This window comes from Sphaerospermopsis sp. LEGE 08334, assembly GCF_015207205.1.
In the GTDB taxonomy this organism is placed as follows: Bacteria; Cyanobacteriota; Cyanobacteriia; order Cyanobacteriales; family Nostocaceae; genus Sphaerospermopsis.
This window is the reverse complement of the sequence record NZ_JADEXH010000026.1, coordinates 1-86,607: the sequence shown is the minus strand read 5'-3', so window position 1 is coordinate 86,607 and position 86,607 is coordinate 1. Positions and strand designations below refer to the sequence as shown.

Sequence of the window (86,607 nt, the reverse complement as noted above, 5' to 3'; positions counted from 1 at the left end):
GGGGAGATGGGGAGATGGGGATATCTCACAAGGGTAGGTATTTTACATTGTCGTGAGGACAAGACTTGAATGACTTGGAAGGACAGTAGACAAGGGAGGAAAACCGTACAAAATCAGATTCTCTTGGTCACCAGAACAGTCCGTCAAAATACCATTGTGCGTATCAAATCTTCCTTGTCTACTTTCCCTCCTTGTCTTCCAGGTCATCCCTTCACAGATAATATTAAAAACCTACCCCTGTGAGTTTCGCTATCCATTACCGGGATCTTTCTTAACATTCGTGAGAGCTATCGCTCGCAAACCCCCAAACCTTAATCCTCCGTTGATGATTCTCAATAAAATAAGGGTTTTATCAAAAAGAATAAGGTACATTTTGTCAAGAGTAGGGAAATTTTCAAGCGTTGAAACCGTTGCCACATAAATGTTTCAAGATTGTTAAGAAAGATGTGGGTAATGGATACTCTTGAGAGCGGGGAGTGTCAAAAGAAAGATAGAAAGAGCCAAGAAGACTTATTTAATTTTCTGCTTAATAAATGTCACCACCTGAGTTAGCTGTTTCTTTAAATTATCAATTTCTGCTTGCATCTTGGCAATTTTAGCATTCAGAGCTTGAATTTCTGCGGACGAAGCTCCTTCTGTACCAGCCTTAGTAGCTCCTAATGCTGCTGTTGCAGTAGCTACTGGAGTAACAGCATCTGTACGGCCTTTTTTAGCTGCTTTTGCCATAGCTGATTTAATAGCAGTAATCAGCTGTCTATTGTCAAAAGGTTTGTTGAGAAATTCAAAATATTCAAATGGTTCGGGAATTTTTTCTGTTACCTCTTCCTTACGGCCAGACATGATCACTAAAGGAATTTTCTTTAATTCTGGGTTGGCTTGAATTTTTTGGAAAACTTCCCAGCCACTCATTTTCGGTAAAATAAAATCCAACATGATCAAGCTGACTTTTTCTTTAAGGATGAGATTATATCCTTCTAAACCGTCTTTTGCTTCTAATACCTCAAAATTGCCTGGAGGCAACATTTCACGGACTTTTACTCTGACAACTGTAGTGTCATCGATAACTAAAATTTTGTTGGCCACGACTGATTACTCTACCAGAGACTATAAGTTTATATGGCTGACGCGCCGACTGACATTAAGAATTCTCCCACTATATACAAGATTTGCGTAAATTGGGGGAGAGTATATTTCCGTATAATTGCCAAAGCTGTAAGGAAACCGGAAGTAAATTTTCAAATTGCTGCTTGCCTTGTAAACAATGGTTTGTAAACTATTGGTAGCTTTAACTTTATAGGTATCATATTACAGTATTTCCCAGTGATTTTTTATATTCTCAAGTTCATCAACGGATTATATGACTTCTGCACAAGAACTCAAATCAGAAATTGATGCCATACCTAGCTGGTTACGCCGTTCTATTGGTAAAGCTAGTGAAATTTCGACGGTACAACGTATTATTAAGCAGCGTCAGATACATACTATTTGTGAAGAAGGCCGCTGTCCCAACCGGGGGGAATGCTACGCTCAAAAAACGGCAACTTTTTTACTTATGGGTCCGACTTGCACCAGGTCTTGTGCTTTTTGTCAAGTAGATAAAGGTCACGCACCAATGCCCGTAGACGAGGAAGAACCGCAAAAGGTAGCAGAATCAGTACATTTGTTAGGATTGAGCTATGTGGTACTGACTGCCGTTGCCCGTGATGATTTAGCTGATGGGGGTGCGGGTCATTTTGTCAAGACTATGGCAACAATTCGCCAAATTAACCCAGAAACGCAAATTGAGGTTCTCACACCAGATTTTTGGGGTGGTGCGGGTGTGGGTGAAACTGGTCAAAAGCAAAGGATAGCCATGATTGTAAATGCTAAACCTGCTTGTTATAACCATAATGTGGAGACTGTTCGCAGGTTAACAGGTCCGGTGCGACGGGGTGCAAAATACGATCGCTCTTTGGCAGTGTTAGCAACAGTGAAAGAAATTGATGCCAGTATACCCACTAAGTCCGGTTTAATGTTGGGACACGGAGAAACTCAGGAAGAGATTATTGAAACAATGGCGGATCTGCGTGTTGTGGGGTGCGATCGCATCACACTGGGTCAATATATGCGCCCTTCTTTGGAACATCTCCCAGTACAAAAATATTGGACACCAGCGGAATTTGATGAACTGGGTAAAATAGCAGCGGACATGGGCTTTAATCATGTTCGATCTGGTCCTCTGGTGCGGAGTTCTTATCATGCTGGGCAGGAAGGTGACAGGTGACAGGTGACAGGTGACAGGTGACAGGTGACAGCAAAAAATTTACCTATTCTCTGTTCCCTATTCCCTTCACACAAATATTTTTAAAGATTGTGGAAAATTGGCGCTTATGTTTGCTATTTGTGGAAAAGTGATTAAATCAGGAGAACCAAATTTATGACTTCCAAAGGAAAAGCTGCTAAACCTTCCTATGTTTTCCGTGCCAGTTGGGCGTTACTGCTGTTGGCGATCAACTTCTTGGTGGCAGCTTATTATTTTCAGATCATTGAGTAATTAGCTATCAGCTTTCAGCTATCAGCATTTAGCGATCAACTTTCTGGCTATGAGGTTGATGCTAAATACTGACGGCTGACGGCTGATTCTTTATACCAATTTGAAAGATGAATGTGAACAATTAGGGGTTGCTGAATAAACATGAAAAGATTACAGGTAAAGGGTCTTAGCCTGCTGGAAGTTAAAAAAGTGCAAGCTTTTACGGGGTGGAAACTTAAAAACCTTGCATTTAATTCCTACTCAAAGGAAAAATCGTTCCTATCCAACTCTTGAAACTGTCACCGTGGCGTAGCACCGTGGCGTAGCACCTGTCATCACGACAAGACTTTCTCAGCAACCCCCAATTAAAAGATGAAACTTTGATATATCAGGACTTTCACAATCCAAAATCCAAAATCCAAAATCCAAAATGGTATTAGATTGTGCCTTTAAATAAACCTTTAGGACGGATGAGCAGCACCAAAATCATGATTAATAGAGCTACACCTTGTTTATACTGAGAACCTAGCCAAGGGGTGCTGACTTCCTGAACAATACCAATGATAAAAGCAGCAGCGATCGCACCGTAGGGGTTGCCAATACCACCCAAAATCACAGAGGCAAACAAGGGCAAAATCAGAAACCAGCCCATATTCGGACGTACAGCGGTAATCAAACCGTACATACTACCGCCTAAAGAAGTAAAAGTACCTGCAATTATCCAAGTCCAAAGAATTACTCTATCAACGTTAATACCAGATACTCTAGCTAAGTCTAAATCATCGGCTACTGCTCGCATAGCTTTACCGATTTTAGTGTTTTGTAATATGTAGTGAAGAAACAAAATCGCCAGTACAGCTAACCCTAGTACCAATAATTGATTTTGCGGTATCCGTAATTCCCCAAATTCTAAAGCAGGGATGACAGGGAGATTATAGTTTTGGTTTTTACCTCCCCAGATAAAAATAATACCGTTGCGGAGAAATAAGGCCAGTCCGATAGAAATGATGATCAGTGTGGTGGAAGTAGCACGAACTGACCGCATTTTTGACCACAGCAATTTTTCTGTCAGTAACATTACTGCTACTGTTCCCGATGCTGCTAAAATCATTGATAGCCAAATGTTTACACCCAAGGCATTGGCTACCAAAGTCAAATAAGCTCCCAAGGTAAGAAAATCACCATGAGCAAAGTTTGATAATCGTAAAATTCCATAGGTCAGCGTTAGTCCTACTGCTCCTAAAGCAATAATACTGCCCACCGCAATGCCGTTAATGATTAATTGAGCTAGTTGTGTATCCATTGTTTTAAGTTTCTGTGAAGAAAATAAAATAAATGTGTAATGTGATTCAATAACAGTTGCATTAGGCGTTACAATAGACACTATCAGTTATGTTTTACAATTAAAAGATATTTCTCCGTTAATATACATAAAATCCAGTTCATAATTTCCTGCCAAGGTTAGTTTCTTTGGCTGTCTAGTGAACCATGCAGCAGTCTTCAAACTTACCAGAACAAAACTCCCAGATCGATGGAACATCAAAACTTTTGCACACAATCCAGCAACGGCGGGATAATTTTTGGTTGCAAAACAGCTTGAATCATTTGCAGAATCGTTTAAATGATTGTCTGCTGGCTGCTAATATGATGCAGTCCACAGGGACAGAAGCAGAAATTTATCAAACGGTAGTCAACGAACTGGAAAAAGCTTTAAATGCGCATTGGGTGGCGATCGCTCAATTTCCAGCAGATGAAATAGTGGGTAAGATTTGTTATGTTTCTAGTTCTCCCTCCCTGAGAACACCAATCCTAGAAATAATATCCCAACTTGGAACAAAGCTGGACTTGAGGTTAAACGCTACCATCAGACTGGAAGATTTGCAGCAAATGGAGAAACAAAAACCTGGCAGTGCTTGGCGTTTAGTTGATGATAACGGTATGATGGCATGGCTAATTATTGACACATCAAAGTCTAACGTGAATGGTGTTTCAATTAAACCATCCTTAACTCCCCTGCGATCGCAATTCATTAAAAGAACAATTCAGCATTGTCATACAGCCTTAACACAATTAAAACAAATACAATTTTGGCAAGAAAGATGTCAACAATTAGCTAATTATAATCAAGAATTAGAACGCACCAATCAACTTAAAAATCAATTTCTCGCCAATACCAGTCACGAAATCCGCACACCTTTAACTTCTATAATTGGATTTACTCATCTACTTTTAGCACAAGGTTACGAACCAGACAGACAACGCCATCAAGAATATTTACACATTATTCAATCGAGTGGTAAGCATTTACTAGACTTAATTAACGATATTTTGGATCTTTCCAAAATAGAAGCCAACCAGCTAGAAATACAATGGGAAATAATTGATGTACCATCATTATGTAGCAATGTTTTAGCTTTAGTGAAAGAAAAAGCTGCTAATAAAGGTTTGAAATTACGTTTAGAAATTAACGATGATGTAACAACTTTATTAGCGGATTCTTTGCGACTGAAGCAAATGCTCTTGAATTTATTATTTAATGCAGTCAAATTTACCAATTCAGGTAGTGTAGGTTTAAAGGTAGCTACACAAGATTCATCTTTACGATTTACAGTTTGGGATACTGGAATTGGTATTTCCAAAGAATATCAATCTTTACTATTTCGTCCTTATAGCCAAATTATGAACCCCGGTTCTAGAAACAACGAAGGTACTGGTTTAGGGTTGGTAGTGACACAACAACTTGCTCAAATTCATGGTGGTTCTTTAGAGTTAGAATCGGAAGTAAATAAAGGTTCTGCTTTTACTATTATCTTACCACTTAAACCCACAGGAAAAGTTTTGGAAGCAATCGAAGTCAAAGCAGAAAAAGATTTAGAATTAAGTCAAGTAACGAGTAATTTTGCTGTTCCCCAGTCTTCTGTTCATATTCCCATCAGTACATCAAGAGAAATTTTGTTAGTAGAAGATGATTTTGCCAATTCTGAATTAATGCGAATTTATTTAGGTAGATTAAGTTATCAAGTAACTTGTGTTAAGAATGCTGAAGAAATGTGGATGACTCTCCCACAGATACAACCAGCAGTAATTTTAATGGATGTAAATTTACCAGATAGCAATGGTTTAAATTTAGTAGAACAACTGCGAAAACATCCCCAATATCAGCATATTCCGATAATTGCCCAAACAGCAATGGCCATGAAGGGAGATAAAGAAACTTGTTTAGCGGCTGGTGTTGATGATTATATTTCCAAACCCATAGATTTACAAGTGTTAGGTAGTATGATAGCAAAATATTGTCAATGATTTAACAATGGACAATTGATAATTCTTTTTCGCAATTCATCAGCTATTAAAATTAACGGTGGACAAAATAACAACATTAATAAATAAGATGGTTTTAAAGGTGCTGTCGAGAAGATTTTTTGCAGGGTAGGAGAATAGATAATAGAGAGAATTAATATCCATTCTATGGCAATTCCTGCCCAAATCAAACGATTAGTAAAAAAGCCCAATCGCAAAATTGAAAACCGTTCTGAACGACAAGCAAAAACGTTACCATCTTGACAGGCGACAATTACCGCTAAAGTCATAGTTGTGGCTTGATGATAAATCGCCATTGTGGCAGCACTCGCTGAGTGTGATAAAATACTGGGACTGAGTGCTTGTAATTGGGGAAGATGATAACCATTTGTCCACCAAACAAAGAAAAATCCTACCATCCCTGCTATACCTTCCAGCAGTCCTAAAAAGCAGTAAGCACGAAGTAACAAAGGTAAATCTAACAAAGATTGGTTTTTTTTCCGGGGTGGTAACTCCATTGAACCAGTTTCCGGTCTTTCTGCCCCTAATGCTAGTGCAGGTAACATATCTGTACCTAAGTCAATAGCTAATATCTGCAAAATTACCAGTGCTGGAGGTATTTTTAGAAACACCATTGCTAGGAAGGGTAAAAACTCCGCCATGTTGGAGGCGAGAATATAAGTCATGAACTTACGGATGTTTTGATACACCGCCCTACCCTGTTCAATGGCAGAGACAATAGTGGCAAAATTATCATCTATGAGAACTATATCCGCAGCTTCACGGGCAACATCTGTACCGCTAATTCCCATGGCAATGCCGATATTTGCAGCACGTAAAGCGGGGGCATCGTTGACACCATCACCAGTGACAGCGACAATATGACCAAGGGTTTTATATGCTTCGACTAGTCTGAGTTTCTGTTCTGGTATAACTCTGGCAAAGACTAACCCAGTTTTGTGTTTGTGGATAATTTGCCGTAATTGAGTATCAGAAAGATGTCCTAATTGTTCACCAGTGATAATTCTGGGTTTACCGTTTGCTAAACCGATGCGTTGGGCGATCGCTGCTGCTGTCAAACCATAATCACCTGTAATCATGGTAACTTGAATGCCCGCACGATGACAAAGGGCGATCGCATCCGCAACTTCTTTTCGTGGTGGATCAATCATCCCCACCAATCCCAAAAAGGTCAAATCCTGTTCTAATAAATTATTATCTTGCTGGTTTAATTCCGTCCCACCTTGCCTTATCGCCACCCCTAACACACGATAACCTTGACTTGCTAATTGATCATTAGCAGTAATAATTTCCTCATGCTGAATTTCCGTCAATTCCAGCTTTTCCCCTGGATGCCATAAATACCGGGAATGTTCTAATACATCTAAAGGTGCGCCCTTAGTAAAAATCACATACTCACAACTATCAACATCATCTAACCCTAAATTACCTTTTAACAACACCGTCATCAGTCGCCGGTGAGAGTCAAAAGGAATTTCTCGAACTCTGGGCGATCGCTGTTGTAACTCCTCCAACTGCAAACCCGCCTTCATTGCAGCCACCAACAACGCCGCCTCCGTAGGATCACCCACAGCTTGCCATTGATTGGAATTAGGGGGATGATTTAACCGCGCATTAGAACAAAGTGCCGCACCCGCCAACATTAACCGCACCTGAGACTGATATTCAGGAGATGAAATTTCCACTTCTCCCTTGGGTTCATAACCGACCCCAGTCACATTAATATAAGTATTAGGAATCCACAACTGGCGGACAGTCATTTCATTTTTAGTCAAAGTCCCAGTTTTATCAGTACAAATAACAGTAGTTGCACTCAGCGTTTCCACCGCAGACAAACGCCGCACCAAAGCATTCTTTCTGGCCATGCGCCTAACACCAATAGCCAATGCTAAACTCACAGTAGGTAGTAAACCTTCCGGCACAAAAGCCACAATAATGCCAATAGCAAAAATGAAACTTTCTCGTAGTTGCATTCCTACCAATAACTTCGTTAATAAAAATATCACCACCCCCATACTCAACGCAATGATAGTAATGATGTGAACCACCCTAGAAATCTGCACTTCTAAAGTGCTGGGTTCTCGTTTCACATGGGCTGTGAGATGGGCTACTTGACCAAATTCTGTATGTGTACCTGTGGCATAGACTACAGCCAGTCCCCGACCAGCAGCAACCGTAGAACCTGCAAATACTAAATTACTGGCTTCTGAAGCATGGATATTATCTGCGGTGACAGGTTCGCTAATGCGGGGAACGGGTAAAGATTCCCCCGTAAGTACGGAAGCATCTACATATAAAGATTGACTTTCAATCAATCTAGCATCAGCAGATATTTTATCACCTTCTTCTAATTGCATGACATCGCCGCTAACTAATTCACGGGCAGCAATTACAGATAATTTGCCATCACGATAAACTTTAGCTTGGGAAGGTAGGATTTTTTTCAGTGCTGATAAGGCTTTTTCTGCTTGATATTCTTGCCAAAAACTAAAAATAGCATTAATCCAAATTACTGCCCAAATTGCCCAACCTAATTCCGGTGTTTGGGAAATAAAAGCTAATATTCCCGCTACCCATAATAGCAACGCCATAAAATGGGTTAATTGGTCAATGAAACGCAGAATTAAAGGGCGTGTTTGGGGTTCGGGAAGTTCATTATAACCGGATTTTTTTAATCTTAAATTTGCTTCTGCCTCGCTGATACCTTGGGGAGTTGTTGTTAGTGTTTTGTAGACTTCTGGAGGTGTCAGCGTCCAAATATGAAAGTTGGAATTCATACTTTTGGTATCAATCGGGCTTTGATATTTTAGATGCTGATTTTATACCTGTTCATCTGTCTGAGGTATTGTCAGAATCAGGATATCCAGGATTAAAGGACAGGGGAAACGCATCTAAATCTTATTGACAAAATACCGTTTTAATGTATAGACCAATAAATCCCTATTTATCGTTTGATTGATTTTTTCAGGATCATGGTGATGGACTAAAATATTGTCAATAAGTGGTCGTTAATGCGAATATTTTGGTCGTTATTGAGATTGAATCGCCCTTATTGATAAGATGCGTTTCCCCTGGATTAAAGGATGTACAGTATGGTAATTTTTAGATGGTTTGTTGGTGATGAATGTTGTATTTGTCAGAATCAGGATAACCAGGATTTAAGGATGTACAGGATGGTAATTTTTAGATTGTTTATAACATTTAAAGGCAATCATCAAACAACATCCTCAAAATCCCAACATCCCCACAAACAATCATTCAGCAACATCCTGTTAATCCTAAAATCCTGGACATCCTGATTCAGACAAAAATTTAAGACTTGACAAGACGCAAAATTTCTACTATACTTGTGTTATGGGTCGAAATCTGTCCGCGCATATATAGTAATATTTTGTATTATTAACATCATTATTTTTACCCATATCTAAAATATCCCTAATTTCTTTCTTCCAATCATCCTGTATCAAAATCAATTATTCTAGAAATTGAGGATCTAAATCCTGTTAATCCTTAAATCCTGTTAATCTGGATTCAGACAATATAGATATGATATCTTAATGATTAGATCATCCCAAATAAACTATATGAAACAAATTAAAATTATTGTAGAAAAACACTTTGATGGTTATATTGCTTATCCCCTTGGTATTCAAGGAGTTATAGTTGGTGAAGGTGACAGTTATGAAGAAGCTTTAGCGGATGTCAAATCAGCAATCCGATGTCATATAGAAGTATTTGGTAAAGAAGTTTTAGAAGATGAATCACCAATTTTAGAAGCTTTTGTAGCTGAAGCTGAGGTGATTATCTAATGCCTAAATTTCCTGTAGATGCACCAAAAGCAAAAGTTATTAGAACATTGGAATTACTCGGATTTAGTATTATTCGAGAACGAGAACATATTGTTATGGTAAAAGACAATGAAGACGGAACAAAAACACCATTAACTATACCTAATCATTCACAGATTAAAAGTTCAACATTAAGATCGATCTGTACTCAGGCTGGAATATCACGGGAAGATTTTTTAGCAGCATACGAACAAGCATAATCTTATCAGAAAAATTTTCTCATGAAAGCTTCCCCAATTCTGAGATAATTAATTAGATGAACGAGAAAATTACTCCCTTCCCACACAAAGATAACTGATATTTTTTCTCTGTGTCCTCTGTGTCTGGAGTGGTTCGTTTTAAAAAAATATCAAGAATAATTGAACGCAGATAAACGCAGATAAACACAGATCAAGATGGACAATCAAAATCAAAACACGATATTTTCAAACAACATCCTGTTAATCCTTTAATCCTGTACTTCGACTTCGCTCAGTAACCAGACATCCTGATTCAGACAAATTAAAATATTAGTACACCACAAATGAAATATATAATGTATGAATAACTCAGCATTTACCATCTTTATCGTCTTTGGATTTATTTGGATTTTCATAGCCACTGTTGCTGTAATTGCACTGTTTAAATCTGATGGTCAAGAAATTAGGATTAGTAACATGGGATTAATCATTATTATTCCTATTATTTTACCAATTATTATTACCCTGAGTTATGCAGCATTTAAAGGGACATTTTAATAATGATGGTCAGAATCAGGATATCCTAATTCTGACATTTTTTAGGAATTTTTTAAAAATTAGTATTTATTCTAGCATTTCCAAACTAATTCCTAAAGCGTTAAGTTGTTCAGGAGAAAGAAAACGCAATTTTTCTACAAGTTGTTCTCGTTTTTGTTTTTCAACTTCTGCGCGTTCTTCACCTGTTAACAATAAATTACCTTCTTTATCCCACCAACGCAACCAAGGTAAATCAGCATTTTGATATAAACCTTCCCAAATTCCTAACTCTACCCCTAAAGGTTTAATGGGATAATGTCCCCGTTCATTGGGTGTCATTAATTGGTAATTATTATCCAACAAATGATAAACTTCAACTTGGGCTTTTGTTACTTCATAAATCGCATAATAAGGAACACGGATAGCTTGTTCATAAACCCAAAATTTACCAACTTTGCCATCATTTCCTTGAGATGGTGGTGTTTTATCTCGTTCTTCTGTACCATCACCGGAGACAAATTCAATCACTATTAAAGGTGCAATATATTCTTTCCATAGCACATAAGAACGGCGCATTTTACCGTTTAAAGTTGGTGGTACATTACCCACATAAAACCAATCTGGTGCTTCTGCACCTTTTTCTGGTGGATCTGTTAAACGCCAATATATCCCAGAATCTTGACCGATACAATATTGGCCATCAGGATGTAGTTTATCTAAAACTGGTTTAATTGAGTCTGTAATTAATATACTTTGGGGATGTTCCTGAAGATTTTTCACAAATGTACCATCGGATTCTGGTAACTGGGTGTGGTCTGGTAATGTCAATACTGTGAGGGAAGTCATAGGCATAACCAAGATTTGTATTTTTATTTTATGTTTAAACTTCGATCCTGTATAAATCCTGATTCAGAAAAACGATGATATTGAGCAATTTTGCATTTCAAGACTTGACAAGACACAAAACTTGCAATACACTTATGTTATGAGTGGGAATCTGTGGGCGCATATATAGTAAAATTTTGTATTATTAACATCATCATAGTTTTTACAAGGAGAAAAATATTGAATTTTGAGATACTTGGAGACATTGAAAAAATAGAAATTATTGCTATTGATAAATCAATTCGTGATCTAGAAAGATTAAGGAAAATCTATGGACAAGGGAGATGGCGGAAATTAAAAGGAATTGCTACCATTAAATTAGAAGATGAAAGCATCTGTCAGGCTGAACTGCACTGGTATGAAGCTCATGGTATTGGTAAAAAAGAAATTAAAATTAAGTACCTTTTAGATGAGTAAAAATATGTCAAAGAAAAACATCTCTAAACAATTCGCTATATGTATCAAAAATGATAATTACCCAGCTTCCTTAGAAACGAGAAAAATCTATGAAGTTTTACCAGATGAAAAAGCGAGTCAACATCATCAAATTCGGATTATAGATGAATCAGGAGAAGATTATCTTTATCCCAAGTCCTATTTTATTTTACTGGAATTACCTACAGAAAATCGAGAATTATTAGCTTTATTTAGTTAATAATCTCAGGATTTACAGGATGTTATTTGGTAGTCAAACATCCCCGACTTCTAAAATAATTAATGTGTTAAATGAGAAGATTCATTAAAGAAGTCGAGGATCTAAATTTTGTCTGAATCAGGATAACCAGGATTAAAGGATGAACAGGATGGTAATTTTTAGATTGTTTATAAGTAGTCATGCAAAATAAATTGCACATTTCATTTACCCGTCTTCCTTGTATGGTAAAGGATACAGAGTTTCCAAATAAGAAATTAATTTTGCACAGGTACTTAATCATTTAAGGACAATCATCAAAAAACATCCTGTAAATCCTAAAATCCTGGACATCTTGATTCAGACAAATAAAATACCCAACATCCTCACAAACAATCTATCCAAACCCCTACCCTACCATCACCCTAAAACTAACTATCTTTAACCTCTAACTTAATTCGATACCCCAAAGCGTCTAAAAACTCAATCAAACTATAAATCTCATCTCCAGAACTTGTAGATAAAATCTGCTCAAGTTGTTGATATTTCTGTTTAGCTGCTTGCGAAAGATTATTTCCTGCTAACCGTGCATCAATAATATTCTTTAATGCAGAACGTAAAACTTCAGGTTCACGTCCTTCTTCATCCAATTGTAAAAAAGTTTCTAAATATGCAGCAGCTTCTTCAACATCTTGGAGAGATGAAATTAAATATTCCTTATAACTTTTACTTGTCGGTATTATTACTTCTTTCATGATTTTTACAATTTTATTAAATTACTTTTATGGTCATACCAGCTATTAACAATCGTAATAATATTATCTATTTCCTCATCATTCAGGAGCGTTAATTCCTCATTTTCATTAATTTTCAAAGCCACATTATTATGATCTTTGATGATAGGTTCTAAAATCCATTTATAGTAACCTTTATCGTTATCTACTGTAAAGAAAAACAAGCACATTGGAAATGGTAAATCTTTGAAAAAACTGATATTGAAATTATATTTTTTATTTTTAACTTTAAAAAAATCCTGTTCCTGAATTAAGTCAGAACTAGAAGCTGTTGCTTTTACTTCTATACCAAACATTCTACCGCTATATTTACCATCTTGAGTGATTTTCAATAAAAAATCTAAAGTTCCTGCACCTTGTTGTTGCTCAGAAATAATCAAATCGTCACGACGAGTTAAATAAACTTTTGCTAAAGCTTCTGCACGTAAACCAACGTACCAATTTGATTCTGTTTGCATTGTTTTATCTCCATTGTTGATCAGAAAATTGTGAAGCTAAATTATTATTGTTATATTGACTCCAAAAGTTATTTACTTCATCCCAAAGGATTTCTCTATTGTGCTTATTAATAGGAAAGTTAGTAGCTAGACTTGAGAGAGATGTTAAATTTTCACCATTAGCAGAAACTAAATAACCGACTTCTTGAACTTCATCAATTCCCACTATATAAGTTGGTGCTGGATAAGATGCTATACCAATTACAGATTCCTTTTTTACTTGTACCTTTAAACGGTTGTCTTTTTTAGTATAACCTTGTCTGGTAGTTTTGACTTGGACAAAAAAATAAGGAATATAAGAACCCGCACCTACTAACTCAACAATAAAATCAACATACTGCCATTTATCTCCTAAAAACTGTGGCTTAAAAATAGGACCAGCAGCAGAGTGAAATTCTGTTATTAAGAGTTTAAATATTGCTTCTCCCCTCTCTCCCAGTGCATCCCTCATTGTGTTCTGTATACCCCTATCTTAATTCAAATTATCATCTTCTTCCCAAAATACAGGGTAGGCAAAATTGCCCACCCCATATTACTTAGCGCCTTTGCGCCTTTGCGTGAGCTTAACCTAAACTATGCACCTTCCCGCAACTTATCCAACACACTGCGATCCTCAAGAGTCGAAGTATCCCCCGACACCTCCTGACCCGCAGCCAAATTCCGTAACAACCGCCGCATAATCTTACCTGATCTTGTCTTAGGCAGTGCATCAGTAAACTTAATTTCCCCAGGACGAGCGATCGCACCAATTTCCTGAACAACGTGCTTTTTCAGTTCCTTACTCAACTCCTCACTGGGTTGATAAGTTCCCTCCAAAGTCACAAAGGCTACAACTTCTTCACCCTTCAACTCATCAGGTTTACCGACCACAGCAGCCTCAGCAACCGCCGGATGGGAAACTAACGCAGATTCTACTTCCATAGTCCCTAAGCGGTGTCCAGAGACATTCAACACGTCATCCACACGACCCATGACCCAGAAATAGCCGTCTTCATCCTTTCTTGCACCATCACCAGCAAAGTACGTATATTTACCATCTTTGGGCGGAATATGTTCCCAATATGTGCGGCGGAAACGCTCAGGATCACCGTATACAGTCCGCATCATTCCCGGCCAAGGATGACGTACCGCTAAATAACCACCTTCATTATCGGGAACTGTGTTACCTTCTAAATCCACAATATCCGCAATAATACCAGGAAAAGGACGGGTAGCTGAACCGGGTTTAGTAGCAATTGCACCGGGTAAAGGTGTAATCATAATGCCACCTGTTTCCGTTTGCCACCAAGTATCAACTATTGGGCAACGTTCACCACCAATCACTTTATGATACCACATCCAAGCTTCGGGGTTGATAGGTTCACCGACAGTACCCAACAACCGCAAGGATGAAAGATTCCGGGATTTAGGATGATGTTCACCCATTTTAATAAAGGCGCGGATAGCGGTAGGAGCAGTATAAAAAATCGTCACCCCATATTTTTCAATCACATCCCAGAAACAACCAAGATTAGAAGCACGGGGCGCACCTTCATACATTACAGTAGTTGCACCGTTGGAAAGGGGACCATAAACAATATAGCTATGTCCCGTAATCCAACCTACATCAGCAGTACACCAATATACATCTGTTTCCTGTAAATCAAAAATCCATTTTGTGGTAATATGGCTGTATAGGTTATAACCGCCTGTGGTGTGTACTACGCCTTTGGGTTTACCCGTACTACCAGAAGTATAAAGAACAAATAGCATATCCTCGCTGTCCATTGGTTCAGCCGGACAGTCAGCAGATACACCTTGTTGTAAATCATGCCACCAGTGATCTCTTCCTGGTTCAATATGGGTTTTTTGACCGGTGCGTTTAACCACTAAGACATCTGTAACACTGGGTGCGGCGTTATCTGCTAAAGCTTTATCTACCTGTTCTTTCAGCGGTACAATAGCATCCTTACGCCAACCACCATCAGCAGTAACTACTACTTTAGCTTGAGCATCGTTAAGGCGATCGCGCAAAGCTTCCGCACTAAAACCACCAAAAACAACGCTATGGGGTGCGCCTATTCTCGCACAAGCTAACATAGCAATAGCCGATTCGGGTATCATAGGCATATAAATACCTACGCGATCGCCCTTTTTCACACCCAACTGTTTGAGAACATTAGCAAACTGACATACTTCTCGATGCAATTGGGCGTAAGTTAGCGTGCGAGAATCACCTGGTTCACCTTCCCAAATCAAAGCCGCTTTGTTTTTACGCCAAGTCGTTAAATGTCTGTCAAGACAGTTGTAAGAAATATTAATCTTACCATTGACAAACCACTTCGCAAAAGGAGGTTGCCAATCTAACACAGAATCCCATTTTTCAAACCAATGTAACTCATTTTCCGCTAAATCTGCCCAAAATTTCTCAGGGTCAGCCTTTGCGGTATCATAAAGACGCTGATAATCTTCCAAACTTTTGATTTGAGCTTTTTGGGAAAAATCACTAGCTGGATGAAACAGACGCTTTTCCTGTAGGATGGATTCTATCGTCGGTTGCGACATGATGACTTATGTAAACAGTATTGTGACTGAAAACTATTGTTAGCAAAGTTTTGGCAAATATTGTTTAGATTTTCATTAAGCTATATGAATCCAACTGTCTATCACAAAATTATCAAATTGTGTGATATCCTATTTTATTCCTTCTTTGTGTCCTTTGCGTCCTTTGGGGTTCGTTAAAGAAGGCATGAGGCAGGAGGCAGAAGGGAAGAGGTTTTGAGAAATTTTACATTTTTTTACATACCTTGGTTTTGTCTTACCGATTTACTTATCCCAGTAACCCAGTTGACAAAAGTCATAAATAAGCAAAAATAAGCCACTGAGGAGATAAAAACTAAAGAAAATATTAAGTATGATTGAGGAAAAGAAAAACAGTACATTTTGTACCTGAAAACAGGATAAGATAGAAAAGTATCCGCAAATAAAAAACTGTATCCCCAGTTGCAGAAAATAAACAACCAGAGTGATAGAGACTGACAGAAAAAGTATAGTATACTAACTACTGTGGCAGTAAGTATTTTGCACCTGCTAACTGGGTAAAACCAGAGTTGTGAAATCCTCAAATTTTGGCGAATACAACATTTGTCCAAAAATGTCAATATAATCTTTCTTTAATTAAGCAAATTTTACCAAAATTTTACCAAAAACCAAATTTTAACACCAAATACACCAAACCATGAATCATATACATCTGTTCCCAGGTATAAATTGAAAACAAAATGTTTATTTAGTTTAGTGACTGAAAAGTAGGGCGTAGTTTGCAAGCAAAAGAGATAAAGGATAAACTAAAGTTATTAAGCGAGAGAGCCGCAACAATAGATCCTCAGTTAGCCAAAAGATTAAATGAGATCAATCGTTGGGTTAAATATACTCGCCCTGGTTCCCTGACTGCTAAACCTTATGTGCTTGCGTTTCTCCTAGAGGTAATTACAGACTCTACAATTTGGCTACTAATTAAATCATTACCTTCCGCAGCAGCCAGACAAGCAAAATTTGAGCAAATGACAGCCAATGAAAGGTATTGGTATAGTTATTTATTTCCTAAGTGGATCAACTCAACAGATGCCAAATTTTATATTTGGAAGAAAAAAGTTATGGCAGGGGAGTTTAATCAATTGGATGATGATATTATTAAATCAATAGCTCAAGATATTGTACGTCGTGAAGGAAGTGTTTGGCAGCGTTATATTGCCGACCTTTCTATGGCTACAGATTTAATCGTTAGTAATCATCAACACAAACCACTTTGTATTCAAATTACCAGTGTTAGTAAAGAATTTCATGGTCAAAAATATGAAAAGTGGCAAAATGCCCTGCAAATGTGGGAAATAGAGCGAGGATTGTTTTTAAGTTACAATCCTGCCGAAAATGATTTTATCCACCAGTTAGTAAATGTGGCGCTGTACAACAGTGATCATCTGTCCCAAGGAAAGTATGTCAACTTTTCCTGATATCAAATTGTTGATATTGAACACCTGAATCCTATCCTAAATAGTTACCTGCTTACGACAGCATTTATCAGCATTTATGCTTAACCAAAAAGAAATGAACAGCATTACTCAAGTAGATGAATTTGCTGAAATTTTAGCAGCAGCCCGCAGAATGCAACAAGACTGGTTAGAATATGGAGTAAATTATGTACATCTTTATGTTGAAGATGCCGATGGAGATTGGTTAGAAAAATGGGATGATGATGAAATATTGAATCATTCTTTATTAGATACTATTAAAGAATTTTTAGTAAGTAATGATGATATAGCAGTAAAAATTAGGTATCGTTTACGAGATAGGCCACTGTTTGATTTAGCTGTAGATTTAGAAGAATGTTTGGGGATTTCTAGGGAAGATCAAAAAATATTAGCTATTAGCGATATTCTAGCGCGTTATCTTCATATTTGTGATCTTGATTTACTGGATTTAGCAAATAGTTTGCTGGATAAGTTGCTGTAATTTTCCCAGAGCATATTTTAACAGTAGGGGTTTAGCAATGCTAAACCCTCACAGCAGTAAGTAGATAATGAAAAAATTTCACCCCTGTTATTGTGAAATGCAGCAGGAGTCAGGAGTCAGGAGTAAAACCCTATTTATGTCTAGGTTTCAAGTTAAATTCTGTACTAGATTGATCTACTTAATTGATCTGCAATCTGCTGTATTGCTATAGAGTATAATGGATTAAAAATAATAGCGGTTTTTTCTATGACAGTTCCACTTTTAGAACAGGAAACAGAAAAACTGATAACTGTACCTGGTGTTTCTTGGCAACAGTTTAAAACTATTGAAGTGCAGTTAGCAGAAAATCATGCTGTAAAATTGGCATATTTAGCAGGGGTTCTAGAAATAATGTCTCCTATTGGTGATAAACATGAATATGTGAAAAAAACCCTTTCTTATTTATTAGAAGCATACATGAGATACAAGGGGATTCGGTTTTATGGTAGGGGTGGTTTTACTTTAGAAGCAGCGGGTTATGCTTCGGGAACACCGGATGAATCTTATTGTATTGGTACTAATAAAGAAGTACCTGATCTTGTGATTGAAATTATCGTTAGTAGTGGTTCAATTAATAGAACTGAATTATATAAACCTAAGCGAGTTCCTGAAGTTTGGTTTTGGAGAAATAATAAAATCCAAATTTTTAGTTTAAATGCTGTTTTGGAATATGAGGAAGTTAACCGTAGTCGGTTTTTTACAGATTTGGATCAGGAGTTATTATTGCAGTTTTTAGCTATTCCTGATCAATATGATGCGGTATCGCAATTTATTGAGTTTATTAAGGAGAAATATTAAGTATTCAGCTATCAGTAATCAGCTTTTAGTTATTTTTTGCAATAATTCTTTACTTATTTTCTCTTGTCTTTGCATCAAAAATCACATACAATTATTATAATTAAACGCAGATGAACGCCGATTAACGCAGATAGAAAAACAGGTTAATTAGTCAGCATTTAGTAATTTATGTCTAGATTATTAGTCACCCAATATCAAGCGGAAGTCCAAAAAATCATCCAGTTTGGTGGTTCAAGAAAGGAAACTTTTATCCGTTTCGCTTTTCAAAATCTGTTAAATGAATATTGCAAACGTCGTGATTTTTTACTTATTCCCGAATTAGATTTTAAATTACCAAATGGTAAATTGGTTTATCCCGATGGTACGGTGAAAGATGCTTTGCGGTTAGATTGGGGTTACTGGGAAAGTAAGGACGAATATGATAATTTAGATCAGGAAATTGAGAAGAAGTTAAATAAGGGTTATCCTGATAGTAATATTTTATTTGAAGATTCCCAAACTGCGGTTTTAATTCAAAGTGGTACAGAAACTATGCGCGTATCTATGCAAGATGCAGACGCGCTAGATGGTATTATTAATAACTTTATAAATTTTGTTCGTCCTGAAGTACAGGACTTTCGAGAAGCGATAGAAATATTTAAACAAGATATTCCCATTATATTAGATTCTCTCAGAAAGTTGATTGATTGTCAAGAGGGAAATAATCAATCTTTTAAAAGTGCAAGAAATAAGTTTTGGGAACTTTGTAAAAAGTCTATTAACCCGGAAATTACATTATTAGATATTCGGGAAATGATGATTCAACATATTTTAACTGAGGATATTTTTATTAATATTTTCAGTGAGTCACAATTTCATCAAGAAAATAATGTTGCGCGGGAATTACAAGGGGTAATTTCGACGTTTTTCACGGTAAGTTTAAAGCGGAATACTTTAGGAAGTATTGAAAGATATTATGCGGTAATTAAAAGAACTGCTGCAAATATTGTCAATCATCAAGAAAAACAGAAGTTTCTCAAAGCATTATACGAGAATTTTTATAAAGCATATAATCCCAAAGCTGCGGATAGGTTGGGTATTGTGTATACCCCTAATGAAATTGTTAGGTTTATGATTGAAAGTGTGGATTTTTTAGTACATCAACATTTTGGAAAGTTGTTAGCAGATAAAGATGTAGAAATTTTAGATCCTGCGACGGGTATGGGTACATTTATTACAGAGTTGATTGATTATTTACCTCCCCATAGTTTACAGCATAAATATAAACATGAGATTCATTGTAATGAGGTGGCAATTTTACCTTATTATATTGCAAATTTGAATATTGAATATACTTATAAACAGAAGATGGGGGTGTATGAGGAGTTTGAAAATATTTGTTTTGTGGATACTTTGGATAATACATTATTTGCAGGTAAGCAAATGGATTTGTTTGCGATGACTTTGGAGAATACGGATAGGATTAAAAGACAGAATGATCGGACTATTTCGGTAATTATTGGGAATCCTCCTTATAATGCAAAGCAGGAAAATTTTAATGATAATAATGCAAATCATAGTTATCAGAATATTGATAAGTTGATTAAAGAAAGTTATGTAAAATATAGTAAAGCGCAAAATAAAATTGTGCTTTATGATATGTATATTCGTTTTTATAGATGGGCGACTGATAGAATTAAGAATGGTATTATCTGTTTTATTACTAATTCATCTTTTTTAGATAGTCGTGCATTTGATGGTTTTAGAAAATCTATGCAAGATGAATTTAATTATGTTTATTGTATTGATTTAGGTGGGAATGTGAGAGCAATTTCTGGAAAAGATGGTATATTTATTGGTGAAAAACATACTATTTTTGGTGTAAGTGCAATGACGGGTATAGTTATCTGCTTTTTGATTAAAGATAGTAATTCATCAGGTTGTAAAATTTTCTATTCTCATCCTTTTCATGTTCATGAAATAAGAGACAATAAAATTAGCTATTTAGCAGCAAATAAATTTAATCAAATTCCTTTTCAACATATCACACCTGATAAAAATTTTAATTGGATAAATAAATCTGATAATGATTTTGATGATCTTTTCCCTTTGGTTGATAAAGATGTGAAAGCAGGTAAAGCAGAAGAAGCTGTATTTAAACTGTTTTCTTCAGGTTTGAAAACTCAAAGAGATGAATGGGTTTATGATTTATCTGAAAACGCGCTAGAGGAAAAAATTAAATTTTTAATTTTTATTTATCAAGAAACATTGAAAGATTCAAAATATCCAGACAAGGATAAAATTAAATGGGATAGAGAATTAAATAAGTACCTAGATAGGAAAATCAGTAAACTTTTTGAAAGTGAACAAATTATTAAAAGCTTATATCGTCCTTTTTATCAGGAATACTTTTATTTTGATAAGCATTTTAATGGGATGACTTATCAATGGTTTGATATCTACAAGAAAGATGATGAAGAAAATAAATATATTGCTATACCGGGACTTTCATCACCTAAAGATTTTCAGACTTTAGCATCTAAAATAATTATTGATTTGAATTGTTTACCCGCAGGTTCTCAATGTCTCCCATTATATCGCTACGACAAAGAAGGAAACCGCATTGATAATATAACAGACTGGGGATTAAAACAAATTCAAACCCATTATCAAGATGAAACAATCACCAAAATAGACATCTTCCATTATACATACTCAGTATTACATAACCCAGAATACCGCAAAAAATACGAACTAAATTTAAAACGAGAATTTCCTCGTTTACCCTATTATGAAAACTTCCAAAAATGGGTGAACTGGGGAAAACAACTGATGGAATTACATATAACTTATGAAACAGTCACACCTTATAATTTAAACCGTGTAGATATTCCCTTAAAAGACACCCAAAAAACCATCAAAGTTAAACTAAAAGCAGATAAAAATCAAGGTATAATCATCTTAGATGATATTACCACATTAACAGGAGTTCCTGAAATAGCTTGGTCACATAAGTTAGGAAATCGGAGTGCATTAGAATGGATATTAGATCAATATAAAGAAAAGAAACCCAAAGATCCCACCATTGCGGAAAAGTTTAATAATTATCGGTTTGCAGATTATAAAGAACAGGTAATAGAACTGTTGATGAGAGTGTGTACAGTGAGTGTAGAGACGATGAATATTATTAAGGAAATGAGTGTATGAATGAAGAAATTTCTGTCACCTGTCACCTGTCACCTAATTTTGTCTGAATCAGGATAACCAGGATTTAAGGATGTACAGGATTTTAGATCCCTAAATTCTGAGATGGTTTAGTAATTTATGAAGATGATTGAAAAAAGAAGTCGGGGATCTTGTTTTAATAAAAATAGAAAAAAGTGATAAAATTTGATATAATTAAAAAGTGCTAAATTAGAGGATTGAGAAAATGACAACAATTAAATTACAAATTCCCTTAGAATCATTAATAGAGGCGATCGCATCTTTGAGTTTAGCGGAAAAACAAAAAATCCTACAATTCCTAGAAGAAGATTTAATAAATGATGATGAAGATAATTTAATAGAAGAAAATCCGCAAATAATGAAAGAAATTGCAGAAGCGAGAAAAGCTTATCAAAATGGTGATTATCAAACAATTCAAGAATATATAAAAAATCACAAGCGTCAAATTTCATGAATTACCAAGTTATTATTCCTAAACCAGTTCAGAAACAACTGGAAAATTTACCACCAAACATTAACGAGAGAATCTTAGAAATAATTTTAGCTTTAGTTGAAGATCCTCTTCCATCGGGAGTGAAAAAACTCAAAGGTTTTGAAAATGAATATAGAATTAGAGTAGGAGATTATAGGGTACGCTATGAAATTGATGATGTAAACTTAACAGTCATAGTTCTGCACTGTTCACACAGGAAAGATGTGTACAGAAAATAAACTTTGATATTTATGGAAATGATTAAAAAAAAGTCGGGGATATTGTTGTATCTTATAATATAAAGTATAATAAAATCTGAATCACATTAATTTTTGAATCAATCTAAAATTATGCCTGAATCAGTGCAGTACATAACTAACACCCAAGGAGAAAGAATTGGTGTGTTGTTAAATATGGAAACTTACCAACAGTTAACCAATTTATCGGCAAATTCAGAATTATTAATTGGTTTAACTGAGGATGAATTGCAAGCTTTAGCAGAAACTTCTTTATCTGTTAAAAGTCAAACTGAATTAGATAATTTATTGATGAAAAATGCTGATCATCAATTATCTGATGAAGAAAGAGAAACGTTAGATAAATTAATAGCGCAGATTGATCAATTGAATATCCTCAAAACTAGAGCAAGATATACTTTAAACCAACTGGAAAATAAATCTAAAGTAGCGTGAGTATTTACATTTCTGTTGAATTACAGACGAAAATCCGTCGTTGTTTTGGTGATTGTTGTGTTTACTGTCGTACTGCTGAATATTTAACAGTTAGTACCTTTGAATTTGAACATATCATTCCTCGATCTGCTGGGGGTGAAACTGTATTTGAAAATCTCTGTCTATCTTGTCCATCTTGTAATCGTTATAAAGCAACTCGTCAAACAGCAATTGATCCGAATACCCAGGAAGAAGTTAAATTATTTCATCCACAACAACAGAGATGGATAGATCATTTTACTTGGAATGAAGATCATACAGAAATTATAGGATTAACTGCTGTAGGGAGAAGTACAATTAATGCTTTAAAAATGAATCGTCCACAATTAACTCGTGTGCGGAAAATGTGGGTAAAGATGGGTGAACATCCACCCAATTTGTAATTTTTAATTTGTCCGAATCAGGATAACCATGATTAAAGGATTTACACGATATTTAGATCCCTAAATTCTGAGATAATTTAGTAATTTTATTGATGAGATAAAAAAAGAAGTCGGGGATATTTTTATTTACTGTCACCTGTCAACTGTCAACTGTCACCTAATTTGGTCAGAATCATGGTAAACTAGAAAAAGTAGCAATTTATTACAGTAGCTATCGTAAAAATATATATTGCTGTTAATTTAAAATTTTCCGTTGTTTGAGAAATTGGAATGCTAGACCAAATATTTGATTACCTACACTTTAATTTCAGCTTTGAAGCATCTATAGTTCTGCTGATATTGGTTTTTCTAGAAGCGGTGCTATCCGCAGATAACGCGATCGCCCTCGCTGCGATCGCCCAAGGACTAGAAGATCAAAAACTAGAACGTCAAGCATTAAACATTGGTTTAGTATTTGCTTATGTTTTAAGAATTACCCTACTGCTAACAGCTACCTGGGTACAAAAATTCTGGCAATTTGAATTATTGGGTGCTGCTTACCTGTTGTGGTTGGTATTCCAACACTTCACATCCCAGGAAGACGAAGATCATCATCATCACGGACCCAAATACAGTTCTTTATGGCAAGTTATACCAGTAATTGCCTTTACAGATTTAGCCTTTTCCTTAGATAGTGTGACAACAGCGATCGCCGTTTCCCAAGAAACCTGGTTAGTCCTCACCGGTACAACCATCGGTATCGTCACCCTGCGATTTATGGCCGGGTTATTTATTCGCTGGTTAGATGAATATGAAAATTTAGCAGACGCAGGTTATATCACTGTAGCGTTTGTGGGTTTACGTCTATTAATCAAAGTCATTAACGAAGCTTTAGTACCACCGCAATGGATCATGGTAAGTGCGATCGCCATAGTCTTAACCTGGGGTTTTTCCAAACGCACAGAAGTAGAAATCAAAACCCAAGAACCAGAAAAAACAGAAGTAAAATAGGGACTGGTGATTGGGGACTGGGGACTGGGGACTGGGGACTGGGAAAATACAAATAATTTCCCCCTGCTCCCTGCTACCCTGCTTATTAACTGTCACCTGTCACCTGTCACCTGTCACCTAATTTACTCTTTCAACCAGGGAGCTAAATGAGGAGTCCAGCTAACCAACTCCTCATCCTTAAACCACAGTTTAATTTCCCGTTGTGCAGTTTCAATCGCATCAGAACCGTGGATCAAGTTCCGACCAATATTAATCCCAAAATCACCGCGAATAGTACCAGGTTCAGAGGTTAAAGGATTGGTAGCACCAATAATTTTTCTTGCAGAAGCAACCACACCTTCACCTTGCCAAACCATTGCCACCACGGGACCGGAGGTAATAAATTCTACTAACCCAGCAAAAAAAGGTCTTTCCCGGTGAACATCATAATGTTGTTCAGCCAACTCTTTACTGACATTAATCAACTTTAAGCCTACCAGGGTAAAGCCTTTAGTTTCAAAACGACGGATAATTTCACCCACCAACCCGCGTTGAACTCCATCAGGCTTGATTGCTAAAAAAGTGCGTTCCAAAGCTGTCTCCAAAAGCATAAAAAAGTTATCTGGGTTAATTGTCAATTGTATGTCCGTCTTTTGTCTAGTATTTACAGGAAGAAATAAGACAGGGGGCAGGAGGCAGGGGGCAGGGGTAGGTTTTTAATATTATCTGTTAAGGCAGGACTAGGAAGACAAGGAGGGAAAGTAGACAAGGAAGATTTTATCAGCACAATAGTCTTTTTGTTACCAAGAGAATATGATTTTGTACGGTTTTCCTCCCTTGTCCACTGTCCTTCCTTGTCCCCCAAGTCTTGCCCTCACGACAATGTAAAATACCTACCCTTCTGCCTCCTGCCTCCTTCCTTAACTGATTGTTAACCAAGAAAAAATCTTTCTAGGTGCATATCTGTTATTAGACGAATGCGTTAAATTGTTAGTTCGTGGGTGATATACAGAGGTCAGGAAGAAATGGGTGTTGAGTCAACTACTGATGAGATGGTGAAAGTGCCTACCAATGGTCATAAATCAGATAAATCAGATAAATCAGAAGTGAAAAACCAAAAGCACAAGAAACTGTTACCACCTAGCACCATGTCAGGGGATTTATCTCGGACTTGGAAAATTGAGGATAGTGAGGACTTATACCGCATTGAAGGTTGGGGTAAGCCTTATTTTTCCATTAATGCTGCTGGTCATGTGACAGTTTCTCCCAAGGGCGATCGCGGGGGTTCTCTAGATTTATTTGAATTAGTCAATGCTTTAAAACAACGAAATTTGGGACTGCCGTTGTTAATTCGCTTTTCTGATATTTTGGAAGATCGGATAGAGCGATTAAACGCTTGTTTTGCGAAAGCGATCGCTCGTTATAATTATCCCGGTGTTTATCGTGGTGTTTTCCCTGTCAAATGTAACCAAGAAAGGCACTTAATTGAAGATTTGGTCAGATTTGGCAAACCACACCAATTTGGGCTAGAAGCCGGTTCTAAACCGGAGTTAATGATTGCTCTCGCTATATTGGATACACCAGGAGCATTGTTAGTTTGCAACGGCTACAAAGACCGAGAATACATTGAAACGGCAATGTTAGCCCAAAAACTCGGACAAACACCGATTATCGTTTTAGAACAAATTGAAGAAGTAGATATAGCCATTGCAGCTAGTCATCAGTTAGGTATTAAACCGATTTTAGGTGTACGGGCAAAATTAAGCACCCAAGGCATGGGACGCTGGGGAACATCCACAGGCGATCGCGCTAAGTTTGGCTTAACCATCCCGGAAATTATGGAAGCAGTGGAAAAACTCAAAGAAGCCAATTTACTCGATTCTTTGCAGTTGTTACACTTCCATATCGGTTCGCAAATTTCCGCCATCAATGTGATTAAAGATGCCATTCAAGAAGCCAGTCGCATTTATGTAGAATTAGCGATGTTAGGCGCAGACATGAAATATCTCGATGTCGGTGGTGGTTTAGGTGTAGATTACGACGGTTCCCAAACCAACTTCTACGCCTCCAAAAACTACAATATGCAAAACTATGCTAACGATATTGTAGCCGAATTAAAAGATACCTGTTCAGAACGGCAGATTCCCGTACCTACACTGATTAGTGAAAGTGGTAGAGCGATCGCGTCTCATCAGTCAGTTCTCATCTTTGACGTTCTTAGTACCAGTGATGTACCCCGCGATACCCCAGAAGAACCACAAGAAGGAGAATCACCCATTATCAGGTATTTGTGGGAAACCTATCAATCCATCAACAAAGAGAACTATCAAGAATTTTACCACGACGCAGCCCAATTCAAAGAAGAAGCCATCAGCCGTTTTAACTTGGGAATTTTAAGACTCAAAGAACGGGCTAAAGCCGAGCGTTTATACTGGGCTTGTTGCCACAAAATTCTGGAAATTACCAAACAACAAGAATACGTACCCGATGAACTGGAAGACCTAGAAAAAATCATGGCTTCCATCTACTATATCAATCTTTCCGTATTTCAATCAGCGCCTGATTGTTGGGCAATTGATCAACTATTCCCCATCATGCCCATACATAAGCTAGATAAAGAACCCACCCAAAGAGGAATTTTAGCAGACCTCACCTGTGACAGTGATGGTAAAATTGACCGATTTATTGATTTACGAGATGTCAAATCAGTTTTAGAACTGCATAAATTCAAACCTAACGAACCCTATTATCTGGGAATGTTCCTCAACGGCGCTTACCAAGAAATCATGGGTAACTTACATAACCTCTTTGGTGACACAAACGCCGTTCATATCCAACTCACACCCAAAGGCTACCAAATAGAACACGTTGTCAAGGGTGATACCATGAGAGAAGTCGTAAGTTACGTACAATACGACTCAGAAGACATGGTAGAAAACATCCGCCAGCGTTGTGAACAAGCCTTAGAAGAAAACCGCATTACCCTAGCCGAATCTCAAAGACTGCTACAAACTTACGAGCAAAGTCTCATGAGATATACTTACTTGAATAATAGTTAGGACTGGTGGTTGGTAATTGGTAATTGGTAATTGAAAAAACTTGTACCCATTACCCATTACCCATTACCTAAATTATACTTGTCCCTAACAATTCGGCGATCGCTTGGTGTTCTAAAGGAATTTCCGAAGGTGGAGTTTGACGTGCATCTGTAATTAACCAGTCTAAAGCGGCTGCTTGCACATCAATAGCTGCACCGGTCTTATCCACACAATAACGACCAAATACCAGCTTATCAACCAAACGGACTCCCGGACTCAAGCGCGACCATTCAAATATCACACTATTATCTACTGTTGCACCACTACAAATCCAGCAATTAGGCCCAATCATCGCCGGGCCAACAATTTTCGCACCATCTTCAATTCTTGTCATCCCACCAATGTAAACAGGTCCAGTAATATCCACCTTATCCCAATTCACAGCTACATTCAAACCAGTGTAAATACCAGGGGCGACTTCATAACCAGGAATCTGCACATTTTTAATTTCACCCAACAGCACACCGCGAATAGCTCGCCAATAATCAGGTACTTTACCAATATCTACCCATTCAAAATCCATCGGAATGGCATAAAAAGGCGCATTGATTTTTACAAGTTCCGGGAATAATTGACTACCAATATCATACTCAACCCCAGAAGGAATATATTTAAACACCTCTGGTTCAAAAATATAAATACCCGTGTTGATATTTGTGCTGAGTGCTTCCTCTATCGAAGGTTTTTCTTGGAAAGCCTTAATGCGGTTATCATCATCTGTGACAACCACACCATAACTAGAAACTTCTTCCTTGGGAACAGACTTAGTAATAATGGTAGCAATTGAACCTTTAGATTTATGCCACTTTACCGCCGCAGTTAAATCTAAATCAATTAAAGCATCACCACACAAGACCACAAACGTATCATCGAAAAAAGGCGAAAAGTCTTGGATACGGCGCATCCCCCCAGCCGAACCTATGGCTTCCCCAACCAGTTTACCATCATCATCAATTTTCCCTTCAAAAGAATAGGCAATCTGCACACCAAACCGCTGACCATCACGGAAATAATTTTCAATTTCCTCAGCTAAATGGCTAACATTCACCATAATCTCGTTAAAACCATGTTGACGCAATAGCTCTAGCAAAAATTCCATCACTGGCTTTTGCAAGATGGGAATCATTGGTTTGGGAATGGTATATGTAATAGGACGTACACGAGTGCCTTTACCCGCTGCGAGAATCATCGCTTTCATAATTTTTTTTCCTTAACTATTCCTCAACTATTCCTCAACCACAAGCCAGTTTACTGTTTTTATCCCGTGATACTTAATCATCACTAAGTTATATTTATCAATGTACTAGGATTCTGGATTTTGCTCACGAATATTTTAGTTTATGGTCGTTTATAGTCGTTTATTGTCGTTTATGGGGTTGCACGGTTGGCTGAATTAGGTAAACGGATTGTGATCTCCTGATAAAATTCTTCCTGATATAGCTCTACTTTAGATTGTGCAGACAGCAGCAGTAAAGCCCAAAAAACGCTCACCATGTCGCCATTTTCTGATTCATGGTCAGAATCATTTGCATTTGCTGATTTTTTCCCTGCTTGCTTTGTCTGAGTCCACAATTTTACCAGTTGTTCTAGATTCCAACATTGTTCCTGTACATTTAACTCCCTTGCAGAAAGATGCAGCACCTGTTCTAATTCTGAAGCTACTTCTGTTAAATTTTCTTGGTGAGCTAATTCTAATGCCTCCCGCATCGTTTTCATACTCGGCTGACGCTTAGGACGGATAGGTTTGCTGGTTTTCTCTACCCGTTTTAGCTGGTTAGCCATAATCTGCAATTGCTCAATTAGCTCTTGCAGGGTCACACGACGCTTTGGTGGTGGCATTGCTGCTGGACGACGACGCAACTGTCGCTCTAATTGCAAACGTTGAACATTGTATAATTCACTATCGGCAATATCCAGTATTGCATCATCAGACACATTATCTATAATATTATCTACGGTTGACAATTGCATTAAAGTATTGGCTTTAAATAGTACAAGCATGGATGCTGACAAAAAAGCCTGTCCCGATTGAGACAAATCAGTTTCATAACCTCTAGCGGTGGTTTGTGGTGACATTAGTTCTAGGTAACGGTCAATCACTTCTATCACCTGCACATCCCAAGGGTCTATTTCTCCCTTTTCGGCTTGTTCAATCAAGTGTGTAATCGTTTCTAATAGTTTTTGGGCATCCATTAATTTATCAGGAGTCAGGAGTTCAGGAGTTCAGGAGTCAGGAGTCAGGAGTTCAGGAGTCAGGAGTCAGGAGTTCAGGAGGAAGAAGGTAAATATTTTTCCCCAGTCACCAGTCACCAGTCACCAGTCACCAGTCACCAGTCACCAGTCCCCAGTCACTAATCATCAACAACAGCATAACTATATACAGAATTTCCATTTTTGTTGTTTTTAATAGCGTCGAAAGTGCCTTTGATAGTACCAGCAATGGGTACAGCAACCAGTGTTCCCAACAAACCAGCAATTTCAAATCCCATCAAAATCGCTATAAAAATCCATAGGGGATTGAGTCCGATAAAGTTACCAAGCAACTTGGGAGATAGGATATTATCTTTGATTTGCTGCATGATAATTGCTACCATTGCTACTGGAAATGCTAACCACCAAGTCTGTAAAAACACTAATAACGTTACCAACCCTATCCCTAATGTAGCGCCGATAAAGGGAATAAGCTCAGAAATACCGATGATAATGGCAAATAATAGGGCAAATGGTACTCTTAAAAATAAGAAAATCGGTGTCAGGGCTACCACCATAAACAGTGCCAGTAATAATTGGCTAAGGAAAAAGTTCTGAAAATTTAATTGTAAGGACTTGCTGAAGGGGATGCCAATATAAGATGGCAGGAGATTAATTAAACCATACCACAGGCGATCGCCATATAGCAGCATATAAAAAGCTAGTACAATTACTAACACTATATTCAGCAACGCCGATAACAACGTTCCCGCAAATCCCACCGCACCAGAAGCTATCTGTTGTAGAATGTTCTGCACACCAGCATTAATTTGCTCAGTTACTAAACTTAGGTCAAGTTTTATACGTTTCTGACGTGCTAACATTTGCAAATTTTCCAGGTTGTCTTGACTGGAGGCTAACCAATCAGGAATTTTGTTTAAAAGTTGGATTGTTTGGTCAATTACCATCGGTACAAGGGTAAAACCCAAAATAATCAACAAAGCTAAAGTGAAGATTAAAACTATGATCACTGCCTGAGTGCGAGTAAATCTAAACCTTTCCAATAATTTAACCGGGTAATTCAGCAAAAACGCCAAAATTGCCGCAATACTCAGAATAGTAATTGGATGCTGGAAATAACCAAACAGCAGAGACAGTAGCCAGACATTGAGAGCGATAATCGGGCCACTCAGACCATAAATTAGCAGAGTTTGTAAAGAGGCTGAACGGCGCATTTGATTTAATCTTAGGGAATAGGGAATAGGTAATAGGGAATGGGGAATAGGTTATAAAATGTATGATAATTACCAATTACCAATTACCAATTACCAATTACCCATTACCAATGGATAAAAATATTGCTGACCTTCGTAAAGACTACACTTTGCAAGATTTGAATGAAACAGAAGTTAACCCTAATCCTTTTATACAATTTAAATTATGGTTTGATCAGGCTCTAGAAGCAAAATTATTAGAACCTAACGCCATGACTTTGGCTACATCTACCCCTGATGGTAAACCTTCAGCCAGAATGGTCTTATTAAAAGATTTTGATGAAAGGGGCTTTGTTTTATTTACCAACTACAACAGTCACAAAGGACAAGAAATAACAGCCAATCCTCAAGCTGCGTTAGTATTTTGGTGGGCAGAATTAGAACGACAAGTGAGAATTGTGGGATGTGTAGAAAAGATTTCTGCTGAAGAATCGGATGGATATTTTGAAGTACGTCCTCATAATAGTCGTTTGGGCGCGTGGGCTTCTAATCAAAGTGAAGTAATTCCTAGTCGGGAAGTTTTAGAAGCACAATTACAGGATTTCCAGCGTAAATATGAAAATCAGGAAGTTCCTAGACCACCTCACTGGGGTGGTTTTCGGATTATTCCCCAGGAGATTGAATTTTGGCAGGGACGTTCTAGCAGGTTACATGATCGGTTGCTTTATTCTCGGTGGGATGATGGAAGTTGGAAAATAGAACGTTTGTCACCTTAAAGAATAGGTGACAGGTGACAGGTGACAGGGAATAGTAATTATACAATTGTGTTCGGATCAATACTTAGTTCTCGTAACTTAGCTGCTAATAAATCTGCACGTTGACGTTCCTGTTCAGCTTGTTCACTACTCCACAGCAGCAAATTTCCGTCACTATCCCACCACCGCAACCAGTTCATGGTTTGACATAATCTTTCACCTGGCCAAATTCCTAAAAATAGTGAGAGTTCAGGAATCCAAAAACGTCCATTAGGGTCTGCTTTTTGTTTGTTGTATTCTCCATTTTGCAAACAACGTACTTCTAAACTGGGTTCATAGGGATCATAAGTGACATAAGTGGGAACTTGGAGAATGTGTTCGTAAAAATACAGCTTTCCATAAGGTGGTGTGGAACGTACTGATAATTCTCCACCTTCGGTATCAGAAAGAAATTCCATCACCACAGCTACCGCTTCTCCTTCGAGGTTGGGGGTATAACTGCGACGTACCACATCAGCAGCGACAGGATGCACCTGTGGCACATAAAACCAGTCGGGGGCGTTGACGATGATTTTTTTGTTTAATGTAGCTACAAGCCCAAAATTAGAGCCAATCAGCATTTGTGGGAGGATGCGTCCTGCTGCACCTAAAGCGTCGGTGAGTGCAGCAGCTAAAGGCGGTTGTTGAATATTTTCCACTGGGTCGTCAGGTAAAATAAAATCAGCGGGAAGTGGTTCCCAGGTGACAAGGGGTGTTTTTTGGATGGGTTGCGTTTGTAGAATCATAGATTTATTTATAGGTGATGTGAATTAGGATTTACCAGATTTTCAATGTTGAAATCAGAAACAATTTGGATATTCTTTAACCTTCCATTTTTAACCAGGCAAATATTTGATTAACTGTTAATTGTAAATTGATTTCTTCTAAAATTGGTAATTGTTGATCACCTCTGAATAATTCTGGTTGTTGTTGGGGACGAAAAACCAAAATAGAACGATCTTCAGGATCTATTAACCAACCTAACAAACAACCATGATTTAAACAATATAAAATATTATCTATCACCCGATTTGAATTTTGTTCAGGTGAGAGAATTTCAATAGTCCAATCTGGAGGAATGAAAAAATCATTAGGGACTTCACCTTCAGCAGTAAAGGGAATATTTGACCATTTCAAAACCGCGATATCAGGAACTACAGAACGCACTCCAAAACTACAACGCAACTCAGGAAAAGCATAGGCGATTTTTTCAGATTCGGTGATATCGTTAATAGTATTGCATAGTCTTAATTGTAAGCGGCTATGTTTTCCTTTGGGTATGGGTTTAGTGATAATTTCTCCGTTGATATATTCTCTCACCGGTTTGGTTTCTGGGAGTTTGAGAAATTCTGTTAAGGTGAGGGATTGATTAATTATTGTGGGCATGATTTTTTGTATTTCTATTTTTAGAAAGATTCTCCAGCTAATCTGAGAACATCATTAATAATGCTATCATTTAACCACATTCCTTGTTGTTTCAACATAGCAATCACAGGAGCAATAGAAGATAAGTAACCTAATTTTTTAGCTTTTACTAAAACACCTAATGTTCCCGTGTATTTTAATTTGTGTATATTAGCAATACGTCGAGCTAATTGATCATCAAAAATTAACAAACTGCCAGGTTTTTCTAAACCTAAACCTAATACTTCTGCTTCACCTTGTCCCAAATCTATAATAGCAGGAATTAAACTAATTGATTTTACCGGAGTAATTAAAATCCAATCAATAGAATGAATGTCTGGTACATTAATTCCTTGCTTTTTACCAACTGCTAATTCTTCAATCACCGCAGGAGGTGTTAAAATCTCACTATACAGCTTTTGTAGTAGCTCTAAATGTCCAACTTGATGAAGATACAACAGAGGTGAAGTATTGACTATGACTGAAGAATTAAGCACTGAAGAATTAAGCATTGTTAACATCTTGTTCTAATTGTTCAGCCGTCAAGGAAAATGGTGATACTTGATAACGTCCTAAAATTGTTAAAAATTCTACCCGCGAAATTCCCGCTAATTGTGCTGCTCTCCCTGATGAGAGTTTACCCAGTTCAAAAAGTTTCACTGCGGCTAAAATTGGTAACTCTCTTGATAAGTTTTCAGGTGTTTCTTTGAGAGTGATGAATATTTCTTCTGGTATTTCTAAGGATACTATACTCATAATTTGATTTCCTTGTTTTCCTCGTTCCCAGTCTCCAGACTGGAAATGCAGTTTTAGCGTCTCTGATTTGAGTATAACTGTTTTTTGTCTGAATCAGAACACCCTTGCGGGAAGTCAAAAGTCAAAAGTCAAGATTTTTTTGTCTGAATCAGGTGGTTATCGAGCGAAGTCGAGATAATGTCCAGGATTACAGGATTTTCAGGATGTTATTTAATGATGGTTGGTTACGCACAAGTCACTAAAGAACGAACCGCAAAGAACGCAAAGGACACGAAGGGAAGAGGTTTCAGAGAGATTTTCTGTTTTCATTCTCTACATCCATAAATGTTAGTTGTCCTGATTCTCACTATCTGCGTTTATCTGCGTTTATCTGCGTTCTTATCCTGTACATCCTCAAATCCTGGTTATCCTGATTCTGACAAAATACAATTTCTGAAAATTTAGATCAATCTTCAAAAACCATCCTGTACATCCTAAAATCCTGGTTATCCTGATTCAGACTATTCCAACCGCCAAATTTTGATATTGTCATCACTTCCGCTGACCAAAGTATTACCATCGGGGCTAATAGCTAGGGTACGAACTTTCTCAGAATGACCAGTGAGAGTAGATTTCAATTTTCCCGTTGGCAAGTTCCAGATTTTGATAGTGTCGTCCCAACTTGCACTGACTAAAGTCCTAGCATCGGGGGTGAGGGCTAGGTAAGTAATCGAGGAAGAATGACCAGTCAGGGTAGATTTCAATTTTCTCGTTGGCAAATTCCAGATTTTGATAGTCTTGTCATCACTGCCACTGATCAAAGTCTGACCATTGGGGCTGATGGCTACAGCACTTGCACCAGCTACAGCACTTACACCATCAGAATGAGTATTATTTTCAATAGGTGTTTGACTTAGATATCCTAACAATCCTGAAAATAAACATATTATCAAAAGCCAGATTATATAGATGAGAGTTTGTTTGGGTTTTGGAGTTGGTGGTGTGGGAATTGAAGCAGGAGGTGGTGGTGATTTAACTATCGGTTGTACATTTTGTTGTAATGGTAAGTTTGGTGTAACTGTTGGTGGGACAACTGTTGGTGCTGGTGTGATTATTGGTTGTACATTTTGCTGTGGTGAAGGTGGTGGAGTTTGTAAAACCTGTAAAATTTCCCCTGCTGACTGATAACGGTTTTGATATTCTACTTTTAATAGGTTATCTATAACTTCTCCTAATTCTAAACTCACAGATTGCTGTAAATGAACACGCCATTTTTCCACCCAACCATAACCTTGTTTTTTCCATAACTCCCAAGGATGCACCCTAGTCATTAAATGAAAACAACTTGCACCCAAACTAAATAAATCACTCGCTGGATACACTTCTCTATCTTCCATTTGTTCCAGGGAAGCATAACCATAACTCCCAATTACCGTACCTGGTCTCATTGTTCCCTGGAGTTGTTTAGAAGCACCAAAATCAATTAAAAATAATTTCCCATCACTGCGACGACGCATAATATTTTCTGGTTTGATGTCGCGGTGAATAATATTATTACTATGGACTATTTGCAAAACTGGTAATAAATCAAGTAACAAATCCCGGATTTTTTGTTCGTTAAAAGTTCCTTGATTTGCTAACTCAATTAATAAATTCTCACCTTCAATAAAATCTTGAATTAAATATAAACAATCATCCTCATCAAAATAAGCTTGTAATTGGGGAATTTGAGGATGTTTCAGGTCTTTTAGTTGTATTGCTTCTTGCTCAAATAACTCCTTGGCTTTTTTTAAAGCGTAGGTATTTTGAGTTTGGGGTGCAAATTGTTTAATAACACACTTCTCATTTAATTTATCAATATCTTCAGCTAAATAAGTCTTCCCAAAACCACCACCACCCAAAGGTTTAACAGGACGATAACGGTTTCTGAGGATAACCAAAGGAACACCACAATTAGGACAAAACTTTGTCGTATCTGGTACGGGTGGATTATGACAGTCTGGGTTGAGACAACATATCTGATTCATTGTTTGGGGTAGATACTTTGATATTTATAATATATACAATAATATACTCGCTAATTTCATAACACTGATGTTTTATTTCTTAGCGTCTTAACGTCAGCACCTTAACAATTCTTAACCCCATTTTCCCAAAAAAGTTTCAACACCGTTTTTTACCCTCAAATTATTGAGAATGGTTGCGAATGACTCAACGTATTTTCAAGGGTATTGACTTCTGAGACGGTTGTGTTATGATAGTCTTGAGAATAATCCAAGGGAGTTTTATTTTCTGAATCAGGATATCCAGGATTTGAGGATGTACAGGATAAGAACGCAGATAAACGCGAATAAACGCAGATTTTCAGCATCAGGATATCCTCTTTATTCAAGATAAATTAATCAATAATTAACTTGAGCAACATCAGTGTGAATAAAGTCATTTCCTTTGAATAATAAAGGTTGATTTGTAGATTTTGCTAAAGCATAGGAAAAACAATCTCCCATATTCAATTTTGCAGGATGACGACCTTTTCCGAACTTCAAAAACGCTTCACTAGCTAATTGTGCCTGTTCTACAGTAAAAGGTACAATAGTTATAGACAATGCTGCAATTAATAAATTCAAATTTTCTATACCCTGTTGACCATGTTTAGTAACTAAAACTATAGATGCTTCAACATAGCTGGGTGAAGAAAGTAAACATTCTTCTGTATCGTTAATAAGTTCAATAAATATCAATTCTTCAGGTTCACCATAAATAATAGCCATAATAGCAGAAGTGTCAATCACCATTATTCAAAAATCCCCAACTCGTTATAACCAATAATTTCATCAGGTGTTCTAGGATCAAGCATAGGTAAATTTCTAATCTGATTACAGATACTACGCACAGCGTTAATATCAACTTTCCGCTTTTTTGGGTTTGGTAAGGTATAATCCTGACTATTTAACTTTTCTTGAAAAAGCTGTTGTTCTTCCAGTGTGAGTTTAGCAACAATTTCTACTAGATAATCAACAAGTTGAACGTTCATAATTTCATAATTTTTGGTTTAAATATATTACTTGATGATAGCATCTTGTCTGAATCAGGATTATAGGATTTTCAGGATGTTATTTGATGATAGTTGGTTACGCACAAGTGACAGAAGAATAAACCACGAAGAACACGAAGAAACGAAGGTAAAAGGTTTTAGAGAGATTTTCTGTTTTCATCCTCACCATCTGCGTCTATCTGCGTTCATCCGCGTTCCGAAAATCTCAACCCAGGCTGTTAAAAACCCTATATATATTGCGCCCACAGATTTCCACTCATAACATAAGTGTACAACCAAACTTGCAGTTTGTCAAGTCGAAAACTAAAAAAATATGCGATCGCTCACATCCTATACATCCTAAAATCCTGGATATCCTGATTCAGACAAAATTTATCTATTTCCTCACGCAAAGACGCAAAGACGCAAAGACGCAAAGCAAAGAAGCAAAGAAAAAATCCTGTAAATCCCAATTCAAAAAATCTGCGTTTTTTATTCTGAAAATCCTGATTCTAATAATGTATATCGCACATAATAACCACCCCAAACAAACAGGATGATTATTAATGTACCAATACCCAGGAAGTTAGGAGTCCAAAACACGACTTCTATATGATTTAACTCACCTGGTTTGAGTTTCCATACCATTTGTTTACCTTTCTTTTCTGGTTGGAGAATATTTTCAGTTTGTTGAATATTCTTAACTCCCCAAGGTGTCTGTAAGCTAAAATCTAAATCAATAATTGAATCTGTAACTTTGAAGCTGTTTCCTTTACTGGTAAGTGCAGCAAGAGAACGCAAATCTAAATCATAGATTAAGTGGTTTCTTGATACAAGTAAGAAGTTATTATCCTGTACAATTAAGTTAGATGCTATATTTGGTAATTCATCTGTTTCAACTTTATCAAGTTTTTGAGTAGTGGGATAGTTGAAAAAAACGCTAAATTTTTCTTGTAGTTCCTTTCCATTGGTAAAGGGTATTTTGACAATAATTTCTTCGGGAGAAATGCGTTTTACTGAACCTGATAGTTTTCTAGCACGACGTTCTAAAGTTTTTGACCATTCGGAAATATAATCACCGCTAAAACTGATGACTGTTTCTGGTAATTTAATATGTTGTACTAATTCGCCGTTGTTGGTATGATTAAAGTTAATTCCTAAATCATATTGTACACATCCAGATAATGTTAAAGATGCCAAAATTAGGAAAACTGAAAATAGTTTTTTGGAGGTTTTTAAGTTGATGATGTTTTTAAAAACTAATTTTGCTGTTTTTATTAATATTAAATGAAATCCGGTTTTCGGGAAATTATCTATATTCATAATATTCAGAAGATGCAAAATATTCATAAACTTGTTTTTTCTAAATTTACCTTTTTACTGTCACCTGTCACCTGTCACCTATTCACTCACCTGTCACCTATTCACTGTCCCCAGTCCCCTACTCATACACTTAACCAAACTAAATAGGAAATTGTTAAAGCGACTGCAATTAAAGCTACCCAAATAAAACGATTATCTTTTGTATTGACTTGACTGAGATCAATGTATTCTGGTTCTGGGGTTTTTTGTTTTGTGGTTTTTTTGGGTTTTGCGATGATGACTGTTTTAGCTTCGTTTTCCCCAATATTACCAAAATCGGGAATTTCTGTCATCCATTCTTTTGGGCGTTTGAGTTTGGGTGCTTTTAAAATATATACTAATCTTTTGGCTTGTGATCTGGTTTCATAATGGGGATGACGGGTGAGTTGTTGACAAAGTGCGATCGCCTCTTCTGAACGTCCCGCAGCTTCATAAGCATTCACCAACCAAATGTCTACTTCACCTCCAAAGCGTGTATTCTTTGCTAATAAGGAACTAGCTTTTTCTAAGTTTTCTACAGACTCCCGATATTGTCCATTTTCAAAAGCTACTTTTCCAGCAATGTAACGATTTTTCGCAATTTCTAAACTTTCTGTAGTCATTTTTCATTTGTCATCTGTCATTTGTTATTTGTCATTAGTTATTGGTCATTAGTTATCAGTAATTAGTTATTAGTTAATTCTCCCAATCACCAATCACCAATCACCAATCACCAATCACCAATCACCAATCACCAATCACCAATCACCAATCACCAATCACCAATCACCAATCACCAATCACCAATCACCAATCACCAATCACCAATCACCAATCACCAATCACCAATCACCAATCACCAATCACCAATCACCAATCACCAATCACCAATCACCAATCACCAATCACCAATCACCAATCACCAATCACCAATCACCAATCACCAATCACCAATCACCAATTTATCATTTAACTTGAGAACCTAAAATCATTGTACCAATTCCCACATCTGTAAAAATTTCTAACAATAATGCGTGAGGAATGCGACCATCAATGATATGTGCAGCTTTGACTCCTTGAGCGAGCGATCGCACACAACAAGTTACTTTAGGAATCATCCCTCCACTAACTATACCATCGTTAATCAATTGACGCGCTTCAGGAATATCTACTTTAGGAATCAAGGTAGATTGGTCCTTGTAATCTGTTAAAATACCCCGTGTATCTGTGAGTAAAATTAACTTTTCTGCTCCTAAAGCAGCTGCTATTTCTCCCGCTACGGTATCAGCATTAATATTATAAGCTTGTCCGTTATCATCAGCAGCAACGCTAGAAACTACTGGAATATAACCATTACTGGCGAGAGTTTCTAAAATCTTGATGTTAACATTACTGACTTCCCCCACAAAACCAATACCTTCATCACCTTGAGGACGAGCAGTAATTAAATTACCATCTTTACCGCACAGTCCCACGGCCATACCCCCAGCTTGGTTAATCAAAGCGACAATTTCTTTATTGACTCGGCCGACTAGCACCATTTCTACCACATCCATTGTTGGTGCATCGGTGACACGCAACCCATTTTTAAACTGAGCTTCAATTCCTAGTTTACCCAACCAACTGTTAATTTCTGGTCCACCACCATGTACTAAAATTGGTCGCAAGCCTACACAGGATAAAAATACAATGTCACGGATAACTTTATCTTTGAGGGTGCTATCTTTCATGGCCGCACCTCCGTATTTCACAACCACGGTACGACCTGAGAATTTTTGAATGTAAGGTAGTGCTTCGCTGAGAATTTCGACGCGATTAGCTTCCGCTTGCCTGATATACTCGGTATCGTTAATCATTTTCAGGATCTTCCAATTTTAGATTTGAGATTTTAAATTTTGGATTGTACAAACTAAGAATACAAGATTGTTACATAAGCAAAAACTTGATTTCTAGATCCCAGACTTCTTAAAGAAGTCGGGGATCTATCCCTTGATCACAAGTCTCACAAAATTTCCTCAGATCAATTTTGATGTTGAACATCTTGAGTTTTGAGAACACTAGGTATTGCTGCTAGTATGCTTGCCACAATTTGTTCTGGGGTTTGCTCCTGGGTGATGGTAATATGTAAGTCAGCTTGGGAGTAAAGCGGTTGACGTTGTTCAAGGAGCGATCGCAATTTACTTTCAGGATTAGAATCTTGTAAAAGTGGTCTTGTAGTGTCTTCTAACAACCTGTGAAAAATTGTTTCCACGCTGCAATCTAACCAAACTATCAACCCATGATGTAGATAACTCCAGTTTTCTTGTCGCAGGACAATACCCCCACCAGTAGCTATAGTTAATTTAGTATAAGCACAAACCTGAGCTAACACATCACTTTCCAACTGCCGAAACGCCGCTTCACCTTCATCAGTAAATATATCATTAATGGACTTACCAGCAGCTTTAACTATGACATCATCAGTATCTATAAAACCATAACCCAATTCCTGAGCCAGTAACCGCCCAACTGTGGTTTTACCAACACCCATCATCCCAATTAAATACAGGTTGACTCCTCTTAATAAATTACTCATAACTTACTCACCAGTCTCTTGACTCCAATTAATAACTTTTACATTTTATAGGAAAGAGGCGGAAACCCCTACACACTAAACCCTACTTCCTCTACCCCTTTCATTTTCTTGGATATATAGGACTCCTATTTGATGATTGAACAAAACCCAGTACATACCGAAACTCTTCTTACCTGTTCCCTCTCCCAAATATAAAATGTATTTTGCACTACTACTTAAATATGGTTGTTGAAATAGCTTTTAAAACACAATAAAAGCTTAACTTTTTGCGTTCATAATTTTGTTTTCCACTGTTACGTGGTCGTTAAAAGCATAAGTTTTAATTGACAGTTTATGTCATTTAATTATGCTACTTTTTGAAATACAGAATCTGGGTTAAAGCAGACCGAATCACAAATTTCTGTATCATAAACTTACTAGCGAGGGCGTTTATTGTCATCTTCAAAATCTTCCTCTTCATCTTCAAAAAAACCCCAATCATCATCACTTTGATCAGTAGTTGGGGGTTGATAAGGAGGGATAATTACTCGGTAATCAGCATCATAAATTGATTCGGTTTTTCCTACACCAGTATTTTTCGGTGATTGAGAACTGTAGGAGTAAACTGAATCAGGTCGAGATACATTTTTAGGTGCTTGCTGATTTGGGTAGGTTTTCGGGCTTGGTGTCTGTGCTGGTTCTGCAAAATCCCAATCATCACCTTGATTGGGATCTGTTTCCCAATCATCAAATGCGTTACTGGTAGTGTAATCTGTTTCATCAACTGACCTGCGTGGACTGGTAGGTGGTGGTATAGTTTCTTCCCTGGCACTGGTTTTAACACGGGGTGCTGTTGTCGTTGATTTGGATGCCGATGCCTGTGGAGTAAAATAATTAGTAAATTTAAACAAAGTGGTAATTAAAAAAGATGTTACACCACCAGCAGCAATGCTAAATAAAATCCATAAAGCCAGTGGTAATGGTTGAGTCCGCATCCCCAAAAATACTAAGGGGAGGGCAGGAGAAAAATTTTGAACTAACAATAGTGTTAGTCCCCCCAGCACCACTACCAATAAAATTACACGAGTTCCAGCCATTTTTGTTATTAGTTATTAGTTATTAGTTATTAGTTATTCGTCATTAGTTATTAGTTATTAGTCATTTTTATCCAATCACCAGTCCCCAGTCCTCACAAGGGTAGGTATTTTACATTGTCGTGAGGGCAAGACTTGGAGGACAAGGAAGGACAGTGGACAAGGGCGGAAATCCGTACAAATAATGTACAATTGGTAACAAAAAGCGACGCTCAACAGACCATTTTTTGTATAAAATCTTCCTTGTCTACGTTCCCTCCTTATCTTCCTTGTCGTGCCTTAACAGATAATATTAAAAACCTACCCCTGTGAGAGTCCCCAGTCCCCTTAAAGATGACCTTCCCAGCGTTGAATGGGAATACAATCAATATCTAGTTGATCTAAAGCACGGGCTACGACAAAATCAACTAAATCTTCAACTGTTTGGGGGTTGTGATACCAGGCGGGAATGGCGGGAACAACTCTAACTCCTGTTTCTGCTAAAGTTGTTAAGTTCCGCAGGTGAATCAGGCTAAAAGGCGTTTCTCTGGGAACAATCACCAGTTTACGCCCTTCTTTAATCTGTACATCTGCTGCCCGTTCTAGTAAGTCTGAACTTAAACCCACTGCTAGTTTAGCTACTGTACTCATGCTACAGGGAATGATGATCATCCCCAAAGTTTTGAACGAACCACTAGCAATACCAGCACCAACATCACTCCAAGGATGACAGCGTAGTTGACCAGATAGGGTTACTCCGGCTTGATTTCGCCAAAATTGCTCTTGTGCTTCGGGATCTGCTGGCATTCGGATATTTTGCTCTGCTTGCCAAACCATGTAAGTTGATTTAGATGCAACCAGTTCAATTTTATATTCAGCTTCTAAAAGAAATTTAAGAGCGCGAATGGCGTAAATCAGGCCGGATGCACCTGATACGCCTAAAATCAGTGGTTTACTGTTATTGGACACGAAAATACCCAGAAAATTTACCAAAGAAGAATTCAGGAGTCAGGAGTCAGGAGTCAGAATGAATTCTGTGTAACTGGTGGATGAATCGGGGTTTAAAGCCCCCGGATTTATCCGTGAAGAAAAGAAAAAATTGTCGCGCGGTTGTTACCCCTGACTATGCCTACGGCACATCTACGACGAACAGGCATGGGGTATTCTGACTTCTCTTCATTCATCTTCACTGTAGGGATCTAAATCAAAAGATTTGATGTGATTTGGTAAGTAAATATCTGTGCCATCTTCATTAGCCACACTTATTCCTGATCCTTTGACCATACCATCAGCGCCAACTGTGACTAAATCAATTTGTTGACGGTAGTAGTCTACACTTTTGACTTGTACGGAGACGCGATCGCCTAATCTATAGGAAGCGCGATTTTTTCGCCCAAATAGTGCTTGTTGTCTAGCTCGATATTCATACCAATCATCTTTTAGTGAACTGACGTGTACTAATCCTTCTACCCGCAAAGGTGTACTCAGTTGAGAGCCTATTTCTGACTCTGTAGCTGGAACTTCGATTTCTACAAAGAAACCGTAGGATTGAACGCCTGTAATCACACCGGGAAAAACTTGACCGATGCGCTGTTTCATCAGTTGGGCTTTTTGTAGTCCAGCTAAATCGGCTTCAGCTTCTTGAACTTCTTTTTCTCGGTCATTAATCTGGACAAGGACTCTATTTAAATCGCTTTGTAGTTCTTGTTGTAGTTCTGGTGGGAGAACGTTCCAGTTAATTTCCAAATGAGAAGAAGAGTGACGCAGGTTAACACGCTCTTTAACACGGGTGTTGCGGCGATCGCGCCCATATTCCAATAAGGCATGATATACCCTTTGCATAAGTAAATCTGGGTAACGCCGCAAGGGTGAGCTTATGTGAAGATACTGTGGCAGTGCTAAACCAAAGTGAGATCCTTTGGTGGTGCTGTACATAGCAGGTTTAAGAGTATCTTGCAGCAGGTAGGTGAGAACTTGCTCAGATGGTGATTCAGCGAAAATACCGGTTAATTGCTGATAATCTAGGGGTTGAATTTCTAACTCTGGATCAAGAGTTAATTCCACACCTAAATTAATTGCCAGTTTCAGCATTTCTTGGACATCTTCTGAATCCGGTGTACCTTGAACTCGCCAAATAGCGGGAACTCCCAAGGCGCTGAGGTGATCTGCCATTAGTTCATTTACCATCAGTACAAACTCTGTTAAGAGCGATCGCACTGGTGAGTCATGAGGTACTACCGCCCCCATATTACCTTCATCATGATAAGGATTTTGGCTAGGTGGTAGATTCAACTGCAAGCTACCGCGAGATAAGCGAGCTTGTTTGACTGTTGTCGCCAAAATTGCCAAATCACGTAATATCTCTGTACTTTCAACAGATGCTTTTGTTGATTCACCATTGAGTATTGCTTCAGCTTGGTCTTTGCTTACAGCCGTATCAACATTAATCACACTCGGTTGAATTTCCCACTCAATCACTTCTCCCAACTGAGGATCAATGGTGATCACAAAAGAGAGAGTGAGGCGATCGCTGTCCGGTATCAATGAACAACGTTCCCCTACCGCATCAGGTAACATCGGCAAAATTAAATCTCCGAGATACACTGACCTGCCCCGCTTGAGTGCTTCTCTATCTAATATCTCGTCAGCCTGAATAAAGTGAGATAAATCAGTAATATGAACAATTAACCGCCAGGGTTGACTGGGGTTTTTCTCCAAGCTAAAAGCATTTTCTACTACTCTATCGTCACCGTTTACCCCTTCTATCGTCAGAGTAAACAAATCCCGTAAATCTACGCGATCTTTTAAATCTGCTTTCAGCAGCTTTTTAGATAATTTCGCGGCTGCATCCAAGACATTTTCTGTAAAAGTCCGAGATAAATCGTGTTTACACGTTACCAAGTCTATATCAGCAGCGGCTTCAGCATCGCTACCCAGAATTTGTACCACCCGCCCCAAGGGTGGATATTGAGCTAAGGGATAACGCAAGACTTCCACATGAGCTAAGTGGTCGATAGCTGCTTCTAAGTTAATGCCATTGGTGAGCAGTTTCAATTCAAACAGCAAACGATCATCCAAAGGTACAGCACGGAAACCCCCTTCTACTTGCTTAATCCGTGCTAGTAAAGTGTGATTAGAACGCTCCAGAATCAACTTTACCTCACCTTCAGGAGAACGGCGACGACTACCTTCTTTTAGAACTCTCACCAAAACGCGATCGCCATTCCAGGCATTACTGAGATGGCTTTCCCGGATATAAATATCCTCCGAGCCTTCCACATCCTGAATTGCAAAACAAAACCCCTTACTAGAACAGCGGAGTTTCGCTTCAATCAGCCCCTCTTCTGATACACGACGATACTTACCCCGTTCTTTGACTAACAATCCAATTTTTTCCAGCACCTCCAAAGCAATGTGAAGTTTTTCCAAACTATCTTCATCTTCACAACCCAGTTTTTTTTCCAAAACCTTCCGAGCTACCAATTTATCATCAGTAAAATTGGCAAGAAGTGTAGCGATTGAAAATTCCATGCAGTGAACCGACCTTTGGTCAAAACATCATTTTTCGTGTAATCTGGTTCTTCCGCTTTACTAAACTTACTCAAATCTACTTAAAGACTTGCAGTTAGCTTCCTGCTTTACTTAAGAGTGACGGCACTTACTTAATCCACAGGCTTTTGGTTTGGACAAAGCTTGCCCTACCTTAGAATTTTAGGATTTTCCGGCTTGGTTATCGCCTAAAAGGTATTTTAGATGAACTAATTTACCTTTTTCAAAACCTTGTTTACTTAAATTTGAGCAAATTTAAGTATATTTAGGTAAAATTTTGAGTTCAGTTGTTAGCTCTGTATCTCCTCACAGCCAACAGACACTTGTTGCCAACGAATTACCCTAGAGTGGTCTCTCGTAGATAAGACAAGGCAGCACAAGTTCCTTTCAGAGCGAGGCTCTGCTCGGAATTCTCACTGCACGACCAGAATTCACTTGGGTTCAACCTTCTTCACCTAACCAATCTTACACAGCACTCCTGATACTCGATTTCCACCTGATAATTACGCAATGAAATTTTGAGAGATTTGGTTTAGAGAACTCTTCAATTTCCACTAGCTGATACAAAAGGCAAGTAACAGATGTTTGATTGTCTAGATTTCAACAGGTACTACCATGAGAATCTGAGTTTTAACTAGGAGACACAGCCGATTAACCTAATTTTCCCCTCTGTAGAATCGGTAACAATCAGGTAAGCAGCTGAACAAGCAATGAGGGCGAACCTTATCTTTATTATTGTAGATTTAGAGCGCACTTCCAGAAAATACTTCTAGATATCTAGTTGGGTGATTAGTATAGCATTGAAAGGAAGACACCTGATTCAGTCAGCAGTAGCTAAAATTTGCTGCAAATTATGCACCAATTAGTTGCTGCTACAATCGTGACTGATGATCATAGCGCAAAAAGTCGTAGGGGCGAAGCATTGGGAAAACAACCTTGGACAAAACTTGATAATTTATCGCCCGAATGCTTCGCCCTTACAGGAGTCAAGATTCAAGAGTCAGGCGTATGGCTTCGCCACGCTTGGCTATCAGGAATTACCAAGTAGTTAAATATCTATATAAAATCAAACAAATCTACAAAGTACAAATAAAGTAAAACAGATTGAGATGGGTGGAAATATGATGTTGGCTCAGTTCCAGAGATTATATCCTCACGGAAGTATTATTTCTGAATTAGTAGAGATTTTTCAAGGTAAATATATCGTCCGAGTCAGTCTACAAATTGAAGGTGTCACCCGTGCCACTGCTATGGCGGGAGCAGACACTGTGGAAACTGCTGAAGACCAAGCTAGAAATCGGGCGCTGATGGTTTTGGGAATCACAAATACAACCAGGGAAAATGCTGCTGTTTCTGTTTCCCCAGAACCTGTTTCCCCTGTAACCGTGAATCCTTCCCCAAAAACTACCACAGTTTTCAATGAGTCTATCCCTAGCACTGGTGATGTTGTTAGTAGTCCATCGTCACTGGCCAACAACAATAAAAACCATACCTACAACCAAACTTTAGATCAAAGTTTTTCTGAAACTACTCCCACAGAAGAAAAAGTTGATACCTCAGGGCCTAACCTGAATCTAGTATCTAATCCCGAACTTGAACTTCAATCTTTACCAGAAATTCCTCCTAGTAATGTCACCCCATTTACTCCACGTAGTTATTCTTCTGTTGAAGATACTGGTTTGCGCTCAGGGATAGGCAAAACCAGGAGAAAAAGCGAACCAGTTAATTTATCTGATGTCATTGCTCAAACTGATGTCCAAATAGAACGCTTGGGCTGGACAAAAGAACAGGGAAGAGAACATCTCAAGAAAACTTACGGTAAACTGGGGCGTTCTTTACTGAGTGAGGAAGAATTACTCGATTTTCTCAACTACCTCAAAGCTCAACCTGATCCCATAGCTGGATTTTAAGATAAGGGAACAGGGAACAGGGAACAGGGAACAGGGAACAGGGAACAGGGAACAGAAGGCAAAAGGCAAGAGGCAAGAGGCAACAGTTAATATTCTCTCCTTGCCTCCCCTGCTTCCCTTGCTTACTGTCACCTGTCACCTGTCACCTGTCACCTGTTCACTGTCACCTGTCACCTACACTACAACCATTGGACGGCTACCTGCGGAGTGACGATCAATCACTTGGTCGATTAAACCGTATTCTTTGGCTTCTTCTGGAGACATGAAAAAGTCGCGTTCTGTATCTTCGGCAATACGCTCAAAAGGCTGACCAGTGTGTTCGGCTAAATACTCATTCAGCTTGCGCTTGTGGTATAAAATTTCCCGTGCCTGAATTTCAATATCGGTAGCTTGTCCTTGAGCGCCGCCTAAAGGTTGGTGAATCATAATCCGTGAATGAGGTAGACTCATCCGTTTACCTTTTGTACCCGCACTCAATAGGAAAGCGCCCATACTGGCTGCTAGTCCAGTACAAATGGTACAGACATCGGGGCGGATATTTTTCATGGTGTCAAAAATGCCCATCCCCGCCGTCACTGAACCACCAGGAGAGTTGATATACATATAAATGTCTTTCTCCGGGTCTTCAGAATCTAAAAACAACAATTGGGCAACTATCAGGTTAGCTAGACTGCTATCCACCTGTTGTCCCAAAAAAATGATCCGCTCACGTAACAGTCGTGAGTAGATATCAAAGGCGCGTTCGCCTCGACCCGATTGTTCAATAACGATAGGAATCATTGAGCGTATTTGTATCTATTTGTTATTTATTCTATCTATGAGAGAGGCTGATTGTGTTGATTGTCAAATTTGGATATCTCGACAATAACAGATAAATTTTTGATCTCCTAATCATCTGCTCTGAGCAAACAGATTTTTCAATAGCAATACTCTAGAATCAAATATCTCATCGCCAAAATTTTTTTTAACAGGCACTTTTAGCGGCTGATAGCAGTCTCAAAAATTGTGGCGATGTCAAAAGCGGGAGAATTCAAAAGTTAATCATCATTAACAGATGATTAATTTACATTCTGACACTAGCTGTCTGCGTGCCTATTTATTGACCTATAACTTTAGCTTGCCTTGTGTTGGCGAATCTATATTATTTGGTCGAAATTCTTTTTCAGGTCTTAGTAAATTTTTTCACAATTTTTAACCTGAACCTGGTTAATTTTCCGGACATATTTTTCAAATCCGGTAAATCGGGACTATGTGGTGTATTTAGATTAACCAATCTAAATTTAAATGCTATTTTTCAAGAGAGGAGTGCTATGCTCGAAAGACTTATGCAAGCTGCTTTAATCACTTTTTTGCTACACCTAATCGCAGCACTAAACCCCAGTACCCAAATTCCTCGCAAGTCTGTATCACCTGTATCGGAAATTCCAGCCCCTGTTCTCGGTTCAACTATTCGTTTTTCCAAATAAAAGGTGATTGGTGACTGGTGATTGGTGATTGGTGATTGGTGACTTGGTAAAAATAAATAATGACTAATAACTAATAACTAATGACTAATGACTAATAACTAATAACTAATGACTAATAACTAATGACTAATGACTAATAACTAATAACTTTAAAAACGCTAGACTGGTCAGAAAATGGTGGAAAACTTTTATTATGACGAATCGCCTAGCTGACACAAAAAGCCTTTATCTCCGCAAACACGCTGAAAACCCGATTGACTGGTGGCCTTGGTGTGATGAAGCATTGGAAACTGCAAGGGCGCAAAATAAACCGATTTTTCTTTCTATTGGTTACTCTAGTTGTCACTGGTGTACGGTGATGGAAGGTGAGGCGTTTTCTGATTTGGCGATCGCCCAATATATGAATGACAATTTTCTCCCCATCAAGGTAGACCGAGAAGAAAGACCTGACCTTGATAGCATCTATATGCAAAGTCTACAAATGATGACTGGTCAAGGGGGTTGGCCTCTTAATGCTTTTCTCTCTCCTGATGATTTAGTCCCTTTTTATGCGGGTACTTATTTTCCTGTTGATCCCCGCTATGGTCGTCCGGGTTTTTTGCAGGTTTTACAAGCTTTACGCAATTACTACGATACTGAAAAAGAGGAGTTACGTCAAAGAAAAGCTGTAATTCTCGAAGCTTTGCTGACATCTGCGGTGTTACAAAATGATGGCATTCAGGAAGTAGCTGATCAAGAATTATTACAAAAAGGTTGGGAAGTTTGCACGGGGATCATTACTCCTAAGCAGGTTGGTAATAGTTTTCCGATGATCCCATACAGTGAGTTGGTTTTGCGGGGTTCTCGGTTTAATTATCAATCTCGGTATGATGGATTACAAGTTTCTGCTCAACGGGGTTTAGATTTAGCTTTGGGCGGTATTTATGATCATGTTGCTGGTGGTTTTCATCGCTACACTGTTGACCCAACTTGGACTGTCCCCCATTTTGAAAAGATGCTTTATGATAATGGTCAGATTGTAGAATATCTGGCTAATTTGTGGAGTGCGGGAGTTGAAGAACCAGCTTTCAAGCGGGCGGTGGCTGGAACTGTAAAATGGTTACAACGGGAAATGACATCACTTAGTGGTTATTTTTATGCTGCTCAAGATGCGGATAGCTTCACTAACCCCGCAGATGCAGAACCGGAGGAGGGTGCTTTTTATGTCTGGAGTTATCAGGAATTACAACAACTTTTAACACCTGAAGAATTAACAGAATTACAACAACAGTTTACTGTTACTACTGATGGGAATTTTGAAGGGAAAAATGTTTTACAAAGATTGCATCCTGGTGAACTAAGTGAAACTTTAGAAACTGCTTTGAGTAAGTTGTTTACTTTGCGTTATGGTGCAACTCCTGATGCACTAGCGACTTTTCCCCCAGCACGGGATAATCAGGAAGCGAAAATCACTAACTGGCCTGGTCGCATTCCGGCGGTGACTGATACTAAGATGATTGTAGCTTGGAATAGTTTGATGATCTCCGGTTTAGCTAGAGCTTCTGAAGTTTTCCAAGAACCTAGTTATTTGGAGTTAGCAACTCAAGCGGCTAAGTTTATTTTAGATCATCAATTTGTGGATGAACGTTTTCACCGACTTAATTATGAAGGTGAGGCGACGGTTTTAGCTCAATCGGAAGATTATGCTTTTTTTATTAAAGCATTGTTGGATTTACACCAAGCTGATTTAGAAAATAATGATTGGTTGGAAAAAGCGATCGCTCTCCAAGATGAGTTTAATGATTTTCTTTGGAGTGTTGAATTAGGAGGGTATTTTAACACATCTAGCGATAATAGTCAAGATTTAATTATCAGGGAGCGGAGTTTTGCGGATAATGCTACACCTGCTGCTAATGGGGTGGCGATCGCCAATTTAGTCAGGTTATCTTTACTTACTGATAACTTACATTATCTTGATTTGGCTGAATCAGGATTACACGCCTTTAAAGGTGTAATGAATGAATCTCCTCAAGGTTGTCCTAGTTTATTTACTGCTTTAGATTGGTATCGTAATTGTACATTGATTCGTAGTACCACTGAGCCGATTAAGTCATTAATGCCTAAATATCTACCAACTACGGTTTTTGAAGCGGTATCAGATTTACCAGAGGGAAGCGTGGGTTTAGTTTGTCAAGGGTTGAAATGTCTTCCCGCACCAGGGAGTTTAGAGGAGTTGTTGTCACAGGTGCAGAGGAGTCAGAATAGAGGTTAGGTGACAGGTGACAGGTGACAGGTGACAGTAAGAAGGGAATAGGGAATAGGGATAAATATTTACCTCCTGAACTCCTGACTCCTGACTCCTGCTATATTTACCTTTTTCCTATTTTCCAATCTTCACCACCGGGTAACTGAGTTAAAGTTTCTGCGACAATAGCAGGTAATTCTTTAGGTGAATAGGAATAAGTTAAATTGAGGAATTTTAAAGCAGTTGTAATTAACTGTTTTCTATCTATAATTTCGCCTAGTTGAAATTGGTTATAAATACCATTCATTACTTCTAGACTAGCATCAGCGATCGCATCTTCAATCACTTCTTCCTCAATCAAATTTTCCCATTCATCTTGATTGATGTAATAGGATTTCTTATTATCTTTAATATTGATCTTTTTAATTTCTCGGATAGCATTACGAATAGATGCAGACCAAGAATTTGTTAAACGCTGTTCGATTTGATTTTTAATTAAATGAATTAACAAAATCCTTACATACGACTGGATATTGCCCAAAATAGCTTGTTTACTCATTCCTTCTAACTCGTCCACAATTGCCAGAGCATCTGCATAACGTCCTTGTAAAATACTATTTCTGAGGTCTATTAATTCTTGGGTCATAGTTGTTAACCTCTCATCTAGCTATGTTTTATATTTTAACATAAAGGTGATACAGCATTAGTCAGCAGTCAGAAGTTTCAAGAAATCAGGACATATATAAATTCATTCCCATACAGAGTATGGGAACGAGAATATTAGACAATTGTAAATATTAATGCAACTGTGATAACAAATTTTTCATTTGAGGAGTAGATAGAAATTTCTGAGCATCAGTAATCATACTTTGACCCCAAAAATGCTTTTTCATCCAGTGAAAATCAGCAAATTTGATATCTAACTTTAATGCTGTTTCTGCTAACTGATAAGCCTGTTGTTGTTCTCCTTTAGTATATAAAGCTACAGCTAAAGCTAAAATAGGTTCAGCAGATTGATTGTTAATTTTAATCGCTTTTTGCCATTGTTGAATCGCTGTTTCTTTGTCTCCTTGTTCATATTTAATGAACCCAATATTATTGATAGCTGCTAAGTGGTTAATATCTGTAGTAACTGTGAGATTATTAAGCATAATGATGATATTGTTGTTTGGTTGATGATAAATAATACATTGCCTGATGTAATAATCCGCAAAATATTGCAATTTTTTGATACTTAATAAGATAAACATTGGGGTTTTACGGTTCTGCAACAACTTTTACACGATTTAAAAAACAAATTTTTTGTCATATTGTGTGATAATGTATATTTAATTAAAAACAAAAAAATTGAAACTTTTTTAAATTGCATGACTACATTAAGCGTCATAGTTCTTGCAGGTGGTAAAAGTTCCAGGATGGGAAAGGATAAAGCTTTGATTCCTATTCAGGGAATACCCTTATTACAAAAAGTTGGCAATGTCGCTAAAAGTTGTACGGATACTATATATATAGTTACACCTTGTCCAGAAAAATATCAACACTTACAGTTACCAGGATGTGAATTTATACAAGAAAACCCCCATAACACACAAGGACCTTTAGTGGGTTTTGTACAAGGTTTAGAGAAAGTAAACACAGAATGGGTATTATTATTAGCTTGCGATTTACCAAATTTGCAAGTTGAAGTGTTGCAAGAGTGGGTGAAAAGATTAGATAATATAAAAGGAGAAAATATTGCTTGTTTGGTAAAAAATACCCAAGGTTGGGAACCACTTTGTGGTTTTTATCGCAGTTCTTGTTTACCCCTAATTTTAGATTTTATCAATCAAGGGGGGCGATCTTTTCAACAGTTTCTCAAATTACATCCTGTAGAAATTTTACCTTTTTCAAAATCGGATATGTTGTTTAACTGCAATACTCCTGAAGATTTAGATGAGGTTACAGGTAATAGGTGACAGAGGTAAAAACCTTGTTTGTTGCTAGAAGTTGCTATAATTGGAAAAAATAAAATTGCCGATTCCCAAAAAATCAGAAATGAGAAATAAAAACAACATTATGCGTCATAAATCATTTTTAGTATCAATTTTTTTAAGTTTGTTTTTGTTGTCTTGTGCTACAGAAACAAGCCAAATACAAGCAGTAAAACCAGAAATTACCCCAGATATTACTATTGCACAAACATCACCTAACACATCTGTGAAAAGAGTGGTTGCGCTTTCTTCGCTGTCTGCTGATATTATTGCTGAACTAGATAAAACAAAATTGGTGGGTGTTGTTGGTAGTAAGTTATTACAAGATGATCCTCGATTTAAAGATATTCCTCAAGTTAGTCAAGGACAAAATGCACCAAATCTAGAAAAGATTGTAGCATTAAAACCAGATTTAGTAATTGGTGTAGCAGGTTTTTCTGATGTACCATTACAAAAACTGCAACAACTAGGAATAAAAACTTTATCCACAAAAGTCTATAGTTGGGAATCTTTGGAAGACTTAACTAAAAATCTTGCTGAAAAAATAGGTGCAGATCCCCAACTTTTATTAAATAGATATGAAACTTTTTTACCTGAAAAGAAAAATCAAAAAAACCAGAATCTTTCGACGTTGGTTTTAGTAAGTCGTCAACCAATTTTATCACCAAATAAAAACAGTTGGGCGGGTGATATAGTTTCTCGGTTTGGAGCGAAAAATGTCGCCGCAGAATTACAAGGTAATGGACCCATTGGTGGTTATGTCACCCTTTCAGCAGAAAAGGTTTTAGAAGCAAATCCTGATGTTTTAATAGTAGTTAATGCTGAAACGACTTTGTTAGATTCTTTGAAAAAAGAGCCGTTTTGGCAGAAATTAAAAGCTACTCAAAATAATCAAGTTTATGTTTTTGATTATTACGGAATGGTTAATCCTGGTAGTATAGCTGCAATTGAAAAATCTGCTCAGGAATTAAAGAAAATCTTTTGAGTTGTATTTAAGAAGTCAGGATTCAGAATAAGCTGTTGTGTATTTAACTTGTATAAGGTTAACAGGCAGGATGCCTGTTCCACAAGAGCTAAGAATATTGAGATTATACAGTTTAGCTGCGTAACATCTTATTTGTTTATGAAATAGATACCCGACTTCTTAAAGAAGTCGCGGATCTAGGTTTATATAAAATGCTATTTTTCAGCGACAGGAATATTTTTTTGTTTTTGATTATTTCCACCCATGATACTGCGAAAATACAAGCCACCAATACTAATTAAAAATACTAGATATCCTACAGCTTGGACTATATAAAGTTTATCTCTATAACCGAATAAAGATTTGAGAATAATTCCAGGAAACTTGCTATCAGGTAAAATGTGAGCAGTATTCCAAACCATTGGACCTAAAATACAAGAGTGAATTTTAGTAAAGTGTTCATAATAAAAACAAAGATTTTCTGAGGCGCGGTTGCTGAGTGCTAAACTAGCGATCGCATCATCAAAATGTTTTAAAGCCGAAATTACTAAACCAGCGACAATTAAAACTAATAAAACGCCCATAACTTGAAAAAATTGGCGAATATTAATTTTCACACCCCATTTAAACAATAAAACCCCAATTCCTGCTGCGGTTGCTAAACCAGCAAGTGCGCCTAAAGTCGGTAATAAACCTTGTTGAAAATTGGCAGCTACAAAGAGAACTGTTTCAAAACCTTCCCGCACTACAGCTACTAAAATTAAACTAAAAACTCCCCATCCAGCATTGTTATTTTGTGTTAATGCTTCGTTAACTGCACCTTCAACTTGAGATTTCATAAATCTGGCTTGTTTTGTCATCCAGATCAGCATCCAACTCAGCATGATTATTGCTAAAATGCTGAATACACCTTCTAAACTTGGTTCAACTACTGAGGTGTATTGAGGGTTTATTGATCCTAAAAATTTAATTATACCTGTGAATAAAACACCGATTAAAGCACTAACAATAATACCAACTCCAACACCTGCATATACCCAAGAGTTGAGATGAGATTGTTTGGCTTTTTTCAATAAAGCGAGGACAATACCCACAACAAGGGCAGCTTCTACACCTTCTCGGAGAGTAATAACAAAAGTAGGTAGTGCAATACTAAAATTCATTGTTAATTAGTTATTAGTTATTAGTTATTAGTTATTGGTCATGATAAAAGAAAGGGAACAGGGAACAGGGAACAGGGAAGAAAAATTTTAGATTTCAGATTTTAGATTAGAGTTGACAAAAACAATCCAAAATCCAAAATCCAAAATAAAAAACTCCTGACTCCTGACTCCTGACTCCTCGAAATATTAGCTGAAATCGCGTAACATTTTCTTGAGTTCTAAATTATGTAACTCTTCTTGTCCGATCATGCCACGGGCAAATTCTTCCAGATAAATACTAGCATCTTCAACTGTGTCTAGTAGAGTTTTATACATATCCAATGCTTTCTTTTCATGGGATAAACTTTCTTCCAAAATGTCTTTGACTGAATGTTTGAAAGTTTCTTCCATTTGGGCAATTCTCAAGGTAGGATGTCCATCTAAACCGGTGAGAATTTCTCCTACTTGTTGGGCATGAAGTAATGATTCACTGGCTTGGGCTTTGAAAAAAGCGACAATAGGTAAGCGGTTTGGTCCTGTTACCATTAGGGAATAATGGGTGTAGCGAACAACGCCAGCTAGTTCAAATTCCATGATGGCGTTGAGGATGTCAATGGTTTTTTGGTGGTCGAGTTCTCGCATCAGTTGTTAAGATGAGCAAAATTAAATTTGGAGAGGATTTTTGTGAGTAGCTATACACTTTTTATCTTAGTTCAATGTAGATAATTTTTTAGTGTTTCACTGTTCACTGTTTCCTCTATTTTCACTTATTTTAAGCTGTTTTTTGTGGATGTCCAATGGTGTGCAAATACTAACTTTGTGCTTTGTTGTTAGTTTGAGATAGCACTTTTTGGGTGTTTTCCTCTATCGTTTTTACCATTTTGGTAACATCTTCAGGGGTTTTGACTGTTTGTGCGGGTGGAATAACAGCAGGCCAAACTTTTAATAGTTCTGTTAAAGCTGTATCTATGGCTTTGTGTGCTTCTGGGTTTGATTGAACCAGCAAAAGTATAGTTTAATCATTTCTTAACCAAGTGTTAGGTAAGTTCCATGACTTACAAATTTCTGTCACCTGTCACCTGCGATAACTTCAAACTGTCCCATACATCCATTTTCAGCGATCGCATCTTGATGAGGATGAAACATATACTTACCCGGATAACGAAACGCAAATTCTAAAATGTGTCTTTCTGCTACACCCATTGTTAAAACATCCGTCTTTTCACTGGGAGTCATCGTCATCCCTGAACGATAAACATCAAAAAAGTTAGCGTGTAAATGGAAGGTGACAGCAGGATCAAACTCAATAATATTCAAAACATAAGCTCTAATTAATTGATTTTGATAAATTTGAATAGGATTATGCATATAATGATGAGGCAAACCATTAAATGCGTAATACTCATTTTTGTTATCATCATTTATGTCATATCCAGACATAATTAAAACTATCTCGTCCGCAGCATGACGGAGTTGAGGCGGATCAATAATAAACATTCCATATAAACCCTTAGCAATGTGACGGGTTACAGGTGCAATATGACAGTGATATAAATGCACTCCATAGGGTTCTGCATCAAATTCATAGATAGTTGCTTTACCATTACTTACAGGTTTTACACCATCCATTTCTGCGGGATGCACTCCATGAAAATGCAGAGAATGGGAATGTCCAGCCTTATTGAGAAATAATACTCTTATCCGTTCACCCGCTTTTGCTCTTAACGTCGGTCCAGGAATACGCCCATTTAAATCCCAAATATTGTAAGATACCGCATTATTTAGCTGAATTGTGGAATTACCTGCTATTAACTCAAATTCTCGAATATTTCGTCCATTTTCCTGCTTCAGAGTTCCATAATCAAAATTTCTCAGCACCTGCATGGGTTGAGTAGCACTGTTAGCAGCATTATTGGATGCTTCCATTTCCATTGGTGGAACTTTAACACTGGCATTATTTTTTGCATTTATAGTCTGTAAAATTGCAGTTGCACCAATCACACCACCGCCAAATAGACTCATTTTCAGCAATTGACGGCGATTGAAGAGTATATTTTTACTCCAACTAAAGTTGTCAGACATGAGGTGATGAGGAGGGAACAGGGAGGGAATAGAAACAGGAAGTTGCAAATAATTTGCAATTACTATTAGGTATAGTATAGGAATCAGGAATTATTGTCAATAATTATGTAAACTATCGAGAAATACAAGGGAGAGATGACAGTAAACAGGAATGTACCTGTTTTGAGATGTCTGAACTTTGAAAATTCCCCTATATGAAGTTTGTAATTTATTATTATACCTCTCCGAAAAAGATGTAGAGACAATTCCTGAATTCTCCCTACCAAGGGTTTCAGGTTAAGCATATTTAATTTTCGTAGATATCTATTGTGAAGAAAAATATCGTCTAAGGATTTATATGCAACAACTTGTTCTTCTACAGTATTCCTGAGCTTCCTTTGAGCAATTATTTGATGATCAAGATGATCAATATGTTTATGATAACATAATTACCGTGAAAAATGGCAATATTTCACCAGCCAAAATTCACACAATTTGTCAACCTTATTATCAAGCTTCTCTGATTGATCTTTTGGTTCATAAGTTAGTTTATAGATAGTTAACCACAAACACTGCAAATTCCTGACTGATTAAATCAATCAGGAATTAATATTTACAAAAATAAACAATAAATATACAAATATTCATAATTTAATAAATAAATACAAATTTGGATGTATTTTTTATTATAAAAATTCTCTAAATACCTGCCAAAAAATCCTCCAATGGGGCATTGTAAATATAGGGGAAATTTAGTTTCCTATAAATTTAGAATTGTCATGCTATCTTTTGCAGTTGTAATTCTATTGCTGAAATTAGTGTAAAGAAAAGCGAAAAACAAGGATTTTCATGCATATACCAGATGGATTTATTTCTGTTCCAGTAGCAGCAGCTACGAGTTTAGCCAGTGGAGCAGCTTTATTTGTGTCCTTTGGGCGATCGCAAACAGCTTTTGGTGTTCGTCGCGCTCCCGTATTAGGATTAACCACAGCCTTTATTTTTGCAGCCCAAATGATTAATTTTCCCGTAGCGGGAGGTACTAGCGGACACCTGTGCGGCGGTGCTTTAGCGGCGATTATGTTAGGTAGTCCTTGGGCAGCAATGTTATGTATAGCAACAGTTTTAATAATTCAAGCAGTGCTATTTGCTGATGGTGGTATTACTGCCTTGGGTGCAAATATTTTAAACTTGGGAGTAATAAGTGTTTGGGTAGCTTGGTTCTTAACCCAGACTTTACAACGACTACTGGGTGGTTCTAAAGGGCGTTTACCCCTAGCCGCAGGTATAGCAGCAGGTGTTAGTGTAGTTGCAGCAGCCATAGCTTGTGCTATTCAGTTAGCCCTTTCTGGGACAGCACCAGCGAACATAGTTTTACCTGCAATGACAGGTGTACATATTTTGATTGGCGTGGGAGAGGGTTTAATTACTGGGGGTGTGATAGCCTATTTAGCCGCAGCACGTCCAGACTTGTTACCAGGTGAAGAAGAGAAATTTGGAGGCTGGTTGATACCCGTGGTGAGTATTTTCCTCGTTGCAGGTGTTTTATCTCTCTTTGCTTCCGGTTGGCCAGATGGGTTAGAAAGAGTAGCAGAAAACTTGGATTTTATCAATTTAGCCGAAGAAGTCAGAGTTGTAGTACCAACACCCTTAGCTGATTATGAAATCGAAGGTTTAGGACCAATTGGTACAAGTATTACTGGTTGGGTAGGTGCGACAGCTTGCTTTGCTGTGGCTTTTGGCATTGCTAAAGTGATGAAACCTAAAAATGCTTAACATTTCCTTGGCATTACGCTTGCAATTATCCCTGATCATTGTGATTGGGGCCGCTTTTTTAAAGCCTCATAGCTGGTCAAATTTGCTGGTGTATGGTGCGATCGCACTTTTGTGGGTATTTATATTCCGGGTTGACCTACGCAGATTAGGGGGTTTACTAGGTGCTGAATTGATTTTTCTGTCATTGGTAGCGTTACCTTTGGGGTGGGAAAAAGCGAGTTTTTTACTGGTGCGATCGCTAATTTGTTTAATAGTCATGAATAGCTTTTTACTCACCTTACCCCCCCACAGTTTTGGTATCGCTCTCAAAGGTTTACCCCTACCCGCACCATTAAAGGAAAATTTGCTCCTAGCTGGGCAATATCTAGAAATTTTACTCTCAGAATTAGCTAGAATGCAGCGTAGCGCCCAATTACGAGGTTTAAATGGTGCTGGGGGATGGTTACGTTATGCCAGTGCAGCTATGATCGGCTCTTTGTATCTGCGTACTTTAGACAGAGCAGAACGAGTTTATGGCGCAATGATCACTCGTGGTTACAATGGTCAACTACCTATAGACTCTACCCTTAACCCAAAAGAACGTTTTACACTAATCTTAGTCGTCATTATTGCTGCTTGTATCACCGTCAGTTCCTATTTTTAATACACCAGGAAACAGGGGAGGAAAATTTTAGATTTTAGATTTTAGATTTTAGATTGGAGTTGAAAAAAACAATCCAAAATCCAAAATCCAAAATCCAAAATTGCATCACCAATTACCAATTACCAATCACCTATATTTGAGTTGTGAATCTTGACATCCTTAACTTCTCATCCCCAAACTTTTATCTTTCATCCTCATACCTCTGTCGTTGAGGTGAAAAATCTGGTGTATGCCTACTTACACCAGCAACCCGTATTAAAAGATATTTCCTTTACCTTAAATGCAGGCGATCGCGTCGCTTTGATGGGTGCAACCGGTTCAGGAAAAAGCACTCTCCTAGAAAATCTCATCGGTTTAAAACACCCTCAAAGTGGCACAATTTCTATTAACGGCATTTCCGTAGAACCAAATACTTTACCCCAAATACGTCGGCAAATTGGCTTTACTTTTCAAGATGCCAATGATCAATTATTTATGCCGACAATTTTGGAAGATGTCACCTTTGGACCACGCAACTATGGTATTTCACCAGCAGTAGCAACGGACAAAGCACGACAACTATTAGCTGATTTTGGTTTAGAAGAATATGCTCACCGTTCCGCACACGAACTTTCTGGAGGACAAAGACGTTTAGCCGCCCTAGCATCAATATTAGCTCTAGACCCAGCAATTCTGATTTTAGATGAACCAACCAACGGACTTGATCCTGCATGGCGACGACATTTAGCCCAAGTATTATTAAAGTTGCCTGTGCAGGTAATGTTAATTGCTTCCCATGACTTACAGTGGTTAGGGAAAGTGACCCAACGTGCTTTAGTCCTTTCAGGTGGTCAAATTCATATAGACAGCCAGATCCATCCGCTATTACAAGATGGCAAAACCTTAGATCAGTTAGGTTTACCAGTAGACTGGTGATGAGGTTGACACTCTCCGGGCTAAAGCCACGGAGATTCTACATTCTACGTCAGAATTTGCTTGAGATATTTGTCTATGCTTTTTGGAACTATGAAATTAACATAAGTTTACTTTTTACTAAGAATTGTCGTATATTTTTAATATTTGACACAAAAGGAGTTAATAATGCTTACGTCGGAGGCACAAAAGCCGCTGACAATCCCGCCCAAAGAACTTTTAGCACCTCCTGGGGATTTTAATCCCACAATGCTGCTATTTTTTGCAGTAGTGACAATGTTGGTATTTTCCAACTTTGGTTACTGGGTATGGGAATGGCCGCATTGGCTATGTTTTAGCATTAACACTCTGGCTTTACACTGTTCTGGGACGATTATTCATGATGCTTGTCATCAGTCCGCCCATCGTAACCGGGTGATTAATGCGATGTTAGGGCATGGTAGCGCCCTGATTTTGGCTTTTGCTTTTCCAGTATTTACACGAGTACATCTTCAGCATCATGGTAACGTCAATCACCCCAAAGACGACCCAGATCATTATGTTTCTACAGGTGGTCCATTGTGGTTGATAGCAGTGCGGTTTTTGTACCATGAAGTATTTTTCTTTCAACGGCGATTGTGGCGCAAATATGAGCTACTAGAATGGTTTATTAGCCGTTTGATTGTAGTTTCTATTGTTTATATTTCCGTCCAATATCACTTTTTGGGCTATATTCTCAATTTTTGGTTTATTCCAGCGTTTATAGTGGGAATAGGACTAGGGTTATTTTTTGATTATTTACCCCATCGTCCCTTTGTTGAGCGCGATCGCTGGAAAAATGCCCGCGTATATCCTGGTAAAATTCTCAACATCCTGATTTTAGGACAGAATTACCACCTCATTCATCATTTGTGGCCTTCAATTCCTTGGTATAATTACCAACCCACTTACTATTTGATGAAACCGCTGTTAGATGAAAAAGGTAGTCCTCAGACTTCAGGGTTATTGCAGAAAAAGGACTTCTTTGAGTTTGTCTATGATATTTTCATAGGTATTCGCTTTCATCACCACAAAGAATAGGTAAATTTTTAAGGTGGGTTAACGACTGTTTAACCCACTAATATAAATAAATTCAATGTTGATTTTTCTCAATAACATCCTGATTCAGACAATTTATTTAATTAGGGTTTGCTGAATAAACTGAAAACCACGATGAATAAAGAGTTTGAGGGTGATAACAAAGAAAATAGGTGGAAGGTTTTGGAAACTATGAGTAGGAAAACCTTGCACTTTGTTGGTTTTTACCTCGTTTCCAAATACAAAAAACTCCTTGATATCCTTGAACTCCTGACTCCTTGAAATCCTTAATCTTCAAGGAAAGACTTTTTCAGCAAACCCTAATTATTAAAATGAATCTGACGATAAAAACAGAATCTTCAACCTAGCATTTGCTAACTCTCAAATTCCTCATCGTCAGATTTATAAATCAGTCAAATTGCCACAACAAAAAGTTGCAAAAAAGCGGTAAAAATTAAAAATTAAAACAGATAATTGTTGGGTTTTAATTTTCAATTTTCAATTTTTAATTGTTTACGGTGTTCCCACTGCACCAGAATAAACCAAACCCCGCTGCATATCCAAAGTCAAAATTGACCCATCTTTTATTACCTGCGTCGCTTCCTTCACACCAACAATAACAGGTACACCAAGACGTAAACCAATCACCGCTGCATGACTATTGAGACTTTCATCTTCAGTAATAATACCACTAGCCTTGCGAATCGCATCAACAAAATCAACGCCTGTACTCGATGCCACCAAAATATCACCATGATTAAAATGAGTCGCATCTATACCAGTACGTACAACCCTAGCGCGGCCACTGACAGAACCTTGTCCTAAACCAATACCTTGACCTAGTACCGCTGTCACCACTTCCACTTTAATCAAATCTGTAGACCCAGAAACACCTTGCAGTGTACCAGCAGTCATCACCACCAAATCACCCTCACTCAACAGGTTTTTTTCCTGGGCTACATTAATAGCAGCTTGGAAGGTTTGACCAGTGGAAGGTAAATCTAACACCAACAACGGTTTTACACCCCAAACCATCTGCAACTGTCGCGCCACATTGACATGGGGTGTGATGGCTAAAATTGGCGTTTTCGGACGGTATTTAGAAACATTCCGCGCAGTTGCTCCCGTTTGTGTCAAAGTCATAATTGCTGCTGCACCTAAATTCTCAGCAATTTGACCAACTGCTTGACTGATAGCATTAGGAATAGAACGTTTATCATCTCGCGTCAAACGGGAAGGATGTTCTGCTTCTTCCTGTTCAATGCGTTCAGCAATTCTCGCCATAGTTGCTACCGCTTCCACTGGGTAACTACCTACAGCAGTTTCATTGGAAAGCATCACCGCATCCGTACCATCTAAAATCGCGTTAGCCACATCGGATACTTCTGCACGGGTAGGACGGGGGTTGCTGACCATGCTATCTAACATTTGGGTAGCGGTGATGATGGGAATACCCAAACGGTTAGCAGTAGCAATTAACCGCTTTTGCAATACAGGTACATCTTCTGCGGGCAATTCTACCCCTAAATCGCCTCTAGCTACCATCACCCCATCACACAAAGACAGAACCGCTTCCATTTGTTCTATCGCTTCGTGTTTTTCAATTTTGGCAACTACAGGAACGTTTTTCCCGGTACTGGTAATTAACTCTTTAATTTCGATAATATCCTGGGGGTTACGAACAAAAGACAGTGCTACCCAGTCCACACCCTGATCTAGACCAAACATCAGATCCTCGCGGTCTTTGTCGGTCATGGCTTTGATGGATAAGTAAACTCCCGGAAAATTAACGCCTTTGTTGTTGGAAAGTTTACCTGCAACTGTAACCCGACAATGTAAATCGCCTTTATCGCGGTTAATTTCCTCAACAACCATTTCTACCCGGCCGTCATCGAGGAGAATTTTGGAACCGACGGGGACTTCTTCTGCTAAATAATCGTAGGTAACGCAGCTAATTTCTTGAGTTCCTACCACTGGGCGGTTTGTTAAAGTGAAGCGATCGCCCTTAGACAACATGATAAAACCATTTTCAAATTGTCCCAAGCGAATTTTTGGACCCTGCAAATCTTGTAAAATTGCTACAGGTCTATTCAGTTCAAAAGCGGTTTGTCTAATTAACCGGATACTGCGCTGATGGTCAGCATGAGTGCCGTGGGAAAAATTTAATCGCAGCGTCGTTGCACCCGCTTCAATAATTGCTTTCAGCATTTCTGGACTACTGGTAGCAGGTCCAACAGTAGCAACAATTTTGGTTCGGCGCAGAGAATCTCTTAATTGCGTCATGGGCGGATTTCAGGATTTTTTGGATCTATCTGGGAAATAATGGTAAATTAAGCAGTCAATTCTTTTCAGTCACTGCTATATCAATGTCAATTAATATCAAAAGCAGTGAAAGTGGGGGTGAAGTATAGATTTGATTTCGTACAGTTAGTAACTTTATAGAAAAATCTCCTCAAACCACTTCCCCTAATCAGCAAGACTCCGGTTAAATCTTACTATACAGAATCCCCATAAAAAAGCCAGATATAACTCAGGATTAAGTCATAGACAAGTCAGAGTTAATTTTACTTCTCCACAGACCTGATGGACGCTTCCAGCTTGTCTAACCTGTAATCTTGGATTTGATTAGCAGCAATCACTTCCTGTCTGATCAGCTTCATTTCTGATTTAATCTCGTTGAGCTTTTCCCGCGCAGCAAACCCCCAATTAGCAGCTAAAGTTCAGTTGGCCTCAAAATAGTCAATAGCGTTACCAACATCATCACCCTTTCATTAATCATGGGTGGTTTTTCTGTGTTCATAAAATCCGCATTAGTAAGGATGTATCAATAATTTTTCAAAAAGCCACTCAATTAAGAGTGGTTTTTATTTTGGGTGTAGAATTGGATTACCCTGAATGGGTTTTTACTACTTGTAGCATATTCATATTAATCGTGCGTAAGTATACAGTAATTGCTCCTGTGAGCCTAAGTATTGCTTTGTTGATGACTGGTTGTAATGAGAGTAAAATCTCTCAGTGTCAACGATTGGTTAAAGTTGTGAATCAAGGGACTTCTTTGATTGATAACAATAAAGGAACACAAGTAACAACTAGCTTGCAACTCTCCAAAGATTTGCAAAATGTCACTAAATCAATTCAAGAATTAAGATTAGCAGATCCCAAACTCCAAGAATTTCAAAGTAGTTTTGCGAAAGTTTTTGATAATCTCAGTCAAGCGATCGCTAAAGCTGCTAATGCTCTGGGTACAACTAAAACAGCAGAAGCTTCTACAGCAGGTAGGGTAAAAATCCAAAAGGCCAGAACAGATATTGACTCAGCATTAACAGCAGCAGCTAAAAGTGCTGGTAAAGAATCAGATACCTTTGGGAATCAGTTAAATGAATACTGTAGTCAATCGCAATGATTTTTGATTTTTTACCCCTCCTGTGGGGAGATATTTGACCATTTTGGGCAATTAATTTATAATCAGTAGGAATTTAAAGATATTTTAAACCTTCCACCCAAAATATTGTATATTTTGGGTTATTTTTTGGCTCTTGGGCAAAAGTTTTACATTTGTGATTAATTGCTAAACAATACAATCACGTAGATCATTAAGAGTAATCATCAATGTCATCGGTTCGAGGGGAGACAAATTAAAACCTAAAGCCAAATAAAAATCCTTAGCTTCTTCAGAAATTGCATGAACAATAATTCCTCTAATGCCAATTGTGTCAGCCGCTTGAAGAACTCGTAAAGCAGCATCACGAAATAAAGCACGTCCTAACCCTTGACCTTGAAAAGAGCTATCTATTGCTAATCGTGCCAAAATTACTACTGGAATGGGGTCAGGCATATTTCGTCGAAATTTACCTACAGCAGATTGTACACTAATCGCTCCAGAAGCAAGAGCATAATATCCAATAACTTTATTATCCGCGCAAATCACAAAAGTTCTAGTTGCACCACTGACTTGATTTGCATAAGCTCGACGTTTTAACCAATCATCAAGAGAGGCAATTCCACAGGAAAAATCAGTACAGGAGTGATGACTAGCCAAGGGTTCAGGGGGTGTGAAATTCATTTCTGTTCCCAAGGGGGAGTTGTTTGCATGGTTTTACGTAAACGTTCATTAGCTTGAGGAGGTGCATCGAGCAAGGCAATAAATTCTGCATAAGCTTCTGGAGTAGCCCAAAAAATAGTTCGTTCCAGTAAAGTTTCTTCGGCTGCATTTCGCGCTGCTGCCAAAATAAAATCAGTTCTATTTTTACCTAGCACTTTGGCAGCCATATCTATCAAATCACGTTCTTCTGGCTTAATGCGTAAGTTGAGGGTGTTGCGTGGAGTTTTGGTTTTTGTTTTGTTGGTCATGGTTGATGTTTTTGAGTTTAATTTGTGATGAGACTATTTTACCATGTTGTAATGACAACGACATTACAGCATTTTGTAAAAAAATGACCATCTGTGAATAAAGGTTTTGCGATCGCACTACCTAACCCAAAACTTTTAAAACATCCTCTTAGATAACCTGATAAATTAAATTTACTTTATACTCGTATATTTCCAGTACAAAAGGATCAATCAATAAAACATATCTTGTGTTTGAGTGTTTGAGATATGTTTCTAATTGAACACGGGCATTGTCATCAATACGAGTATTAGCTGTTTTTACCTCTACTAAAAAATTTATATATCTGCCTATATCCTCCACTAAAAAATCAACTTTTTTGATAGTCTCCTCTATCAAACCATTGTTGTTAAACCTGGAAACTTTAACTTTATACTCTGGATACCAATGAGAATAGCTACTGCGGGGAGGTAAACCTGCCATACGCAGCATCTCTTGAACGAGATGTAAAGAGACGTAAGCCTCATTATTCCATTCTGAAGATAGTTGAGTCATAACCAATGTAGTATTATCTTCATATTAATACATGGTAACATCTATAACATTTTTTTTATACAACAAATTATAAAGTGTTTTTGTCACAAAGGGTGGGCATCTTGCCCGCCCATAAAAAATCCCCCACCTTGCGGCAGGGGATTTTTTTGTTACTTACCTAAAACCAGCAGTCAGGATCAACCGAACTTACCAGCAGTAGAAGCAATGAGGAACGCTGCGTAGGTGACGATGTAGCCAACGGTGAAGTGAGCTAAACCAACCACACGAGCTTGAACGATGGAGAGAGCAACGGGCTTATCTTTCCAGCGAACCAAGTTAGCTAGAGGAGTACGCTCGTGCGCCCAAACCAAGGTTTCGATCAACTCTTGCCAGTAACCTCTCCAAGAGATGAGGAACATGAAACCGGTTGCCCAAACTAGGTGTCCGAAGAGGAACATCCAAGCCCAAACAGACAGGTTGTTCATGCCGTAGGCATTGTAACCGTTGATCAACTGAGCGGAGTTAGCCCAGAGGTAGTCACGGAACCAACCCATTAAGTAGGTGGAGTTTTCGTTGAACTGAGCAACGTTACCTTGCCAAATACCCAGATGTTTCCAGTGCCAGTAGAAAGTTACCCAACCAATGGTGTTTAACATCCAGAACATAGACAGGTAGAAAGCATCCCAAGCGGAGATATCGCAAGTACCGCCACGGCCAGGACCGTCGCAGGGGAACGCATAACCGAAGTCCTTTTTATCGGGCATCAGTTTAGAACCACGAGCATCCAAAGCACCTTTAACAAGTACCAAGGTGGTGGTGTGGATAGCCAAAGCGAAAGCGTGGTGAACCAAGAAGTCGCCAGGACCAATGGTTAGGAACAAGGAGTTTGTTCCAGAGTTGATAGCATCTAACCAGCCAGATAACCAAACGTTACCGTAGTTGGGGTAGGCGGTGTAAGCTATGCTGTCAGGGTTAGACAACAAGGTGTCTAAACCGTAGAGAACTTTACCGTGAGCCGCTTGAATGAACTGAGCAAATACTGGTTCAATCAAGATTTGCTTTTCAGGAGTACCGAAAGCAACTACTACGTCGTTGTGAACGTACAAGCCCAAGGTGTGGAAACCAAGGAATAAGGATACCCAGCTGAGGTGAGAGATGATCGCCTCTTTGTGCTGTAACATCCGGTCTAATACGTTGCCTTTGTTTTGTTCGGGATCGTAGTCACGAACCCAGAAGATTGCGGCGTGTGCAAAAGCACCAACCATTAAGAAACCAGCGATGTACTGGTGGTGGGTGTACAGTGCTGCCTGTGTGGTGTAGTCCTTAGCAATGAAAGCATAAGGAGGCAGAGCGTACATATGTTGAGCAACCAAGGAAGTAATTGTTCCTAACGCAGCCAAAGCCAAAGACAATTGGAAGTGTAAGGAGTTGTTGATGGTATCGTACAAACCTTGGTGGGGCAGGTTAAACTGACCTTCGCTCTTGCTACCGGGAACTAAACCGGACTTGGAGTTGAGCATTTCTTTGATGCTGTGACCAATTCCGAAGTTAGTGCGGTACATATGACCAGCGATGATGAAGATAACAGCGATCGCCAAGTGGTGGTGAGCCATGTCAGTCAACCACAAGGATTCTGTTTGGGGGTGGAAACCGCCCAAGAAGGTGAGGATCGCAGTACCAGCACCAGTGGAAGTACCAAAAAGATGGCCAGCGGTGTCAGGGTTCTGAGCGTAAACACCCCAGTTACCAGTGAAGAAGGGGGTTAAGCCTGCTGGGTGGGGAGCAACGGACAGGAAGTTATCCCAGCCTACGTGGATACCACGAGATTCGGGGATAGCAACGTGAACCAAGTGACCAGTCCAAGCTAAGGAGCTAACACCGAACAAACCAGCCAGGTGGTGGTTCAGACGGGGTTCAGCACTCTTGAACCAAGAGAGGCTAGGACGGAACTTGGGTTGTAAGTGCAACCAACCAGCGAACAGGAACAATGCAGCCAACAGCAACAAGCCCAAAGAACCTACATACAGTTCTTGGTTTGTCCGCATCCCGATGGTGTACCACCAGTGGTAAACACCGGAGTAAGCAATGTTTACAGGATTGCTTGCGCCACCTTGGGTGAAAGCGTCAACTGCTGGTGCGCCGAAGTGGGGGTCCCAAATCGCATGGGCGATAGGACGGACATGAAGGGGATCTTTAATCCACTGTTCAAAGTTACCTTGCCAGGCTACGTGGAACAGGAGGCTGGAAGCCCACAAGAAAATGATTGCCAAGTGACCGAAGTGAGTGGCGAAAATCTTTTGGTAAAGATTTTCTTCTGTCATGCCATCGTGGCTCTCAAAGTCATTGCCCATTGCGATCGCATACCAAATGCGCCGCGTAGTTGGGTCCTGTGCGAGATCCTGGCTAAATTTTGGAAATTTTGTTGCCATAGGGTTGATGATTCCTCTGACCTTTAGCCATTGCTATCACTGCTACCAGTGAAATTTTGGATTTTGGGTTGGAGATTGATCCAAAACCCAAAATATTCACTGAAATTTTTTAACCTACTGAAAGGATGTGTGCGTGGAAGAATGCCCAAGTAGTAGCTATTCCTCCAAGTAGATAGTGAGCTACACCTACTGCCCGACCTTGAGTGATGCTCAATGCACGGGGTTGAATAGTAGGAGCTACTTTCAGTTTATTATGCGCCCAGACGATAGACTCAATTAATTCTTGCCAGTAGCCACGACCACTGAACAGGAACATTAAGCTGAATGCCCAAACGAAGTGAGCGCCTAAGAACATGAGTCCGTAAGCGGACAGTTCACTACCGTAGGAGTTGATTACTTGTGTAGCTTGCGCCCACAGGAAGTCACGTAACCAACCATTGATGGTGATCGCACTTTGTGCAAAGTTGTCACCTGTGATATGACTTACCACACCATCATCTACTGTACCCCATACATCAGACTGCATTTTCCAACTGAAGTGGAAAATTACAATTGACAAGGAGTTATACATCCAGAACAGTCCCAAGAATACATGGTCCCAACCTGAAACTTGGCAAGTACCACCACGGCCTGGACCGTCGCAAGGGAAGCGGAAGCCTAAGTTAGCTTTGTCTGGAATCAAACGAGAACTGCGAGCGTACAGTACACCTTTAAGCAGAATCAGCACCGTCACGTGAATGGTGAAGGCGTGAATGTGGTGAATCATGAAGTCGGCTGTACCTAAAGGAATTGCAGCAGCAGCTACTTTTCCGCCTACAGCTAACACACCACCGCCAAACACATAACTTACTGCTTCTAGAGCGTTAGGTGCGGTTGTTCCTGGTGCTAAGTGGTGTAGGTTTTGTACCCACTGAGCAAACACTGGTTGCAATTGAATTGCAGCATCAGAGAACATATCTTGGGGACGACCCAATGCTCGCATTGTGTCGTTGTGGATGTACAAACCAAAGCTGTGGAAGCCGAGGAAAATACAAACCCAGTTTAAGTGAGAGATGATAGCATCACGGTGACGAATCACGCGATCCAATACGTTGTTTTGGTTAACAACGGGATCATAATCACGCACCATGAAGATCGCTGCGTGAGCAGCACCACCCACAATCAAGAAGCCACCGATCCAAATATGGTGAGTGAAGATACACAACTGAGTAGCGTAGTCAGTTGCCAAATAAGGATAGGGGGGCATCGCGTACATATGATGCGCGATGATGATTGTCAAGGAACCCAAGAAGGCCAGGTTGGTAGCCAACTGAGCGTGCCAAGAGGTGGTCAAGTTTTCATAAAGTCCTTTGTGGCCTTCGCCTGTGAAAGGACCTTTGTGGTTTTCTAGGATATCTTTGATGCTGTGACCGATACCCCAGTTGGTGCGGTACATATGACCGGCAATGATGAACAGTACAGCGATCGCCAAGTGGTGATGAGCAATGTCAGTCATCCACAAACCGCCTGTTACTGGGTTCAATCCGCCTTTGAAGGTCAGAATGTCAGCATAAGTTCCCCAGTTCAAGGTGAAGAAAGGTGCTAAACCACTAGCAAAGCTGGGATACAACTCTGTGATTAAGTCTTTGTTCAAAATGAACTCATGGGGCAAGGGGATGTCCTTAATGGCAACACCAGCGTCTAATAGCTTGTTAACTGGTGCGGACACATGGATTAAGTGACCTGTCCATCCCAAAGAACCGCAACCTAGCAATACTGATAGGTGGTGATTCAACATTGACTCCACGTTCTGGAACCATTCCAGTTTGGGAGCGCGTTTGTGGTAATGGAACCAACCAGCGAACAGGAACAAGCCCGCTAATACTAAGCCGCCAATGGCAGTTACGTATAGTTGGAAGGAGCTAGTGATACCCCAGCCACGCCATACTTGGAACAAGCCAGAGGTGATTTGAATGCCGTGGAAACCACCGCCCATATCACCGTTTAAAATATCTTGTCCCACAATAGGCCAAACTGTTTGGGCGCTGGGCTTGACTCCTAATGGATCAGCCAGCCAAGCTTCATAGTTGGAGAACTTAGCGCCGTGGAATAACATTCCGCTTAACCAAATCGTCACTACAGCCAAGTGGCCAAAGTGGGCGGAGAAGATTTTGCGAGAAATGTCTTCTAAGTCGCTTGTATGTGTATCGAAGTCATGGGCGAGGGCGTGCAGGTCCCAAATCCAGGTGGTGGTTTTTGGTCCTTTAGCTAAGGTTCTGTCGAAGTGTCCTGGTTTTGCCCATTTCTCAAATGAGGTGGGTACAGGATCGTTATCAACGATGACTCTTGCTTTTTTCTCCTCTCGCTCCGGAGGACTAATCGTCATTCGACCTCCTCTGTGAATAGGGAATGAGGAATCATGTACACCACAGAGTGAATTTCACTCTTTGTCCCCAGTTGTTTTTTGGGGACCTGTGGATTTGTTGTTTCTGTTGAATTATAGAGTCTGTACTTGTACTTTGTTGGAGACATTTTAACAATAATTCAAAATCGCCAGATTTATTGTCATATCTGCCTTTTTATATTCAAAGCTATTGTAAAAAAGTCAATACTTTTTCTATTAAATTTACAAACTATAACAATTCTTAAAACTTATGCTTAATCTTCAATCCTGCCGTAAATCATAATTTTGGAACTGAATATGTTGCTTATGCTGAAATTTAAATCTGTAAATTTAGTGATAAATATTACTTAATTTTCATATTTTTCATCTTTATGTAAAGATATGAACCAAATTTTCTGTAAATCACAAAGTTACAACAGCTTGCCGTTTTCAGCAGTCAGCTTGCAGCAGCATAACCATTGATATGTAAGGCTTTTTGATGCAAATTTGTAACTAAGTAACCTGCAATTTGCTGTATATTCCAGTCTGGGTTCATGGTATCTGGGGTGTAGGGTGTAAAGTGTAGTTAATAAATTTTGCTGAATAAAATCATAGGTATAACAGCATGAAATATAAGCAACATCAAGCTTTTTATGAAACATCAAAAAATAGTTTACCTATCTTTAAGTGGCTATTGACTTTGGTGCTGGTTTTATGTTTAAGTAGTTGTGCTGATAAAGCTAGTGGAAAAAATGTATCTATTAATAATCAAAAACCAGTTGCTGAAATTGCCCAAGTTGCTCGTAACTTTTCAGAAGCTGCTCCTCCAGAGCTAATACAAGAACTACGAGGAGATTTGGAAAGTTATCAACCACAAGTAACAATACTTACGCCTACAGCAGATGAGATCATTGAAGATAATACTGTTACAGTCAGTTTTCAGGTTAAGGACTTACAAATTTTTAAAGATCCCAAATGGCAACTAGGACCACATCTGCACGTAATTCTTGACAATCAACCTTATATAGCTGTTTATGACTTAAATAAGCCTTTAGTTTTCTCAGACTTGTCCGCAGGTACTCATACTTTGCGTGTATTTGCGTCTCGTCCTTGGCATGAAAGCTTTAAAAATGAAGGTGCTTATGCCCAAACCACATTTCACGTCTTTACGAAAACGGACGATAACAACCCTGACCCTAATTTACCTCTTCTCACCTATAGTCGTCCTAATGGTAGTTATGGTGCAGAACCAATTATGTTGGATTTTTACCTAACTAACGCGCCTTTGCATCTTATGGCTGAAGATCATCCTGAAGACACATTGAGCGATTGGCGTATTCGTTGCACAATTAATGGTGAAAGTTTTATTTTTGACCGCTGGCAAACAGTCTACCTCAAAGGGTTTAAACCTGGTAAAAACTGGGTAGAACTAGAATTTCTCGATAACCAAGGCAACCCAGTAAAAAATGTCTTTAATAGTACAGTAAGAGTGATTAATTACCAACCGGGTGGTAAAGATACTCTCTCAAAAATGGTAAGAGGGGAACTCACGGCTGATGAAGTGCGTGGTATTGTAGATCCAAATTACACAGTTGAGATTCCTGTTACTGAACCTACACCTACTGTAACGCCCAAAGTCGAAATAACACCACCTCAACCACAGGTAGAACCCAATAGGGAAAAACCAACAGTTCCAGAAATTGAAGTTTCTCCTATTCCTCAACCCAAAGTAGAACCCAAAGTAGAAACAACTCCTATTCCAGAAATTGAAGTTTCTCCTATTCCTCAACCCAAAGTAGAACCCAAAGTAGAACCCAAAGTAGAAACAACTCCTATTCCAGAAATTGAAGTTTCTCCTATTCCTCAACCCAAAGCAGAACCCAAAGTAGAACCCAAGACGGAAAAACCTGTAGTTCCGGAAATTGAAGTTTCTCCTACTCCTCAACCCAAAGTAGAACCCAAAACGGAAAAACCTGTAGTTCCGGAAATTGAAGTTTCTCCTACTCCTCAACCCAAAGTAGAACCCAAAGTAGAACCCAAAACGGAAAAACCTGTAGTTCCGGAAATTGAAGTTTCTCCTACTCCTCAACCCAAAGTAGAACCCAAAGTAGAACCCAAGACGGAAAAACCTGTAGTTCCAGAAATTGAAGTTTCTCCTACTCTTCAACAACAGGTAGAACCCAAAGTAGAAAAAACCCCTATTCCTGAAATTGAAATTCGTAAAACACCCGCTGACTCATTAGAAACAGAGGAGTTGAAACCAGAAACAACAGAAAAAACGGGATTAAACAGATTAAGTGAGTATTTTAAGAATCGAAATGTAATTAAACCCGAAGAAAACAATTAACTAAAAATACTCAGTTGCAAATTTTGGGATAAAGTTTCCATCAAGGTCAGACCAGCTACAGAATTGCCTATACTATCTAAAGCAGGACTGTAGCTGGCTATAGCTCCTTTATCTGGTACTATTGTGATCAATGCTCCACTAATACCCGATTTCATGGGTAAACCAATTTTGACTGCATATTGAGGAGAAGCTTCATATAGTCCACAAGTTAACATTACAGCGTTAACAATTTGGCGATGTTGGGAACTTATGAAACTGCTTGCACAAGCTAGGAGTTTTCCTAATTTCGCTAAATCTTCCACCGTGCCAGAAATACAGCATATTTGCTCGTAAGTGTCAAGAGCCAATTCAATATTTTCAATGTGTTGAGTTTGGTAGAGATATTGAGCGATCGCCACATTTATCTGAGAACGAGTAGCACGCACAGAAGCCAACATTTCTAAATCTAAATATAGTTGACTACCTGCTAATTTATTCAACCACTGACAAAACAACTGAGTGCGATGATTTCCATTTTTACCTGGTAACTTATCAGCTAAAGTAATAGCACCACTATTAATCATCGGGTTGCGGGGTTTTCCACTATCAGTCATTAACTGTTCTAAAGAATTAAAAGGCATTGCTGAAGGTTCAACACCAACCCAGTTTAAAACATTTTCCGTTCCTAAATGTTCCAACAGATATAGGAAAGAAAAAGGTTTAATAACACTCATCAAAGGAAATATACAAGCGTTATCTCCCAAAGTGTAATTTTCTCCTGACTGACAGCAGATATGAACAGCAAACCAATAAGGGTTAGCTACAGATAAAATGGGGATGCGTTGAATAACACTTCCTTGTGCTGCTAGGGTTTTCGCTTGTTGAACCCAGAGAGATAAATGATTTATATTGATGTCTTCGAGTTTACCCAAAACCTTGATATTAGCCTAAATTTAAAATATACAATTTTCGATTGTATCACTTTTAACAGTCCATGCAAAAAACCTAAACCTGAAAACCTAGACAAAATCTAACTCGTTTAATGATAAATTATGAATTATAAATTATAAATTATAAATTAGTATGACTCCTTGTGTTAGAGCGCCAGAATTACCAGAAAATTACCCTTGGTTAAATACAGATAAACCTTTATCTCTAAAAGCACTCAAGGGTAAAATAATTATTTTAGACTTTTGGACATACTGCTGTATTAACTGTTTGCACATATTACCAGACTTAAAATATTTAGAACGTCAATATCAAGATAGTCTAACAGTTATTGGTGTTCACTCTGGTAAATTTGACAATGAGAAAGAAATTGAAAATGTCCGTCAAGCAATATTGCGTTATGACATTGAACACCCGATTTTAGTTGATAGTGATTTTCGCGTTTGGGAACATTATACTATCAAAGCTTGGCCTACTTTAATTATTATTGATACTCAAGGATATATAAGAGGACAATTTTCCGGTGAAGGACATTTAACAACTATTGAAAATCTGATAATTCAGCTTTTACAGGAAAATCAAAATCATTTCAATTTCCAAAGATTAGAATTTACTTTGGAAAAACAAGATCAACAATTTACACCTTTGGCTTTTCCTGGTAATGTGTTAGCAACTTCGGATGGTTTATTTATTGCTGACTCTGGACATCATCGGATAATTATGAGTACCTTAGAAGGGGAAGTGATTCATGTTATAGGGACAGGAAAGCGGGGTTTTAAAGATGGTAATTTTCAAAGTTGTGAATTTTCTGCACCTCAAGGAATGACTTATGATATTGACAGTAAAATTCTCTATGTTGCTGATACAGAAAATCATCTTTTAAGAAAAATTGATCTGCAAAAACAAATAGTAGAAACTATTGCAGGAACAGGTAAACAAAGTTATGTTATCTACCCTCATGGTGGTAAAGCTTTGGAAATAGAATTAAATTCACCTTGGGATCTCGTTAAATTAGGTAATTTGATTTTTATTACAATGGCTGGAAATCATCAAATTTGGCAAATGAATTTATTAACAAATACCATTCATACTTATGCTGGTACTGGTGCAGAAGGTTGTGTAGATGGTAGTTTTCAAGAATGTGCATTTGCTCAACCTAGTGGGATAACTACCAATGGTAAAGAGTTGTTTATTGCTGATAGCGAAACCAGTTCTATTCGTGGTGTAGAAATATCAGAAAATGTTAAGGTGAGAACTATTTGCGGTAGTGGGATGTTATTTGGTTTTGGTGATGAAGATGGAATAGGGGAGAATGTGCGTTTACAGCATTGTTTGGGTGTAGAATATTTTAATCATCAGCTTTTCATTGCCGATACATATAATCATAAAATCAAAGTTGTAAATCTGAGTAATGAAGAGTGTAAAACAATTTTATTAAGTGATGAAAATGAAAGTTTTTATGAACCTTCTGGTTTAAGTTATTTTCAAGATTGTCTCTATATTTGTGATACAAATAATCATGTTATTAAAAAAATTAACTTGAATAACTTAGAGGTAAAGAAAATTGAATTTTTGGGTTTATGTGCGCCTGGTGCGTGTTTTAGAGAGTGAGACTTTTAAAAACGCAGATCAAAATCATCAAAATAGATGATTAAAAAAAAGTAATATTATGATATAATTATATTTTTATAATTATCTCTGTGTCCTCTGTGCCTCTGCGATTAGTTAAAAAGATGAAAAATCAAACATTTAACACCCAAGAATACATCAAACAAACTTCCTTATTGCTAAAACTAAAAATTAATCAAGAATATGAACCAGGAGTTATAAAAAACTTTGAAAGCATCACAACCATAGCAGAAATAATAAATAATTTTCCCCTACCAGAAGAAATTGAAATATCCCCCATATTTGAACCATGAATGACGCTGTAAACATAGCTAAAAATATCTTATCTGGTAAAATTAGCGCCATCGAAGTTACTCAAACAGCGTTAGCAAAAATTGCTGCTAGAAACCTGGAATTAAACTGTTTTACCGAAATTACCACAGAAACAGCTTTAAAAGATGCGGCAAATATTGACCAAGAAATTGCTAAAGGTAAAAATCCTGGTATATTAGCTGGTGTACCTTTTGCTGTAAAAAACTTATTTGATGTTGCTGGTTTAACAACTTTAGCAGGGGCAAAAATTAACGCCGAAAATTCAACCGCTACCCAAGATGCAACTGCTATTACTAGGTTGAAAAAAGCAGGTGCGGTGTTAGTGGGTGCGTTGAATATGGATGAATATGCTTATGGGTTTGTTACTGAAAACGCCCATTATGGTACTACTTATAACCCCTATGACTTACAACGAATAGCGGGAGGTTCTTCTGGTGGTTCTGCTGCTGCGGTTGCTGGGGGTTTAGTTCCTTTTTCCTTAGGTTCAGATACGAATGGTTCTATTCGTGTTCCTGCGGCTTTATGTGGTATTTTTGGTTTTAAACCTACTTATGGCAGGTTATCCCGTGCAGGTGTAAAATTATTTTCTAGCAGTTTAGATCACATTGGTCATTTTGCAACTTCTGTGAGAGATATTGCGACAATATTTGATGTTTTACAAGGTGAAGATGAGCAAGATCCGGTTTGTACAAAACGTCCTATTGATTTATGTTTACCACAAATAAATAATGATATTTCTGGGATTAAAATTGCGATCGCAGATGATTATTTTACCCAAAAAGCAGAACCAGCAGCTTTAGCAGCAGTAGCAAAAGTTGCTCATGCTTTAAATGTGACTGAATATGTCACAATACCAGAAGCGGAAATAGCTCGTGCTGCGGCGTTTGTAATTACAGCTTGTGAAGGTGCAAATCTGCATTTAGAAAAATTAAAATCCCGTCCGCAAGATTTTGATCCAGCAACGCGAGATAGATTTTTAGCTGGTGCTTTAATTCCTAATTCCTGGTATATCCAAGCTCAACGTTTTAGAAGATGGTATAGAGATCAAGTGAGGGCAATATTTGAAAATGTAGATATAATTATTGCCCCAACAACTCCAATTTATGCCCCATTAATTGGACAAAAAACGATGATTTTAGATGGTGAAGAAATTATTGTCCGTCCACATTTAGGGCTGTTTACTCAACCATTGTCTTTTATTGGTTTACCGGTTTTATCAGTACCAATTAAGGAGAAAAATTCTCTACCTTTAGGAGTACAATTAATAGCTGCACCCTATAATGAAGCTTTAATTTTACGAGTTGCGGCATTTTTGGAAGCACAGGGTATTGTTTCTGGTGGTTTACGTTCCTAATATCAAAGCAAAAAGGCTGAAATATCAACAATAATAACTAATTGCTCATTGATGAAAAGTCATGAAATCATAAGTACCCCTTCTTTTGCTTCTGCATAGGATAAGATTTTTATATTGAGAAATTTCAAAATCGCGTTACAATCATTAAAGCTTAAATTAGTTAATTAGCTGATTCAGCTTTTAGCTAACTCCAACCATCTATACTATTCCCAAACTTGGGAAATTATATGTTACAGCTAGTAATTACTGTTTTTGTACTGCTTTTAGGTTCAGCATTGTGTTCTGCTACAGAAACGGCGCTGTTATCTGTTCCAACATTGAGAGTTCGACAATTAGCGGAATTAAAAAAACCTGCCGCAGTTGCACTTCTAGCGATTCGTGAAAACATGAATCGGCCTATTGCCACAATAGTAATCCTCAATAATATTTTCAACATTATTGGCAGTATTATCACAGGTAGTATTGCAACTCAAGTATTAGGAGATAGATGGCTTGGTATATTTTCGGGAATATTAACTTTTCTGATTATTATTTTTGGAGAAATTATACCCAAGACAATTGGTGAGAGATATTCTGAACAAATTGCTATACTCACAGCCATACCTGTAACGGGAATTTCTCTGGCTTTTACACCCTTAGTTTGGATTTTAGAAAATGTCACTGCACCTTTTTCTCAAGGGATAAAAAGACCAACAACCAACGAAGCAGAAATCAAATTATTAGCAAATATTGGTCAACAAGAAGGTATAATCCAAAGTGATGAAGCAGAAATGATTCAGAGGGTGTTCAGATTAAATGATGTGACAGCATCTGATTTAATGACACCCCAGATCATGATGACATATATACGTGGTAATGTTACCTTGGCAGAGGCTAAAGCAGATATTATTGCTTCCCAACATACCCGAATTATTGTTATTGATGAATCTATTGATCAAGTGATGGGATTTGCTTTAAAACAGAGTTTACTTACAGCAATGGTGGAAGGAAGTGGTGAACGAAAAATTGCTGATTTAGCTAGAAAAGTGCGCTTTGTTCCTGAGATCATTCGTGCTGACAAACTGCTCAAAAATTTTATAGAATCCCATGAACATCTAGCAGTGGTAGTAGATGAATATGGATGTGTTGCTGGTGTGATTACTTTGGAAGATGTGCTAGAGGTAATAACTGGTGAAATTGTAGATGAGACTGATAAAACCGTCGATTTACAAGAAATTGCTAGGAAGAAACGAGCAAAAATGTTGCAGTCTATCAATACTCTTTATGTTAAGGAAAAACCTGATAACTATGATCTAAAAATAGGAAACACAAATTAATTTAAAATTCAAAATTTTTGCAAATAGGCTACGTGAACAAATTTAACATCCAGGAATTAAACATTTGCCATTTTCCCGTAGGTTGGGTTGAACGAAGTGAAACCCAAATTAAACTCAACGTATTTGTTGGGTTTCGTTCCATTGCTTCGCAACGCTAACGCGAACAACCCAACCTACAAATCAAGATATTTTTGATTTTGACGAAGGTATTGATCCTTGAACTCCTTTATCCTCACGACAAGACTTTTTCAGCAACCCCCAATTAGCATTTGTTCACTAAATTGAAGAGATGAGATTGAAAACCAACTCATCTCTTCAAAAGTCAAAGACTATGAAATCAGCAAAAGTCAATTAGCGAATAAATCTAAATCTGTAACTGCGCCGACACTACTAGAGGCTACGAGTTTGGCATATTTAGCTAACACACCTTTAGTATAGCGGGGTGGACGGGGTTGCCAGTTGGCACGACGACGGGCTAATTCTTCATCAGATACATTGATCTGTAATAACCGCGCATTAGCGTCAATGGTGATGCTATCGCCTTCTTCTACCAAGGCAATATTACCACCAACTGCGGCTTCTGGGGCGACGTGACCAACTACCATCCCGTAAGTACCACCGGAAAAACGCCCATCGGTGATTAAACCCACGGAGTCGCCTAAACCTGCACCAATAATAGCAGAGGTGGGAGCGAGCATTTCCCGCATTCCTGGACCGCCTTTTGGTCCTTCGTAACGGACAATTACCACATCCCCAGCTTTGATTTTCTTAGCCAAAATTGCATCTAAACAAGATTCTTCTGATTCAAATACTCTCGCAGGTCCGGTAATGGCTGGTTTTTTCACCCCGGTAATTTTAGCAACTGCACCTTCAGTAGCTAGGTTGCCTTTGAGAATGGCTAGGTGTCCTTGAGCATACATGGGGTTATTCCAAGGACGAATCACATCTTGATCTGGTGATGGTTCGTCAGGGATATCTGCTAAAACTTCGGCTACAGTTTGTCCTGAGATGGTGAGACAATCACCATGTAACAGGCCATGAACTAAGAGCATTTTCATGACTTGGGGAATACCACCGGCTTTGTGTAAGTCTGTGGCTACATATCTACCACTGGGTTTTAAGTCACAGATGACAGGAACACGGCCGCGAATGGTTTCAAAGTCGTCTAAAGTGAGTTCTACACCTGCGGCACGGGCGATCGCCAGAAAATGTAAAACTGCATTGGTAGAACCACCCACAGCCATAATTACAGAAATGGCGTTTTCTATAGATTTACGGGTGATAATTTGCCGGGGTAATATTTGCTTACGGATAGCTTCTACTAAAACGGCTGCTGATTTGGCGGTACTTTCGGCTTTTTCTTCATCTTCTGCCGCCATTGTGGAGGAATAGGGTATACTCATGCCCATTGCTTCAAAGGCTGAGGACATGGTGTTAGCTGTAAACATTCCTCCGCAAGAACCAGCACCGGGACAAGCGTTACGTTCTACTGCTAAAAGTTCTTCTTCGTTAATTTTACCGGCGCTGTGTTGACCTACAGCTTCAAAAGAACTGACAACGGTTAAGTCTTGACCGTCATATTTTCCGGGTTTGATTGTGCCACCATATACAAATATGGCGGGGATGTTCATGCGTGCCATTGCCAACATAGCACCGGGCATATTTTTATCACAACCACCAATGGCCAGCACACCGTCCATACTTTGCCCACTACAAGCGGTTTCGATAGAATCGGCGATGACTTCCCGTGAAACTAGGGAATATTTCATCCCTTCTGTTCCCATTGAAATACCATCACTGATGGTAATAGTACCGAAAATCTGGGGCATTGCACCCGCTTCTCTGACACCAATTTCTGCTCTTTGGGCGAGTTTGTTAATCCCCATATTACATGGGGTGATGGTGCTGTAACCATTGGCAATACCGACAATGGCTTTGTTAAAATCTTCATCTTGGAAACCAACTGCCCGTAACATAGCCCGGTTAGGCGATCGCTGCACCCCTTGAGTAACTACTTTACTTCTTAAATTTTCTGCCATTTTTATTGATTCCTTCTGTACCATGATCGCTATGATGGCGATTTTTGTATGTTTTGTAGGTTTTGTAGATTTTGTAGATTTTGTAGATATTTATTCTCTCAAAAAGTGGTCATTGGTTATTAGTTTCTTAGTTATTGATTTATTAATGATTGGCTTATTAGTCATTGGTGATTATTTATGTATCAAATAAGTAGTCGTGTAAAATAAATTTTATAGTTAAATTTTATAGTTAAATTTTATAGTTAAATCTTATAGTTAGGACAGAGAACAGGGAATGGGCAATAGGTAAGGAATACAGACATTTTGTTTTCACTCAGTTTGCACTCAATAGACATCTGGTGGTAATTCAATGTGCATAACCTGAAACCCTTGTAGAGACGTTAGGTTTTTGTAGATTATTAGTTTCATTTTATACTTTTTGAAAGACCTCTTACATAAAAAATAAAAAATAAAAAATATACAAAAAAATATACAAAAAAATATACAAAAAAATATACAAAAAAATATACTTCTTATCAAAACAGTGTCACAACTATTATCGTATAATTAGATTCAAATATATATAGTGTTATCGAAGTAATCTGTGTGGGAGTAGTATACATAGGCGATCGCGCAACAGGCAAGACTCACTTAGCACTAGAGTTAGCCAACCCCGATGGTGAATATGTCAAAGTTAGTAATCTCGATTATGACAATCTGAGATTGTTATTGCTGGATGAAAACTACCAAGGCAAGCCCACGGATGCAGTAGCACCATACAAACGTAACTTAAATATGAATGTGCGATTACCATCTGGAAACAAGCAGGTTTTAGTAGATTGGATTGATACAGGGGGCGAGGTATGGCGGAAAAGTTGGCAAAAAGATAATTCTGATCGGTGGATTCAATTTTTAGATCCTATTCGCAACAGTGAAGGACTATTACTCATTCTTCCACCCCATCGGGGGATGAGTTTTCAAACTGGTGTGGATGTAGAACAGTTTCCCACACAAAAACAATGGTGTAATCGTTTTGAAAGATGGGTAACATTTTTTCATCAACAATGTCCAAAAGTCAGACATTTGGCTATTTGTATCAACAAAGCTGATTTATTTTGTGATTTATCCACAGAAGGGGCAAAACTAGCTTATAAACCTTATGGTAATTCTTGGAATTGGCAACAACGACATAGTTATGTTTTACAAAAATATTTTCGTCCGATTTATTCCCAGATAGAAAAATTAAATCAAGGTATTGATGGCGCTTCTGTGCGGTGTTTTATTACATCTATTTACCATCGGAGTTTATTAGAATTACCGTGGATTTATTTGGGAAGTTTTTTAGCTAAATAGGTGTAAATGATGTAGATGTTTGAAAATAACAAAAATTTGAAAAATCATTAAAAAGGTGTAACATGGGCAATATTCATATAATTGGACCACAGGCTTCAGGAAAAACTACTTATTTAGCAGCTTTGGCTTATCAACCAAGTAAAGCAGCTTGGAGAAAGAAAAATTTTAAAGTTCAAGCATTAAATGAAGAAACCAAAGAACTAGCAGATAAGGCAGAAAATATTATTGTAGAAGGCGCGTCTTTAGAACCTACTATCAAATATGTTACAACCATTGATGATTTAAAAGTTTACTCATTTTTGATTGAGATTGAAAGAAAATGGCAAAAACCAGAGAAAATTAATTTAGCAGTACGAGACTATCCAGGAGAAGTTTTTAAAGACTTAGAATATGTATCTGCTGATCCACTCCATGAAGAATTTATGAATGAGTGTTTAAGTAAAGATACTCAAGGGTGTTTGATTTTGTTAACTGAGTGGAAACAAGGAACAGATAAATTTTATAAACGAGTTTTCAAAAGGTTTATAGATTTAATGGATAAACAAGAAAGATTGCAGGATTTACGGTTAGCCGTAGCTATGAGTAAATGTGAAAGGGGTGAACTGTGGCCTGGTAGGTTAGATCCAGAAAATGATTTATTTGCCATTCATTTTCCAGACACCCTGACATTTTTAAAAGACAATATTCCCAGTAAAAACTTACAGTTTTATGCTATTTCCACCTTTGGGGTTTTACACAGTAAAGATCCGCGACCAAATCGCAAAGAAGAATTAGGAAAACAGGACAGATATTCTGTTTTAAGAGAGACTGAAAAATGGTCTCCCTATGGAATGATTTCCCCTCTCTATTGGTTGAGTACAGGTAAGAGGATGAAAGAAAATGCTTAATTTATTTAAAAAGCAAAATCAGCCCCCATTACAAAGTAGTGTAGTGTTGCGAGTGATAGGCGATCGCGCTTCTGGAAAAACCTCATATATGGCTTCTTTAGCACGGTGGCCAAATGCTGATCCTGACAGTCCAGTGCAAGCTGTAACTGCTGTAGATGAAGGTGGAGAAGACCTGATCGCTAAAGCTCAAAATATCTTAGAACAAGGGTTAGAATTAGAAAAAACTAGGTTAGAAAATATATCACACCTTCCAGATTGCACTTTGCAAATAAGTCTGAAAGAGAAAAAAATAGGTTCTCCATTGTTTAACCTGAATATCAGTTCTAAAGATTATTCAGGAGAATTTTTTGATGACCTATTACATCAAAGTCAAAATCCCCAATTGGAGGAATATTTAGAAGATTGTTTACAAGCTAATGGTATAATGTTTTTAGTTGATGGTAGTAGTCGGCGAAAAGACTTAGAATATGCCAATGGTTTAGATAAATTGTTGTTAGCACTGGATCGGAATGATATCAATGGCAGTAAGCGGCGCATTGCCTTAGTTTTGAATAAATGTGAACAATCTGATTTATGGGTAAATCGAGATAAACCAGGATTTTTAGCATCAGCGCGGTTTCCCCAAGTTTGCCGAAAATTGCAATCATGGCAACAAATGGGAGGAGGAGAGATAGAATTTTTTACAGCTTCGGCTTTTGGGATGTTGGGTAATAAATATCCCGAACCAAATGTTAACTTATTAAATAGGAGTAGAGGAGGAGTGAGAGCAGTAATTAAAAATCCTAAACTGTGGCGACCTTTTGGTTTAGTTGCGCCCATTTATTGGCTGGCTAAAGGTTCACGTCATCCACAATTAGATCATGTATGAAAGCAGATCGCTTTTTGACCTCTCCCTTACCCTCTCCTGTTAGGAGAGGGAACTAAAACGGAAAATTCAAAGCCTCTCTCCTACAAGGAGAGAGGTTTGGAGAGAGGTCTTTCAATCAACTTTCTAAACATCCTCTGACATCAAGGTAAAAAGAGAAAACATGAATTTACAAAATAATAAACACGAAATCGAAATTCACGAATTTAGTACAGGTATTCACATTCAAAAACGGGATAATGGTTGGGTGTCCTTGGGTTTTACGGGACAATATATGAACGCTACTACCCCTATTCCTACAGTTGTAGAAAGGTCTATTGCTAATGAAGAATTTGCTTTAACTGAAGGTTCATCTAGTGAAAAACCGGCAATTATTGGGCGGGTTGTAGGAAGTGGTGATGATGCTTGGTCTGTGATGGCTGTTGTCACACGAGGACAGGATGAAGTGGGACGCAGTGCGGCTTTTTATCGTTATTTTTTGTGTAAGGGAAAAGATAATTTATGGATTATATTAGCTTGGTGGGAACAAAATAAAAGACCGAGATTTAACCCTTTAGATTTTAAAGGTAGTCCTCATTTATTTAGGGTAGAAACTCCTCAACGTCATCTCACAAAAGAAGATGAATCTTTAGTATTTGCACAACAACAACTTGAACAACAACAACCGATAGTTTTACCAGTAGAAAAGCCACGTGATTTATATACTCTTAACATCTTAGCCATTAAAAAATTTAACTCATGTAAAAATGGTTTACCTGTATCTTGGGCGTTTAATGTAGAAGCACTGGTAAAACCGGAACGTTTTCAAGTAATTCAACCAGCATCACAAAAAGCTTATGATGGATTAAAACGAGCTATTGCTAATACTGCTCAGGTTATGTCTACAATAAATGTTGATGAAGCGGCGTTAAAATCTGCTATTCGCAGTTTAATGAATAGTTCTAATGTCAAACCGGAAGCGGTGGGGGTAATAGTTGAAGGGTTAGAAAATGAGCAAGTTACTCCTGAATATTGGGAGAATTTATTTAATGCTCAAGGTGCGGATAAAGCGGTTAAGCAAAAAATTTATAGTCCGCAAATGGTAAGATTGATGACACTAAGAGCTATTGTTATTCCAGAGACTTTACCGCAGTTTTTGGCATGGTTGAATATTCAACCTGGTAAAAAACCTGATGAAAATCAAATAGTGTCTTTAGAGTTTCAAAAAGCTATTCGGAAAGAATTTCCTAAAGAACAACTCTCAGCAGGAATTAGATATTTATTACCTAATTTATTAAATAAGACAATATCGGTAGATAGCCTTAGTTGGTTGTTAGCGATGGAAGGTAGTGCTTGGGTTTATGCTCAAAAGGAATTTTTTAATGATATTAAATATGATTTACAATTAATTCATGATCATTGTTCTAATTCTAATAACTTATACCCAAATTCTGTTCTTAAAAGTCAAATTAAAACTCAAAATGATTCATGGCAAAATAATTTGAAATGTGAAAAGGAAATTTGGGAAACGTTAATACACAATTGGAAAGGTATTCAACAAAGACTCTATATAATCGAAGGATATCAACCTTTAGCTGAATTATTTGAAAATTTCAAAGAATATGATTTAGCTGCATATTTTTATCAAATCCAAGAGGGAGAAGTCAAAAAAGATTTATTTGATCTAGTAACTGATGCACCATACCGTCGCCGATCTTCATCTGTTGTTTTTGGTTTAAGTCTTGTACGAAAAAAGAATTTAATTGATCATGCCTTTGATTTTATTATTTTTATTGTGGAGTATGATATGAAACTTGGATTGGTTGTTCCTCTTTCCCTAGTAATCTTAGTTAGTGGTTGGTTTATCGGTACAAAAACTTGGCAATCTTATACTAGTGCAACTGATATTGAAAAATCTTTGTGTAGTAAGACTTTTAACGATCCTCAAGAGAACAAAGACTGTCAGGTTATATTGCGAAATAATGACAAATTGACAGGTAGTGGCATTTATCCTTTTAATGAAATCAAGACATTAATTCCAGCGATTGTAAATGATGTTGTTGAGGAAAAAATTAACACACCAACATCAACACCAACACCAACACGACGATCACGAACAACACCAACACCAACACCAGTAGATCAAAACCAGATAAAAGAAAAAGTCTCAAGGAAGCTAGAGGAAATCTTAAACAAATCAATATCAGAAAGAGAACCTAAACTTAAGTACGCGGATTTATCCCCTGATAAAGAACCAACAGACTTAGCGACTCAACAGCAATGGGTGAGAGCAATTTATATTTATCAAATTAACAACAAGATACCATATCAAAAAATCGCAGTTAATAATGGTGAAAAACCTAAATGTTTCTTGTGGATTTTCTGTCCTAAGAAAGAGGATTCTAATAACCAAACTGTTGAGGTAAAAAACTCTAAGCTTTATGAAAAGTTGACAGAAGATATTAAATAGAAAGTCAATGCTAAATCCTTTACAAAGGGGGACTAAGGAGGGTATTTCAAGGATTACAAATAATGAGTGCGATCGCTTGTGTTACCCTTTTACCCCACCC

At 38.1% G+C, this 86,607-nt stretch carries 80 protein-coding genes and 1 pseudogene; 40 read left to right on the top strand and 41 right to left on the bottom strand.

The genetic code is table 11. From position 1 onward, the window contains the following. Positions 1-510: 510 nt before the first annotated feature. Complete coding sequence (locus IQ237_RS15700; protein WP_194056730.1) at positions 511-1,083, bottom strand: PleD family two-component system response regulator; 573 nt, start codon at positions 1,081-1,083, stop codon at positions 511-513. Positions 1,084-1,357: 274 nt separating this feature from the next. On the opposite strand from IQ237_RS15700, the gene lipA reads away from it, so the two are divergent. Together lipA and psaX are read left to right on the top strand one after the other, a co-directional pair. Continuing rightward, the gene (gene lipA, locus IQ237_RS15695) at positions 1,358-2,263 is read left to right on the top strand and encodes a lipoyl synthase (protein ID WP_194056728.1); all 906 of its coding nucleotides are present in this window, start codon (positions 1,358-1,360) and stop codon (positions 2,261-2,263) included. 153 nt (positions 2,264-2,416) lie between these two features. Beyond that, positions 2,417-2,533 carry a photosystem I protein PsaX gene (gene psaX, locus IQ237_RS15690; RefSeq protein ID WP_096565677.1) on the top strand — a complete coding sequence of 39 codons (117 nt, stop codon included), beginning with the start codon at positions 2,417-2,419 and terminating at the stop codon, positions 2,531-2,533. A gap of 415 nt (positions 2,534-2,948) precedes the next feature. Here psaX and IQ237_RS15685 read toward each other — a convergent pair whose 3' ends face one another. Continuing rightward, positions 2,949-3,815: a branched-chain amino acid ABC transporter permease gene (locus tag IQ237_RS15685; RefSeq protein WP_194056726.1), complete on the bottom strand. Its 867-nt coding sequence runs from the start codon at positions 3,813-3,815 to the stop codon at positions 2,949-2,951. A 185-nt stretch (positions 3,816-4,000) separates the two neighbouring features. Between IQ237_RS15685 and hrmK the strand changes: the two genes are divergently transcribed. Then, positions 4,001-5,815 carry a hybrid histidine kinase/response regulator HrmK gene (gene hrmK, locus IQ237_RS15680; protein WP_194056724.1) on the top strand — a complete coding sequence of 605 codons (1,815 nt, stop codon included), beginning with the start codon at positions 4,001-4,003 and terminating at the stop codon, positions 5,813-5,815. Here hrmK and IQ237_RS15675 read toward each other — a convergent pair. After that, positions 5,809-8,610, bottom strand: coding sequence for a cation-transporting P-type ATPase (locus IQ237_RS15675; RefSeq protein WP_194056722.1), 2,802 nt, complete (start codon positions 8,608-8,610; stop codon positions 5,809-5,811). The two genes, hrmK and IQ237_RS15675, sit on opposite strands and share 7 nt — an antisense overlap. An 807-nt stretch (positions 8,611-9,417) precedes the next feature. On the opposite strand from IQ237_RS15675, the gene IQ237_RS15670 reads away from it, so the two are divergent. The 3 genes from IQ237_RS15670 to IQ237_RS15660 all read left to right on the top strand — a co-directional run bounded on the left by IQ237_RS15670 (position 9,418) and on the right by IQ237_RS15660 (position 10,418). Continuing rightward, complete coding sequence (locus tag IQ237_RS15670) at positions 9,418-9,642, top strand: type II toxin-antitoxin system HicB family antitoxin (protein WP_194056720.1); 225 nt, start codon at positions 9,418-9,420, stop codon at positions 9,640-9,642. Then, a complete protein-coding gene (locus IQ237_RS15665) occupies positions 9,642-9,881 on the top strand; it encodes a type II toxin-antitoxin system HicA family toxin (protein ID WP_194056718.1) in 240 nt (79 codons plus the stop codon). The genes IQ237_RS15670 and IQ237_RS15665 overlap by 1 nt, the downstream gene beginning before the upstream one ends. Before the next feature lie 339 nt (positions 9,882-10,220). Further along, the gene (locus IQ237_RS15660) at positions 10,221-10,418 is read left to right on the top strand and encodes a hypothetical protein (RefSeq protein ID WP_194056716.1); all 198 of its coding nucleotides are present in this window, start codon (positions 10,221-10,223) and stop codon (positions 10,416-10,418) included. 66 nt (positions 10,419-10,484) lie between these two features. Here IQ237_RS15660 and IQ237_RS15655 read toward each other — a convergent pair whose 3' ends face one another. Continuing rightward, complete coding sequence (locus IQ237_RS15655) at positions 10,485-11,243, bottom strand: Uma2 family endonuclease (RefSeq protein ID WP_194056714.1); 759 nt, start codon at positions 11,241-11,243, stop codon at positions 10,485-10,487. A 219-nt stretch (positions 11,244-11,462) separates the two neighbouring features. Between IQ237_RS15655 and IQ237_RS15650 the strand changes: the two genes are divergently transcribed. Together IQ237_RS15650 and IQ237_RS15645 are read left to right on the top strand one after the other, a co-directional pair. After that, positions 11,463-11,699 carry a hypothetical protein gene (locus IQ237_RS15650; RefSeq protein ID WP_194056712.1) on the top strand — a complete coding sequence of 79 codons (237 nt, stop codon included), beginning with the start codon at positions 11,463-11,465 and terminating at the stop codon, positions 11,697-11,699. Between the two features lie 4 nt (positions 11,700-11,703). Beyond that, a complete protein-coding gene (locus IQ237_RS15645; RefSeq protein WP_194056711.1) occupies positions 11,704-11,937 on the top strand; it encodes a hypothetical protein in 234 nt (77 codons plus the stop codon). Positions 11,938-12,344: 407 nt separating this feature from the next. Here IQ237_RS15645 and IQ237_RS15640 read toward each other — a convergent pair whose 3' ends face one another. The 4 genes from IQ237_RS15640 to acs all read right to left on the bottom strand — a co-directional run bounded on the left by IQ237_RS15640 (position 12,345) and on the right by acs (position 15,748). Then, positions 12,345-12,668 (bottom strand): transcriptional regulator, encoded by a 324-nt coding sequence (locus IQ237_RS15640; protein WP_194056709.1) that lies wholly within the window; start codon positions 12,666-12,668, stop codon positions 12,345-12,347. Positions 12,669-12,673: 5 nt separating this feature from the next. Further along, complete coding sequence (locus tag IQ237_RS15635; RefSeq protein WP_194056707.1) at positions 12,674-13,165, bottom strand: DUF4365 domain-containing protein; 492 nt, start codon at positions 13,163-13,165, stop codon at positions 12,674-12,676. A 4-nt stretch (positions 13,166-13,169) separates the two neighbouring features. Next, on the bottom strand, positions 13,170-13,655 hold the full coding sequence (locus IQ237_RS15630; RefSeq protein ID WP_194056705.1) for a DUF4365 domain-containing protein: 486 nt from the start codon (positions 13,653-13,655) through the stop codon (positions 13,170-13,172). Positions 13,656-13,777: 122 nt separating this feature from the next. Next, positions 13,778-15,748, bottom strand: a complete 1,971-nt coding sequence (acs, locus tag IQ237_RS15625) for an acetate--CoA ligase (RefSeq protein ID WP_194056703.1) — start codon at positions 15,746-15,748, stop codon at positions 13,778-13,780. Between the two features lie 755 nt (positions 15,749-16,503). On the opposite strand from acs, the gene IQ237_RS15620 reads away from it, so the two are divergent. The 9 genes from IQ237_RS15620 to IQ237_RS15580 all read left to right on the top strand — a co-directional run bounded on the left by IQ237_RS15620 (position 16,504) and on the right by IQ237_RS15580 (position 24,312). Next, entirely contained in the window at positions 16,504-17,196 is a 693-nt protein-coding gene (locus tag IQ237_RS15620) for a hypothetical protein (protein WP_194056701.1), read from the top strand. 76 nt (positions 17,197-17,272) lie between these two features. Continuing rightward, positions 17,273-17,695: a hypothetical protein gene (locus IQ237_RS15615; RefSeq protein WP_194056699.1), complete on the top strand. Its 423-nt coding sequence runs from the start codon at positions 17,273-17,275 to the stop codon at positions 17,693-17,695. Positions 17,696-17,941: 246 nt separating this feature from the next. Then, a complete protein-coding gene (locus IQ237_RS15610; RefSeq protein ID WP_194056697.1) occupies positions 17,942-18,532 on the top strand; it encodes a Uma2 family endonuclease in 591 nt (196 codons plus the stop codon). A gap of 168 nt (positions 18,533-18,700) precedes the next feature. Then, a complete protein-coding gene (locus tag IQ237_RS15605) occupies positions 18,701-21,718 on the top strand; it encodes a type ISP restriction/modification enzyme (RefSeq protein WP_194056695.1) in 3,018 nt (1,005 codons plus the stop codon). A gap of 223 nt (positions 21,719-21,941) precedes the next feature. Then, entirely contained in the window at positions 21,942-22,190 is a 249-nt protein-coding gene (locus IQ237_RS15600) for a hypothetical protein (RefSeq protein ID WP_194056693.1), read from the top strand. After that, positions 22,187-22,447 carry a type II toxin-antitoxin system RelE/ParE family toxin gene (locus tag IQ237_RS15595; RefSeq protein WP_194056691.1) on the top strand — a complete coding sequence of 87 codons (261 nt, stop codon included), beginning with the start codon at positions 22,187-22,189 and terminating at the stop codon, positions 22,445-22,447. The genes IQ237_RS15600 and IQ237_RS15595 overlap by 4 nt, the downstream gene beginning before the upstream one ends. 111 nt (positions 22,448-22,558) lie before the next feature. After that, entirely contained in the window at positions 22,559-22,900 is a 342-nt protein-coding gene (locus IQ237_RS15590; RefSeq protein WP_194056689.1) for a hypothetical protein, read from the top strand. After that, on the top strand, positions 22,897-23,322 hold the full coding sequence (locus tag IQ237_RS15585; RefSeq protein WP_194056687.1) for an HNH endonuclease: 426 nt from the start codon (positions 22,897-22,899) through the stop codon (positions 23,320-23,322). Before IQ237_RS15590 ends, IQ237_RS15585 begins: the two co-directional genes overlap by 4 nt. 270 nt (positions 23,323-23,592) lie before the next feature. Further along, complete coding sequence (locus IQ237_RS15580) at positions 23,593-24,312, top strand: TerC family protein (protein WP_194056685.1); 720 nt, start codon at positions 23,593-23,595, stop codon at positions 24,310-24,312. A gap of 122 nt (positions 24,313-24,434) precedes the next feature. Here IQ237_RS15580 and ndk read toward each other — a convergent pair whose 3' ends face one another. Next, entirely contained in the window at positions 24,435-24,884 is a 450-nt protein-coding gene (gene ndk, locus IQ237_RS15575) for a nucleoside-diphosphate kinase (protein WP_096572562.1), read from the bottom strand. Positions 24,885-25,316: 432 nt separating this feature from the next. Here ndk and speA point away from each other — a divergent pair, with 432 nt between their 5' ends. Further along, positions 25,317-27,350, top strand: coding sequence for a biosynthetic arginine decarboxylase (gene speA, locus IQ237_RS15570; RefSeq protein WP_096565637.1), 2,034 nt, complete (start codon positions 25,317-25,319; stop codon positions 27,348-27,350). A gap of 67 nt (positions 27,351-27,417) precedes the next feature. Here speA and IQ237_RS15565 read toward each other — a convergent pair whose 3' ends face one another. The 3 genes from IQ237_RS15565 to IQ237_RS15555 all read right to left on the bottom strand — a co-directional run bounded on the left by IQ237_RS15565 (position 27,418) and on the right by IQ237_RS15555 (position 30,814). Further along, complete coding sequence (locus IQ237_RS15565; RefSeq protein ID WP_096565635.1) at positions 27,418-28,587, bottom strand: sugar phosphate nucleotidyltransferase; 1,170 nt, start codon at positions 28,585-28,587, stop codon at positions 27,418-27,420. 170 nt (positions 28,588-28,757) lie between these two features. Further along, on the bottom strand, positions 28,758-29,582 hold the full coding sequence (locus IQ237_RS15560; RefSeq protein WP_096565633.1) for a segregation/condensation protein A: 825 nt from the start codon (positions 29,580-29,582) through the stop codon (positions 28,758-28,760). A gap of 158 nt (positions 29,583-29,740) precedes the next feature. Continuing rightward, positions 29,741-30,814: an AI-2E family transporter gene (locus IQ237_RS15555; protein WP_096565631.1), complete on the bottom strand. Its 1,074-nt coding sequence runs from the start codon at positions 30,812-30,814 to the stop codon at positions 29,741-29,743. Positions 30,815-30,924: 110 nt separating this feature from the next. Between IQ237_RS15555 and pdxH the strand changes: the two genes are divergently transcribed. Next, positions 30,925-31,569 (top strand): pyridoxamine 5'-phosphate oxidase, encoded by a 645-nt coding sequence (gene pdxH / locus IQ237_RS15550; RefSeq protein ID WP_194056738.1) that lies wholly within the window; start codon positions 30,925-30,927, stop codon positions 31,567-31,569. Positions 31,570-31,607: 38 nt separating this feature from the next. Here the strand turns inward: pdxH and IQ237_RS15545 are convergent, their stop codons facing one another. The 14 genes from IQ237_RS15545 to IQ237_RS15480 form a co-directional block, all read right to left on the bottom strand. Beyond that, positions 31,608-32,333 (bottom strand): Uma2 family endonuclease, encoded by a 726-nt coding sequence (locus tag IQ237_RS15545; RefSeq protein ID WP_194056683.1) that lies wholly within the window; start codon positions 32,331-32,333, stop codon positions 31,608-31,610. 76 nt (positions 32,334-32,409) lie between these two features. Next, positions 32,410-32,973 carry a Uma2 family endonuclease gene (locus tag IQ237_RS15540; RefSeq protein ID WP_194056681.1) on the bottom strand — a complete coding sequence of 188 codons (564 nt, stop codon included), beginning with the start codon at positions 32,971-32,973 and terminating at the stop codon, positions 32,410-32,412. A gap of 20 nt (positions 32,974-32,993) precedes the next feature. Next, positions 32,994-33,503 carry a DUF3368 domain-containing protein gene (locus tag IQ237_RS15535; RefSeq protein WP_228020339.1) on the bottom strand — a complete coding sequence of 170 codons (510 nt, stop codon included), beginning with the start codon at positions 33,501-33,503 and terminating at the stop codon, positions 32,994-32,996. Continuing rightward, complete coding sequence (locus tag IQ237_RS15530) at positions 33,496-33,747, bottom strand: UPF0175 family protein (RefSeq protein ID WP_194056679.1); 252 nt, start codon at positions 33,745-33,747, stop codon at positions 33,496-33,498. The genes IQ237_RS15535 and IQ237_RS15530 overlap by 8 nt, the downstream gene beginning before the upstream one ends. Positions 33,748-34,247: 500 nt before the next feature. Continuing rightward, a complete protein-coding gene (locus IQ237_RS15525) occupies positions 34,248-35,753 on the bottom strand; it encodes a serine/threonine-protein kinase (RefSeq protein ID WP_194056677.1) in 1,506 nt (501 codons plus the stop codon). Positions 35,754-36,128: 375 nt separating this feature from the next. Then, entirely contained in the window at positions 36,129-36,521 is a 393-nt protein-coding gene (locus tag IQ237_RS15520) for a type II toxin-antitoxin system VapC family toxin (protein WP_194056675.1), read from the bottom strand. After that, the gene (locus tag IQ237_RS15515; protein ID WP_194056740.1) at positions 36,521-36,760 is read right to left on the bottom strand and encodes a hypothetical protein; all 240 of its coding nucleotides are present in this window, start codon (positions 36,758-36,760) and stop codon (positions 36,521-36,523) included. Before IQ237_RS15515 ends, IQ237_RS15520 begins: the two co-directional genes overlap by 1 nt. A gap of 492 nt (positions 36,761-37,252) precedes the next feature. Continuing rightward, positions 37,253-38,110: a DUF3153 domain-containing protein gene (locus tag IQ237_RS15510; RefSeq protein WP_228020337.1), complete on the bottom strand. Its 858-nt coding sequence runs from the start codon at positions 38,108-38,110 to the stop codon at positions 37,253-37,255. Between the two features lie 95 nt (positions 38,111-38,205). Then, positions 38,206-38,724, bottom strand: a complete 519-nt coding sequence (locus IQ237_RS15505; protein WP_194056673.1) for a tetratricopeptide repeat protein — start codon at positions 38,722-38,724, stop codon at positions 38,206-38,208. Between the two features lie 342 nt (positions 38,725-39,066). Continuing rightward, positions 39,067-39,957 carry an acetylglutamate kinase gene (gene argB, locus IQ237_RS15500; RefSeq protein ID WP_194056671.1) on the bottom strand — a complete coding sequence of 297 codons (891 nt, stop codon included), beginning with the start codon at positions 39,955-39,957 and terminating at the stop codon, positions 39,067-39,069. Positions 39,958-40,121: 164 nt separating this feature from the next. Next, on the bottom strand, positions 40,122-40,676 hold the full coding sequence (locus IQ237_RS15495) for a shikimate kinase (RefSeq protein WP_194056669.1): 555 nt from the start codon (positions 40,674-40,676) through the stop codon (positions 40,122-40,124). A gap of 416 nt (positions 40,677-41,092) precedes the next feature. Continuing rightward, entirely contained in the window at positions 41,093-41,752 is a 660-nt protein-coding gene (locus IQ237_RS15490; RefSeq protein ID WP_194056667.1) for a LapA family protein, read from the bottom strand. A 324-nt stretch (positions 41,753-42,076) separates the two neighbouring features. Next, positions 42,077-42,697, bottom strand: coding sequence for a flavin prenyltransferase UbiX (locus IQ237_RS15485; RefSeq protein ID WP_194056665.1), 621 nt, complete (start codon positions 42,695-42,697; stop codon positions 42,077-42,079). Positions 42,698-42,904: 207 nt separating this feature from the next. Then, positions 42,905-45,259, bottom strand: coding sequence for a ribonuclease R family protein (locus IQ237_RS15480; RefSeq protein ID WP_194056664.1), 2,355 nt, complete (start codon positions 45,257-45,259; stop codon positions 42,905-42,907). An 871-nt stretch (positions 45,260-46,130) separates the two neighbouring features. On the opposite strand from IQ237_RS15480, the gene IQ237_RS15475 reads away from it, so the two are divergent. After that, a complete protein-coding gene (locus tag IQ237_RS15475; protein ID WP_194056662.1) occupies positions 46,131-46,325 on the top strand; it encodes a hypothetical protein in 195 nt (64 codons plus the stop codon). Between the two features lie 76 nt (positions 46,326-46,401). After that, complete coding sequence (locus IQ237_RS15470) at positions 46,402-47,187, top strand: hypothetical protein (protein WP_194056734.1); 786 nt, start codon at positions 46,402-46,404, stop codon at positions 47,185-47,187. Between the two features lie 174 nt (positions 47,188-47,361). Here the strand turns inward: IQ237_RS15470 and clpP are convergent, their stop codons facing one another. After that, positions 47,362-47,967, bottom strand: a complete 606-nt coding sequence (gene clpP, locus IQ237_RS15465; RefSeq protein ID WP_096565355.1) for an ATP-dependent Clp endopeptidase proteolytic subunit ClpP — start codon at positions 47,965-47,967, stop codon at positions 47,362-47,364. 530 nt (positions 47,968-48,497) lie between these two features. Between clpP and IQ237_RS15460 the strand changes: the two genes are divergently transcribed. Together IQ237_RS15460 and IQ237_RS15455 are read left to right on the top strand one after the other, a co-directional pair. Then, positions 48,498-48,653 (top strand): hypothetical protein, encoded by a 156-nt coding sequence (locus IQ237_RS15460; RefSeq protein ID WP_187039651.1) that lies wholly within the window; start codon positions 48,498-48,500, stop codon positions 48,651-48,653. A gap of 193 nt (positions 48,654-48,846) precedes the next feature. Continuing rightward, a complete protein-coding gene (locus IQ237_RS15455) occupies positions 48,847-50,904 on the top strand; it encodes a thioredoxin domain-containing protein (RefSeq protein ID WP_194056660.1) in 2,058 nt (685 codons plus the stop codon). Positions 50,905-51,001: 97 nt separating this feature from the next. On the opposite strand, the gene IQ237_RS15450 is transcribed toward IQ237_RS15455, so the two are convergent. Continuing rightward, positions 51,002-51,523 (bottom strand): DUF29 family protein, encoded by a 522-nt coding sequence (locus IQ237_RS15450; protein WP_194056658.1) that lies wholly within the window; start codon positions 51,521-51,523, stop codon positions 51,002-51,004. Positions 51,524-51,674: 151 nt separating this feature from the next. Beyond that, positions 51,675-52,028: a tetratricopeptide repeat protein gene (locus tag IQ237_RS15445; RefSeq protein ID WP_194056656.1), complete on the bottom strand. Its 354-nt coding sequence runs from the start codon at positions 52,026-52,028 to the stop codon at positions 51,675-51,677. Between the two features lie 216 nt (positions 52,029-52,244). Between IQ237_RS15445 and IQ237_RS15440 the strand changes: the two genes are divergently transcribed. Then, positions 52,245-52,832 carry a molybdenum cofactor guanylyltransferase gene (locus tag IQ237_RS15440; protein ID WP_194056654.1) on the top strand — a complete coding sequence of 196 codons (588 nt, stop codon included), beginning with the start codon at positions 52,245-52,247 and terminating at the stop codon, positions 52,830-52,832. A gap of 100 nt (positions 52,833-52,932) precedes the next feature. Continuing rightward, a complete protein-coding gene (locus IQ237_RS15435) occupies positions 52,933-53,832 on the top strand; it encodes an ABC transporter substrate-binding protein (protein ID WP_194056732.1) in 900 nt (299 codons plus the stop codon). A 194-nt stretch (positions 53,833-54,026) separates the two neighbouring features. On the opposite strand, the gene IQ237_RS15430 is transcribed toward IQ237_RS15435, so the two are convergent. From IQ237_RS15430 to IQ237_RS15415, 4 genes and pseudogenes are all read right to left on the bottom strand, one after another. Beyond that, the gene (locus tag IQ237_RS15430; protein ID WP_194056652.1) at positions 54,027-54,974 is read right to left on the bottom strand and encodes an FTR1 family protein; all 948 of its coding nucleotides are present in this window, start codon (positions 54,972-54,974) and stop codon (positions 54,027-54,029) included. Between the two features lie 186 nt (positions 54,975-55,160). Further along, the gene (locus IQ237_RS15425) at positions 55,161-55,595 is read right to left on the bottom strand and encodes a bacterioferritin (RefSeq protein WP_194056650.1); all 435 of its coding nucleotides are present in this window, start codon (positions 55,593-55,595) and stop codon (positions 55,161-55,163) included. Between the two features lie 169 nt (positions 55,596-55,764). Continuing rightward, a pseudogene (locus IQ237_RS15420) lies at positions 55,765-55,956 on the bottom strand (helix-hairpin-helix domain-containing protein); the annotation flags it as partial. Positions 55,957-56,021: 65 nt separating this feature from the next. Continuing rightward, on the bottom strand, positions 56,022-57,035 hold the full coding sequence (locus IQ237_RS15415; RefSeq protein WP_194056649.1) for a multicopper oxidase domain-containing protein: 1,014 nt from the start codon (positions 57,033-57,035) through the stop codon (positions 56,022-56,024). An 828-nt stretch (positions 57,036-57,863) separates the two neighbouring features. On the opposite strand from IQ237_RS15415, the gene IQ237_RS15410 reads away from it, so the two are divergent. From IQ237_RS15410 to crtR, 4 genes are all read left to right on the top strand, one after another. After that, a complete protein-coding gene (locus tag IQ237_RS15410; protein ID WP_194056647.1) occupies positions 57,864-58,787 on the top strand; it encodes an energy-coupling factor ABC transporter permease in 924 nt (307 codons plus the stop codon). Next, positions 58,780-59,430 carry an energy-coupling factor transporter transmembrane protein EcfT gene (locus IQ237_RS15405; RefSeq protein ID WP_194056645.1) on the top strand — a complete coding sequence of 217 codons (651 nt, stop codon included), beginning with the start codon at positions 58,780-58,782 and terminating at the stop codon, positions 59,428-59,430. The genes IQ237_RS15410 and IQ237_RS15405 overlap by 8 nt, the downstream gene beginning before the upstream one ends. A 150-nt stretch (positions 59,431-59,580) precedes the next feature. After that, positions 59,581-60,345: an energy-coupling factor ABC transporter ATP-binding protein gene (locus IQ237_RS15400; RefSeq protein WP_194056643.1), complete on the top strand. Its 765-nt coding sequence runs from the start codon at positions 59,581-59,583 to the stop codon at positions 60,343-60,345. 165 nt (positions 60,346-60,510) lie between these two features. Then, on the top strand, positions 60,511-61,401 hold the full coding sequence (crtR, locus tag IQ237_RS15395; protein WP_194056641.1) for a beta-carotene hydroxylase: 891 nt from the start codon (positions 60,511-60,513) through the stop codon (positions 61,399-61,401). 510 nt (positions 61,402-61,911) lie between these two features. On the opposite strand, the gene pyk is transcribed toward crtR, so the two are convergent. Then, positions 61,912-63,681: a pyruvate kinase gene (gene pyk, locus IQ237_RS15390; protein ID WP_194056639.1), complete on the bottom strand. Its 1,770-nt coding sequence runs from the start codon at positions 63,679-63,681 to the stop codon at positions 61,912-61,914. Positions 63,682-64,321: 640 nt separating this feature from the next. Between pyk and IQ237_RS15385 the strand changes: the two genes are divergently transcribed. Further along, entirely contained in the window at positions 64,322-64,801 is a 480-nt protein-coding gene (locus IQ237_RS15385) for a hypothetical protein (RefSeq protein WP_190648959.1), read from the top strand. A gap of 165 nt (positions 64,802-64,966) precedes the next feature. On the opposite strand, the gene IQ237_RS15380 is transcribed toward IQ237_RS15385, so the two are convergent. The 5 genes from IQ237_RS15380 to psaA all read right to left on the bottom strand — a co-directional run bounded on the left by IQ237_RS15380 (position 64,967) and on the right by psaA (position 71,053). After that, on the bottom strand, positions 64,967-65,461 hold the full coding sequence (locus IQ237_RS15380) for a GNAT family N-acetyltransferase (protein ID WP_194056637.1): 495 nt from the start codon (positions 65,459-65,461) through the stop codon (positions 64,967-64,969). Beyond that, positions 65,458-65,748: a DUF1778 domain-containing protein gene (locus IQ237_RS15375; RefSeq protein ID WP_194056635.1), complete on the bottom strand. Its 291-nt coding sequence runs from the start codon at positions 65,746-65,748 to the stop codon at positions 65,458-65,460. The genes IQ237_RS15380 and IQ237_RS15375 overlap by 4 nt, the downstream gene beginning before the upstream one ends. Before the next feature lie 148 nt (positions 65,749-65,896). Continuing rightward, a complete protein-coding gene (locus tag IQ237_RS15370) occupies positions 65,897-66,280 on the bottom strand; it encodes a hypothetical protein (protein WP_194056633.1) in 384 nt (127 codons plus the stop codon). Positions 66,281-66,456: 176 nt separating this feature from the next. Beyond that, positions 66,457-68,688, bottom strand: a complete 2,232-nt coding sequence (gene psaB, locus IQ237_RS15365) for a photosystem I core protein PsaB (RefSeq protein ID WP_194056631.1) — start codon at positions 68,686-68,688, stop codon at positions 66,457-66,459. A 109-nt stretch (positions 68,689-68,797) separates the two neighbouring features. Continuing rightward, positions 68,798-71,053: a photosystem I core protein PsaA gene (gene psaA, locus IQ237_RS15360; RefSeq protein WP_137667720.1), complete on the bottom strand. Its 2,256-nt coding sequence runs from the start codon at positions 71,051-71,053 to the stop codon at positions 68,798-68,800. Positions 71,054-71,675: 622 nt separating this feature from the next. Between psaA and IQ237_RS15355 the strand changes: the two genes are divergently transcribed. Continuing rightward, positions 71,676-73,397, top strand: coding sequence for a hypothetical protein (locus tag IQ237_RS15355; RefSeq protein WP_194056629.1), 1,722 nt, complete (start codon positions 71,676-71,678; stop codon positions 73,395-73,397). Here the strand turns inward: IQ237_RS15355 and glsA are convergent. After that, a complete protein-coding gene (gene glsA / locus IQ237_RS15350; RefSeq protein ID WP_194056627.1) occupies positions 73,394-74,308 on the bottom strand; it encodes a glutaminase A in 915 nt (304 codons plus the stop codon). The genes IQ237_RS15355 and glsA overlap by 4 nt on opposite strands. Positions 74,309-74,459: 151 nt before the next feature. Here glsA and IQ237_RS15345 point away from each other — a divergent pair, with 151 nt between their 5' ends. The 4 genes from IQ237_RS15345 to IQ237_RS15330 all read left to right on the top strand — a co-directional run bounded on the left by IQ237_RS15345 (position 74,460) and on the right by IQ237_RS15330 (position 78,935). After that, entirely contained in the window at positions 74,460-75,935 is a 1,476-nt protein-coding gene (locus tag IQ237_RS15345) for a thioredoxin-like domain-containing protein (protein ID WP_194056625.1), read from the top strand. Positions 75,936-76,057: 122 nt separating this feature from the next. Further along, positions 76,058-76,246 (top strand): DUF4089 domain-containing protein, encoded by a 189-nt coding sequence (locus IQ237_RS15340; RefSeq protein ID WP_194056623.1) that lies wholly within the window; start codon positions 76,058-76,060, stop codon positions 76,244-76,246. After that, positions 76,243-77,619, top strand: a complete 1,377-nt coding sequence (locus IQ237_RS15335) for an AtzE family amidohydrolase (protein ID WP_194056621.1) — start codon at positions 76,243-76,245, stop codon at positions 77,617-77,619. Before IQ237_RS15340 ends, IQ237_RS15335 begins: the two co-directional genes overlap by 4 nt. A gap of 227 nt (positions 77,620-77,846) precedes the next feature. Further along, entirely contained in the window at positions 77,847-78,935 is a 1,089-nt protein-coding gene (locus IQ237_RS15330; protein WP_194056619.1) for a hemolysin family protein, read from the top strand. 347 nt (positions 78,936-79,282) lie between these two features. Here IQ237_RS15330 and ilvD read toward each other — a convergent pair whose 3' ends face one another. After that, positions 79,283-80,974 carry a dihydroxy-acid dehydratase gene (gene ilvD, locus IQ237_RS15325; RefSeq protein WP_194056617.1) on the bottom strand — a complete coding sequence of 564 codons (1,692 nt, stop codon included), beginning with the start codon at positions 80,972-80,974 and terminating at the stop codon, positions 79,283-79,285. A gap of 22 nt (positions 80,975-80,996) precedes the next feature. Between ilvD and IQ237_RS15320 the strand changes: the two genes are divergently transcribed. The 5 genes from IQ237_RS15320 to IQ237_RS15300 all read left to right on the top strand — a co-directional run bounded on the left by IQ237_RS15320 (position 80,997) and on the right by IQ237_RS15300 (position 86,507). Further along, positions 80,997-81,164, top strand: coding sequence for a hypothetical protein (locus IQ237_RS15320; RefSeq protein ID WP_228020335.1), 168 nt, complete (start codon positions 80,997-80,999; stop codon positions 81,162-81,164). A 395-nt stretch (positions 81,165-81,559) separates the two neighbouring features. Then, entirely contained in the window at positions 81,560-82,306 is a 747-nt protein-coding gene (locus IQ237_RS15315; protein ID WP_194056613.1) for a hypothetical protein, read from the top strand. A gap of 62 nt (positions 82,307-82,368) precedes the next feature. Continuing rightward, on the top strand, positions 82,369-83,193 hold the full coding sequence (locus IQ237_RS15310; RefSeq protein WP_194056611.1) for an ATP-binding protein: 825 nt from the start codon (positions 82,369-82,371) through the stop codon (positions 83,191-83,193). Continuing rightward, on the top strand, positions 83,186-84,061 hold the full coding sequence (locus IQ237_RS15305; RefSeq protein WP_194056609.1) for a GTPase domain-containing protein: 876 nt from the start codon (positions 83,186-83,188) through the stop codon (positions 84,059-84,061). Before IQ237_RS15310 ends, IQ237_RS15305 begins: the two co-directional genes overlap by 8 nt. 160 nt (positions 84,062-84,221) lie before the next feature. After that, a complete protein-coding gene (locus IQ237_RS15300) occupies positions 84,222-86,507 on the top strand; it encodes a hypothetical protein (RefSeq protein WP_194056607.1) in 2,286 nt (761 codons plus the stop codon). The last annotated feature ends 100 nt before the right edge of the window (positions 86,508-86,607 follow it).

What these genes read in the sequence shown, in the direction of transcription:
- clpP (WP_096565355.1), bottom strand. Translation starts at nt 47,967, where the DNA reads ATGATTCCTATCGTTATTGAACAATCGGGTCGAGGCGAACGCGCCTTT.
- IQ237_RS15415 (WP_194056649.1), bottom strand. Translation starts at nt 57,035, where the DNA reads ATGTCTGACAACTTTAGTTGGAGTAAAAATATACTCTTCAATCGCCGT.
- IQ237_RS15670 (WP_194056720.1), top strand. Translation starts at nt 9,418, where the DNA reads ATGAAACAAATTAAAATTATTGTAGAAAAACACTTTGATGGTTATATT.
- IQ237_RS15490 (WP_194056667.1), bottom strand. Translation starts at nt 41,752, where the DNA reads ATGGCTGGAACTCGTGTAATTTTATTGGTAGTGGTGCTGGGGGGACTA.
- IQ237_RS15435 (WP_194056732.1), top strand. Translation starts at nt 52,933, where the DNA reads ATGCGTCATAAATCATTTTTAGTATCAATTTTTTTAAGTTTGTTTTTG.
- IQ237_RS15540 (WP_194056681.1), bottom strand. Translation starts at nt 32,973, where the DNA reads ATGCCCACAATAATTAATCAATCCCTCACCTTAACAGAATTTCTCAAA.
- IQ237_RS15610 (WP_194056697.1), top strand. Translation starts at nt 17,942, where the DNA reads ATGACAGTTCCACTTTTAGAACAGGAAACAGAAAAACTGATAACTGTA.
- IQ237_RS15410 (WP_194056647.1), top strand. Translation starts at nt 57,864, where the DNA reads ATGCATATACCAGATGGATTTATTTCTGTTCCAGTAGCAGCAGCTACG.
- IQ237_RS15460 (WP_187039651.1), top strand. Translation starts at nt 48,498, where the DNA reads ATGCTCGAAAGACTTATGCAAGCTGCTTTAATCACTTTTTTGCTACAC.
- IQ237_RS15300 (WP_194056607.1), top strand. Translation starts at nt 84,222, where the DNA reads ATGAATTTACAAAATAATAAACACGAAATCGAAATTCACGAATTTAGT.
- IQ237_RS15320 (WP_228020335.1), top strand. Translation starts at nt 80,997, where the DNA reads ATGATCGCTATGATGGCGATTTTTGTATGTTTTGTAGGTTTTGTAGAT.
- crtR (WP_194056641.1), top strand. Translation starts at nt 60,511, where the DNA reads ATGCTTACGTCGGAGGCACAAAAGCCGCTGACAATCCCGCCCAAAGAA.
- ilvD (WP_194056617.1), bottom strand. Translation starts at nt 80,974, where the DNA reads ATGGCAGAAAATTTAAGAAGTAAAGTAGTTACTCAAGGGGTGCAGCGA.
- IQ237_RS15560 (WP_096565633.1), bottom strand. Translation starts at nt 29,582, where the DNA reads ATGGATGCCCAAAAACTATTAGAAACGATTACACACTTGATTGAACAA.
- IQ237_RS15525 (WP_194056677.1), bottom strand. Translation starts at nt 35,753, where the DNA reads ATGAATCAGATATGTTGTCTCAACCCAGACTGTCATAATCCACCCGTA.
- IQ237_RS15470 (WP_194056734.1), top strand. Translation starts at nt 46,402, where the DNA reads ATGTTGGCTCAGTTCCAGAGATTATATCCTCACGGAAGTATTATTTCT.
- psaX (WP_096565677.1), top strand. Translation starts at nt 2,417, where the DNA reads ATGACTTCCAAAGGAAAAGCTGCTAAACCTTCCTATGTTTTCCGTGCC.
- IQ237_RS15370 (WP_194056633.1), bottom strand. Translation starts at nt 66,280, where the DNA reads ATGACTCAACTATCTTCAGAATGGAATAATGAGGCTTACGTCTCTTTA.
- IQ237_RS15595 (WP_194056691.1), top strand. Translation starts at nt 22,187, where the DNA reads ATGAATTACCAAGTTATTATTCCTAAACCAGTTCAGAAACAACTGGAA.
- IQ237_RS15645 (WP_194056711.1), top strand. Translation starts at nt 11,704, where the DNA reads ATGTCAAAGAAAAACATCTCTAAACAATTCGCTATATGTATCAAAAAT.
- IQ237_RS15590 (WP_194056689.1), top strand. Translation starts at nt 22,559, where the DNA reads ATGCCTGAATCAGTGCAGTACATAACTAACACCCAAGGAGAAAGAATT.
- lipA (WP_194056728.1), top strand. Translation starts at nt 1,358, where the DNA reads ATGACTTCTGCACAAGAACTCAAATCAGAAATTGATGCCATACCTAGC.
- IQ237_RS15655 (WP_194056714.1), bottom strand. Translation starts at nt 11,243, where the DNA reads ATGACTTCCCTCACAGTATTGACATTACCAGACCACACCCAGTTACCA.
- IQ237_RS15580 (WP_194056685.1), top strand. Translation starts at nt 23,593, where the DNA reads ATGCTAGACCAAATATTTGATTACCTACACTTTAATTTCAGCTTTGAA.
- argB (WP_194056671.1), bottom strand. Translation starts at nt 39,957, where the DNA reads ATGATTAACGATACCGAGTATATCAGGCAAGCGGAAGCTAATCGCGTC.
- IQ237_RS15310 (WP_194056611.1), top strand. Translation starts at nt 82,369, where the DNA reads ATGGGCAATATTCATATAATTGGACCACAGGCTTCAGGAAAAACTACT.
- IQ237_RS15600 (WP_194056693.1), top strand. Translation starts at nt 21,942, where the DNA reads ATGACAACAATTAAATTACAAATTCCCTTAGAATCATTAATAGAGGCG.
- speA (WP_096565637.1), top strand. Translation starts at nt 25,317, where the DNA reads ATGGGTGTTGAGTCAACTACTGATGAGATGGTGAAAGTGCCTACCAAT.
- IQ237_RS15685 (WP_194056726.1), bottom strand. Translation starts at nt 3,815, where the DNA reads ATGGATACACAACTAGCTCAATTAATCATTAACGGCATTGCGGTGGGC.
- IQ237_RS15665 (WP_194056718.1), top strand. Translation starts at nt 9,642, where the DNA reads ATGCCTAAATTTCCTGTAGATGCACCAAAAGCAAAAGTTATTAGAACA.
- IQ237_RS15515 (WP_194056740.1), bottom strand. Translation starts at nt 36,760, where the DNA reads ATGAACGTTCAACTTGTTGATTATCTAGTAGAAATTGTTGCTAAACTC.
- psaA (WP_137667720.1), bottom strand. Translation starts at nt 71,053, where the DNA reads ATGACGATTAGTCCTCCGGAGCGAGAGGAGAAAAAAGCAAGAGTCATC.
- IQ237_RS15660 (WP_194056716.1), top strand. Translation starts at nt 10,221, where the DNA reads ATGAATAACTCAGCATTTACCATCTTTATCGTCTTTGGATTTATTTGG.
- IQ237_RS15375 (WP_194056635.1), bottom strand. Translation starts at nt 65,748, where the DNA reads ATGACCAACAAAACAAAAACCAAAACTCCACGCAACACCCTCAACTTA.
- IQ237_RS15635 (WP_194056707.1), bottom strand. Translation starts at nt 13,165, where the DNA reads ATGCAAACAGAATCAAATTGGTACGTTGGTTTACGTGCAGAAGCTTTA.
- IQ237_RS15480 (WP_194056664.1), bottom strand. Translation starts at nt 45,259, where the DNA reads ATGGAATTTTCAATCGCTACACTTCTTGCCAATTTTACTGATGATAAA.
- IQ237_RS15505 (WP_194056673.1), bottom strand. Translation starts at nt 38,724, where the DNA reads ATGACTACAGAAAGTTTAGAAATTGCGAAAAATCGTTACATTGCTGGA.
- pdxH (WP_194056738.1), top strand. Translation starts at nt 30,925, where the DNA reads ATGGATAAAAATATTGCTGACCTTCGTAAAGACTACACTTTGCAAGAT.
- IQ237_RS15520 (WP_194056675.1), bottom strand. Translation starts at nt 36,521, where the DNA reads ATGGTGATTGACACTTCTGCTATTATGGCTATTATTTATGGTGAACCT.
- IQ237_RS15535 (WP_228020339.1), bottom strand. Translation starts at nt 33,503, where the DNA reads ATGCTTAATTCTTCAGTGCTTAATTCTTCAGTCATAGTCAATACTTCA.
- IQ237_RS15510 (WP_228020337.1), bottom strand. Translation starts at nt 38,110, where the DNA reads ATGAATATTTTGCATCTTCTGAATATTATGAATATAGATAATTTCCCG.
- IQ237_RS15675 (WP_194056722.1), bottom strand. Translation starts at nt 8,610, where the DNA reads ATGAATTCCAACTTTCATATTTGGACGCTGACACCTCCAGAAGTCTAC.
- IQ237_RS15555 (WP_096565631.1), bottom strand. Translation starts at nt 30,814, where the DNA reads ATGCGCCGTTCAGCCTCTTTACAAACTCTGCTAATTTATGGTCTGAGT.
- IQ237_RS15495 (WP_194056669.1), bottom strand. Translation starts at nt 40,676, where the DNA reads ATGAGTAATTTATTAAGAGGAGTCAACCTGTATTTAATTGGGATGATG.
- IQ237_RS15545 (WP_194056683.1), bottom strand. Translation starts at nt 32,333, where the DNA reads ATGATTCTACAAACGCAACCCATCCAAAAAACACCCCTTGTCACCTGG.
- IQ237_RS15330 (WP_194056619.1), top strand. Translation starts at nt 77,847, where the DNA reads ATGTTACAGCTAGTAATTACTGTTTTTGTACTGCTTTTAGGTTCAGCA.
- IQ237_RS15615 (WP_194056699.1), top strand. Translation starts at nt 17,273, where the DNA reads ATGCTTAACCAAAAAGAAATGAACAGCATTACTCAAGTAGATGAATTT.
- IQ237_RS15340 (WP_194056623.1), top strand. Translation starts at nt 76,058, where the DNA reads ATGAAAAATCAAACATTTAACACCCAAGAATACATCAAACAAACTTCC.
- IQ237_RS15345 (WP_194056625.1), top strand. Translation starts at nt 74,460, where the DNA reads ATGACTCCTTGTGTTAGAGCGCCAGAATTACCAGAAAATTACCCTTGG.
- IQ237_RS15355 (WP_194056629.1), top strand. Translation starts at nt 71,676, where the DNA reads ATGAAATATAAGCAACATCAAGCTTTTTATGAAACATCAAAAAATAGT.
- acs (WP_194056703.1), bottom strand. Translation starts at nt 15,748, where the DNA reads ATGTCGCAACCGACGATAGAATCCATCCTACAGGAAAAGCGTCTGTTT.
- IQ237_RS15425 (WP_194056650.1), bottom strand. Translation starts at nt 55,595, where the DNA reads ATGCGAGAACTCGACCACCAAAAAACCATTGACATCCTCAACGCCATC.
- IQ237_RS15430 (WP_194056652.1), bottom strand. Translation starts at nt 54,974, where the DNA reads ATGAATTTTAGTATTGCACTACCTACTTTTGTTATTACTCTCCGAGAA.
- IQ237_RS15640 (WP_194056709.1), bottom strand. Translation starts at nt 12,668, where the DNA reads ATGAAAGAAGTAATAATACCGACAAGTAAAAGTTATAAGGAATATTTA.
- IQ237_RS15335 (WP_194056621.1), top strand. Translation starts at nt 76,243, where the DNA reads ATGAATGACGCTGTAAACATAGCTAAAAATATCTTATCTGGTAAAATT.
- IQ237_RS15445 (WP_194056656.1), bottom strand. Translation starts at nt 52,028, where the DNA reads ATGCTTAATAATCTCACAGTTACTACAGATATTAACCACTTAGCAGCT.
- hrmK (WP_194056724.1), top strand. Translation starts at nt 4,001, where the DNA reads ATGCAGCAGTCTTCAAACTTACCAGAACAAAACTCCCAGATCGATGGA.
- IQ237_RS15455 (WP_194056660.1), top strand. Translation starts at nt 48,847, where the DNA reads ATGACGAATCGCCTAGCTGACACAAAAAGCCTTTATCTCCGCAAACAC.
- psaB (WP_194056631.1), bottom strand. Translation starts at nt 68,688, where the DNA reads ATGGCAACAAAATTTCCAAAATTTAGCCAGGATCTCGCACAGGACCCA.
- IQ237_RS15380 (WP_194056637.1), bottom strand. Translation starts at nt 65,461, where the DNA reads ATGAATTTCACACCCCCTGAACCCTTGGCTAGTCATCACTCCTGTACT.
- pyk (WP_194056639.1), bottom strand. Translation starts at nt 63,681, where the DNA reads ATGACGCAATTAAGAGATTCTCTGCGCCGAACCAAAATTGTTGCTACT.
- IQ237_RS15405 (WP_194056645.1), top strand. Translation starts at nt 58,780, where the DNA reads ATGCTTAACATTTCCTTGGCATTACGCTTGCAATTATCCCTGATCATT.
- IQ237_RS15605 (WP_194056695.1), top strand. Translation starts at nt 18,701, where the DNA reads ATGTCTAGATTATTAGTCACCCAATATCAAGCGGAAGTCCAAAAAATC.
- IQ237_RS15305 (WP_194056609.1), top strand. Translation starts at nt 83,186, where the DNA reads ATGCTTAATTTATTTAAAAAGCAAAATCAGCCCCCATTACAAAGTAGT.
- IQ237_RS15630 (WP_194056705.1), bottom strand. Translation starts at nt 13,655, where the DNA reads ATGAGGGATGCACTGGGAGAGAGGGGAGAAGCAATATTTAAACTCTTA.
- IQ237_RS15475 (WP_194056662.1), top strand. Translation starts at nt 46,131, where the DNA reads ATGCACCAATTAGTTGCTGCTACAATCGTGACTGATGATCATAGCGCA.
- IQ237_RS15530 (WP_194056679.1), bottom strand. Translation starts at nt 33,747, where the DNA reads ATGAGTATAGTATCCTTAGAAATACCAGAAGAAATATTCATCACTCTC.
- IQ237_RS15440 (WP_194056654.1), top strand. Translation starts at nt 52,245, where the DNA reads ATGACTACATTAAGCGTCATAGTTCTTGCAGGTGGTAAAAGTTCCAGG.
- IQ237_RS15450 (WP_194056658.1), bottom strand. Translation starts at nt 51,523, where the DNA reads ATGACCCAAGAATTAATAGACCTCAGAAATAGTATTTTACAAGGACGT.
- IQ237_RS15565 (WP_096565635.1), bottom strand. Translation starts at nt 28,587, where the DNA reads ATGAAAGCGATGATTCTCGCAGCGGGTAAAGGCACTCGTGTACGTCCT.